This window comes from Streptomyces afghaniensis (assembly GCF_044327915.1).
In the GTDB taxonomy this organism is placed as follows: domain Bacteria; phylum Actinomycetota; class Actinomycetes; order Streptomycetales; family Streptomycetaceae; genus Streptomyces; species Streptomyces afghaniensis.
In genome coordinates this window covers 303,329-414,248 of the sequence record NZ_JBIRGJ010000010.1, presented here as the reverse complement: position 1 = coordinate 414,248, position 110,920 = coordinate 303,329, and the positions used below count along the sequence as shown (strand labels likewise).

Here is a 110,920-nt window from a genome sequence, read left to right as displayed (position 1 = left end):
GCCCGCCAGGGCGGGGACATCCGCTTCGGCACGGAGCTGCTCTCCTTCACGCAGGACGAAGAGGGAGTCCTGGCGCAGGTCATGCGCCGGGACACCGGCGAGACCCATTCCGTGAAAGCCGATTTCCTGGTGGCGGCCGATGGCCCGAGAAGCCCCGTTCGCAAACAGCTGGGAATCGGCCAGTCCGGTCCCGGTGCCCTGTTTCACAACGTCAGTGTCACGTTCCGCAGCAAGACCCTCAAGGAATACGTCGGGCCGAAGCGCTTCATCGTCTGTTACACCACGGATCCGCAGGGGGAAGGCGCCCTGCTGCCCGTGGACAACGAAGAGCGGTGGGTCATTCATATCCCTTGGTCCCCTGATCGGGGCGAAACCCTGGAGGACTTCGGGAACGAGCGCTGCGCGGCACATATTCGCGCGGCTGTCGGTGTTCCGGACATTGATGTCGAGATCACGGGGAAAGCGCCCTGGCACGCTTCCAAGCGAGTCGCGGACAGCTATGGGCAGGGCCGGGTCTTTCTGGCCGGTGACTCTGCTCATGAAATGCCGCCCAACGGGGCGTTCGGCTCCAACACCGGGATCCAGGACGCCCACAACCTCGCCTGGAAACTCGCCGCGGTACTGCGCGGCTGGGCCGGCCTGCCGCTGCTCGACACCTACGAGTGCGAACGACGGCCTGTCGCTGTCACGACGAGCGCACGCGCCTCCCGGCAGGCCACCGAGGAGCAGCACCCCGCGTTCCGCCCGGCAGCGGGACGCAACAACGACGCGGCGGACCTCATGACGGTCGCGCTCTGCTACCGGTACGCCTCGAACGCCGTGGTGGGCGCATCCCCTGAGCGGCCTGTCGTCCCGGAGACCTTCCTGATCGACGGGGAGCCGGGAAGCCGCGCACCCCATATGTGGGTCAGGTCCGCAGGCGCCAGGATCTCCACTCTCGATCTGTACGAGCGTTCCTTCGTCCTGCTCGCCGGGGCCGATGGCCACCGGTGGCGCCGCGCGGCGGAGCAGGCCGGCAAGAATCTGGGCGTTCCGGTCGAGGTGTATCTCGTGGGAGACGGCCCTGACCACGACCTTGTTCCCGAGCCGGATGCCGACTGGGCGGCGCTGCACGGCACCGCCGACGACGGTGCCGTCCTCGTACGTCCGGACGGTTTCGTCGCCTGGCGCGCGCCCACCCACCTGCCGTCCGCCGGTCGTGTGCTGACGGACGTGCTGCGGACCGTGCTCTGCCGCAACTGAGCACCCCACCGAACCGACCACGCCGAGGACATGCCGATGACATTCGAAGACGGCCCCGTAGCGGGCCGAGTGGACGTCCACCACCATTTCACCGCGCCCGCCTGGCTGGACTGGGCGGAAGAACGCGGTGTGGTCCAGCGCGAGCGGCTGCCCTGGTGGACACGCTGGGACCTGGACGCGGCTGTGGAGGTCATGGACAAGGCGGGCATCAGCACCGCCGTGATGACCGTCGCGATGCTCGGACGGTTCCGTGAGCGTGCGGAGCGCCAGGAGAGCGCACGGATCGCCCTGCGGGCGGCGGCCGATGTCGTCGAGGACCGTCCCGCGCGCTTCGCCTTCTTCACTCCCGTCTTCCTGGACGACCTCGAACTCTCACAGTGGAGCCTCCGCTACGGTCTCGACGAACTCGGGGCCGTCGGGGTGAGCACGAGAACGAGCATGGACGGTGTCTACCTCGGTGACGCCTCCCACGACCGCCTGCTGCAGGAACTGAACGAGCGGTCCGCCGTCATCAGCACGCACCCCATGGAAGTGCCGGCCGGAAAGGACGGCGGTGCCGGACTGCCGGGGATGCCGCCCTTCGTGTGCGACTTCCTCATGGACACCACGCGCGCGGCCATCAACCTGATCCGGAACGGCACCCTGGACCGCTATCCGAACCTCAGCTTCGTCCTCCCCCACGGAGGAGGCTTCCTGCCGTACATGGCCACTCGGCTGGAACTCTTCGGCGGGCACCTCACCCCCGGGATCGAGCCGGGCCGGGTCCGTGACTACCTGCACCGGTTCTACTTCGACACGGCGGGCCCCATGTCTCCCTCCGCCACGCCCACGCTGCTGGCCACGGTGGATCCCGGCCGCGTCCTCTTCGGCACGGACTGGCCACCCACCCCCGCCCAGGTCGTCGCCGACATCGCGGTACCCGCCCTGGACTCCGATCCCTTCGTCTCACCGGAGCAGCTCAGGGGCATCAACCGGGACAACGCCCTGCGTCTGCTGCCGGCCCTGGCCCGCTCGTCCTGAGCTCCCGGCCGCACGCACGAGACAAGGCCGCCGCCCTCACGGGCGGCGGCCTTGTCGTCTCTCCCGGGCGTCACCGGGCGGCCGGGGCCGTGTCTCTCTCCCAGTGGTAGAAGCACTGCGCCATCGCGTCCTTCGGACTGCGCCAGGTCTGCGGGTCGTACGGGCTGACGTACGCCTCGAGCTTGCTGCTGATGTCGCGGAACTCGGGGTGCCCGGCCACGCGCGCGATGGCGGGGCCCGGGTCCTGCTCGGCCTCGATGAAGTGCATGTACACATCGCCGAACTGGAAGAGGGAACGCTGGGTCACCCCGACGAGGCGGGGCAGGTCGCCGCGGTCGGAGGCCGCGAAGACCTCGGCGATGTCCGGAGCGGCGTGCGGGGCCATCCGGGCGACGATCAGGGCGTGGTGCATGAGGTCTCCTTACGCGGCGGCGCCGTTCAGGCGGGCGTGACGGGGGAGGTCCGCCGCTCGTCGGCGGCCTGCTCGATGCGGTCGCGGATGAGGGCCATCTGGACGGGCGAGTTGCGGTTGATGATGTCCGTCATCCCGGCGTCGTCGACCGGCGCGTCCGGCCTCATGGCGAAGTCCTGGGTCCAGCGCATCCGGGTGCCGTCGGGGGCCTCCTCGTACTCCCACCGGATGTTCATGTACTCGAACGGGCCGGGTTCGACCCGGCGGGCCGTGACGGTGAGCTTGTCGCGGTCGGTGGTCCGTTCCGACACCCAGCTCCACACCTTGCCGTTCTCGTCCGGGTGCATGGTCAGGCGGAAGGTCACCGTGTCGCCCTGCCGGGACAGCACGTCGGCGGCCGCGTACTCGCTGAACAGCTGCGGCCATCTCTCGATGTCGTTGGTCATGTCCCAGACGAGGTCGAGGGGTGCGGCGATGGTGATCTCGTTCTCGGTGTGTCCTGCCATGTCAGGCTCCTGCCGTGAGCGTGCTGTTGACGAGGTCGAGGAAGTCGCGGGGGGTCTTGCACTTCTCCGCGTCGGTGGGAAGCGCCCGGGCGTGCCGGTTCTCCAGCTCGCCCACGATGCCGAGCAGGCCCAGCGAGTCCAGCCCGAACTCGGCGAAGGGGGTGTCCACGCGGGCTTCGAGGTCGTGCGGGTCGACGGTGACACCGGCGGCCTTCTTCATCAGCGCGGCCAGCTCTTCCAGGGTCACTTCACTGTTCATGCGCGTTCTCCTTGTCGTACGGGTGCGTACGGGTGCGGTGGGCTTCACCGGGCGGCCGGTCCCGGGTCGCGGCGCAGTACCAGCGCCGCGTTGGAGCCCATGAGTCCACGGCTGAGGACCAGGGCCGTGCTCAGCTCGGCCGGGCGCGCCGCCGTCGTCACCAGGTCGATGTCGTGGCAGATGTCGAAGACGTTGGGCGTGGGCGGGATCAGCCCTTGCTCCATGGCCATCACCGCGGCCGCGACGTCCAGCAGGGGCGCCCCGCAGTAGGACCGCCCGATGCCGGTCTTGGGAGCCGTGACGGGCACGCGGGTGCCGTGCGGGCCCAGGGCGTCGGCGAGGGCGAGGGCCTCGGCGCGGTCCGCCTCGGGGACACCCATGGCGTCGGCGAAGACCACGTCGATCTCCTCCGGTGCGCAGCCGGCCTCGTCGAGGGCACCGCGGACGGCACGGGCGAGTCCCTCCCGTGAGCGGTCCCAGCGCGAGGCACCGGTGAACGTGGCCGCGTGGCCCGCCACGGTGGCGCGGACGTCCGCGCCGCGTCGGCGCGCGCGGTCCAGGTCCTCGACGATCAGCACGGCACCGCCCTCGGCCGGGACGAAGCCGCAGGCCGCGGAGGTGAAGGGGCGGTAGGCCCGCGCCGGATCCTCGACCGTGCTGAGTTCCGGGTATCCGAGCTGGCAGACCATCGAGTACGGAGCGAGCGGCGCTTCGGCCGCCCCGGCCACGACCACGTCGGTCCCCCGGCCCACGGTGCGGGCGGCGTGCGCGACGGCGTCCAGCCCGCCGGCCTCGTCGCTCGCCACCACGCCGCAGGGGCCCTTGAAGCCGCTGCGGATCGATATCTGGCCCGTGCTGGCCGCGTAGAACCAGGCGATGGACTGGTAGGGACCGACGAAGCGGGACCCCTGGCCCCACAGCTTCTGCAGCTCCCGCTGGCCGAATTCACCACCACCGGATCCGGCAGCGGTAACCACACCGACGGAGTACGGGGAGTCGGCGGCCGCGTCGCTCAGTCCCGCGTCCTTCAGGGCGGCACTGGCGGCGGCCATCGCGAAGTGGCTGAAGCGGTCGGTCTGGACGAGGAAGGTCTCCTCGATGAGTGCCGTCGGATCGAATCCCCGGACCTCGCCGGCGACACGGAGCGGAAGGTGCCCGCATCCCTCCCGGGTGATCCGGTCGAGTACGGACAGGCCCTCCTGGACGGACTTCCAGTAGGTCTCCGTCTGCAGTCCGTTGGGCGCCACCACACCGATCCCCGTGATGGCTGTGCGGCGGTTCGGCTGAGCACTCATCGTTTCCTCCCGGCCTGCCCTGTCAGGAGCACTGCGGACTGGAACCCGCCGAAACCGCTGCCGACGGACAGCACGTTGGCGAGCTTGCGCGGGCGGGCGGTGCGCGGTACGTAGTCCAGGTCGCACTCGGGGTCCGGGGTCTCGTAGTTCGCCGTCGGCGGGACCACCTGGTGGGCCAGGGCCAGCACGCAGGCGACGACCTCGATCGCGCCGATCGCACCGAGCGAGTGGCCCACCATGGACTTGATCGAACTCATGGGCGTCTCATAGGCGTGCTCGCCCAGGGACCGCTTGACCGCGGCGGTCTCGTGACGGTCGTTCTGGCGGGTGCCCGACCCGTGCGCGTTGACGTAGTCGATGAGTGAGGCGTCCAGCCGGGCCTGCCCGAGCGCGGTGTCGATGGCCCTGGCCATCTCCAGGCCCTCGCTGGTCAGTCCGGTCATGTGGTACGCGTTGCCGAAGGTGGCGTAACCGCGGATCTCGCAGTAGACGTGCGCGCCGCGGGCCCGGGCGTGTTCGAGCTCCTCCAGGACGAGCACGGCGGAGCCCTCCCCCATGACGAATCCGTCGCGGTGGGCGTCGAAGGGCCGGGAGGCGTGCGCCGGGTCGTCGTTGTTCGGCGAGGTCGCCCTGATGGCGTCGAAGCAGGCCATGGTGATCGGGGAGATGGGGGAGTCGGACGCTCCGGCGATGCAGACGTCGGCGCGGCCGTCCTCGATCGTGTGGAAGCCGTAGCCCACCGCGTCGAGTCCGGAGGTGCAGCCGGTCGACACGGTCTGCACCGGCCCCTGGGCCCCGAAGTACTCGGCGACGTCGGACGCCAGGGTGCTGGGCGAGAAGGCCCGGTGCAGCTGCGGGCCGGCGGCGCGGTGGTCGACGTCCCAGCGCTGCCCTCGTTCGCTGACCAGGACGTAGTCGTGCTCCAGGCGGGTCGTGCCGCCCACGGCGCTGCCGAGCGAGACGGCCACGCGCCACGGGTCCTCGGCGCCGAAGTCGATGCCGCAGTCGGTCACCGCCTCCGCCGCGGCGACGAGGGCGAACTGTATGTACCGGTCGGCGCGTTCGACGAGGCCGGGATCGAGCCCGTGCGCGAGCGGGTCGAAGTCGCACTCGGCCGCGATGCGTGACCGCAGCCCCTCGGGATCGAACAGTGTGATGCCGCGCGTCGCGGTCCGGCCGCTGGAGAGGAGGTCCCAGAAGGCCGGCACCCCGATACCGCCCGGGGCGACGACACCGATGCCGGTGACCGCCACCCGCCGGGTCACGAGGGCACCCCGCGTCGCTCGGGCCGCGCGCCGTCCTCCTGCACGGCCGGGTACGTTTCGCCGCTCGCGTTCCCCTCCAGGGCCTCCGTGTCGACGTGCCCCATGCTCGGCTTCGGAGCCAGCGGACCGAGGTGGAAGACCATCCGCGCTTCGGCGGCACCGACGTTGCGGAAGCGGTGCCGCATGCCGATGGGGACCATGAGGCCCTGGTCGGCGCGGATCGGGTGGGTCACGTCGTCCAGGTCCACTTCCAGCTCGCCCTGGACGACGTAGACGAACTCCTCCGAGTACGGGTGGTAGTGCTCGCTGATGCGTTCACCCGGCTGCATGATGGCCAGGCCCATGAACCCGCTCGTGGAACCCACCGTGAGGGGCGTGAGCAGGGTGCGCAGGTCGCCGCCACGCTTGCGGTTGGGCTCGGTCTCGCTGAGGTCCACGATGCGCGGGCGCGTCTTGTCCATGGTCCGTCTCCAGGTGGGTCTGTGGGGGTGTTGTCCAGGGGCGGGTGTCGTTCACGGACTGTCAGGTCCCGGCAGCCCTGCGATCGGTGATCAGCGTCATGTCGGAGTGCGCCAGAAGGCGGGTGGCGTCCCGCTCGTCGGAGAGGGGCCCTTCGACACCGAGTGCGGCGCCGTCCAGCAGGCGGGCCAGCACGGCGGCCTTCCTCGGGCCGTGCATGCCGAGCGCCCTGACCGGATCGGTCTCGGGATCCCGCGTGTCGATGAGACGGACGACCAGGTCGTCCCGGTGGAAGACGGTGCTGCGGTGCACGGGGCCGGCGGGGTCGGCCGCGGCGGTCTCGTCCTGCTGGGCGAGCAGCCGCGCCAGTACCATCCCGCAGCCCGCACGGGCCGGGTAGTACAGGGCGTGGCGGCGCAGGCCGGCCGGCTCCGGTCCGCCGCGCGCCACATGGTGGACGGCCGGCATGGCCGCGCGGATGAAGAAGGCCCGTGCCGACGCGGGGTCGGCCAGGTCCCGGCTCTGTTCCAGGTGCGGATTGAGGGCTTCCTCGACGGCCCGCACCTCCGGCTGACGCGAGACGTGGCGCAGCGCCGTCTGCAGATCGCCCTCCACCTCGACGGTGCGTACGACTCGGTTGCCGTGCATGAACAGCGTCGTCCGGCGCAGTCGGGTGGAGTCGTCGGCGCGGGCCTGGGGCGGCGCGTATCCGGCGAGGATGTCCGCGACCTTCGACTCGGAGCCGGGCTTGACGGTGAACGTCAGCGCATGGCGCGTGACTCCGTCGCCCACCCGCACGGGGGCCTGGACCCCGTCAGCGGTCCCGGCGGCGGGCGCGAGGGCACGCCCGGTCTCCCGGACGACGTTGTAGCGCAGCGACCGGATGTCCCGGACGCAGTCCTGCATGGGCCTGACGGTCTCGAGGTGCTCCTCACTGTTCACCCAGGCGAGATACGGCGGCGCGGTCGCCCATTCGCTGGTGATGAGCCACTGGGACGGGTTCTCCACGGACTGGCACAGCTGGTCACCGAGGTGACCGGGAACCGACGCGACCCGGTTGCGCATGTGCTCGTACGCGTCGAGGAACCGTTGCTGGGCGCCTTCGTGGAGATCGACGAGCAGGATGACGCGCAGCCTGGAGCCGTCGAACGCCGACTGGGACGTATACGTCGAAGTGTTCACCGGCAGGCCCTTCCTTCGCTGGGCAGACGGCGGCCGCCGTGTCCAGCAGGGGGACGGCGGTCGGCCCTGAGCCCTCATCGTGGGTCGGGGCGTCGGACTCCGCGAGCCGCACGGGTCATCAGAGGGAACTGCCCGGTGCGCGGGGCGCGTTTGTGCCTCGCCATGACACGACGAAGCCCCGGCCCATGAAGAGCCGGGGCTGTGGTCCTGTGCGGCCTACTCGGCGAGGTTCCGCTCCACCGTCTCCACCTTGGAGGTGAGCCCGTCCGTCACTCCGGGGCGGATGTCCGCCTTGAGGACGAGGGACACACGCGGAGCCCGCCGCTCGACGGCGGCGACGGCGCGCCTGACGACGTCCATGACCTCGTCCCACTCTCCTTCAACGGAGGTAAACATCGCGTCCGTACGGTTGGGCAGCCCGGACTCCCGCACCACCCGCACCGCGTCGGCGACGTACTCCCCCACGTCCTCGCCGACGCCCAGGGGCGTCACGGAGAAGGCGACGATCATGCCTTCACCGCTCCTTCCTGGCGCGCCCGGGACGCGATGACCGCGTCCTCGGCCTCACGCCGCAGCTTGCGCTCCGCGAAGAACCCACCGGTCGGCAGTACCGAGAGCACGAAGTACAGGGCGGCGGTCTTCACCGACCACTTCGTCCGGTTCCACGCGTCGGCCCAGAAGATCACGTACAGGATGAACAGGACACCGTGCACCATGCCCATCACCGGCACGGCGTTGAAGTCCGTGGTCCGCTTCAGCACCGAGCAGACGAGCAGGAGCAGGAAGGAGATCGCCTCGGGGGCCGAGACCAGGCGGAGGCGGCGGATGGCGGTGGCGGTCTTGAGGTCCACGGGTCACCTTCGGTGGGAGAGACGCGGCGGTCTGACGATCTGAACGGTCGATACGGCTGACGGTTTGTGAACGCACGCACAAGCGTCCGGCCCATTGTGGCAAACCGCCTCGGGCCCCCGCCCCTAGGGGTGCGGTCAGGGTCGTTCTCCACCCACAGGCCCTGTTCGCAGCGCCCGGCCTGCGGCTACCTTCGCGTACGTGGCGATGTTCCGACTTCAGAGCAGCAAGGTGCTCGCCGTCGACATGACCGGAGACGCCGTGAAGGCGAAGAACGGCTCGATGGTCGCGTACGACGGCGAGATGGCCTTCAAGAAGCTCAGCGGCGGCGGCGAGGGCATCCGGGGCATGGTGACCCGGCGGCTGACCGGCGAGCAGATGACCTTGATGGAGGTGAAGGGGCGGGGGACCTGCTGGTTCGCCGACCGCGCCTCCGAGATCAACCTGGTCGGCCTCCAGGGCGACAAGCTCTACGTGGAGTCGAGCAACCTGCTCGCGACCGACGGCGGGCTGCGCACGGGGACGGAGTTCACCGGCCTGCGTGGCGCCTCGCAGGGCAACGGGCTGTTCACGACGACCGTCGAGGGCCACGGCCAGGCGGCGATCATGTCGGACGGCCCGGCGGTGGTACTGCGGGTGAGTCCGCAGTATCCGCTGACCGTCGACCCGGGGGCGTATGTGGCGCACCAGGGGAATCTGCGGCAGTCCTTCCAGTCCGGTGTGACGTTCCGCACGCTGCTCGGGGAGGGCGGCGGCGAGGCCTTCCAGATGCGGTTCGAGGGGGACGGGCTGGTGTACGTGCAGCCGAGCGAGCGGAACACGATCGCGGGAGACGTGTGACATGGCCTTCCGGGAGATCAACGCGAAGATGGTCGAGGCCACGGTGACGCCCGGTCAGCGGCTGTTCAGCCAGCGCGGTGCGATGCTCGCCTACCGGGGCGAGGTGTCCTTCACGCCCAACACGGCCGGCGGCCAGGGCGGGATCATGTCGATGATCGGCCGCCGGGTCGCCGACGAGGACACGCCCCTGATGACCGTCGAGGGCAGCGGCACCGTCCTCTTCGGGCACGGCGGGCATCACGTCCAGGTGATCCAGCTGTCCGGCGACACGCTGTACGTCGAGGCGGACCGCCTTCTGGCCTTCGAGGGCACGCTCCAGCAGGGCACGATGTTCCTGGGCTCGCAGGGCGGCGTCATGGGCATGGTGCGCGGGCAGGTCAGCGGCCAGGGGCTGTTCACGACCACGCTCAAGGGGCACGGGGCCGTCGCGGTCATGGCCCATGGCGGCGTCATCGAGATCCCGATCAGCCCGCAGCGGCCGGTGCACGTGGACCCGCAGGCCTACGTCGCCCACCACGGCGACGTCCGCAACAAGCTGTCCACGGCCCTGGGCTGGCGGGACATGGTGGGCCGCGGCTCGGGCGAGGCGTTCCAGCTGGAGCTCAGCGGCAGCGGTGCGGTGTACGTCCAGGCGTCGGAGGAGAAGCTGTGAGCACGTACGGAACCCCGGGCGCCGGCCCCGCGGTCTTCGACCCGGCGACACTGCCGCCCGACGACAACGTCAACGCCTACACCTTCTGCGTGGAGCTCAAGGGGAGCCAGTGGTTCCTCCAGAAGGGGAAGATGATCGCCTACTACGGCTCGATCGACTTCAACGGCGTCGGGCACGGCCGGCTGGACCGTCTGGTCCGTACGTCCTTCCATTCGCCACTGCACGCGAGCGACTGGGTGGTGGCCGAGGGCTCGGGCAAGATGCTCCTCGCCGACCGGGCCTTCGACGTGAACTCGTACGACCTCGAGAATGGCAACCTGACCATTCGCTCGGGCAATCTCCTCGCTTTTCAGCCAACTCTGTCGCTGAAGCAGTCAATCGTGCCGGGTTTCCTGACCCTGATCGGAACCGGAAAGTTCGTGGCCGCGTCGAACGGCCCCGTGGTGTTCATGGAACCCCCCATCCGGGTCGACCCCCAGGCCCTGGTCGGATGGGCCGACTGCCCCTCCCCCTGCCACCACTACGACCACGGGTACATGACCGGCGTAATGGGCGGTCTACGTGCACTGACGGGCCTCGGCGGAGCCTCCGGCGAGGAGCACCAGTTCGAGTTCGTCGGCGCCGGCACGGTCCTGCTCCAGTCGTCCGAGACGCTGATGGCCGAGCAGGCCACGGGGGCTGTTCCGCACCAGGCCGGCGTCCCCGGCGGCGGGGCGCACAGCCCCGGGGCAGGGCCGTCCGGCGTACCGCGTCTTCCCGGACAGCTGGGGGACCTCCAGCGTCGCTTCGGGCTGTGAGCGGTAGTCTGCGGAGTGTGACGTCGAACGCCTGCGCACCAATGTTCGGCGGGTGCGCTCCGTCACACGAAAACCCTCACTAGTTCGCCTTTCAACATTTTAGGTAGACTTCATTCATGGAGACCGAGACGGCCACCCGCTGGCTGACCGATGCGGAGCAGTGCGCCTGGCGCACCCACCTGGAGGTCAACAGGCTGTTGACGTACCAGCTCGAAAAGGACCTGCAGCCGTTCGGCCTGACAATGAACGACTACGAGATCCTGGTGAATCTCTCCGAGTCTGAGGACCAGAGGATGCGGATGAGCGACCTCGCCTCCGCCACCCTCCAGTCCAAGAGCCGCCTCTCCCACCAGATCACGCGCATGGAGAACGCGAACCTGGTCCGGCGGGAGAACTGCGAGTCCGACCGCCGGGGGCTCTACGCGGTCCTCACCGACCACGGCATGGCGACGATGCAGAAGGTCGCGCCCCACCATGTGGCGTCCGTGCGGCGGCACTTCATCGACCTGCTGTCCCCCGAGGCCCTGACGGAACTCGACAAGGCCCTCAAGCCCATCGCGGAGCACCTGCGCGCCCAGCGCGGACGCCCGTAACCCCCGGATGGCACATCCCGGCTAGGCGAGCGGCAGGCGGAGTTCGAACAGGGCTCCGCCTGCGGGCCCCCGGCCGGCCGTGAGCGTGCCGCCGTGCCGTACGGCGACGTCCCGGGCGATGGCGAGGCCCAGCCCGGCACCGCCGTCGTCACGGCTGCGGGCGGCGTCCAGCCGTACGAACCGCTCGAAGATCCGCTCCCGGTCGGCCTCGGGCACGCCGTCCCCGTCGTCCGCCACCCCGAGCACGGCCAGGTCACCCTCCCGGCGCACGCTCACGGTGACGGCCGACCGGGCGTGCCGCTGGGCGTTGTCGAGCAGATTGGCCAGCACCCGCCCCAGCTGCCCCCGCGATCCGGCCACCTCCACCGGCTCCGCGTCCACCGTCACCCCCGTCCGTCCCTCGGCCTCCTCCCGGGCCAGCCCGGCGAGGTCGACCTTGGCGTCGTTCGGCCGCTCCCCGGCGTCCAGCCGCGCGAGCAGCAGCAGATCGGCGGCGAGCCGCTGGAGCCGCACGGTGTCCTCCACCGCACCGTCGAGATCCAGCAGTTCGGGATGCGCGGCGGCCACCTCCAACTGGGTCCGCAGCGAGGCGATCGGGCTCCGCAGCTCGTGGGAGGCGTCGGCGACGAAGCGCCGCTGCCGCTCCACGGAGGTCTCCAGGGCCGCGAGGGTCTCGTTCGTCGTCCGGGCGAGCCGGGCGACCTCGTCGTGCGTCTGCGGCTCCGGCACACGCCGTGCGAGATCCTCGGAGGCGGTGATCGCGGCCATCTCGCTGCGGATGCCCTCCACGGGCCGCAGCGCCCGCCGGGTGACCAGCCAGGTCACCCCCGCGACGACGCCGAGCAGCAGCGGGAACCCGATCAGCATCACCGTCGTCGCGCTCTGCACGGCCCCGTGCTCGGCGGCCAGCGCGGCACCGGCGTAGACCTTCAGACGCCCCCGGTCATGGGTCTCGACCTCCACGGCGGCGAACCGGTAGTCCTCCGTCTCACCGTCGATCGTCGCGGACCCGTTCCGGAAGGTGCTCTCCCCGGCGATCTCCCCGGGGTCGAGGGACTCTTCGTGGTCGTCCGAGTCGTCGTCATCGTCCCCGCGCGGCGCCACCGACGGCGCCGGCTTCACCCGGTCGGAGTCGGTACCGCTGATCTTCTCCAGATCCTCGCTGACCGCGACCACCCGCTTCTTCTCGGCGAGCACCTGGACCGGCCCGTCGTCGCCGTCCAGCCCGGACAGCTTGTCGTACGGCGTGCCGGCGGCGAGCTCGGCGGCGACCGCCCGCGCGGAACGCTCCGCCCGGGTGCCGGCCTCGCCCATCAGGTTGGACTTCAGGGACAGCAGGACGGCGGCCCCGGCGGCGACGAGCGCCACCGCGACGACGAGCGTCGCACCGAGCGTGGCCCGCGCCCGGACGGACCCGAACAGCCGCCTCACGGCGACGTCTCCAGCCGGTAACCGGCACCGCGCACGGTCCGGATCAGCCCCGCCCGCAGCTTCCGCCGCAGGGTGCTGACGTACACCTCGACGATGTTGGGGTCGCCCTCGTACGCGAAGTCCCACACGTGTTCGAGGATGTCGGACTTGGACACGACCTCCCCGGCCCGCAGCACGAGATGCTCCAGCACGGAGAACTCCTTGGCGGTCAGGGCGACCTCGTCCTCCCCCAGGAACACCCGCCGGGCAGCGGTGTCCACCTTCAGGTCCCCGTGCACATGCACGGGCGAGGCCCCGGCCCCGACCCCGCGCCGCCGCAGCAGCGCCTTGACCCGGGCGACGAGCACGACGTACGAGAAGGGCTTGGTCAGATAGTCGTCCGCACCGGTGTCGAGCCCCTCAGCCTCGTCGTACTCGCCGTCCTTGGCGGTGAGCATCAGGATCGGCACCTCGTGCCCGGCGGCGCGCAGGGCGGCGCAGACCCGGTAGCCGTTGAGGCCCGGCAGCATGATGTCGAGGATCACCAGGTCGTACGCGCCCTCCGAGGCCTGGTGCAGCCCCTCCCGTCCGTCGTGGACGACGTCCACGGCGTACCCCTCGGCCGTCAGGCCCCTGGCGAGCGACAGGGCCAGCCGCTTCTCGTCCTCCACGATCAACAGGCGCATGGGTAAAGAGTGGCAAAGCCGAGCTGAAGATCTCTTCAGGGGTCTTCAGGTTCCTCTCAGCGTCGGTCAGCCAGATTGGAACACGTCGAAAACGAAACGACTCGGGAGGAATCCGCATGAAGCGCAACATCGTGATCGCCGCTGTGACCGCTGCCGCTCTGATCGGAGGCGGTACGGCCACGGCTCTCGCGACCACGGAGGACGGGGGCCCGGCGCGGCAGGCGGCCAACACCCGGCTGTCGGACGACGACGTCCGCGACGACCAGGACGGTCCCGACGCGCAGGACGACGACGCCGCGCGGGCGGCTTCCGCCGACGTGACGGCGCCCGAGGCCATCGCGTCCGCGCTGAAGCACACCTCCGGTACGGCCGTCTCCGCCGAGCTGGACGACGAGGACGACAGCGGCAAGGTGATCTGGAAGGTCGACGTCCTCTCCGGCGACAACAGCTGGCACAGCGTGAGCGTCGACCCGTCGAACGGCAAGGTGCTCGGCTCGCACACCGACGACGAGGACGACACGGCGCAGGTGCGGGCGGCGCTGAAGGGCGCTTCCGTGACGGCCGAGGAGGCCGCGAAGGCCGCCGGCGGCAAGGGCGTGGTGACGTCCGTGGACCTGGACGAGGACGGCAAGAACAAGTCCTGGGAGGCTGAGACCCGCAAGTCCGGCGGCACCGAGCAGGACTGGAAGATCGACCTGAAGACGGGCAAGGTCACGGCGGACCGTTCGGACGCGCAGGACGACGACGCCGACGACCAGGACTGACCGCTCACCGCCAGATTTCAACCGCCCCGGCGTCGCTGCTGACGCCGGGGCGTTGCGCAGCCCGGCGGAGCGGGGTGCCGCTGCGCCCACCCGTGCCGCCCCAGCGGCACGACTGCCCGCAGCTGGGCGGACCCGCACCCGCCGACGGCGCGAAGGGGACGTGTCGGGGGGTGTCCGCCCGCAGCGGTTGGCGCGTCAACGCCAGTCAGTCGGTACGCAACCCCATCGCGCCGTTCCGAGGACGGACACCCCCCGGCGCGGCCCCGACCCACCACCCGGCGTCAGGCGCTACGCGCACCCCACCGCACCCGCACAGGCCGCCGCAGGCACTGGCACCGCCGCTCAGCCCTCCGTCAACCCCGCAACCAGCTCATCAGCCGCACGGTACGGATCCAGCTCCCCGGACACGATCCGCTCCGCGAGCGCCCCGAGGCGCCGGTCGCCGTGCAGATCCCCGATCCGCTCCCGCAGCGCCGTCACCGCGATCGTCTCGACCTCCCGCGCCGCACGGGCCGTGCGGCGCTCCGCGAGCACCCCCCGCTCCTCCATCCAGGCCCGATGCTTCTCCAAGGCCTCGACGACCTCGTCCATGCCCTCCCCGCGCGCGGCGACCGTCTTCACGATCGGCGGGCGCCAGTCCCCGGGCCCCCGGGCCTCCCCCAGCCCCAGCATGTGGTTCAGCTCGCGAGCCGTGGCATCCGCCCCGTCCCGGTCGGCCTTGTTCACGACGTACACGTCACCGATCTCCAGGATCCCGGCCTTGGCCGCCTGGATCCCGTCGCCCATCCCCGGCGCGAGCAGCACGACGGACGTGTCCGCCTGCGAGGCGATCTCCACCTCGGACTGCCCCACACCCACCGTCTCGACGAGGATCACGTCACACCCCGCCGCGTCCAGCACCCGGATGGCCTGAGGCGCGGCCCACGCGAGCCCGCCCAGGTGCCCGCGCGTCGCCATCGAGCGGATGTACACGCCCGGGTCCGACGCGTGCTCGGACATCCGCACCCGGTCCCCGAGCAGCGCACCGCCCGAGAACGGGGACGACGGGTCGACGGCGAGCACGCCGACCCGCTTGCCCTGCTTGCGGTACGCGGTCACCAGCGCCGAGGTGGACGTGGACTTGCCGACCCCCGGCGACCCGGTCAGCCCGACCACATACGCACTGCCCGCCAACGGCGCCAGCGCCGCCATGACCTCCCTGAGCTGCGGGGACGCCCCCTCCACCAGGGAGATCAGCCGGGCCACGGCCCGCGGCCGGCCCTCCCTGGCCTGGGCGACCAGCGTGGAGACGTCCTGCATCACAGCTCCGTTCAGCTACTTCGGATACTTCGGACGAGGAAGGCCCGAAAACCGGTTGCTCAGGCCTTCGGTACCCGCACGATCAGCGCGTCACCCTGGCCACCGCCACCGCACAGCGCGGCCGCGCCCACGCCGCCACCACGCCGCTTCAGTTCCAGCGCGAGGTGCAGGACGAGCCGCGCACCGGACATCCCGATCGGGTGACCCAGGGCAATGGCGCCGCCGTTGACATTCACCTTTTCGGTGGACACCCCGAGGTCCTTCATCGACTGCACGGCAACCGCCGCGAACGCCTCGTTGATCTCGATGAGGTCGAGGTCCTCGACGCCCAGCCCCTCCTTCTTCAACGCGTGCTGGATCGCGTTGGACGGCTGGGACTGGAGCGAGTTGTCCGGCCCGGCCACGTTCCCGTGCGCCCCGATCTCGGCGATCCACTCCAGGCCGAGCTCCTGCGCCTTGGCCTTGCTCATCACCACGACGGCGGCGGCACCGTCGGAGATCTGCGAGGCGGAACCGGCCGTGATCGTGCCGTCCTTGGAGAACGCCGGACGCAGCTTGCCCAGGGACTCCGCGGTCGTGTCGCCCCGGATCCCCTCGTCCTTGCTGAACAGCACCGGGTCGCCCTTGCGCTGCGGGATCTCGACGGGCGTGATCTCGGCCTCGAACAGCCCGTTCTTCTGCGCGGCGGCGGCCCGCTGGTGGGACAGCGCGGCGATCTCGTCCTGCTCGGCCCGCCCGATGCCGAGGCGCGTGTTGTGCTTCTCCGTCGACTCGCCCATGGCGACGCCGTCGAAGGAGTCGGTCAGCCCGTCGTGGGCCATGGCGTCGAGCATCTGGACGGCGCCGTACTTGAAGCCCTCGCGGGACTTCGGCAGCAGATGCGGGGCGTTGGTCATGGACTCCTGGCCACCGGCGACGATCACGTCGAACTCACCCGCACGGATCAACTGGTCGGCGAGCGCGATGGCGTCCAGACCGGACAGACACACCTTGTTGATGGTCAGCGCCGGCACGTTCATCGGGATGCCGGCCTTGACCGCGGCCTGGCGCGCCGGGATCTGCCCCGCCCCGGCCTGGAGCACCTGGCCCATGATCACGTACTGCACCTGGTCGCCGCCGATCCCCGCACGGTCGAGGGCGGCCTTGATCGCGAAGCCGCCGAGGTCGGCTCCGGAGAAGGACTTCAGCGAACCGAGCAACCGCCCCATGGGCGTACGCGCCCCCGAGACGATCACCGAGCTGGTCGTAGCAGAAGACATGAGCTGCGATCCCCTTACCGGCTGCACAGCCGAGGAGTGAACGAGGGTTTACTTCGAATGTACTGACCAGTACTCCACCGCGTCATCGGGCTGTCGGTGTGATCGCGCGCACGTTGCGTAACCACCTCCGGAGCGCTGCACTGAATCCATGCTGACGCGAATCGACCACATCGGGATCGCCTGTTTCGACCTCGACAAGACCGTCGAGTTCTACCGTGCCACCTACGGCTTCGAGGTGTTCCACTCCGAGGTCAACGAGGAGCAGGGCGTGCGCGAGGCCATGCTCAAGATCAACGATACGTCCGACGGCGGCGCCTCGTACCTGCAGCTCCTGGAGCCGACCCGCGAGGACTCCACCGTCGCGAAGTGGCTGGCGAAGAACGGGGAGGGCGTCCACCACATCGCTTTCGGTACGGCGGACGTGGACGCCGAGGCGGCCGACATCAAGGACAAGGGCGTACGCGTGCTGTACGAAGAGCCGCGACGCGGTTCCATGGGGTCACGGATCACCTTCCTGCACCCCAAGGACTGCCATGGCGTGCTGACAGAACTGGTCACTTCGGCGCCTGTTGAGTCACCTGAGCACTGATGCTCGTACATAGGGGCCGGTAGGGTTGGGGGCGGTCGCCGCTCAGTCCAGGGTGACCGCGGTCCCGCCGTGCGACGGCAGGACCACCGGGGTCCGGGTTTCGGGGGACGAGCGTCGGGGCAGCAGCCCGTGCTCCGCCGATGATCTGACACCATTCCCCGGGGGCCCCGTTCGGCGTATGGACGGAGCTCGTTTGGAGAGAGTTGCGACCAGGGGACGGATGGGACCGCGCAGTGCGGGGCTACGAGAGCCAGGAGCGAGAGCCGGCGGCTGACGTCGACCACCTCTCTCGGTTCGAAGCCGAGATGAAGCGGCTGAAGACCGAGCGGGAAAAGGCGATCCAGCACGCCGAGGACCTCGGCTACCAGGTCGAGGTGCTGCGCGCCAAGCTGCACGAGGCGCGGCGCACCATCATGTCCCGGCCCTCCTTCGAGGGGGGCGACATCGGCTGGCAGGCCGAGCAGTTGCTGCGCAACGCGCAGATGCAGGCCGACCAGATCCGGGCGGACGCCGACCGCGAGCTGAGCGAGGCCCGGGCCCAGACCCAGCGGATCCTCCAGGAGCACGCCGAGCAGGCGGCCCGGCTCCAGGCGGAGCTGCACCAGGAGGCGGTGACCCGCCGCCAGCAGCTGGACCAGGAGCTGGCCGAGCGCCGCCAGACCGTCGAGTCGCACGTCAACGAGAACGTGGCGTGGGCGGAGCAGCTGCGGGCCCGTACCGAGCAGCAGGCCCGCCGGCTGCTGGACGAGTCCCGCTCCGAGGCCGAGCAGGCCCTGGCCACCGCCCGTGCGGAGGCCGAGCGGCTGACGACCGAGGCCCGGCAGCGGCTCACCAGCGCCGCCGAGGAGGCCCGGGCCGAGGCGGAGCAGATCCTGCGGCGTGCCCGCACGGACGCCGAGCGGCTGCTCAACGCCGCCTCCACCCAGGCCCAGGAGGCCACCGACCACGCCGAGCAGCTGCGGACGTCCACCGCCACGGAGTCGGAGTCCGCGCGCCGCCAGGCCCAGGAGCTGAGCAAGGCCGCCGAGCAGCGGATGGCGGAGGCCGAGGAGGCGCTGCGCAAGGCGCAGGCCGAGTCGGAGAAGCTGGTCGCGGAGGCCAAGGAGGCCGCCGCCAAGGCCCTGGCGAGCGCGGAGTCCGCGAACGAGACGCGGACGCGCACCGCCAAGGAGCAGGTCGCCCGGTTGGTCGAGGAGGCCACCAAGGAGGCCGAGAACACCAAGTCCGAGGCCGAGCAGCTCGTCGCCGACGCCCGCGCCGAGGCGGAGAAGATCGTCGCGGAGGCCTCCGAGAAGGCCCGCACGCTCACGGCCGAGGAGACGGCGACCCAGCTGTCCAAGGCGGCCAGGACCGCCGAGGAGGTGCTCAACAAGGCGTCGGAGGACGCCAAGAAGACCACCAAGGCCGCGGCCGAGGAGGCCGAGCGGATCCGCAGGGAGGCCGAGGCCGAGGCGGACCGGCTGCGCGCCGAGGCGCATGACATCGCCGAGCAGCTCAAGGGCGCGGCGAAGGACGACACCAAGGAGTACCGCGCCAAGACGGTCGAGCTGCAGGAGGAGGCCCGCCGGCTGCGCGGCGAGGCCGAGCAGCTGCGGTCGGACGCGGTCGAAGAGGGCGAGAAGATCCGCGCCGAGGCCCGCAAGGAGGCCGTGGCGCAGATCGAGGAGGCGGCGAGGTCCGCCGAGGAGCTGCTCGCCAAGGCGAAGGCGGACGCGGACGAGCTGCGCACGACCGCCCAGACGGACAGCGAGAAGGTCCGCACCGAGGCCATCGAGCGGGCGACGACGCTGCGCCGGCAGGCCGAGGAGACCCTTCAGCGCACCCGGCAGGAGGCCGAGCGGCACCGCGAGGAGGTCGTCGAGCAGGCCGAGGCCCTCAAGGCGGACGCCGAGCGTGCCGCGCGGGAGCTGCACGAGGAGACCGAGCGGGCCATAGAGGCCCGCCGCGCGGAGGCCGCCGAGGAGCTGACGCGGCTCCAGACGGAGGCGGAGGAGCGGCTGACGGCGGCCGAGCAGGCGCTGTCCGAGGCCCGTGAGGAGGCCGCGCGGATCCGCCGCGAGGCCGCCGAGGAGAACGAGCGGCTGCGTGCCGAGGCCGCCGAGCGGATCCGTACGCTCCAGCAGCAGGCCGAGGCGGAGGCCGAACGGCTGCGCGACGAGGCCGCGTCCGACGCGTCCGCGGCGCGTGCCGAGGGCGAGGCCGTCGCCGTGCGTCTGCGGTCGGAGGCCGCGAACGAGGCCGAGCGGCTGAAGTCGGAGGCGCAGGAGAGCGCCGACCGGGTGCGCGCGGAGGCGCAGGCCGCCGCCGAGCGGCTGGCCACGGAGGCGTCCGAGACGCTGGCCGCCGCCCAGGAGGAGGCCAACCGGCGCCGCCGGGAGGCCGAGGAACTCCTCGGCAGTGCCCGGCAGGAGGCCGACCAGGAGCGCGAGCGGGCCCGCGAGCAGAGCGAGGAGCTGCTGGCCTCGGCGCGCAAGCGCGTGGAGGAGGCGCAGACCGAGGCCGTACGGCTGGTCGAGGAGGCCGACCGGCGGGCCACGGAGATGGTGTCGGCGGCCGAGCAGCACGCGCAGCAGGTCCGGGACTCCGTCGCGGGGCTGCACGAGCAGGCGCAGGAGGAGATCGCCGGGCTGCGCAGCGCCGCCGAGCACGTGGCGGACCGTACGCGGCGCGAGGCGCAGGAGGAGGCGGACCGGGTCCGCTCCGACGCCTACGCCGAGCGGGAGCGGGCGAGCGAGGACGCCGGCCGGCTGCGGCGCGAGGCGCACGAGGAGACCGAGGCCGCCAAGGCGCTCGCCGAGCGGACGATGTCCGAGGCGATCGCGGAGGCGGAGCGGATCCGCGCGGATGTCGCCGAGCACGCCCAGCGGGTGCGCACGGAGGCGTCGGACGCCATCGCGGAGGCCGAGCAGAGCGCTTCGCGCACCCGGGCGGACGCCCGCGAGGACGCCAACCGCATCCGCTCGGACGCGGCGACGCAGGCGGACACCCTCATCACCGAGGCGCGGGGCGAGGCGGAGCGGCTCACGACCGAGACGCTCCAGGAGACCGACCGGCTGCGGATGGAGACGGTCACCGAGGCCGAGCGGGTCCGTACGGAAGCCGTCTCCGAGGCGGAGCGCCTGCGTTCCGAGGCGGCCGCAGAGGCCGAGCGCGTGCGGGCCGAGTCGGTCGCGAAGGCCGACCAGCTGGTCGGGGAGGCCACGGACGAGGCGGAGCGGCTGCGGGCCGAGGCCGCCGAGACGGTCGGTTCGGCGCAGCAGCACGCCGAGCGGGTCCGCGGCGAGGCCGAGCGCGTCAGGGCCGACGCCGAGGCGGAGGCCGAACGGCTCGTCAACTCCGCGCGCGAGGAGGCCGACCGGACGCTGGACGAGGCCCGCAAGGACGCCAACAAGCGGCGCTCCGAGGCGGCCGAGCAGGTCGACAAGCTCATCACGGAGACCACGGCGGAGGCCGACAAGCTGCTCACCGAGGCGCAGCAGCAGGCGCACAAGACCACCGCGGAGGCCGAGTCGCAGGCCGACACGATGGTGGGCGCGGCCCGCAAGGAGGCCGACCGGCTCGTGTCCGAGGCGACGGTCGAGGGCAACTCGCTGGTGGAGAAGGCCCGTACGGACGCGGACGAGCTGCTGGTCGGCGCGCGCCGGGACGCCACGCAGATCCGGGAGCGTGCCGAGGAGCTGCGCGACCGCATCACGGCGGAGATCGAGGAGCTGCACGAGCGGGCCCGCCGGGAGTCGGCGGAGGCGATGAAGTCGGCGGGCGACCGCTGCGACGCGCTCGTCAAGGCCGCGGAGGAGCAGCTCGCGAAGGCGCAGGCGAAGGCCAAGGAGATCGTGTCGGAGGCCAACTCCGAGGCGGGCAAGGTCCGTATCGCCGCGGTGAAGAAGGCCGAGGGGCTGCTCAAGGAGGCCGAGCAGAAGAAGTCCACCCTGGTCCGGGAGGCCGAGGAGCTCAAGGCCGAGGCGATCCGCGAGGCCAAGCGCACGGTCGAGGAGGGCAAGCGCGAGCTGGAGGTCCTGGTCCGCCGCCGCGAGGACATCAACGCCGAGATCTCCCGTGTCCAGGACGTCCTGGAGGCGTTGGAATCCTTTGAGGCCCCGTCCCCGGCCAAGGACAACGGAGTCAAGGCAGGCGCAACAGTCGGCGCACCCCGTTCGGGTGGCAAGTCCTCGGATAGCTAGCGAACCTGGACGAAACCGGTGTGTGCTGGAGCCTTTGACCATGTCTTTGGCAAGCAGTCCTGGGATCAGCCACTCAAAAGGGGTCTCATTTTGCAGACCAAACGCGCATCCGCTCGATGACACACCGTTTCGGCCCCTAGGATTCCACCTATCACCTCACCGGTCTCATTCGACAGGAACCCCATGAGCGACACTTCCCCCTACGGCTTCGAGCTTGTGCGGCGTGGATACGACCGCGCTCAGGTGGACGAACGTATCTCCAAGCTCGTCTCCGACCGTGACAGCGCTCTCGCCCGCATCACCGCTCTGGAAAAGCGCATCGAAGAGCTCCACCTCGAGACGCAGAACGCCCAGGCCCAGATCAGCGACGCCGAGCCCTCGTACGCGGGTCTCGGTGCGCGCGTGGAGAAGATCCTCCGCCTCGCCGAGGAAGAGGCGAAGGACCTGCGCGAGGAGGCCCGGCGCGCTGCCGAGCAGCACCGTGAGCTCGCCGAGTCGGCGGCCCAGCAGGTGCGCAACGACGCCGAGTCGTACTCGGCGGAGCGCAAGGCCAAGGCCGAGGACGAGGGCCTGCGGATCGTCGAGAAGGCCAAGAGTGACGCCGCCCAGCTGCGTGCCGAGGCGCAGAAGGACGCGCAGTCCAAGCGCGAGGAGGCGGACGCCCTCTTCGAGGAGACCCGTGCCAAGGCCGCGCAGGCCGCCGCCGACTTCGAGACGAACCTCGCCAAGCGCCGCGAGCAGTCCGAGCGCGACCTGGCCTCCCGTCAGGCCAAGGCCGAGAAGCGCCTGGCCGAGATCGAGCACCGCGCCGAGCAGCTCCGTCTGGAGGCGGAGAAGCTGCGCACGGACGCCGAGCGCCGCGCCCGCCAGACGGTGGAGACGGCCCAGCGCCAGGCCGAGGACATCGTGGCCGACGCCAACGCCAAGGCCGACCGCATCCGTTCGGAATCCGAGCGCGAGCTCGCGGCCCTCACCAACCGCCGCGACAGCATCAACGCCCAGCTGACGAACGTCCGCGAGATGCTCGCCACGCTCACGGGCGCCGCGGTGGCCGCCGCCGGTACGCCGGCCGAGGACGAGCCGATCTCCCGCGGGGTGCCGGCCCAGCAGTCCCGGTAACGACCCGGCATACGGAGTCTGAATCTCCGCAAAGCCCTCTGCCGCTCGGGTGGCAGAGGGCTTTGTCCCGTTCTAGCGTGGCGGCATGATTGAGCTCGAGGGGCTGACCAAGCGTTACGGCGAGAAGGTCGCGGTCAACAACCTGTCCTTCACCGTCAGACCAGGCATCGTCACCGGCTTCCTCGGGCCCAACGGCGCGGGCAAGTCCACGACCATGCGGATGATCCTGGGTCTCGACCACCCGACCGCCGGCGACGTCCGTATCGACGGCAAGCACTACCAGCAGCTCAAGGACCCGCTGACGTACATCGGCGCCCTGCTGGAGGCCAAGGCCTGGCACGGCGGGCGCAGCGCCTACAACCACCTGCTGTGCCTCGCGCAGAGCAACGGCATCCCGCAGCAGCGGGTGAGCGAGGTGCTGGAGACGGTCGGGCTGACGGCGGTCGCGAAGAAGAAGACCAAGGGCTTCTCGATGGGCATGGGGCAGCGGCTCGGCATCGCGGCCGCTCTGCTCGGCGATCCGCGGATCCTGATGTTCGACGAGCCGGTCAACGGCCTCGACCCCGAGGGCATCCACTGGATCCGCACCCTGATGAAGTCCCTGGCGGCGCAGGGCCGGACCGTGTTCGTCTCCTCCCATCTGATGAGCGAGATGGCGCTGACCGCCGACCACCTCGTCGTCATCGGGCAGGGGCGGCTGCTCGCGGACACCTCCATGGCCGACTTCATCGCCCGCAACTCACGCTCGTACGTCCGGGTCCGCAGCCCGCAGCGGGAGCGGCTGCTCGACGTGCTGCACCAGGCCGGGATCGTGGCCGTCGAGAGCGGTGACGGCGTGCTGGAGGTGGACGGCGGCAAGGCCGAGCACGTCGGCGAGCTGGCGGCGCAGCACGGGCTCACGCTGCACGAGCTGAGCCCGCAACAGGCGTCGCTGGAGGAGGCCTTCATGCAGCTGACCGCGGAGTCGGTGGAGTACCACGCACACAGCGAGACGAGCCCCCTGCCCCCAGGGCAGCAGTGGGGCGACGGCTGGAAGAGGGGCTGAGCATGGCGACGACCCAGGTCGTACGGTCGGAGTGGACGAAGATCCGGTCGGTGGCGTCCACGGTGTGGACACTGTCGCTGGTGGTGGTCGTGACGGTCGCCCTCGGCATGCTGATCTCGGCCCTGTCCAAGAACGAGTTCGACTCCATGGGCGCGCAGCAGCGGGCGGAGTTCGACCCGACGTTCATCAGTTTCGCGGGGATGAGCCTCGGGCAGCTCGCGATGATCGTGTTCGGTGTGCTGGTGGTGTCGAACGAGTACAGCACCGGCATGATCCGCACCTCGCTGGCCGCCGTGCCGCAGCGCGGCTCCTTCCTGTTCAGCAAGATGGCGGTGGCCGGCGGTCTCGCTCTCCTGGTCGGTCTGGTCACCAGCTTCGCCGCCTTCTTCCTGGGGCAGGCGATGCTCGGCGAGCACCGGGCGGAGATCGGCGACCCGGGGGTGCTGCGGGCGGTGCTCGGCGGCGGCCTCTACATGGCCCTCATCGCGTTGTTCTCCATGGGTGTCGCCGCGATGCTGCGCTCGCCGATGCTGTCGCTGGGCATCCTGATGCCGTTCTTCTTCCTGATCTCCAACATCCTGGGCAATGTCGACGCGACGAAGAAGGTCGGCCGGTTTCTGCCCGACCAGGCCGGCAGCAAGATCATGCAGGTGGTCACGCCCATCGGCGACGACACCCCGTACGGGCCGTGGGGCGGGCTGGGGATCATGGGCCTGTGGGTGCTCGCGGCGCTGATCGGCGGGTACGTGCTGCTGAAGAAGCGCGATGCCTAGGCAGGCGCGCCCCGGGGGCTGGCGGGGCGCGTCGTGCTTCACCCTTTACTTTCCTTTGGGCGGAACCGTCAGCGCCTCGATATCCTCCTAACCCTTACGGGGGCGTGTGCCCCGCTGTCCTGAACCTTGCGATGGGTGCGGAGCATGATCGAAGCAGTCGGCCTGACCAAGCGCTACGGCGACAAGACCGCTGTGTACAACCTTTCCTTCCAGGTGCGGCCGGGGGCCGTCACGGGCTTCCTCGGACCGAACGGCTCGGGCAAGTCGACGACGATGCGGATGATCCTCGGCCTGGACAACCCGACGGCCGGGCACGTGACGATCGGCGGTTACCCGTATCGCAAGCTGCCCAACGCCCCCCGTCAGGTCGGTGCCCTGCTGGACGCCAAGGCCGTGCACGGCGGCCGGGCCGCCCGCAACCACCTGCTGTGCCTGGCCCAGCTGTCGGGCATCCCGGCCAAACGGGTGGACGAGGTGCTCGGGGTCGTGGGCCTCCAGGACGTGGCCAGGAAGCGGTCCAAGGGCTTCTCCCTCGGCATGGGACAGCGGCTGGGCATCGCCGCCGCGCTGCTCGGCGACCCGCAGGTGCTGCTGTTCGACGAGCCGGTCAACGGCCTCGACCCCGAGGGCATCCTCTGGGTGCGCAACCTGATGAAGGCACTCGCCGCGGAGGGCCGTACGGTCTTCGTCTCCTCCCACCTGATGAGCGAGATGGCGCTCACCGCCGACCACCTCATCGTGATCGGGCGCGGGCAGCTCCTCGCGGACATGAGTGTCACGGACTTCATCTCCGCGAACTCCGCGGACTTCGCGCGCGTGCGCACGCCCGACACCGAGCCGCAGCAGCGAGAGAAGCTGTCGGCCGCGCTCACCGAGTCGGGTGGGCACGTGCTGCCCGAGCAGGACGGCGCGCTGCGCGTGACCGGGCTGCCGCTCCCCCGCATCAGCGACATCGCGCACGACCACGACGTACGGCTGTGGGAGCTGTCGCCGCACCAGGCCTCGCTGGAGGAGGCGTACATGCGGATGACGCAGGGCGCCGTCGACTACCGCTCGACCATCGACCAGAAGGAAGGCCTCCAGCAGCCGCTGCCGCCCGGGGCGCAGCCCCCGATGCCGGTGCCCGGCCAGGGCCAGCCCGACTGGTACGCCCCGCCGCCGCCCCAGCAGGGCGGACACCCGTTCGCCATGCCGCCGCAGGGAGCGCCTGGCCAGGCGCCCGCGGGCCCGTACGGCGCACCTGGGACCCCGGGAGCGCCCGTGACCGCTCCGGCCGCCCCGGGCGCCTCCGGCGCGGGAGCGCCCAACCCGTACGCCCAGCCGGCGGCTCAGACACCGCAGATGCCCGCGCAGCCCGCCGGCCAGGCGCCTCAGGCCCCGGCGATGCCCGCGGGCCAGGCGCCTCAGGCCCCGGCGCCCGCCGCCCAGGCGCCGCAGGCGGGCCCGGCGGCGCCCGTGGCCCAGGCGGGCGCAGGCGCGCCGTCGGCCGGCTCGCCGGCAGCCGCGCAGTCAGCCGCCCCGCCGGCCATGTCCCCGCAGGCGCCCGCGGCGCCCGCGCCCGCCCCGACCTCCGACCTGACCAAGCCCGAGGACCCCCGATGAGCAGCCCCCAGCCTCAGATGCCGCCGGCCGCGCCCACCTGGGAGGCGGCGCCCGGTTCTCCGTATCCCGGTTACACGTCGCCGATCCCGGTCGTGCGGACGCACCTCGGGCATGCCATCGCCTCCGAGTGGACGAAGATCAAGTCGGTGCGCTCCACGATGTGGACGCTCGGCGTGTTCGTCCTGCTCGTCATCGGCATCGGCACGCTGACCGGCGTGGTGGTGGCCAACTCCGACCCGGCGCTGTCCGGCGAGAGCCCGCTCGGCCTGGGCTTCTTCGGGCTGCTGCTCGGCAGCATGTGCATCATCACGCTGGGCGTGCTGACCACGGCCTCCGAGTACGGCACGGGCATGGTCCGCACCACGATGGTCGCGTGCCCGAGCCGGGGCCGGGTGCTCGCGGCCAAGGGCATCGTGTTCTTCCTGGTCGCGTTCGTGGTGACGCTGGTGTCCGCGTCCCTCGTCGCCTTCCTGCACGTGGCCATGCTGGAGGGCCACGGCACCAAGGACCCGTCGGGCGGGGAGTGGCTGAGGGGCACGGTCGGCATCGCCGCGTACGTCGCGCTGCTGGGCCTGCTGTCGCTCGCCGTCGGCTCGATCATCCGGCACTCGGCGGGCGCCATCACCATCATGATCGGTGCTGTGCTCGCCCCGCTGGTGATCGCGCTGTTCATGTTCTCGCAGTCCCTGGAGGACGTGCGCCAGGCCCTGTTCGAGTACTCCATCCCGAACCAGCTCAGCGTCTTCTACTCCAACTCCCTGAGCCAGTCCGGCCCGTCCGGCTGGGACCCGCTGTGGATCATCCTCGGCGCGACGGCCGTAGCGTTCGCCGCCGCCTTCGCGCTGCTGGAGAAGCGGGACGTCTGAGACCCGTCAGAACCTCGGCGCGTTACGGGACCGCCGCACCCCGGGGGTGCGGCGGTCCCGCGCGTTCCAGCACGCCTTGTGCCAGTGCCTGCGGTCGTCGACGCCCGTGTGCTCGGACCAGGCCACCACGTGCGGCACCCCGTCCGGGATCAACTGGTCGCAGCCGGGGCAGCGGTACGACTTGCCCTGCGCGCTCGCGCCGGCCACGTGCCGCACGCTCCAGTTCTCGCCCTGCCAGTTCTCCGAGGACTGCCAGCCGCCGTAGCGGCCGGGGCGGTCGTCCTCGGCGCTCCGGCCGGACGAAGCGGCGCCCTTGGGTCGGTTGCGACGCGGGGACACGGGACACCTCTCGGGGCTATACAGGACACGGGGTGTGTCCAGCCTACGCGGCGCGGACGGGGGTACACGTACGCCACCAATCGTCGCAAGTCCCTCGCCGGGCGAGGCGGGCCCCGCCGGGGTCGCTCCCCGGGCACCCGCGGAACGGCCCATTCTGCAGACAATCCGCAAATTACCCCGACCGGCCGTGTCCTCGGCACGTGTCAGACGGTTATGCCCTGTGGGGGAGCTCCGTGTCGGAGCCAAGGAAGCAGGAAAGCAATGCGCGTTGGAAGTTTCGTGTTGGCGGCCCAGTTCCCCGGTCAGGGCGAGGGCGAGGCGCTGCACCGCGCGGTCCGCTCGGCCGAGGTCGCCGAGGAGGCCGGGCTCGACACGGTCTGGCTGGCCGAGCACCACTTCGTGCCGTACGGCACGTGCCCGTCGGCCGTCACCCTGGCCGCCTTACTGCTCGGCCGCACCCGCCGCATCCGGGTCGGTACGGCGGTCAGCGTGCTGCCCACCGCCCACCCCGTGGCCCTCGGCGAACAGGCCGCGCTGCTGCACCACACGAGCGGCGGCCGTTTCACGCTCGGCGTCGGGCGCGGCGGCCCCTGGGTCGACCTGGAGGTGTTCGGCGCGGGTCTGGAGGCGTACGAGAAGGGGTTCCCGGAGTCCCTGGACGTCCTGGTGCGCTGGCTGCGCGACGCGTCGGTGGCGGCCGACGGGGAGCGCTTCCGCTTCCGTGAAGTCCCGGTCGTCCCCCGGCCGTCGGAGGCCCTGACCGAGGTCGCGGGACCGGAGCTGGTCGTCGCGTGCACGTCCCCGGCGAGCGTGCGGCTGGCGGCCGAGCGCGGTCTTCCGATGCTGCTCGGGATGCACGTGGGGGACGAGGAGAAGGCCGAGATGGTCGCCCTGTGGCAGCAGCACGCGCGGGCGTGCGGCCGGCCTGCCGAGGAGATCCTGGGCGCGTCCCATGTGTCGGCGGGCGTCTGCCAGATCGCGGACCAGCGGGTCGACGCGGCGGAGACGCTGCTGAAGGCGATGCCGGGCTGGCTGAAGCAGGGCCTGGAGGCGCATGTCACGGTCGACGGGCGCACGCGCCGGATGCGCGACCCGCTGGCGTACACCGAGCTGCTCTGCGGACTGCACCCGGTGGGCACCCCGCGGCTGTGCGCCGACCGGCTGGCGGCGACCAGCGAGCGGACCGGCATCTCCCGCTTCGCCCTGCTCGTCGAGGGCTCCGGGGACCTGGCGGCGACGGAGGAGAACGTACGGCGGCTGGGGGCCGAGGTGCTCCCCCAACTCGTCTGAAGGCGGGATGGGTTCCTGGGGCTTGCCGCTCCGGTACAGACACTGCACCTCCCGCGTACGGAGCGGCAAGCAAGCTGCGCCGCGTCAGCAGTCCCGGAACTCGGGTGACTGGTTGAGCACCTGGCTGCGGACCGACGTGAAGCGGCCCAGCGTCTCGTCCACCGAGGAGTCAAGCGGGAACACGGCCACCCGGTGGCAGTTCTGGAAGGCCAGTCGCACACCGAAGTGGCGTTGCAGCGCGCCGCGTATCGCGTCACTCGCAAGCGCACGCAGCAACTGACCGCGTGCCTGCTCGTCCGGCGGAGGCGTCTGGTTGTCGGCGAACGCACCGCCGTCCACCTTCAGCTGGGCCACCAGGGAGCTGATCATCTCCCACGCATAGGGCAGGGAGGTCCGGACGCAGTCGACGAATTCCGCTTCGTCGACCTCGCCTCGCTCGGCCTGTTCGAGTAGGGCCGGTGAGACGTCGAGCGACATGAGTTCTCCTCTCGCACCCCCGCCCGGCGGGCAGGGGTTGCCGGACAGATAAGGGAGTTCGCGATACCGGACACGCTGCGTACACACATCGCGACCTCCCGCTCATACCGTAAGCAACCGACGGTGACGGCACCAGGAGAATGCGCAGATGAGGCACTCCGAATGACCACACCCTGCACACAATCGGCCAATACCGAACACGTGTTTTCCAGGGCGAATCGCGTCGACACCCGCCAGTCGAGTAGCGTTGCCGACCATGCGTCTCGTCATTGCCCGCTGCTCCGTGGACTACGCCGGGCGGCTCACCGCCCACCTTCCCTCGGCCCCGCGCCTGATCCTGGTGAAGGCGGACGGCAGCGTCTCGATCCACGCCGACGACCGGGCCTACAAGCCTCTGAACTGGATGTCGCCGCCCTGCATGCTGAAGGAGGGCACCGGCGAGGACGAGGGCGTCTGGACCGTCGTCAACAAGGCGGGCGAGAAGCTCATCATCACGATGGAGGAAGTCCTCCACGACTCCTCGCACGAACTGGGCGTCGATCCCGGCCTGATCAAGGACGGCGTGGAAGCGCACCTCCAGGAGCTGCTCGCCGACCGCATCGAGACACTCGGCGACGGCTACACCCTCATCCGCCGCGAGTACCCGACGGCCATCGGGCCGGTCGACATCCTGTGCCGGGACGCCGACGGCAAGACCGTCGCGGTGGAGATCAAGCGGCGCGGTGAGATCGACGGCGTGGAGCAGCTGACGCGCTATCTGGAGCTGCTGAACCGCGATCCCCATCTCGCCCCGGTCCGCGGCATCTTCGCCGCGCAGGAGATCAAGCCCCAGGCCCGCGTCCTCGCGACCGACCGCGGCATCGGCTGCCAGGTCCTCGACTACGACGCGCTGCGGGGCATCGAGGACGACAAGCTGCGGCTGTTCTGACACATCGCACGTACACGACGACAAGGGCCGGGTCCGGGGAACGGACCCGGCCCTGCTGTGTGCGGCTGTCAGATCACCGGGTCCGGGCTGCTCTCCGGCGCGCTCGCGGTGGTGCTCGCGGGGGCGCTCGACGCCGGGCCGCTGGCCGAGTCCGAGGTGGACGGCTGCGAGGTCGGCGGCTGGGACGTCGGCGGCTGCGAGGTCGGCGGCTCGGACGTGGGCGGCTGTGAGGTCGGCGGCTTGGAGGTCGTCGGCGGCTTCGACGTCGTGGGGGGCCTGGACGTCGTCGGGGGCTTGGAGGTCGTCGGAGGCTTCGAGGTCGTCGGCGGCTTCGACGTCGCCCCGGTGTCGCTGGGGCTCGGGGAACCGCTGGGACCGCCCGTCGGCGTCGGATCGTCCGAGGTGCCCGGCGTGCCGTCCGGGCCCGGGTCGGTCGGGCGGCTCGTCGCCGCGCCCGTGTCGCCGTTGCTGTCGTTCGCCGGCCGGTCGGCGCCCAGGCTGCCGTCGTCGACGCCCTGGCTGGCCGAGGGATTGACGCCGACCTGGTCGGACGGCGGGTTCTTGTCCTTGTCGGACGTGGCGCCGAGGGTCACGACCGTGCCGAGCACGGCGACGAGCAGGGCACCGGCTCCGGCGGCCACGAGGTTGCGCCGGGCCAGGCCCTTGAGGCCGCCCCGGGCCTTGCGCGAGGGCGCGGTCGAGTTCTGGCGGGTGACCAGGGTCGGGGAGGGCGGCTGCTGGAGGGTCGGGAAGGCCGCCGGAACACCACCGGCCGGGGACGCCGACTCCTCGTACCGGGCGTCGGGCACCTCCTCCCCCGCGGTCGGCCCGACCCCGATCGGTGTGCCCGAGCGGTCGGCGACCAGGGCGAGGGCACGACGGCCTGCGACGGTGCCCCTCTTGTCGGAGAGGGCACCGCGCAGGCCGATGGCGGCCTCCAGTTCGGCACCGGCCCGGTCGAGCTGTCCGCCGCACAGGGCGAGGATGCCGAGCTCGTGGTGGAAGTAGGCCCGTTCGGCCACGTCGCCGGCGAGCCGGGCGGCCTCGGCGCCGGAGTGCAGGACGCGTTCCCAGGCGCTCCAGTGCAGTCCGGCGGCGAACGCGGGCGCGGCGGTGCGCGCCAGGTGCACGGCCGGGGCCTCCTCGCCCTCGGCGGGCGGGCTGGTGAGCGGCTCGAGCACGGCCAGGGCGGCCAGGAGCGCGTCGGCCTCGGCGCACACGCGCTCCGGGGTGACCGAGGGGTGCCCGGCCCACCAGGAGTAGTGCTGGGCGGCGCTGCGGGCGCCGGCCTCGGCCTCATCGGCGTATCCGGCCGCCTCCAGCTGGGTCAGGACTCCGGCGGCGAGCCGGTAGCGGGAGCCGACCGGGGAGACCAGGCCGCAGGCGGCCAGTTCGCCGAGCGCGGCGTCCGCGTGGGTGTCGCCGACCAGGGCGGGCAGATGGGCCTGGTGCGGCACCTCGCCGCCGAGGGCGACGGCGAAGCGCAGGGTGGCGCGCGCGGAGGCGCTCAGCCGGGAGGCGAGCAGCGGCGCGGGCGCGGCGGCCTCGCCGAGCGAGGGCAGCGGTACGTCGTCACCGTCGGCGGCGTCGTACGCGTCGGCCGGGGGCGCGTCCTCGAAGACGCCGAACTCGTCGACGGCGCTCGTCCCGGCGCGCAGCCGGTCGCGCTGCCGCAGCAGGGCGCCGGCCTGCACGAAGCGCAGCGGCAGGCCCTCGGACTCGAACCAGAGGTCGCCCGCCCAGTTGGACTCCTCGTCGGTCAGGGACCGGCCGACCGCGTGTTCCAGCAGGTCGAGCCCGGCAGCGCGTTCCAGGCCGCCGAGGAAGACCTCTTCGACGGAGGCCTCGGCGGAGGGCGCCGGCACGTCCGGCGTGGCGCCGAGCAGGAAGGCGCACTCGGGGGTGGCCTCCAGCAGCTCGTCGAGTGCGGCGCCGCCGAACTCCAGGTCGTCGACGACGACGACCGCGCCGATCTCACGGACATGAGTGAGCAGTTCATCCCGTTCCGGGCGGTGCAGGGGGGCGTTGTACACCGCGTAGAAGAGGTCGTACAGCAGGTCGCCGGAGGTGCGGCCGAAGCCGTTCAGGCGGACGACGCCGTCGGGGGCGAGGTCGGAGCAGTCTTCGGAGACCAGGTCGAGGAGGCGGGTGCGGCCGCAGCCGGCGGGGCCGGTGAGACGGACCGAGCGGCCGCGGGCGAGCAGGCGCACCAGTCGCTCGCGTTCGTCCTGACGGGCCAGCAGCGGCAGGCTGGGCTGCGCGGGGCCGGGCGGGACGGGCGGCCGGGCCGCGCGCTCGGCCTCGGCGCGCTCCGCCGCCGTGAGCTTCACGGGCCGGGCGGGCCGTTCGGCGGGCGGGCAGACCTCGATCTCGCTGCCGTCGACGGGGTTGACGGTCAGCAGGAAGTCGCCGGAGACGAGCTGCACCGTGCGGGCGAGCGCGGGCGCGTGCTGACTGAAGTCGGGTGTGAGGGATTCCCTGGGCGGGCGCTGGCGCGGCGACTCGCTGTCGCCGTCGTGGCCGTACTCCTCGGGTCCCCGGGTGTTCGGGTCCATAGGTCAAAGCCCCCCAAAAGCGTGTGTGTGCTCCGAAAAGCCCTCCCGGCCTTGCTGCACACCGCGCTGTCGCTTCTGGTCCGGGCCCGCTCGAAGGGTGTCAAGGCAGCGGGCAGCCGAACCCTAAACCTTCGCACAGTATCTACGACAGTCCGGGGTACCGCGCCGTCCGAGACGTCACGGTCTCGTGAGGATTGTGCGCGTCGCACTTCGGCGATGTCCGTCCGGGTCTCCCCGGTCGCCCGGTTCACACCCGCACAGGACGTCACACGCGAGGACGTCACACGCGAGGCAATGTCTCCACCCCGATGCCTCCCTCGATCGCCAGGATCCGGTGCAGGCGGGTGGCCACCAGCAGGCGCTGCATCTGCGGCGGCACGCCGCGCAGGACCAGGCGCCGGCCGCAGCGGCCGGCCCGCCGGTGGGCCCCCATGATCACACCGAGTCCGGTGGCGTCCCAGGAGTCCAGTTCGGACAGGTCCAGCACCAGGTCGCCGACTCCGTCGTCGACGGCCGAGTGCAGGACCGTACGGGCGTCCGCCGCGCTCCGGACGTCGAGGCGGCCCCCGACGACCAGCTCGGCGTGGTCGCCCCTGATGTGCATATGCGCTCCCCGTGCGTGCGTCTCGTGCTCCGCGTTCTGATGCCGGTGATGCAACCTCTGACTGCGTGAGGGGGGCAGAGGTTGCTTCTTGTAAGCGAACCGATACCGAATTCACCCGGGGGTGTGATGCCCCCGGGGCATGTGCGGTTTCAGTGCTTGTAGAAGCCCTGCCCGCTCTTGCGCCCGATGTCACCGGCGTCAACCATTCGGCGCATCGACTCGGGAGCCGCGAACTTCTCGTCCTGGGACTCGGTGTAGATGTTGCTCGTGGCGTGCAGCAGGATGTCGACGCCCGTCAGGTCCGCCGTCGCCAGCGGGCCCATGGCGTGGCCGAAGCCCAGCTTGCAGGCCAAGTCGATGTCCTCGGCGCTCGCCACGCCCGACTCGTGCAGCTTGGCGGCCTCGACGACCAGGGCGCAGATGAGACGGGTCGTCACGAAGCCGGCGACGTCGCGGTTGACGACGATGCAGGTCTTGCCGACCGACTCGGCGAACTCCCGGGCCGTGGCGAGGGTCTCGTCACTGGTCTTGTAGCCGCGGACCAGCTCGCACAGCTGCATCATCGGCACGGGCGAGAAGAAGTGCGTGCCGACGACCCGCTCGGGGCGCTCCGTCGCGGCCGCGATCTTGGTGATCGGGATGGCGGAGGTGTTGGAGGCGAGGATCGCCTCGTCCTTCACGAGCTTGTCGAGCGCGCGGAAGATCTCGTGCTTGATCTCCAGCTTCTCGAACACGGCCTCGACGACGACGTCCGCGTCGGCCACGGCGTCCAGGTCGGTGGTGGCGGTGATCCGGGCGAGGGCGGCGTCGGCGTCGTGCGCCTCCAGCTTGCCCTTGGCGACGAACTTGTCGTACGAGGCCTTGATGCCGTCGGTGCCCCGCTTCAACGCCTCGTCGGTGACGTCACGCAGGACCACGTCCCAGCCCGCCTGTGCGGAGACCTGGGCGATGCCGGATCCCATGAGGCCGGCTCCGATGACGGCGAGCTTCCGTGCCACTGTGCGACTCCCCTGACGCGCTGCTTATGTCTGCCTCTCGGGCGGACACTAGCGCCCGTGAGGGCCTGTGTGACCGGTAAGTAATGCGCGTCACGTCTCACATGACGGACATCACACCAGCAGGGGTCATCCCGCGCCACGGACGGCGTAGTTGAGCACCTTCTCGCTCAACAGCTCCTCCATGTCGTCGAGGAGCACGAGCATCTCCCGTGACACTTCGTCCGGGTTGCGCCCCTTGGTCATCTCGCGGCCGATCGCGGCGAAGACGGTGCCGTGGACCCAGCAGATCTGACCGGCGATCAGCTTCGGCAGCGGATCGGCGTCAACGGCACCCGTCTCCTCACGGAGGGTCGCCTCCAGGTTGTTCTGGACCTCCTGCTGGATGCTCCACAGCCGGGAGCGCAGCGGCGGCGCCTCCTCGATGCAGCGCATGAAACGGTCGTAGCCCTCGACGAGGCCCATCCGGGGCGAGACGGCCTCGATCTCGGCGCGCAGTTCGCGCAGCACCGCCCGGGCGGCCGACTCCCCCGCGTCCCGGCCGCGCACCCAGCGGGAGAGCCGGTCGACGACCCCCTGGGAGCGGTCGAAGAAGAGGTCCTCCTTGGCCGGGAAGTAGTTGTAGACGGTGTTCACGGAGACGTCGGCCGCTTCCGCCACGTCCGCGATCGTCACGGTCACGAACCCGTGCTCCAGGAACAGACCGGTGGCAATGTCCGAGATGCGCTGCCTGGTCTCGCGCTTCTTCCGCTCCCTGAGCCCCTCTGCCATGACCGAATCCTAGCTTCCCTGGTGACTGACAAAGATTGGGGTCATTGCAAACTTTAAGAGACTCTGTTTTTCTGGGGGCATGGCAATCATCAGTACGGCCGGACTGGCCCGTACCTTCCAGACCAAGCACGGCACCGTGGACGCCGTGCGCGGCATCGACCTGACCGTCCGCGAGGGCGAGATCCTCGGCTTCCTCGGCCCGAACGGGGCGGGGAAGACAACCACCCTGCGGATGCTGACGACCCTTCTGGAACCGACCGGCGGCGCCGCCACCGTCGCGGGCTGCGACCTGGCGACCGACCCGGCCGGGGTGCGGCGGGCCTGCGGCTACGTGGCGCAGTCCGGCGGGGTGGACCCGCAGATCAGCGTGCGGGAGGAGCTGGTCACCCAGGGGCGTCTGTACCGGCTGACGAAGGCGCGGGCCGCCGAGCGTGCCGGGGAACTCGCCCGCGACCTGGATCTCACCGGGCTCCTCGACCGCAAGTGCGCCGCGCTCTCCGGCGGTCAGCGACGCCGCCTGGACATCGCGATGGCGCTCACCCACCGCCCGAAGGTGCTGTTCCTCGACGAGCCGACGACCGGCCTCGACCCGGGCAGCCGGGCCGACCTGTGGGACCTGGTGCGCCGGCTGCGCGACGAGCACGGCACGACCGTCTTCCTGACCACGCACTACCTCGACGAGGCCGACGCCCTCTCCGACCGGCTGGTCGTCGTCGATCACGGGGTGGTCGTCGCCGAGGGCACCCCGAGCGCGCTGAAGCTCCGGTACGGCGGCTCGATCGACGCCTCGCTCCAGGACACCTTCCTCGCCATCACCGGCCGCAGCGCCGCGCCGGCCGACCAGGCTCCCGTCGCCGTCTAGGACACAGAGGACTCCGATGCTGTTGCACGACACCGCGCTCGTCTACGGGCGTTATCTCCGCCAGTCCCTGCGCTCCCGCTTCGCGCTGCTCTTCGGCGTGCTGATGCCGCTGCTGTACCTGCTGTTCTTCGGCCCCCTGCTGACGGAACTGCCGCTCGGCGGGCGGGGCAGCTCCTGGCAGCTGCTCGTCCCCGGCCTGCTGCTGCAGCTGGGCCTCTTCGGAGCGTCGTTCGCGGGCTTCTCGATCCTCATCGAGAAGGGCCACGGGGTGGTCGAGCGCATGCGCGTCACCCCCGTCAGCCGGCTGGCCCTGCTGCTCGGCCGGGTGCTCAGGGACGCCACGGTGTTCGTCTTCCAGGCCGTGCTGCTGGTGCTGGCGGCGGTGGCGATGGGCCTGCGGGCCCCGCTGCCCGGCGTCCTGATCGGGTTCGCCTTCGTCGCCCTGCTCTCGCTCTCGCTGGCCTCGCTGTCGTACGCGCTGGCCATGAAGCTGCACACCCCGCAGACCTTCGGCCCGGTGATCAACGCGCTGACCATGCCGTCGATGCTGCTGTCCGGGCTGATGCTCCCGATGACCCTGGGCCCGGCCTGGCTGGACGTCCTCTCCCACCTCATGCCGTTCCGCTATCTGGTCGACGCCGTCCGGGACGCCTTCGTCGGTTCCTACGCCACGGCACACATGCTGTACGGCGTCCTGGTGGCCGTCGGCCTCACGGTCCTGTCCGTGACAGTGGGCACACGCGTGTTCCGAACGGCCGGAGCGTAACTACGCTGGCCACATGGTCAATCTGACGCGCATCTACACCAGGACCGGCGACCAGGGCACCACCGCCCTCGGCGACATGAGCCGGGTCGCCAAGACCGACCTGCGGATCGCCGCGTACGCCGACGCCAACGAGGCGAACGCGGTGATCGGCACGGCGATCGCGCTGGGCGGCCTGGACGAGGAGGTCGTCAAGGTCCTCACCCGCGTGCAGAACGACCTGTTCGACGTGGGCGCGGACCTGTCGACGCCGGTGGTGGAGAACCCGGAGTTCCCGCCTCTGCGGGTCGAGCAGTCCTATGTCGACAAGCTGGAGGCGGACTGCGACCGCTTCCTGGAGGGCCTGGAGAAGCTCCGCTCCTTCATCCTCCCCGGCGGCACCCCGGGCGCGGCCCTGCTCCACCAGGCGTGCACGGTGGTCCGCCGGGCGGAGCGCTCGACCTGGGCGGCCCTGGAGGCCCACGGCGAGGTCATGAACCCCCTGACGGCCACCTACCTCAACCGGCTCTCCGACCTCCTGTTCATCCTCGCGAGGACGGCGAACAAGGAGGTCGGGGACGTGCTGTGGGTGCCGGGCGGGGAGCGCTGACCCTCAGGTCCTGTGCCGCGCGCCCTGCCACAGGCCGGCGGCGACCAGCACGCCGCCGACGCACATCATCACGACACCGACCTTCGTGAGGGTGACGACGGGGACCTCCACGTCGCCGGTGAACAGCCACAGCCCGAGGCCGATCACGAAGGTGACGATCCCTTCCACCAGGTTCCGGCGGGCCTTGCTCGTCGGTGCGCTCATCGGTGCACGCTCTCCTTCTCCGGCGCGACCTCCGACTCACCTGCCGGAGCCTTCCGCGGCCAGATCCAGTAGCTCAGCGCGATCAGGCCGTGGATGCCCGCTGTGCGCCAGGCGACATAGCGCCAGCTCTCCAGGGACGTGACACGGCTCGGGTCGTCCACGTACCAGATGGCCAGTTGGAGCAGCGCGGTCGCGACGGCGGCGCCGATCAGCGTGCCCAGCCAGATCCTGCCCTCGTGACGCGCCCGGGCCATGCCGTAGCGCGGGGGCTTCGGAGGCGGCGGGGCTCCGCCGAGGCGGTGGGCCGCGTGGCCGTCGAGCCACTGCACCGTGCGGTGGCCGTGCCCGACGGTGTAACCGATGTACAGCGCGGCCAGCCCGTGCGTCCAGTTCGGCTCGGCGCCGTTCTTCAGGTCCAGCGCGGTGACGACCAGCAGGACGACCTCCAGCAGCGGCTCGCACAGCAGCAGCGCCAGCCCCGTGCGCCGCATGCGCAGCAGGTAGCGGAAGGCCAGTCCGGCCGCCAGCAGCACCCAGAAGCCGATCTCACAGGCGGCGATCAAGGCGACGATCACGATTGCTCCTCTCGGTCACCCTTCCAGGCTCCCGGTCGGCGCGGCCGGAATCGTCGTCGCGACTGACGAACCCGCAGTACATCGAAAGATGCAGTCACGGACCGTTCGCGAGGATCAAGCGCGGGGTCCGGCGGCCGTGTTGGATGGTGCCATGGCCGTACCACCCACCCGCCCCCGCCGCTTCGACGTCCACGTCGCGCTGGGCGGTCTGCTCGGCGGGCTGCTGCTGTGGGGGCTCGGCCTGGCCACACGCCCGCACACCGAGGTGTACGTACTGCTGCCGGGACGCTGGCCCGTCCTGCTGCCGCTGCTGGTCATGGCCGGCTGCGAGCTGCTGCGCCGGACCGCCCCGCGCACCGCCCTGCTGATCGGCACGGCCGCGATCGTCCTGGACACCGTCACCCAGGGCAACCTGGTCACGGTCCTGATGTACACGGACCTCATGTACGCGGCCGTCCTGTACGGTCCGCCCGCCTCGGCCCACCGCATCCCCCGGATCACCGGGCTGCTGTCGGTGGCGGGCACGGTGGTGCCGTTCGCGTTGTGGCGTGAGCCCGAGGCCCTGCTGATCGGCGTGGTCACCGGCCTGGTGGCCTTCGGGCCCGCCGCCACCGGCCTGATCGTCCGCAACCACCGCGACGCCGCCGAGGCAGCCCGGCTGCGCGCCGAGCAGACCGCGCTGCTCGCCGAGATGGACCGCACCCAGGCGGTGACCGCCGAACGCGCCCGGATGGCCCGCGAACTGCACGACATGGTCGCCAACCACCTGTCCGCCATCGCCATCCACTCCACGGCCGCGCTCTCCCTCCAGGACCCGAAGACCTCCCAGGAGGCCCTGACCGTCATCCGCGAGAACAGCGTGGCGGGACTCTCGGAAATGCGGCGGCTCATCGGGATCCTGCGGGACTCGAGCGGCGACACCGAGCCCGTCGCCGCCCCCACGCTCGACGGGCTCGGCGCCCTGGTCGAGAACGCCCGCACCAACGGCCTCGACGTCACGCTCGACGCCGCTCACGACACGGTCCCCGCGCCCGTCGAACTCGCCGCCTACCGCATCGTCCAGGAGTCCCTCACCAACGCCCTCAAGCACGCCGGACCCGGCCCGGTCACCGTGTCCCTCGCCCAGCTCGACGGCCTGCTGACCGTCGCGGTGACCAGCCCGTACGGCGACCGGGACGGGCCGAGCGCCCCCGGCTCGGGCGCCGGTCTGGTCGGCATGCGGGAACGCGCCGCGCTGCTGGACGGCACGTTCGAGGCCGGCCCGGAGGACTCGCCGGACGGCAAGATCTGGGCCGTACGCGCCAGCCTGCCCGTCCACGACACCGTCGAAGGAGAACCCGAATGATCCGCGTCCTGGTCGCCGAGGACCAGTCGGCCGTCCGTGCCGGCCTGGTCCTCATCCTGCGCAGCGCGCCCGACATCGAGGTGGTCGGCGAGGCGGCGGACGGCGAACAGGCGGTGACGCTGACCCGTGAGCTGCGGCCGGACCTGGTACTGATGGACGTTCAGATGCCCCGGCTGGACGGGGTGTCGGCGACCCGGCAGGTGGTGGCGGAACGGCTCGCCGACGTGCTGGTGCTGACCACCTTCGACCTCGACGAGTACGTCTTCGGGGCGCTGCGGGCGGGCGCCTCCGGCTTCCTGCTGAAGAACACCGAGGCGAAGGACCTGCTGGAGGCCGTACGGACGGTGGCGCGCGGGGAGGGCCTGATCGCCCCGGCGGTCACGCGGCGGCTCATCGCGGAGTTCGCGGCGAAGCCGGCCCGGGAGCCCGCGGCCGACCCGGCCGTCCTCGACCGGCTGACCCGGCGCGAGCGCGAGGTGCTGTCCTGCCTCGGCGAGGGCCTGTCCAACGCGGACATCGCCGAGCGGCTCGACATGGCCGAGGCGACCGTGAAGACCCACGTCAGCCGTCTGCTGAGCAAGCTGGAGCTGCGCAGCCGGGTGCAAGCGGCGGTGCTCGCCCAGGAGTTGGGGATCTGACCCGGCCGCAGATCACTGCGGTCACGGTGGTCCAGACCTATTGACCGGTGGTCCAGACCTTCCTATTCTCACCGCACCATGAGTGGGCGTGAGGCTCAGTCACGCCCCCACAACTCCATCGAGGAGGCGCAGCATGCGCTTCAGACACAGAGCCGCGGCAGGGTTCGCGACCCTGTTGCTCCCGCTGGCCGGTCTGGTCGGCCTCGCGAGCCCGGCCCAGGCGGCGGCATCCGCCACCGCGAGCTACACCAAGACGCAGGACTGGGGCTCCGGCTTCGAAGGCAAGTGGACGGTGAAGAACACCGGGACCACGACTCTCAGCTCCTGGACCGTCGAGTGGGACTTCCCCTCCGGCACGTCCGTCACCTCCGCCTGGGACGCCGACGTCACCTCTTCCGGCACCCACTGGACCGCGAAGAACAAGTCCTGGAACGGCACCCTCGCCCCCGGCGCCTCCGTCTCCTTCGGCTTCAACGGCACCGGCACCGGCTCCCCCGCGAACTGCAAGCTCAACGGCGGCAGCTGCGACGGCGGCACCACGGAACCCGGCGACAGCGCGCCCAGCGCCCCCGGCACGCCGACCGCCTCCGACATCACCGACACCTCGGTGAAGCTGACCTGGTCCGCCGCGACCGACGACAAGGGCGTCAAGAACTACGACGTCCTGCGCGACGGCACCAAGGTCGCCACCGTGACGGGCACGTCGTACACCGACACGGGCCTGACCAAGGGCACCGACTACTCCTACTCCGTCCGGGCGCGTGACACCGCCGACCAGACCGGCCCGGTCAGCGGCGCCCGCGCGGTGCGCACCACCGGCGGCACGACCGAGCCGCCCAAGGGCGACAAGGTCAAGCTCGGCTACTTCACCGAGTGGGGCGTCTACGGCCGCAACTACCACGTCAAGAACCTGGTGACCTCGGGCTCGGCGTCGAAGATCACGCACATCAACTACGCCTTCGGCAACGTCAAGAACGGCCAGTGCACGGTCGACGACACCTACGCCGCCTACGACAAGGCCTACACCGCCGACCAGTCCGTCAGCGGCACCGCCGACACCTGGGACCAGCCGCTGCGCGGCAACTTCAACCAGCTCCGCCAGCTCAAGGCCAAGTACCCGCACATCAAGGTGCTGTACTCGTTCGGCGGCTGGACCTACTCGGGCGGCTTCGGCCAGGCGGCGCAGAACGCCGCCGCGTTCGCCAAGTCCTGCAAGGCCGTCGTGGAGGACCCGCGCTGGGCCGACGTCTTCGACGGCATCGACATCGACTGGGAGTACCCCAACGCCTGCGGCCTGACCTGCGACACCTCAGGCCCCGCGGCCTTCAGGAACCTGATGCAGGCCCTGCGCGCCGAGTTCGGCCCCGACTACCTGGTCACCGCCGCCATCACCGCCGACGGCTCCTCCGGCGGCAAGATCGACGCGGCCGACTACGGCGGCGCCGCACAGTACCTCGACTGGTACAACGTGATGACGTACGACTACTTCGGCGCCTTCGACAAGGACGGCCCGACCGCCCCGCACTCCCCGCTCACCTCGTACCCCGGCATCCCGCAAGCCGGCTTCAACTCGGCCGACGCGATCGCCAAGCTCAAGGCGAAGGGCGTCCCGGCCGCCAAGCTCCTGCTCGGCATCGGTTTCTACGGCCGCGGCTGGACCGGCGTCACCCAGTCGGCCCCCGGCGGCACGGCCACCGGCCCGGCGCCCGGCACCTACGAGGCCGGCATCGAGGACTACAAGGTCCTCAAGAACTCCTGCCCGGCCACCGGCACCATCGCCGGCACGGCGTACGCGCACTGCGGCAGCAACTGGTGGTCGTACGACACTCCGTCGACGATCGCCGGGAAGATGACCTGGGCCAGGAACCAGGGCCTGGGCGGCGCGTTCTTCTGGGAGTTCAGCGGCGACACCGGCAACGGTGAGCTGGTGAGCGCGATCAGCAACGGTCTGTCGTAAGACAGTTCGTCGAGTTACGCCACATTGACGCGCTGACCGGGCGGGGCTGCCTCCAGCCACGCGAGGAAACCGGTCAGCGCGTCCTCGCTCATGGCCAGCTCCAGCCGGGTGCCCCGGTGCAGACAGACCAGGATCACATGGTCGGAGAGCAGCGCCAGCTCCTCCTCGCCCTCCGGGACCCGGCGGCCGGCCACCTCGATCGCGGAACGCTCCAGGATCCGGCGGGGGCGCGGCGAGTAGGAGAAGACACGGAACCACTCGACGCGGTCGCCGTTGTAGCGGGCCACCCCGTACGCCCAGCCCTTGCCGTTGGAGTCGCCCTGCTCGGGGGCGTCCCAGCGCAGGCTGGCGTCGAAGGTGCCGCCCGAGCGCTGGATGAGCCGGCGGCGCAGACCGAAGACGAACAGTCCCACCACCACGAGGGCCACGACAATTCCGCACACAGTCAGAGCGAGGACCATCGACACCGACCTCCTCGTCTCCTAGGTAACGGAACGTAAAAAACACCCACATCCGCCTCAGCCGCGGCTGGGTCCGGATCTCTCCGGTACCCAGCCGCGGCTGAGTGACGTCATCACACGACGGGCTTGAGTCAGCGCGCCGCCGTGGCCGTACGCAGACGGACGTCCGCGCGGCGCTGGGCCTCCGCGTCGTCCTCCGCCTTCGCACGCTCCAGCTCCTGCTCCGCGCGCTGGACATCGATCTCGTCCGACAGCTCCGCGATCTCGGCCAGCAGCGAGAGCTTGTCGTCCGCGAACGAGATGAAACCGCCGTGGACCGCGGCGACGACCGTCCCGCCATCACTCGTACGGATGGTCACCGGGCCCGACTCCAGCACACCGAGCAGCGGCTGGTGACCGGGCATGACGCCGATGTCGCCGGACGTGGTGCGCGCGACGACCAGGGTGGCCTGGCCGGACCAGACCTCACGGTCGGCCGCGACCAGCGCGACGTGCAGCTCAGCAGCCAAGGGTGGCTCCTCGGGTCACCACCCGGCGGGAGTGCCGGGTGTTGGTTACAAGTCTAGTAGGCGTGACGGAGGGGGCGGGACGCGCCCGCCCCCTCCGGAATGAGCACGGGGCTCAATCGAGCGCGAGGCTCAGGAGACGCCCAGCTCCTTCGCGTTGTTCTTCAGGTCCTCGAGACCACCGCACATGAAGAACGCCTGCTCCGGGAAGTGGTCGTACTCGCCGTCGCAGATCGCGTTGAACGCGGCGATCGACTCGTCCAGCGGCACGTCCGAACCGTCCACGCCGGTGAACTGCTTGGCGGCGTGGGTGTTCTGGGACAGGAAGCGCTCCACGCGACGGGCACGGTGGACGACGAGCTTGTCCTCCTCGCCGAGCTCGTCGATACCGAGGATCGCGATGATGTCCTGCAGGTCCTTGTACTTCTGCAGGATGTTCTTCACGCGCATCGCGGCGTTGTAGTGGTCCGCCGAGATGTACCGCGGGTCGAGGATCCGGGACGTGGAGTCCAGCGGGTCCACGGCCGGGTAGATGCCCTTCTCGGAGATCGGACGGGAGAGCACCGTCGTCGCGTCGAGGTGGGCGAAGGTGGTGGCCGGGGCCGGGTCGGTCAGGTCGTCCGCGGGGACGTAGATCGCCTGCATCGAGGTGATCGAGTGACCACGGGTCGAGGTGATGCGCTCCTGGAGGACACCCATCTCGTCGGCCAGGTTCGGCTGGTAGCCCACCGCGGAGGGCATACGGCCGAGCAGGGTCGACACCTCGGAACCGGCCTGGGTGAAGCGGAAGATGTTGTCGATGAAGAACAGCACGTCCTGCTTCTGGACGTCACGGAAGTACTCCGCCATCGTCAGGCCGGCCAGGGCCACGCGCAGACGGGTGCCCGGGGGCTCGTCCATCTGCCCGAAGACCAGCGCGGTCTTGTCCAGAACGCCGGACTCTTCCATCTCCGCGATGAGGTCGTTGCCCTCACGGGTGCGCTCACCGACGCCCGCGAAGACGGAGACGCCCTCGTGGAGGTTGGCGACACGCATGATCATTTCCTGGATCAGCACGGTCTTGCCGACACCGGCACCACCGAACAGACCGATCTTGCCGCCCTTGACGTACGGGGTGAGAAGGTCGACGACCTTCAGGCCCGTCTCGAACATCTCGGTCTTCGACTCGAGCTGGTCGAACGCGGGGGCCTTGCGGTGGATGGACCAGCGCTCGCCCTCGTAGGCCTCGTCGCTGTTCAGCACCTCACCGAGGGTGTTGAACACCTTGCCCTTGGTGAAGTCACCGACCGGGACGGAGATGCCCGCGCCGGTGTCGATCACCGGGGCCTGGCGGACCAGGCCGTCGGTGGGCTGCATGGAGATCGCGCGGACCAGGCCGTCACCCAGGTGCTGGGCGACCTCCAGGGTCAGCGTCTTCTTCTCGCCCGCGAGCGCCGGGTCGGCGACCTCGACGTGCAGGGCGTTGTAGATCTCGGGCATCGCGTCGACGGGGAACTCCACGTCGACGACCGGGCCGATGACCCGGGCGACGCGGCCCGTAGCCGTCGCGGTCTCAACAGTGGTGGTCATTTATCGGTCACTCCCCGCGGTCGCGTCGGCCAGGGCACTGGCGCCACCGACGATCTCGCTGATTTCCTGGGTGATTTCGGCCTGGCGGGCCTGGTTGGCAAGCCGGGTGAGCGTCTCGATGAGCTCTCCGGCGTTGTCGGTGGCCGACTTCATCGCGCGCCGCGTGGCGGCGTGCTTGGAGGCGGCCGACTGGAGCAGCGCGTTGTAGATCCGGCTCTCCACATAGCGCGGCAGCAGGGCGTCCAGGACGTCCTCCGCCGAGGGCTCGAAGTCGAACAGCGGGAGGATCTCGCCCTTGGGCTTCGCCTCCTGCGCGACCTCGTCGAGGCTGAGCGGCAGCAGCCGGGCCTCGATGGCCGTCTGCGTCATCATCGACACGAACTCGGTGTAGACGATGTGGAGCTCGTCCACGCCGCCCTCCGCCGTATCCGTCTCGATCGCCTCGATCAGCGGGGCCGCGACCTTCTTGGCGTCCGCGTACGACGGGTCGTCGGTGAAGCCCGTGAACGACTCCGCGACCTTGCGCTCGCGGAAGTTGTAGTGGGCGAGACCACGGCGGCCGACGATGTAGCTGACGACCTCCTTGCCCTCACCTTCGAGCTTCGCCGTGAGCCTCTCCGCGGCCTTGATGGCGTTGGAGTTGAAGGCGCCGGCCAGACCGCGGTCGCTCGTGAGGAGCAGGACCGCGGCACGGGTCGGGTTCTCCGGCTCCGTCGTCAGCGGGTGCTTGGTGTTCGATCCGGTGGCCACCGCCGTGACCGCCCGGGTGAGCTCGGTCGCGTACGGCGTGGACGCCGCCACCTTGCGCTGCGCCTTGACGACGCGCGAGGCGGCGATCATCTCCATCGCCTTCGTGATCTTCTTGGTCGCGGAGACGGATCGGATGCGACGCTTGTAGACCCGGAGCTGGGCTCCCATGAGTCAGGTCCCTTCCGTCGTCACTTGCCGGCAGCCGGGGCGTCCTCGCCGAGCAGCTTGCCGTCGGAGGTCTCGAACTGCTTCTTGAACTCCGCGATGGCGTCGGCCATGGCCTGGAGGGTGTCGTCCGACATCTTCCCGCCCTCGCGGATGGAGGTCAGCAGGCCCTGCTCCTTGCGGTGCAGGTACTCCAGCAGCTCCTTCTCGAAGCGGCGGATGTCGGCGACCGGAACCTCGTCCATCTTGCCGGTGGTGCCGGCCCAGATGGAGACGACCTGGTCCTCGGTGGCCATCGGCTGGTACTGCGGCTGCTTCAGCAGCTCGACCATGCGCTGACCACGCTCCAGCTGCGCCTTGGACGCGGCGTCCAGGTCGGAACCGAAGGCGGCGAACGCCTCCAGCTCACGGAACTGGGCGAGGTCCACGCGCAGACGGCCGGAGACCTGGCGGATCGCCTTGTGCTGGGCGGAACCACCGACTCGAGAGACCGAGATACCGACGTTCAGCGCGGGGCGCTGACCGGCGTTGAACAGGTCCGACTCCAGGAAGCACTGGCCGTCGGTGATGGAGATGACGTTGGTCGGGATGAACGCCGAGACGTCGTTGGCCTTGGTCTCGACGATCGGCAGACCGGTCATCGAGCCGGCACCCATCTCGTCGGAGAGCTTGGCGCAGCGCTCCAGCAGACGGGAGTGCAGGTAGAAGACGTCACCCGGGTAGGCCTCACGGCCCGGCGGGCGGCGCAGCAGCAGCGACACGGCGCGGTAGGCGTCGGCCTGCTTCGACAGGTCGTCGAAGATGATCAGGACGTGCTTGCCCTGGTACATCCAGTGCTGGCCGATGGCCGAACCGGTGTACGGCGCCAGGTACTTGAAGCCGGCCGGGTCGGACGCCGGGGCGGCGACGATGGTCGTGTACTCCAGCGCGCCGGCCTCCTCCAGAGCGCCGCGCACGCCGGCGATGGTGGAGCCCTTCTGGCCGATGGCGACGTAGATGCAGCGGACCTGCTTGTTCGGGTCGCCCGAGCGCCAGTTGTCGCGCTGGTTGATGATCGTGTCGACGGCCAGGGCGGTCTTGCCGGTCTGGCGGTCACCGATGATCAGCTGACGCTGGCCACGGCCGATCGGGGTCATGGTGTCGACGGCCTTGTAGCCCGTCTCCATCGGCTCGTGCACCGACTTGCGGACCATGACGCCCGGAGCCTGCAGCTCCAGGGCGCGACGGCTGTCGGTCTCGATCTCGCCGAGGCCGTCGATCGGGTTGCCGAGGGGGTCCACCACGCGGCCGAGGTAGCCCTCGCCGACCGCGACGGACAGGACCTCGCCGGTACGGCTGACCGGCTGCCCCTCCTCGATGCCGCTGAACTCACCGAGGACGATGGCACCGATCTCGCGCTCCTCGAGGTTGAGGGCGAGGCCGAGGGTGCCGTCCTCGAACTTCAGCAGCTCGTTGGCCATGGTCGAGGGCAGGCCCTCGACCTTCGCGATGCCGTCGCCGGCAAAGGTGACCGTACCGACCTCCTCGCGCGAGGCCGCGTCCGGCTTGTACGCCTGGACGAAGTTCTCCAGCGCGTCCCGGATCTCCTCCGGCCGGATCGTGAGCTCCGCCATCTGGGTTCCCTGCTCTCCTTGTTGGGCCCGAAGTTTCTTAGGGGGTCTGGGGGCGACCCCCAGGATTCTTCTGCACGGCCCAACCAGGGCCGTCGTAAGTACGTAATGCCTATTGAGTTACTGCTCAGCTCGTGAGCCGGCGGCTGGCGTCCTCGATGCGGTCCGCGAGGGAGCCGTTGATGACCTCGTCGCCGACCTGCACCCGGATTCCGCCGAGGACCTCGGGGTCCACGTCCAGGTTGAGGTGCATCTTGCGGCCGTAGAGCTTCGCGAGGGCGGCGCCCAGGCGCTGCTTCTGCGCGTCGCTCAGCGGTACCGCCGAGGTGACGGTGGCGACCATGCGGTCCCGGCGCTCGGCGGCGAGCTTGGACAGGGACTCCAGTCCCGACTCCAGGCTACGTCCCCGCGGCGCGGCCACAAGGCGCGTCACCAGACGCTCGGTGGCCGCCTGTGCCCGGCCGCCGAGCAGGCTGCGCAGCAGCTCGCTCTTGGCCGAGGTGGTGGCCTTGCGGTCGGTCAGCGCGGCGCGCAGCTCGGTGCTGCCGGAGACGATCCGGCCGAACCGGAACAGCTCGTCCTCGACGTCGTCGAGCTTGCCCGCCTTCTGCGCGGCGGTGAGGTCGGCGGTGCTGGCCAGCTCCTCCAGGGCGTCCACCAGGTCGCGCGACTGCGACCAGCGGGAGCGCACCATTCCGGCGACCAGGTCGGCGGCCGGGCCGCTGACCTGGGTACCGAGCAGGCGCTGGGCCAGTTCGGCCTTGGCCTCACCGGCCTGCGCCGGGTCGGTGAGGACCCGACGCAGCGACACCTCGCGGTCGAGCAGCGCGGTGACGGCGGCCAGTTCGTCGGCGAGCGCGCCGGCGTCCACGGACGTGGAGTCCGTCAGCGCGTCGAGACGCTCTCGTGCGGCTGCCAGGGCCTCGCGGCTCGCTCCGTTCATCGGCCGGCCTCGGCCTTCTCCTCGAGGTCGTCGAGGAACCGGTCGATCACACGGCTCTGGCGGGCGTGGTCCTCGAGGGACTCGCCGACGAGCTTGCCGGCCAGGTCGGTGGCGAGCTTGCCGACGTCCTGGCGGAGCGCGGACGACGCGGCCTTGCGGTCGGCCTCGATCTGGGCGTGACCGGCGGCGACGATCTCCTCGCGCTGACGCTGGCCCTCGGCCCGCATCTCGGCGATGAGCGCGGCACCCTGCTCCTGCGCCTCCTGGCGCAGACGCGCGGCCTCGTGCCGGGCCTCGGCGAGCTGTGCCTTGTACTGCTCAAGGACGCTCTGGGCCTCGACCTTCATGGTCTCGGCCTCTTCGATACCGCCTTCGATCGCCGCGCGGCGCTCCTCCAGAACCTTGTTGATGTTCGGAAGCAGCTTCTTCCAGAAGAAGAAGAACACGATGGCGAAGGCGATGGTGCCGACGAGCAGCTCGGGGCCGGGAGGCATGAGCGGGTTCTGCTCTTCCTCGGCCGCCAGCTGCACCAGGTTGGCGATCACATCAGTGCCTTTCGTCGAAACGTGTCGGTGAGCAGAAAATTACTGACCGAACACGAACGGCATAACGATGCCGATGAGGGCGAGCGCCTCACAGAACGCGAAGCCCAGGATCTGGTTGGCGCGGATCAGACCGGCGGCCTCGGGCTGGCGGGCGAGGGCCTGGGTGCCGTTACCGAAGATGATGCCGACGCCGATGCCGGGGCCGATGGCGGAGAGGCCGTAGCCGACGGAACCGAGCGAACCGGAGACAGCGGCGAGGGTCTCAGTGGCAGCCATGCTGAATCTTCCTTCTCTTTCACGGACCGGCGGGGGTTGGCCACCGGACGTTCTTGGGACTTGCGGGGGCGGAGGGGCTCAGTGGTGCTCGGCCAGAGCGCCCTGGATGTACGTGCAGGCGAGGAGTACGAAGACGTACGCCTGGACGGCCTGCACGAAAAGCTCGAAGCCGATCATGGCGACGGTCATGACGAAGGAGACACCGGCCGCCGGGATCATCCAGCTGTTCAGCAGGTACCAGGAGGCGACGGTGAACATGACCAGCATCAGGTGGCCGGCGAACATGTTGGCGAACAGTCGCACGGCGTGCGTGAACGGCCGGACGAGGAGGTTCGAGAAGAACTCGATGACCATCACGAGCGGCAGCACCGGGCCGAGCGACTTGTCGTAGCCGGTGATGTTCTTGAAGAACCCGACGAAGCCGTGCCGCTTGAAGGTCAGCGAGACCCAGGTCACGTAGACGACCGCGGCCAGGACCGCCGGGAAGGCGATGATCGACGACACCGGGAACTGCGCCAGCGGGATCACGGACCAGATGTTCATGATCCAGATGAAGAAGAACAGCGAGACCATCAAGGGGACGTACTTCTCGCCCTCCTTCTTTCCGAGGGTCTCGTAGACGATGCCGCGGCGGACGAAGTCGTATCCGGCTTCACCGACCATCTGCAGCTTGCCCGGCACCACCTTGGCCTTGCCGAAGGCCGCGTAGAAGAAGCCGATGACGAGGATGGTGGTGATGATGGCGAGCAGCATCACCTTGTTGAACTCGAACCCTCCAACCGTGGCGATCGGCTTGAAGAGGAACGAGTGCAGGCCCGGTGCCGGAAAACCACACCCGTCGGACATGATCCGACAGCTCCAGTCAAAGGCGAGCTGGGTCTGGTCAGCACTCACCACGGGCTCCTTCGGCGTGACGCATGGGTACGGCAACCTCGTTGTGTCGGCGCGGCGCGCAGCCGCGGGTCGGCACCGGACTGGTGTTACGGATGTGGGGGCGGCTGAGGGGCATCGAGCCTCGCGTTCGAGCAGGCGTCAGCTCAGATGCCCGCGCCCGCGATGCCGCAGTTGGCACCGGACGATAGCAGGAGTTCCCAGTGCTCTTTATCGCGCCCCTACTCGTCACGACGGGGACCCGGTCTTCTCGGGCTTCTCACTCTTCTCGGAGTCCGGGTCGATGTAGAAGATCTTGGCCTTCATGTGCGCACGAGCCTGCGCAGCCATCCACACGACGGTCGCGACGACGAGCCCGGCGGCGAACGTCCTCGCGTTGAAGAATGAGGTGTCCTTGAAGAGGGCGACGAAAATCAGGAGCAGCAGCAACTGGGCCGTGTAGAGCATCAGCCCCATGGCCTGGAACAACTGCGGGAGCGTTTTTGCCGTCCGCTGGAGGACGTACAGACCGATCCCCATGAAGAGGATGGCCAGTACCGTGCCGACGGCTGCTCCGAGGGCTCCCTTGCCTCCGGCCAGCACGCCGCTGACGGCGACGGCGACCACACCGGCAGCCGCTGTGGGCACAGCGCACTGCAGAAGGTTCCGGGCGTCATTGGACGGCATGGCGGCAACTCCGCTTTCGCAGGGGGCAGGGGTGTCGTCATGGACGAGCGTAGTCCCGGGCTGAGTGGAGACCTCACACCAATGGACCGTCGCACTGCGGTCCTTCGGCTCTATCCGGGGGTTCTCGTGAACCGTATCACAAACTATTTGATGCAGTCTTTACCTGAAGGTGTGCGGACTGTCACACATGAGAGTGAAGCCGCGCGTATGTGCAAGAACGGCGCCGACTTGTCTGGTATTGGGCGCTTCGCACCCCCATCACAACCCCACGGCTTGGCAATGCTCTAGTCAGATTCTTACCTTGACCCGGTTCTTACCTTGCCCGGGCTCTTTACGGAGTCCCTGCCTTGCGCCGGTCCGCCAGTCGCGAACGGGCGCCGATGGCGGTGGCCCCGTTGACTCCTGAGACTCCCGACACCACCGGGGCGCGGTCCTCACACGCGACCGGGGCCGGCTGCTCGGCGGCGGACGCCGGCGTCGAGGCCCCGGGCGCCAGGGCCGGGACCCCGCGGCGCCGGTAGCGCGGCGGCACGAACCGCTCCATCCAACGCGGGGCGCGCGGCGTGAAGCGCGGCAGCAGGAGCAGGGCCAAGCCGATCGCGCTGAGGAACACGACGCCGAGCACGATCCACATGGACGCCGAGTTGACCGAGTAGGCGAGCGCGCCGAAGGCGATCAGGGCCGACCAGAAGTACATGATCAACACGGCCCGGCTGTGCGAGTGGCCGATCTCCAGCAGACGGTGGTGCAGGTGGCCGCGGTCGGCGGCGAACGGCGACTGGCCGCGCCAGGTGCGGCGCACGATGGCCAGGATCAGGTCGGCGGCCGGGACCGCGATGATCGTCAGCGGCAGCAGCAGCGGGATGTAGACGGGGACCGTCTGGTGCACGGCCTCCTTCTCCGACCCGACGTACAGGTTGAGCGCGTCCGGGTCGACCTGCCCCGTGATGGAGATCGCGCCCGCGGCCAGGACCAGGCCGATCAGCATCGAGCCCGAGTCGCCCATGAAGATCCGCGCCGGGTGCATGTTGTGCGGCAGGAAGCCCAGGCACATGCCCATCAGGATCGCCGAGAAGAGCGTGGCGGGGGCGGCGGCCTCGACGCCGTACGAGTACCAGATCCGGTAGGCGTACAGGAAGAACGCGGTGGCCGCGATGCAGACCATGCCGGCCGCGAGGCCGTCCAGGCCGTCGACGAAGTTGACCGCGTTGATCGTGATGACGACCAGCGCCACCGTCAGCAGGGTGCCCTGCCACTGGGTGAGCGCCACCGAGCCGATGCCCGGGATCGGCAGCCACAGGATCGTCAATCCCTGCACGACCATCACGCCCGCGGCGATCATCTGGCCGCCCAGCTTGATCAGGGCATCGATCTCGAACTTGTCGTCCAGCACCCCGATCAGCCAGATCAGGGCCGCCCCGGACAGCAGCGCCCGGGGTTCGTTCGAGGCCTGGAAGACCTGGTTGAGGTTGGTCAGGTGATCGGCGACCAGCAGACCCGCGCACAGGCCGAAGAACATCGCGATCCCGCCGAGCCGCGGAGTGGGTTCCCGGTGCACGTCACGTGCCCGGATCTCCGGCATCGCTCCGGCCACGATCGCGAACTTCCGTACCGGCCCTGTCAGCAGATACGTCACCGCGGCCGTGATGCAGAGCGTCAGCAGGTATTCACGCACAGGCTTCCCCACAGGTCTCGCTGGCCATCTCAGCCCCACACCCTAGCGATGCGCGCATATGTGTGGGGACTTCCGGGTAGCGACGATGGTTGCACGAGTAGCTGTGCACCCTGGTGCGCTTACCCCGTCTCAGCGGGGATACGGCGGAAATCCACCGGCCAGCTCCCGCACTTCTTCACGGGCCCTCGCGGTCTCGGTCACTCCCCTGAGCACCCCCGCGAGCAGCTTGGCGATCCGCGCCATCTCCGCCTCGCCCATGCCCTGGGTGGTGACGGCGGCCGTGCCCAGCCTCAGTCCCCGGGCGTCGCCGTGCGGCAGCGCGCAGCAGTCCATGACCAGGCCGGCCGCGGCGAGACGGCCCCGGGCGGTGCGGCCGTCGACGCCGAGCGGCGCCGGGTCGGCGGTGATGAGATGGGTGTCCGTGCCGCCCGTGGTGACGGTCATCCCCTCGGCGGCCAGCCGGGCCGCGAGAACCCTCGCATTGGCGACCACCTGATGGGCGTACACGGCGAACGCCGGAGTTGCCGCCTCCCCGAACGCGACCGCCTTGGCCGCGATGGTGTGCATCTGCGCGCCGCCCTGTGTGAAAGGGAACACGGCCCGGTCGACCCGCTCGGCCAGCTCCGCGCGGCACAGGATCATGCCGCCGCGCGGGCCCCGCAGCACCTTGTGAGTCGTGGCACAGACGATGTCCGCGTACGGCACCGGGTTCGGCGCCGCTCCCCCGGCGACCAGCCCGATGGGATGCGCGGCGTCCGCGACGAGGTAGGCGCCCACCTCGTCGGCGACCTCGCGGAAGAAGGCGTAGTCGATGTGCCGGGGGTAGGCGATCGAGCCGCACACGATCGCCTTGGGGCGACGCGTACGCGCCAGGGTGCGCACCTGCTCGTGGTCCATCAGCCCTGACTCGGCCTCCACGCCGTATCCGACGAAGTCGAACCAGCGGCCGGAGAAGTTCGCCGGCGACCCGTGCGTGAGATGACCGCCGTACGGCAGGCCGAGGGCGAGGACGGTGTCGCCGGGGCGCAGCAGGGCGGCGTAGGCGGCCAGGACGGCCGAAGAGCCGGAGTGGGACTGGACGTTGGCGTGCTCGGCGCCGAACAGCGCCCTGGCCCGCTCCACGGCCACGCGCTCGGCGACGTCGGCGAACTCGCAGCCACCGTGGTGCCGCGCTCCGGGGTAACCCTCGGCGTACTTGTTGGCGAGGGGCGAGCCGAGGGCGGCCAGGACGGCCTGCGAGCTGAAGTTCTCGGCGGCGATCAGCTGGAGCGTCGTCGCCTGCCGCTCCCGCTCGCCGAGCAGGATGTCGGCGAGTTCGGGGTCCTGGCGGCGCAGGAGGTCGGCCTCGATGGCAGGGGTGACCGTCATGGTGGGCTCCGGGCGGCGTCGACGGTGACGTACGTCCAATGTAGGCCCGGGGCCCCCGGGGCGCGCGGTCGTTACGTCTTTGCGGGGACGCCCGTGAGGGCCGTGACGACCGGATCGAGTGCCTGGTGTATCTCGTCGCCGATGGACCGGAAGAACGTCAGGGGCGCCCCGTACGGGTCGTACACCTCGTCCGCCTCGGCGTTCGGGGCCAGCAGCCACCCGCGTAGAGCCGCCGCGGCACGCACCAGCGCACGCGCGCGGATGACCACGCCCTCCTCCAGGGGCGGCAGGGTCGTCGGGTCGATGGCCTTCACCAGACGGGTGAACTCCTTGAGCGTGAAGGTCCGCAGGCCCGCCGAGTGCCCCATGGAGATGACCTGCGCCCGGTGGTCCCGGGTGGCGGTCAGCACCAGGTCGGCGCGGATCACGTGCTCGTCGAGGAGTTCGCGCCCGGTGAAGCCGGAGGCGTCCGCGCCGAAGTCGGCCAGCACGGTCTCCGCGTTGGCCTCCATGGGGGCGCCCTCGTGACCCCAGGTGCCCGCGCTCTCCACGATCAGCCCGCCGCCCAGGATCCCGAGCCGCTCCCGCACGAAATGGCGGGTCAGCCGCTCGGTGATGGGCGAGCGGCACACGTTGCCGGTACTGACGTGGAGGATGCGGAAGCTGTCGCGCGGAAGCCCCACGAACGTCGTCGTGATCTCCGCCGCGCTTTCCCCGTTGCCTATGCCACGCCCCGCTCCAGGGGCCGTCAATTCGCCACCTCGAGGTCGGGTACTACCTTTCGCAGCTCTTCCGCGGAGAGCGCGCCGGCGCGCAGCAGCAGCGGCACCTCACGGGTCACGTCGACGATCGACGACGGGACGTTGCCGGGGGTCGGGCCGCCGTCGAGGTAGACGGAGACGGAGTCGCCGAGCATCTCCTGCGCGGCGTCGCAGTCCTCCGGCGCCGGGTGGCCGGTCAGGTTGGCGGAGGAGACGGCCATCGGGCCCACCTCCGTCAGCAGCTCGATGGCGACGGGGTGCAGCGGCATGCGCACGGCGACCGTGCCACGGGTGTCGCCCAGGTCCCACTGCAGGGACGGCTGGTGCTTGGCGACGAGCGTCAGCGCGCCCGGCCAGAAGGCGTCGACCAGCTCCCAGGCCAGCTCCGAGAAGTCCGTGACGAGCCCGTGCAGCGTGTTCGGGGAGCCGATGAGGACGGGCGTGGGCATGTTGCGGCCCCGGCCCTTGGCCTCCAGCAGGTCGGCGACCGCCTCCGAGGAGAACGCGTCGGCGCCGATGCCGTACACCGTGTCCGTCGGCAGCACCACGAGCTCGCCACGGCGGACGGCGGACGCTGCCTCACGCAGACCGGTCACACGGTCGGTCGCGTCATTGGTGTCGTATCGCCGTGCCATCTTTAGCTGGCCTCCTCGTACACGTGCTGCTGGGATGAAGTCCACGAAGACTGCGGTGTGCCCGGTGTGCTCACGGCAGCGCCTTGCGGGCCGTGGCGAAACGCGGGCGGTTGTTCAGGTCCGGGTGGTCGGCGGCGTCGGTCCAGCCGCGGTCCTCGGCGAAGATCCACGGCACCTGGCCGCCCTGGGTGTCGGCGTGCTCCACGACCACGACGCCGCCGGGGCGCAGCAGCCGGTGCGCGGTGCGCTCCAGGCCCCGGATGAGGTCCAGGCCGTCCTCGCCGGAGAACAGGGCCAGGTCAGGGTCGTAGTCCCGCGCCTCGGGGGCGACGTACTCCCACTCGGTGAGCGGGATGTACGGCGGGTTGGTGATGACCAGGTCGACCTGGCCGTCGAGGTCCGGGAAGGCCGTCAGGGCGTCTCCCTGGCGCAGCTCGACCCTGGACCCCTCCACGTTCTTGCGGGTCCACCTGAGGGCGTCCTCGGACAGCTCCACGGCGTGCACGCGCGAGCGCGGCACCTCCTGGGCGAGGGCGAGCGCGATGGCGCCGGAGCCGGTGCACAGGTCGACGATGCACGGCTCGACGACGTCCATGGCCCGTACGGCGTCTATGGCCCAGCCGACCACGGACTCCGTCTCGGGCCGGGGCACGAACACCCCGGGGCCGACCTGGAGTTCCAGGTAGCGGAAGTAGGCGCGCCCGGTGATGTGCTGGAGCGGCTCGCGGGCCTCGCGGCGGGCGATGACCTCCCAGTAGCGGGCGTCGAAGTCGGAGTCCTTGACTGAGTGCAGCTCGCCGCGCTTGACGCCGTGCACGAACGCGGCGAGTTCCTCCGCGTCGGTGCGCGGCGAGGGCACGCCGGCGTCGGCGAGCCGCTGGGTGGCCTGGGCCACCTCCGCGAGCAGCAGATTCACGCAAGTCCTCCGGTACTCAAGTGTCCTACGTGTCCTTACGCGGCTGCCAGCTTGGCGGCCGAGTCCGCGTCGACACAGGCCTGGATCACCGCGTCGAGGTCGCCGTCCAGGACCTGGTCCAGGTTGTACGCCTTGAAGCCGACACGGTGGTCCGAGATGCGGTTCTCCGGGTAGTTGTACGTACGGATCTTCTCGGAGCGGTCGACGGTGCGGACCTGGCTGCGGCGGGCGTCGGCGGCCTCCCTCTCCGCCTCCTCCTGTGCCATGGCGAGCAGCCTGGAGCGCAGGATACGCAGTGCCTGCTCCTTGTTCTGCAACTGGCTCTTCTCGTTCTGGCAGGAGGCGACCACTCCGGTCGGGAGGTGCGTGATGCGCACGGCGGAGTCGGTGGTGTTGACGGACTGTCCGCCAGGCCCGGAGGAGCGGTAGACGTCGATGCGGAGGTCGTTGGGGTTGATCTCCACGTCGACCTCCTCGGCCTCGGGCGTGACGAGGACACCGGCGGCGGAGGTGTGGATACGGCCCTGGGACTCGGTGGCGGGGACGCGCTGCACGCGGTGCACGCCGCCCTCGTACTTCAGGCGGGCCCACACGCCCTGCCCGGGCTCCGTCGCGCCCTGGCCGCCCTTCGTCTTCACGGCGACCTGGACGTCCTTGTAGCCGCCCAGCTCGGACTCGGTGGCGTCGATGATCTCGGTCTTCCAGCCGACGCGTTCGGCGTACCGCAGGTACATGCGCAACAGGTCGCCGGCGAACAGGGCCGACTCGTCGCCGCCCGCGCCCGCCTTGATCTCGAGGATGACGTCCTTGTCGTCGCTGGGATCGCGCGGGACGAGGAGCAGGCGCAGCTTCTCGGTCAGCTCCTCGCGCCGCTGCTCCAGCTCCTTGACCTCGGCCACGAAGTCGGGGTCGTCGGCGGCGAATTCGCGCGCGGTCTCGATGTCGTCGCCCGTCTGCGTCCAGGAGCGGTACGTGGCGATGATCGGGGTGAGCTCGGCGTAACGCTTGTTCATCCTGCGCGCGTTGGCCTGGTCGGCGTGGACCGACGGGTCGGCGAGCTTCTTCTCCAGGTCGGCGTGCTCGGCGACGAGTTCCTCGACGGCCTCGAACATCTTGGCTCCTGTGTACTGACGTGGGTGAAGGGGCGGGCGACCAAAAACGCCGGTCCCGGAGCGCCCGGTGAGGGGGCGCGTCCGCGGACCGGCGAAATGGGGCTCGCTACTTCTTGGAGCCGGCGGCCTTGCCGAAGCGGGCCTCGAAGCGGGCCACGCGGCCACCGGTGTCGAGGATCTTCTGCTTGCCCGTGTAGAACGGGTGGCACTCGGAGCAGACATCGGCACGGATCGCGCCGGACTCGATGGTGCTGCGGGTGGTGAACGACGCGCCGCAGGTGCAGCTGACCTGCGTCTCGACGTACGCGGGGTGGATGTCGCGCTTCAAGGTGTCTCCTAGGTTTCGGGAGGGCGCCGGGTCGCTGCCGCGGGGTGCGGGAGCGTGAACCGGGGCCGACGTACCAGTCTGCCAGGACTGGGGCCATCCCCCAAAACCGGGGGTTGCCGTCGTTTGTTCCCCGCGCCGCTTACCGGCCGCTCACGACACCCTTGGCCTCACCCGTCGCCGTGCCCTTCGTCGCGCTCTTCGGGATCGGCTTGTCGTCCTCCAGGGCCTTCCAGATCTGGTCGGCCTTCTTCTTCTGGAGCAGGACCCGGTTGGGGTCGGCCGGGTCGTAGGCCACCGGCATCGTGACCATGTGCATGTTGGACGGGGTGATGCCCTTGAGGCCGCCCGCGAAGGACGCGAGCTTGTTGACCGAGCCGAGGTCGGAGTCGGTCGTCACCGTCTTGGTCGCGGTCTCCGCGAGGTCGAGCAGCTTCTTCGGGTTCGTGAAGACGCCGACGTCCTTGACCTGGTTGACCAGGGCCTTGATGAAGGCCTGCTGGAGCTGGATGCGGCCGAGGTCGGAGCCGTCGCCGACGCCGTGCCGGGTACGGACCAGGCCGAGGGCCTGTTCGCCGTCGAGTCTGTGGGTGCCGGCCTTCAGCTTCAGGTGGCTGTCGGGGTCGTCGATGCTCTTGGTCGTGGTGACCTCTACGCCGCCGAGGTCGTCGATGAGCCTCTGGAAGCCGGCGAAGTCGACCTCCAGGTAGTGGTCCATGCGCAGGTCGGTGATCGACTCGACGGTCTTCACGGCGCAGGCCGCTCCGCCGGTGGAGTACGCGGAGTTGAACATCACGCCGTTCGCGGCGGGGTACTGCTTGCCCTTGGTGTCCGTGCACGCGGGCCGGTCGATGAGGGTGTCGCGCGGGATGGAGACCACGCTGGCCTTCTTGTGGCCCTTGTAGACGTGCACGATCATCGCGGTGTCCGAGCGGGCGCTGCCGTCGTCGGTGCCGCCGCCGAGCTTCTTGTTGCCGCCGGCGCGGGTGTCGGAGCCGAGGACGAGGATGTTCTCCGAGCCGTTGTCGGCCTTCTTGGGCCGGTCCGTGCCGAGGGCCTGGTCGATGTCGACGCTCTTGAGGTTGCCGTTGAGCTTGAAGTACACGTACCCCGCCCCGGCGCCCCCCAGGACGACGATCCCCGCGGCGGTCCAGGCCGTCACCATCAGGCCCTTGTGGCGCTTACGGGGCTTGCGGCGGTGACCCTTGGCGCGGTGGCGCGGCCCGGTGGTGCCGGTATCGCCCGGTATGCCCGGACCCGGCGTGCTCTCGGCAGACATGTGCTCCTCAGCTCGTCTACGGTCGGTTACCCCCTGCGGTCAGTACCAGGCGTGATCGGTCGGGGACTGCCTCCTGGCACCATCGTCGCTCCGCCTGGTCAGACGGAGAAACTCGGGAAAGGGTTGCACAACGGACTGTGCCCACCGCGTGGGGCGGTGGGCACAGTGTGTGTTCGTGTCAGCGAGGGGTACCTCGCTCACCTGCGGTTTCAGCCGAAGATGTCGTACTGCTTGAAATCGGTACCGACAGAGATCCTTGTGGCGAAGATCTCGCTGGTCGCCTTGCCGGTGCCCGGGTACAGGTAGAGCGTCCCGCCGGGGGTCCGGGCCAGGAAGTCGGCCTTGCCGTCGCCGGTGATGTCACCGGTGGCGTCGAAGGCGTTGTAGCCGCTCCAGGTGCGCACCTTGATCCGGGCCGAGAAGGCGCCCGAGCCGGCCTTGCCGGTGCCCTTGTAGAGGTACATGTAGCTGCCCGACGAGCTGCGGGCGATCAGGTCGGTCTTGCCGTCGCCGGTGAAGTCGCCGTGGCCGCGCACGGAGTTGTACTGGTTCCAGCCGGAGCTCACCTTGACGCGGGGCGAGAAGGTGCCGTTGCCCTTGCCCGGGTAGATCCACATCACGCCCGCCGAGTCGACCGAGAGCAGGTCGGGCAGGTAGTCGCCGGTGACGTCACCGGGGGTGATGATGCGGGTGCGGGTCTTCCAGTTGTCGGCGATCTGCTTGGTGGACCAGGTGCCCGTGGAGATCACGTAGTGGGTCCAGAAGACGTCGCCGTCGCTGCTTCGCCGGTAGACCAGGTCCTCGTAGCCGTCCCGGTCGAAGTCCGTCTGGAGGACGGTGTTGAAGCCGTTCCAGTTGCCCCAGGACTCGCGGGCGGCGAAGGACGTGCCCTTGGAGTCCTTGGAGTAGCCCGTCTTGGTGGAGGCGTTGCGCACCCACAGGTCGGCCTTGTGGTCGCCACTGATGTTGGTGTCGTCGAGGCGCGGGTAGGCGGCGCCGACGTAGGTGCTGACCTTGCTGAAGACGCTGTAGGCGCCCTTGGCGACGCAGTCCGTCACGCCCCAGGAGACGACCCCGACGATGCGGTTGTTGACGACCAGTGGGCCGCCGGAGTCGCCGTTGCAGGCGGTGGTGGTGCCGGCGTCGCTGCCGGTGGCGGGATTGCCCGCGCAGACCATGTGGCCCTTGACGAAGTCGCTGCCGTACGCGCCGGCGCAGGTGGTGTCGGACTGGACGGGCAGCGTGGCCGTCTTCAGCGTCTCGGAGATGTCGTCGCTGGTGGAGCTGGTGCGGCCCCAGCCGTAGACCTTGGCGCTGGTGCCGGCCGCGTACGACGTGGTGTCGCCGGACGTCGCCATGCGGATCGGCGTGGCCTTCACCGGGACGGGCAGGGTGAGCACCGCGATGTCGTTGTCGATGGTCGTCGCGTTGTACGACGGGTGGTTCCACTGCCGCCAGACGCCGGTGACGGTGCCGCCGTGCAGGTCGGTGCCGTCGGCCGAGGGCAGCTGGGAGGTGCCGGTGACGATCGCGCCGTTGGCGTGCCAGTCGTAGCCCTTGACGCAGTGCGCGGCGGTGAGGATCTTCGTCGGCGCGACGACGGCGCCGCCGCAGAAGAAGCCGATGTCGTCGCTGGTGGTCGAGGTGCCCCGGTCGTCGTAGTAGTGCAGCTGCGCCATCCACGGGGCCGAGGTGATGGTCGTCTCGCTGCCACCGATGATCTTCGGGTCGATGGAGGAAGGGCTCGTGTCCGAGCTCGCGCTCAGCGACGCCTTGCTCGTCTTGCCCGCGACGTCGTCACCGGCCATGGCCCCCGCGACGCGCTTCTCCAGCTCTGCGAGCGACGGCGAGCTGGTGGCGGGCTCGACCGTCGGCTGCGGCAGCGGCGTGGCCGCGCCGGCGGACGTCGTCATCAGCGCGGCGGCCACGGCGGCGGCCACACCGGCCGCGGCGACGGGAAGGGCGATGCGTATCCGGCGTCTGTGCCGACCGCCCCCAGGCATGGTTCTACCCACGAATGTCCCCCCTCGGGATCACATGTTCGAAGAGAGCGTGATCCTACCCGCACAGAGCACGACAGAGGGCCGCCCCCGTTTCCGGGAGCGGCCCTCTTACGCAGTGCTTACCTCAGTCGCCGTTGCCCGGCGTCGGAGTGGTCTTCTGGATCTGCATCAGGAACTCGGCGTTCGACTTCGTCTGCTTCATCTTGTCGAGGAGCAGTTCGACCGCCTGCTGCTGGTCGAGGGCGTGCAGCACCCGGCGCAGCTTCCAGACGATGGACAGTTCGTCGCTGGCGAGCAGGATCTCTTCCTTACGGGTGCCGGACGCGTCGACGTCCACCGCCGGGAAGATGCGCTTGTCGGCGAGCTTCCGGTCGAGCTTGAGCTCGGCGTTGCCCGTGCCCTTGAACTCCTCGAAGATCACCTCGTCCATGCGGGACCCGGTGTCCACCAGGGCGGTGGCGAGGATGGTCAGCGAGCCGCCGTCCTCGATGTTCCGGGCGGCACCGAAGAAGCGCTTCGGCGGGTACAGCGCCGTCGAGTCGACACCACCGGACAGGATGCGGCCGGAGGCCGGGGCGGCGAGGTTGTACGCACGGCCCAGACGCGTGATCGAGTCGAGCAGCACGACCACGTCGTGACCCAGCTCCACCAGCCGCTTGGCACGCTCGATGGCGAGCTCCGCGACCGTCGTGTGGTCCTCGGCCGGGCGGTCGAAGGTCGAGGAGATGACCTCGCCCTTCACCGACCGCTGCATGTCAGTGACCTCTTCCGGACGCTCGTCGACGAGGACGACCATCAGGTGGCACTCGGGGTTGTTGTGCGTGATCGCGTTGGCGATCGCCTGCATGATCATGGTCTTGCCGGTCTTCGGCGGGGCCACGATCAGACCGCGCTGCCCCTTACCGATGGGCGAGACCAGGTCGATGATGCGGGTGGTGAGGACGCCCGGGTCCGTCTCCAGACGGAGGCGGTCCTGCGGGTACAGCGGCGTCAGCTTGTTGAACTCCGGGCGGCCACGGCCGTGTTCGGGCGCCATGCCGTTGACGGAGTCCAGGCGCACCAGCGCGTTGAACTTCTCGCGGCGCTCGCCTTCCTTCGGCTGACGGACCGCACCGGTGATGTGGTCACCCTTGCGCAGGCCGTTCTTGCGGACCTGGGCGAGGGAGACGTACACGTCGTTCGGGCCGGGCAGGTAGCCGGACGTGCGGATGAAGGCGTAGTTGTCGAGGATGTCCAGGATGCCCGCGACGGGGATCAGGACGTCGTCCTCGGCGATCTGCGGCTCGGCGGCGATGTCGTCGCGGCCACGACGGCCCCGGCGGTCGCGGTAACGCCCGCGACGGCCACGCCGGCCGCCCTCGAAGTCGTCCCCGTCCTCATCGGCCCGCTGACGGTCACGGTCCTGGCGGCCGCCGCCCTGCTGCTGGTTCTGCTGGCCGCGCTGGCCGCCCTGCTGGTCGTCGCCCTTGTTGCCACGGCGGTCGCGGTCCCGGTCCCGGCCGCGGTCACGGCGGTCGCGACGACGGCCTTCGCCACCGTCAGCGTCGGACTTGGCGTCGTTCTGGGACTGCTGCTGCGGCTGCGACTCGCCCTTGGACTCGTTCTTCGCCTCGTTCTTCGCCTCGGCGGCGACCGTCTCCGGAGCGCCGGCCGGGGACCCGGCGTCGGCGGTGGCCCGGCGACGGCGGCGCTCGGAGGGCGCGTCGTCACTGGCAGGCTGGCCGGGGATCTCGATCTGCTGCTGGGCCACGGCCTTCTCGGCCTTGTCGGCCTTCTCGGCGGGGACCTCGGAGGCCTGCTTCGCGTCCGCCTTCTTCTCCGCCTTCTCGGCGTTGTCCCCCGTACGGGTCCGGGAGGTGGCGCGGCGCTTCGGCTTGGTCTCGGCGGGGGCCTCGGCCTTCGCGGCCGGAGCGGCGCCGCCGGACGCCTGCGCCTCCTTGATGACCTCGATCAGCTGGCTCTTGCGCATACGCGCGGTGCCCCTGATACCGAGGCCGGATGCGACCTGTTGCAGCTCGGCCAGCACCATGCCCTCGAGGCCGGTACCGCGGCGCCGCCGGGAGCCGGCACCGGTGGCAGGCGCGGAGGCGTCCGTGGCGGGCGCGGCAGCGGTCTCCTCGACACGTGCGCCCATCAGATCGGTGGTGTCGCTCACGAAGGGTCCTTCCCTGGAGCGGACGTCGGCCTGTCTGGCTCGGCGACCGGTTGTGCTGTCCGGCTTCGGTCCGTGTGGTGTGAACCGTGCCGGGGCGGTGGTCCGCCTCAGCGGCGGAGGAATCTGGTGATTGGCGCTTCCATATGCCGTGGCACCCAGTGTCAGTGTCACGCGGCGTGGTCGCACCGGTTCCGGAGCGTGCCCTGCGCCCCGCTCAGTGTCCGTGTACGGCGTACGGTCCGACGTACGGAACACAGTGCGGCTTGGGGGGCTCCCGGAAGAATGTCTGTCCCGGACGGGGACACGAGGCACCTCGCCGTGGTGGGGTCGGGTGCAGACTTGAGGTTAACACTACCGGATCCAACAAACATTCCCCCTCTCGAAATCCGGCAACCGTGCGCTTTCAGATGTCACTGGAGGTCGCGAGCGGCAGGACGATCGCGCCCTGCGGATCGAGACTCAGGCGATTGGCGGCCCAGTCGGCACCCGCCAGGGCCTCCACCTTGTCGGCGGTGCCCGCGTCGGCCAGCGCCATGACCGTCGGGCCGGCGCCGGAGATGACCGCGGGGACGCCCTCGGCCCGCAGCCGCTCCACCAGCGCCGCGCTCTCGGGCATGGCCGGGGCGCGGTACTCCTGGTGCAGACGGTCCTCGGTGGCGGGCAGCAGCAGCTCGGGGCGCCGTGTCATGGCCTCGACGAGCAGGGCGGCACGGCCCGCGTTGGTGGCCGCGTCGACGTGCGGCACGGAGCGCGGCAGCAGGCCGCGCGCGGTTTCGGTGAGCACCGGCTTTCCGGGTACGAAAACCACCGGAACGATGGAATCGGCAGGCTCCATCCTGATCGCCCGGGCCGCGCCGCCCTCCATCCAGGAGAGCGTGAAGCCGCCCAGCAGACATGCGGCGACGTTGTCGGGGTGGCCCTCGATCTCGGTGGCGAGTTCCAGCAGCGCGGTGTCGTCGAGCTTGGCCTCGGCGCCTATGGTCACGGCCCGGGCGGCGACGATGCCGGCACAGATGGCGGCCGAGGAGGAGCCCAGGCCCCGGCCGTGCGGAATGCGGTTGGCGCAGACGATCTCCAGGCCGCGCGGCTGCCCGCCCAGCAGATCGAAGGCGGTGCGCAGGGAACGTACGAGAAGGTGCCGCTCGTCGCGCGGGAGTGTCTCGCTGCCCTCACCCGCGATGTCGATGTGCAGCCCGGAGTCGGCCACCCGGACGACCACGTCGTCGTACAACCCCAGCGCGAGGCCGAGGGCGTCGAAGCCCGGGCCGAGGTTGGCGCTGGTGGCGGGGACGCGCACCCGGACGGCGGCGGCGCGGAACGCTGGACCGGCCATCGCTCGATGACTCTCCTTGAGCTGCGTGATTGTCGAATGACGTGGGACGGACATTCGATGGCGTACGAGAACCCTGGGGGCCGCGGAGACGGCGCAGCTCCGCGGCATATGCGGCGGGCGGGTTCAGTACAGCCTATCGAAGGAAGGTTCTGTGGCGACATAGGGCGCACAGGAGGCGCACGATGCGTGTCGTAAGCCCCCTGTGCACCCCCCGTAGGGAACCTCCCCCGGCAAGCGCCGTCTTACGCCGGACCGTGTCGAGCGTTACACCGGCGCTCGAGGCGTCGGCGCACGTCAGACCAGTCCGAGGCGCTCCGCGGCGGCCGCCGAGTCGACGGGCACGGTGACGGGCTGCGGGGCACCGGCGACGGCCCAGTCGGGGTCCTTCAGCCCGTTGCCCGTGACGGTGCACACGATCCGCTGCCCCGGGTCGACCTTGCCCTGCTCGGCGGCCTTCAGCAGACCGGCGACGGACGCGGCGGACGCGGGCTCGACGAAGACACCCTCCTGCGAGGCCAACAGCCGGTAGGCGCGCAGGATCTCACGGTCCGTCACCTCGTCGATGAACCCGCCGGACTCGTCCCGCGCGGCGAGCGCGTACTGCCAGGAGGCCGGGTTGCCGATGCGGATGGCGGTGGCGATGGTCGACGGGTCCTTGACGATCTCGCCGCGCACGATCGGGGCACTGCCGGAGGCCTGGAAGCCCCACATGCGGGGGCTGCGGGTGGCGACGCCGTCGGCGGCGTACTCCTTGTAGCCCTTCCAATAGGCCGTGATGTTGCCCGCGTTGCCCACCGGCAGGACGTGGATGTCGGGCGCGTCGCCCAGCATGTCCACGATCTCGAACGCGGCGGTCTTCTGGCCCTCGATACGTACCGGGTTGACCGAATTGACCAGCGCCACGGGGTAGTTGTCGCTCAGGCCGCGCGCGAGCGTGAGGCAGTCGTCGAAGTTGCCGTCGACCTGGAGGATCTTCGCGCCGTGCACGAGGGCCTGGCCCATCTTGCCGAGCGCGATCTTGCCCTGCGGCACGAGCACGGCACAGACCATCCCGGCCCGCACGGCGTACGCGGCGGCGGAGGCCGACGTGTTGCCGGTGGAGGCGCAGATGACGGCCTTCGCGCCCTCCTCCTTGGCCCTGGTGATGGCCATGGTCATACCGCGGTCCTTGAAGGACCCGGTCGGATTCGCGCCCTCCACCTTGAGGTGGACCTCGCAGCCCGTGCGCTCGGAGAGCACCTGCGCGGGCACGAGCGGCGTACCGCCCTCACGGAGCGTCACGACCGGCGTGCTGTCGGATACCGGAAGGCGGTCCCGGTACTCCTCGATGATTCCGCGCCACTGGTGGGTCATTGCTGGTTACTCTCCTTCAACCCGCATGATGCTGGCGACACCACGCACGGTGTCGAGCTTGCGCAACGCCTCGACGGTCCCCGTGAGGGCCGCGTCGGACGCACGGTGCGTGACGACGACGAGGGACGCCTCGCCGTCCTTCCCCTGCTGGCGAACCGTATCGATCGAGACACCGTGCTCGGCGAAGACGGTCGCCACCTGGGCGAGAACACCCGGTTTGTCGGCCACGTCGAGGCTGATGTGGTAGCGCGTGACCACGTCGCCCATCGGTGACACCGGCAGGGCGGCGTAGGCGGACTCACCCGGTCCGGTCGCGTCGCTGAGACGGTTGCGGCAGACGGCGACGAGGTCGCCGAGCACGGCCGAGGCCGTCGGGGAACCGCCCGCTCCGGGGCCGTAGAACATGAGCTGCCCGGCGGCGTCGGACTCGACGAACACGGCGTTGTAGGCGCCGCGCACGGAGGCCAGCGGGTGGCTCAGCGGGATCATCGCGGGATGCACGCGCGCGGTGACGGACGCCCCGTCCGCGGCCCGCTCGCAGATGGCGAGCAGCTTGATGGTGCAGCCCATCGCGTTGGCGGAGGCGAAATCGGCGGCGGTGACCTCGGTCATGCCCTCGCGGTAGACGTCGTCGAGGCGCACGCGCGTGTGGAACGCGATACCGGCGAGGATGGCGGCCTTGGCGGCGGCGTCGAAGCCCTCGACGTCGGCGGTCGGGTCGGCCTCGGCGTACCCCAGGGCGGTGGCCTCGTCGAGGGCCTCCTGGTAGCCGGCCCCGGTCGAGTCCATCTTGTCGAGGATGAAGTTCGTCGTGCCGTTGACGATGCCCATCACCCGGTTGATCTTGTCGCCGGCGAGGGACTCGCGCAGCGGCCGGATCAGCGGGATGGCACCGGCGACGGCGGCCTCGTAGTAGAGGTCCTTGCCGTGCTCGTCGGCGACGGCGTGCAGGGCCGCCCCGTCCTGGGCGAGCAGCGCCTTGTTGGCGGAGACGACGGAGGCGCCGTGCTCGAAGGCCGTGGTGATGAGGGTCCGCGCCGGCTCGATCCCGCCGATCACCTCCACGACGACGTCGATGTCGCCGCGTTTGACGAGGGCGGTGGCGTCGGTGGTGACGAGGGCCGGGTCGATGCCTTCCCTGACCCTGTCGGGCCGCCGCACGGCCACACCCGCCAGCTCCACCGGGGCCCCGATCCGGGCCGTGAGGTCGTCGGCGTGCGTCGTCATGATGCGCGCCACCTCTGAGCCGACCACTCCACAGCCCAGCAGCGCCACCTTCAGCGGACGCGTACGCATCATCCGACCTCGTTTCCTCATTACCTTCTACGGTGGAACCAGTCTCACTCACCGGACGGGAGTTTCTGCCCCCGGTCCGGATCGTGAGATGTTTATTTCATTTGTACGGGGGCGGAAGACAGGAGATCTTCCGCCCCGAGCCCGTCGGCTTCTCGCTCAGCCGACGTCGAGACGCAGCAGGTCCTCCTCCGTCTCACGGCGGACGATCACCCGGGCCTCGCCGTCCCGCACGCTGACGACGGGCGGCCGCAGCACGTGGTTGTAGTTGCTGGCCATGGACCGGCAGTAGGCGCCCGTGGCCGGTACGGCGATGAGGTCACCCGGTGCCAGGTCGGCGGGCAGGAACGCGTCCTTGACGACGATGTCCCCGCTCTCGCAGTGCTTGCCGACGACCCGGGCGAGCATCGGCTCGGCGTCGGAGGTGCGGGAGACCAGCGCGACGCTGTACTCGGCGTCGTACAGCGCGGTGCGGATGTTGTCCGACATGCCGCCGTCGACCGAGACGTACGTCCGCAGCCCGTCGAGGGGCTTGATGGTGCCGACCTCGTAGAGCGTGAAGGCGGTCGGGCCGACGATGGCGCGGCCCGGCTCGACGGAGATGCGCGGCGTGCGCAGCTTGGCGGCCTCGCACTCACGGCTGACGATCTCTTGAAGCGCCTTGGCGATCTCGTGCGGCTCGCGCGGGTCGTCGTCACTCGTGTACGCGATCCCGAGCCCGCCGCCGAGGTCGATCTCGGGCAGCTCGACGCCGTGCTCGTCGCGGACGTCCTTGAGCAGCGAGACGACCCGGTGGGCGGCGACCTCGAACCCGGACATGTCGAAGATCTGCGAACCGATGTGGCTGTGGAGGCCGACGAGTTCGAGCCCGTCGAGCTGGAGGGCCCGGCGTACCGCCTCGGCGGCCTGCCCGCCGGCCAGGGGGATGCCGAACTTCTGGTCCTCGTGGGCCGTGGCGATGAACTCGTGGGTGTGGGCCTCGACACCGACGGTGATCCGGATCAGGACCTTCTGCCGCTTCCCGAGGCTCTGCGCGATGTGGGCGACGCGGGCGATCTCCTGGAAGGAGTCGAGCACGATGTGCCCCACACCGGCCTCGACGGCCCTGGTGATCTCGTCGACGGACTTGTTGTTGCCGTGGAAGGCGATGCGGTCGGCGGGCATGCCGGCGGAGAGGGCGGTGGCCAGCTCGCCGCCGGAGCAGACGTCGACGTTCAGCCCTTCCTCGTGCAGCCAGCGCACGACGGCACGGGAGAGGAACGCCTTGCCGGCGTAGTAGACGTCGGCGTCGGCGCCGAACGCGGTGCGCCACGCACGCGCGCGGGCCCGGAAGTCGGCCTCGTCGAGGAAGTAGGCCGGGGTGCCGAACTCCTCGGCGAGCTGTGTGACGGAGATCCCCCCGACGGTGGCGACACCGTGCTCGTCACGCGTCACGGTCTGCGCCCAGATCTTGGGGTCCAGGGCGTTCAGGTCCGTGGGCGGGGCCGAGTAGTGGCTCTCGGGGAGGACGTCGGCGTGACGGGGCCCGGCGGGGTGGGCTGAACGGCTCATTCTGCGTGCTCTTTCAGAGGTGGTCGGGTGCGTCGATGCCGAGCAGGGACAGGCCACCGGCCAGCACCGCCCCGGCGGCTTCGGCGAGGGCGAGCCGGGCACGGTGGGCGGCCGAGGGTTTCTCGTCGCCGAGGGGCAGCACGGCGGGGAGCAGGGGCAGCGTGGCGTCGGCGACGGTGACGAGGTGCCGGGCCAGGCGGTCGGGGCCGCGGTGGGTGGCCGTCGTGGTGAGGATGCGGGGGTGGTCGCCGAGTGCGGCGAGCAGTGCCTCCGCGTCGCTCACGGGGCCGGGCTCGGGGTGGAAGCCCAGGTCGGCGGCGTTGCGCAGGAGTGCCCGGGTGCGGGCGTGGGCGTACCGGACGCGGAAGAGAGGGTTGGCCTCGCGGTGGACCAGGTGATCACCGGGGATCCGGGGCCGGTGGTGGCCGGCCGGGTACAGCAGTGCCCAGCGGCCGGCGTCGCGGCCGAGGGGCAGGGGGTTGGCTGGGGCGGGGGCGGGGTGGATGGTGAGGTCGAGGTCGGGGAGGGAGCGGGGGCTTGGACCTGGTCCTGGTCCTGGTCCTGGTCCTGGTCCTGGTCCTGGTCCTGCGGAGAGGCTCGTGGAGAGGCTTGTGGGATGGCCACCCGGACGCGGACGACTGCCTGAATGGCTGCCGTCGACTCCGAGGACGGCCTCCCACTCCGGCGCGGGCCGACCGTCGCACACGACGCGGACGAAGTGACCTTGGCTGCGCAGCACGCGGGCCAGGGCGTCAGTGACGACGACGGCACGGACCTCTGCCGGGCACCGGAGCCGGACGATGGTCCCGCTGAACCCCTCGGCATGGCCGTACCGCCGCCCACGCCGGAGGATCTCGTCGACGAGGAGTGCGGAGGCGTCGCGTTCCAGCCTGAAGTTGAGAAAACCGGGCCCCGTGACGACGACATCGCCGATGAAGGCCTCACCCGCGAGCCGTGCCCTGAGGATCTCGGCCACGCGCCGCGGCGGCTGCCCTGCCGCGCCGGCCAGCTGGAGGGCGATGCTGGTGGCGTAGTCGCCACAGCCCCCCGGCCCCGGCGGAGTGACCACGGCCCGCTCCGGCACGGTCACGCTGAGCTCACCCTCGTCGACAGCGCGACGCACGGCGTGCAGCACGGTGCGGGAGAGCTCGACGGGGGTCACGGGGACAAGCGTATGGGAGGAGGGGGGTGGGGAGGCGAGCCGGTTTCGAGGAGGGTCCGGGATGTGGACGCGGGGCGTGAGGACCGTGGCAGCTGCAGTGCACGGCCGTCGTGCACAGCCATGGGCCGGCGATCCATACGCGGCCTGTGGATCACCCGCCGGCGCTCCCGGCCCGCTCGGCCTCCCCGGCACCGAGGACGGACCCGTAAGCGGGCGCACCGCCGCCTCCGGCAGCACCGGACCCAGGCCTGCCCTCACTCCGCTCCCGCTCGATCAACTGCCGCACCATCCCGACGAGTTCAGCGGGCTCGAAGGGCTTGGCGAGGAAGGCGTCGACGCCCACTTCGAGCCCGGCCTCGACCTCGTACTGGGTACAGGCACTGATGATCGCGAGGGGCACGTCACGGGTACGCGGATCGGCTCGCAGGCGAGCGGCGGTCCGGATCCCGTCCAGCCGGGGCATGGCGACGTCGAGGGTCACTGCATCGGGCCGCACCTGATGAACGACATCAAGACACTCGGCACCATCGGCCGCGGTCACGACCTCAAGCCCCTCCAGCTCAAGGTTGACCCTGATCAACTGCCGGATGACCTTGTTGTCGTCCACAACAAGCACCCGGCCCGACGCGCCTGGCACAACTCGAGAGTAGGTCGGCCCCGGCCACCGCGTCCGGGTTTTCCCCACTTCCACCCCGACCGGGCGACCCACAACCCCGCCCCCGACAGCGGAAACCCGTTCATGACCACGCCGAGGGAGCTGGTAGTGTTCTACCCGTCGCCGCGAGCAACGCGACCGACACGCCCCCGTAGCTCAGGGGATAGAGCAACGGCCTCCGGAGCCGTGTGCGCAGGTTCGAATCCTGCCGGGGGCACCTCGAAGAAGGTGCCTAAAGACCCCGCCACCAGCGCAAACGCTGAGGACGGGGTCTTCGCGTATGTGCAGGCGTGTGCCGCCCGGAGCGGGCGTGTGTCGGGGTCCGTGGACGAGGCGTGGACGGGATCTTGGAGCATCGCCGCAGGTCCCTGACCTCTTCCGTCGCTGGGCCTGGCTTGCCTTCAAGGCAGGCAGCTGGCACGGCCCCAACCGTGAACTCCGCGCTACCCGAGTGCTTAGATCGCTGGCATGACGGACTGGCCCCAGCTCCACCACGCCTACGCCGCAGAAGCCCGGTGAGAACGGCAAGGCGAGGTGCTCGGCCGCCGTCCGCGAGAGCACCTCCAGCTCCTCTTCGAGCATGTCAGCGATCACGCCAGGCACGCGCAGGCGTGCAGGAGCGATTCACGCCCAATCGGTGGACCTATGCGGTCACGACGCTGGAAAGGCTCCATGTGAATGAGTGAAGCTATCCGGCTGAGCGGGGCAGAGCTACAGCGGCTCCCCGCAGCTGCGACAGGTGGACTCGCCATCCTCATAGATCATGCCGCAGCAGTACTTGGCGTCGCCATCGGTCCCGTCGTCGCCCCACTCGCAGCCAAGCTCCTGATGGATGGCCAGGCCCTGCGGGTAGCCAAAGTCAACGTCACAACTGGGGCAGACATACGAGGTCACGAATAATCCTTACAGAGGCGATCGACCTGTAACAGCGCGGCTGCTCGGAATTGCGAGGCCCGATAGTTACTCGGGGACGCCTTCATCGAAGTAGCCGCACTGGTCGTACTCGCATGTGGCCACATCGCAGTGGCCGTCCTTGTCCTCAAGACGGAGGGTCAAGTGCCCACACTCTGGGCAGCCCCAGTAGTCGCTCACGTAGCCCACCATATCTCGGCGTGGGCTCGGTGTTTGGGGAAGCGGTCAAGGCGGAAGCCCCAGGCGGCATGCCTGGGGCCTCAGTATGGGTACGGGTTATCTCACTCGTACTCGCGGAGCAGGTCCTCGATGCGGCGGTTGGCGACGTCCTGCCGTCCGTCGAGGCACTTCGCGTAGCGAGTCAGCAGGACCTCGACACTGTTGCCGGCGCGCCCGGCCACCTCTGTCGGGTCGACCCCGGCGTTGAGCCACGTCGACAGCGCCGAGTGCCGGAGGTCGTACGGCCGACTCGCGAGCGGCGAGGCCGCGACGGCCGGCGGAAGCGCGAGGAGCCGAGCTTCCTGCCACACGCGGTAGTAGGTCGAGGACGGGACGACCGAGCCCTTCTCACTGAAGAACAGCCGCCCGTCGTCCGCCGTGCCGAAGGTGGCCAGGTGCTCGCGGAGCACGGCCACGAGGTGAGGCGGGATCGGCACCCGCCTCACGTCCTCGGTCGGCCGGTTCTTCAGCCCGCGGTCGTCATGGGTCTCCCCCGAGTCAGTCCACTGCTTGCCGACGGACGGGCGGGTCCGGTGGAGCAGCGCCGAGCCCCAGCCCTGCTCGGGAAGCTTCAGGTCCGTCTCGACGAGGCCGACCGCTTCCGCCGGCCGCAGGCCACCGAAGTACATGGCAGCGACAGACCCACGAGGCGACGACCACGAGCACGCCGATACCCGCCCACGTAGGAAACCGCCGCCAGGAGGTTCCGTGCCTGCTCCGGATTGGCGACAACCCGCGGGTCGACCTGGTTGGACACCTTCGGCTTCTGCCAGCGGACAGCCGTGATGGGGTTCTCGCGCAGCTCCCCCAGGTCGACGGCGTAATTCGCGGCGTTGACGAGCGTCCGACGCTTGCGCCGCACGGTCTCCGCCGCTGCCGCCGTGCCGTCGAGCTTGAGCTTCAGCGAGTCGAGGACCGTGCGAGCCGTGGCCGCTTCAGCGAGATCGGCGAGCGGCCGGGATGCCTTGGACACCCAGTGGAGAACGTTCCGCACGTCGTCCGGGACTTCCCGGTCATCGGGCCCCGGCAGCACAAAGGCCCAGTTGCGTAATGCTCTGCGGATCTCCTCGTCGGATGGTCGTCCGGCGCGCTCGTCAAGGAGTTCCAGCGTCACGCTCGTGAGGGCTTCATTGATGCCGTCCCGTGTGTTGGGGGCGGCATGAGGCCATTTCATGGCGAGGTACCTGAGAGCGAAGGCGTACCACGACACGGCCGACTTCTTCTCTTCCATCGAGGCCGGGAGCCCCGACTCCGTGTCGAACTCCTCGCCGTCGCGCATGGCACGCATGAGCTTCGTGCGGTAGTGGTCGGCGAGCGCCTTGGTGCGGAAGGACTCCGAGAAAACGCCGCCCGCGACGGACCAGCGGACGCCGTAAGAGGGCGTTCTGGTGTCCCTCTTGCGTACGCCCCAGACCTTCACATCGAGAGACTTCACGCCGCCTCCTCCAGCTGCCGCAGCCATGTGTTGAAGTGACTCCGCCAAACCCGCAGCTCTCCGTTGGGCAGCTTGAATGCGGCCGGCCCGTACCCCAGTTCTCGCCAGCGGTAGAACGTCTGACGGGAGACACCGCCGAGCTCGTCCAGGACTTGGCGAAGAGTCATCAGCTCGTCGTGACGGGCGTCCATGTCGGTTCTCCTTCCGTTCCAGGGGCGGGTTCGAGGGAGGAGGCCAGCCAGGCTTCACCGGTGCTGAGGCCGGTTCCGGCGAAGACCCAGTGGGCGAGGACGAGCGTGGTTTCGCCGTCATGGGGAGCGGACCTGGCGGCTTGTGCGCGACGCCATTCGGCGCGGGCGTCGCGGAGGGCGCCGAGGGTGGTGGAGTAGCGGCGGGACTTGGCGGAGAAGTGGCCGCGGAAGCCGAGCATGTGGGCCCAGGCGCGCAGGCGGAGGTGTTCGAGGTCCTTGCGTGCGCCGAGGGTCCAGGCCGTCCGGATCATGCGCCGGGCGTGGTCGGTGATCCGGGCCTGTGCCAGCTCAGCGAGGAAGCGGATCGGCCGGTCCAGGGTGCCGGTCGCTGTCTCGGCTCCTTTGGTGGCGTACTTGGCGATGTACGCGGCGACGGCCCGGTCGGTCAGTTCCTGGCCGACGTCGAAGTCGGCGGAGCGGATAGTGCGTACGTCGAGTTGGCGGCCGAAGGTGAAGGTGTGGGCGCGGCCGTCGATGTTCGGTCCGTTGACGCGTGTGGCGGTGACTGCGGCATGGATGGCGTCGGTCAGCAGCTCGGCGGACGCCCAGGCCGGAGGGGCCGTGTCGCCGCCCTCCGGGCCGTCGAGGCGGATGACCGCGTGGAAGTGGACGGCGCCCCGCTTCTGGTACTCGGCGACCTTGGCGAAGGAGACCCGTGCGTGATGCCGAAACGCGCGCTGGGTGAGTCCGGCGCGCTTGGCGATCTCACGGCGCAGGTAGATCGAAAAGCGCCGCCAGAGGGCTCCGGCGTGGGCGTTCCAGAGCACGGCCGCTTCGTAGTCGTACGTGTCCGGGTCGAGGGGCGTACCGAGGGCCGGGTCTGTGTCGTTGTGCCGGGCACCGCAGCGGCAGGGCTGCCCGCTGGAGGGGCGGTTGTGGACTGGGCCGAAGCTCGGTGCAGTGAGGGTGGCGAAGACGCGTGGGTGTGTGCCGACCTGTTCGGCGGTGCCCTTGCCGCCGCGGAGTCCGGCGGTGATCAGGTGGAAGGTGTCTCGGCGGTAGACCTCCGCACAGGCCGCGCAGCGGGTGGCGCGACGGTTGTTGCAGCGGACGAGGAGACTTCCGGCGGGCAGGGAGGCCGAGTCGAGGTGGTGGAGGACGCGCCCGATCTCTCCGGTTGTCCGGTCGACCGCGTACTCGGTGCGGTGGCCGTCGAGGCGCACGGGGTTCGTGCACCCACCCAGGCCGGAGAGTTGGCGGGCCAGCTCGGGCATGGTGCCGAGGGAGGCCAGCATGGAGAGTTCCGCCAGCAGGGGCGGAGTCTGCCGGGTGATGATGGGTCTTCCTTTCGGCGGTTGGGAGGGACGGCCCCGGGGCGGCGGGATGCTTGGCGGCGTTTGCCGCCCCGGCGGCCAGTCAGCGCCTGTTGGCGCCGGTGACGAGGGAGCGCAGGACCACGGCGGCGATGGCCACGGACACGACCGAGACGGCGACCGCTGCCAGGAGCGCGGTGAGGACGACGCCGACGACGACCACGGCGGCGACCGCACCGGCGCCCACCCCGACGAACGGGGCGACCGAGCGGCCGGCGGAGGGAGCCGGGGCGTAATCCTGCGGGATGTGGGTGGTGATGCTCGGGACGTGCGGGGTGTCGGGCAGCTTGGGGCGGAACATCGCGGGACTCCTTGTCAGTCGGGGTGTCATTCGTGGGTGCCGTTGACGACGTCGACCCCGGAGCGGGTGCCGGACTCGATGGCCGGGGCGAGGATGGTGTGCGAGAGCCAGAAGCCGAACAGCGCGATCACGACGGCGACCCAGAGGCGGATGCCGAGGAACTTGATCGCGGCCCAGACGATGACCCCCAAGACGAAGACGAGCGGCAGCGAGACGGTCACGGGAACTCCTCAGCGGACGCGGCAGCGGTGGGTGCGCGCGGCCAGCTCGGCGGCGGCGCGGCTGTCGTAGTCGGTGGCGAAGCCGTAGCGCGGAGCCGTGCAGGCGGCGGTGTGCTTCTCGCGGCCCCGGCCGTCGTAGTACGTGGCGACCTGGACGGGGCCGATGCGGACGACGCGGCGGAAACGGCGGTTGGCGGACATCAGGGCATCTCCTTGTCGGTCTCGCCGGTGAAGTCGGTGACGTGGTCGGCCAGCCAGCGCAAGATCTCGTCGCCCTCGTAGCTGTCGGCGGCGAGGATCACCGGCTCGGCGATCAGCACGGCTTCGGTCAGGCGGTTCTGTCGGGTCAGCTCGGCGGCGCGCTTCAGCGCGCGGAGCGTGGACGGGCGCAAGGGGGAGATTCCTCCGGGTCAGGTGAGTTGGGTGGTGATGGCTTCGGCGAGCGGCATCGGGACACCGAGCCGGGCGCGAAGGGTCGAGGTGTCGATGTCGGTTCCGGTCCGGGCGCGGTGTTCGTTGGCGACCTTCCGGGCGAGAGTGACGAGCGCGGGCGGTACCGAGGAAGGAGGAAATGAAGCTGACTCCGGCGCGGCGGCAGGCAGTTCGGGCGCTGCCGTGAGCGGCTCGACATCTGCGGCGGTCGGTTCCGGCGCCTGTGCTGTCGAAGGCGGTTCCGGTGCCGTCGCCCGATCCGCGCTGGGATTCACTGCTCCGTGAGCGAGCAGCGTGCCGCCGAGGAAGGCGACCGCGGGCCAGCCAGCGACGAGGATGCGGAGCCAGGCCGGTACGTTCTCCAGGTCGAGCAGACCGGCGGTGGCGACGTTGGCGCCCAGGGACGCCATCAGTGCGACGAGGAACCAGCACCACCCGGACGTTTTCGACTCACCGGAGCGCAGGCGTCGCCAGGCAGCGACCAACAGCAGGTCGACGGAGATCGGATAGGCCCACGCCTTCCAGCCGTCCTGTCCGGCAGCGAGCGCCAGGTCATGCAGGTGAGCGAAGGACAGCGCGGCGGCGATCACGGCTTGCACGAGCACGGCGTCCACGCGGACGGGCAGGGCGCGCATGGCCACTCCTTCCAGTTCCGGGCATGGGGGGGGTAGGGACTTGGCGCAGGACGGCCGCGCCGACCGTGGAAGCAGGTTGGCTACTCGGTGATCGGCTGAGGAGTGGCCAGAGGGCCGGACTCCTTCACCGGCACGGGAGGCGCGTAGGGCCGGAAGGGCGCGAGCGCCGGAACGTCCGGGGCGAGGTGCGCCGTCTCGCGGCAGGTGGCCGCAGCGTCGGCGAGGGACAGGTGAGGGGTGCGGATGCGGGACCAGCCGCCGGAGGTGTCGCCGACGACGGCGAGGCCGGGCAACTCTGCGGCGATGGCGCAGGAGGCCGAGACAGCCTCAGGGGCGATGTCACCGAGCGCCATCTTCGCGGACGCTTCGTCGTTCACCCGATGGCAGATCCGGCCCGTGAGCTGAGCCCGGAGCATGGTCGCTCCCTTGCCCAGCTCGGCCCCGAAGCGCTACCCGCATACCTCCAGATAGATGCCGGCCGCCCGGCCAAGCTGGGCGAGCCGGATGAGCTGGGTGACCATCTCGTCCCGCCGCTCTTCCTCCTTCCTGGTCGCGACGAGGAAGAGTTCTGCCACTTCGTCTACGAACAGCACGATGGGAGCCGGACGTTCGTCCTCCGGCAGGCCCCAGACGTCCGAGGTGATCAGCTCATCCGGGGTGCCAGGCGCGATGCCCTGCCGCGCTTTGATCAGGTCGTATCGGTCCTCCATTTCCTTGACGAGCACGGGCAGCAGCTCGGACGCCTGCTGCGGGTCGGTCGCCAGCGCAGAGAGCCGGGGAGCGAACGGCGCCAGCTCCACCCCGCGCTTGCAGTCGATCCCGACCAGGACCACCGGCTGAGCGGCCAGCCCGGCGAGCAGGTTCCGCAGGAACATGGATTTGCCGGACAGCGTGGCGCCGAGCACGAGTTCGTGAGGTACGGCCCGGTAGTCCCGCACGAAGGCGGTTGCGTCCTCCCGCAGAGCCACCGGCACGCGGAGCGGACCGGCATCGGTCCGGCGAGGCATCCGCACCTTGCGTAAGACGTCGAAGCCGACGAGCCGCAGTTCCACGACACCGGGCTTGACGTCCCGCACGTACACGGCGTGAACGCCCCAGGCGTGCCGGAGCCGTTCTGCCGAGGCCGCCACGTCCGCCGGTTCCTGGCCCGGAGCCAGCCGCAGCCGGAGCCGCAGGCCGGTCGAGGTGGGCCGGATCATGCCCCGGCGGGGAGGCACAGGTCGGACCTCACGGCGAGTCGTGGCCTTGACGGCCAGGGCCCGCCACCGGGGCGGCTCGATCGTCAGGCCGCACGCGTCCATGGTGGAGGTGTACGAGGCCAGCAGCCGGGCCACCGAGACGGGCAGCCCGACCGTGGACCAGTACGCCGCCGGATGGGCATGCCGGGCGTAGACCGCGCCGCCTATCGCAGCAAGCGACCCGCCCAGCTCGGCCCACGTCACCAGGTCGGTCACGACGATCAGCCCGCCTGCTCCATCGGGAAGGCGCCAGGAGCAATGGCGGTCGCCCGGTAGGCGATACCGTGCCGCTGCTGCCCGTTGAACACGCTTTCCCACGGCCGGGCGATGAGCCCCGGCAGCGAAACCGGGGCCCCGACGGTCAGTCCGTCCGTCACACCGCTCTCGGGGACGGTGACCTGGAGCAGCGACGACTCACCCTCGTCGATGTAGACGACGCCGACGGTCATCAGCGCCTCACCACTCACGGCGTCCTTGGCAATCTCACCGGTCTGCCGGTCGCGCACCTTCGGCGCCGGCGCTTCGGTGAGCAGGATGGTGGCGGTCGAAGCGTCAATACGGATCACACGCACAGATTTCTCCTCCTGAGTCGATCAACCTGCCACCTGACAAGTTGATTTAGCAAGTTCGAAGCTAGAGATGCCAAGTTGACTTGTCAAGCGTGAATCAAAGTAGTCGACGGTGAACTTGCCGCGATGCGGGCTCAGTTGAGACGGTAGGTGTCTTCCAGTTCCTGCCGGTCGGCAGGAAGCAGCACATCGGAGACCTGCAGCGCCTGCCCGGAAGCATCACACGCGACGACCAGGACACTGAGGACCGGAACGCCCTCAGGGAGATCCAGAAGCTCCGCTTCGGCGCGCTCGGGCAGACGGGCCGAAACCCGTTCCGTCACATGGTCGAAGCGGACCTTCTTACGCGTCTCCAGGTATGCGCGGATGCCACCCGACAGCGCATCGGCGCTCTCCAGCTCAGTGCCCTCGACCAGGCCGGCGGGGAAGTAGGACGACACCAGCTCCACCGGTTCGCCGCCCTCCTCCAAAAGGAAGCGGCGCATGAGAATCTCGGCCCGCTTGGGCAACCCGAGGGCAGAGGCGACCCGCACCGGAACGGGGACGTAGCCGACTTCGACCAACCGCCCTGCCGTTTGCGACTCGTCGCGCGCGAGCGTCTCACTCCCCCGGCGGTCCTTCTGCTCGACGACAGCCGGGCGACCGCGCACGATCGTGCCGAACCCCTGCCGGGACTCCACCCAGCCGTCACGCTTCAGCAGCTCCAGCGCCCGGACAACGGTCGGCCGGGACATCCCGAAGGCCTGCACCAGTTGGTTCTCACTGGGCACCCGCGTGCCGGGCGGGTACGTGCCATCCTCGATACGGCGCTGGATCGTCTGCGCGAGGCGCACGTACTTCGGTGGCTCCACTTCATACGCCATGAACGCCGCCCGTCGGGATTGGCCAAGTCGACTGGTCAACCAGACTAGCGAATCTCCGATTGTCGAAGTAGAAGCGGAGCGAACTCTTACCTTCCGGGCCAGGCATCGGCCACCACGAAGGAGACGACGGTTCCGCCGAAGCGGCTCGGTGCGGCGTGCCACGACTCGGCCAGCGAATCGACCAGGAGCAGTCCACGCCCGTGGGAGTCGTTGGCGTCGGGATGCCTCAGCCGCACGTTCGCCGGAAAGCCGGGGTTGTGCACGTCGACCCGGAGCGAGGTCCCCTCACGGAACCACTCGACCCGTACGAGCCAGGGTTCGTCCGACCGGCCGTAAGCGATCGCGTTGGTCACCAGCTCCGAGATCATCAGCGCACAATCGTCGACGGAGCAGGCCGGGTTGTACGGGGCGATGAACTTGCGGAACCAGCGCCGAGCCCGCGGCACAGACTCAGCGACAGGGTGCAAGGTCATCGCACCGAGACGCGGTGATTCCTCAGACGGGTAGCGGTCGATCATGTAAGCCATCCGGTGCTCACTTCCTGCCGCTACCGTCGCAGTCGAGGCAGCGCCGCTTTGATGTGACGCGGGTACGGTCGGCGGCGGTGGCAAGCGCCAGGGTCGTTCGCGAGCCGACGCGCTTCCAACCGCGCCCCCGGCAACCCCGGCAAGGTAAGTGCGTGCCCTGATCCGGCCGCTGACTCGTCGCACCGCGCCTCCTCCCAATGAAGTGGCCTTAGCCACTTTCTGGATGGTGGCATTAGCCACTTGGCGGCGCAAGCGATTCGCTGCAACTGGCCCCCTCAGGTGAGGGGGTAACCCTGCTCGAACGCCCAGCGATGCGGCGAGTAGGTGGCCTCAGCGAACTCCAACGGCCGGTCCTGGAGGTCGAAGACCACATGGTGCACGATCAGCACGGCGGAGCCGGCCGGAAGTTGAAGGTTCTCGGCCTCTTCCTCCGTGGCCGCCCGCGCACACATGCGATCTTCCGCGTAACTCCCCTGCCGTCCGGTCATGTTCTCGACGTACAGCAGCGTCCCCTCTTGAATCCGCCCCGGCTCCAGAAGCTTCGGCGCACGCTGACCGACATCCGGAGCGAACCAGGACGTGGACAGTGTGATCGGCCCGTCCTGGTTGTTGGTCACCCGCCGCCGGTGCACCGCCCGACGGTCCTTGACCAAGCCCAGGGCCTCAGCCACGTGGTCTGGCGCCTCCAGCCAACCGGCAGAGGTGATCACGGCGTACTCGCCCGGTGTGTAGATCTTCCCGGTCTGCCGAGCGCGCCCGTACAACTCACGGGCCCGCCGGTTGACTTCGAGGCTGCGCACGTATGTGCCCGACCCCTGGCGCTTCTCGACGAGCCCTTGATGGCTCAGCGCCTCCAACGACCGTGCGGCCGTGGGCCGGGAGACCTTCCAGTCCGCTGCCAACTGCCGTTCGGACGGCACCTCGTCTCCCGGTCGCAGGTCCCCCCGAAGAATCTGATCACGGATGTAGTGCGCGATCTGGAGATACTTCGGCTGAGCCTCCTCGATCTGCGGCATCAGTCCTCCTCACCCAAGGCGAGCCCCAGGCGAGTAGTCGGGCACCCCGCTACCGAGCTGAGGCCTGCTTCTCGATATAAGTGGCTATGGCCTTTAGCCACTATAGGGTGAGTGGTCAACCCCCCACCCCGTAGGCTGAGACGCATGACGCGGTTGATCGTCGCAGCAGGAGGAGGGGGCGACGCAGTCGCCGCCGCAATGATTCACGCCGCCCTCTACGGCGACGAGGACCAGGTGGTGATCCTCACGTACGCGTGGGACCGCCTCCTTGTCGACCCGGTTCCGGGTCCCCGAGGACCGCACAACTTCACCGGCCTCCAGCCCTTCACTCCAGCAGTCTGGGCAGTGCCGGCCGAAGCTCGCCCGATCGCTCCGGCAGGCTCGACTCTCCCCCGACTTGCAGCAGAGCTCCGGCACACGTTCGCGCTGATCGATCCGCGCCATGGGGGCGAGGGCGTCACGCGCCAACTCCAAGAGTTGGTGGACCACTTGTCACCGGCCTCAATCGATCTCCTGGACGTGGGCGGAGACATCCTCGCCCGCGGCGATGAGCCGACACTGAAGAGCCCCCTCGCCGACGCCGTCACACTCGCCGCGTGCTGCCAGGTGAACGCGCCCGTCCGCCTGTTGGTGGCGGGCCCCGGCCTCGATGGCGAACTTCCTCTCGACGAACTGCGCGGCATACTGGGCCCACTCGTCCACACGCTCACCGCGAAGGATGTCGAGCCGATCAGCTCGACCCTGGAGTGGCACCCCTCCGAGGCGACCGGGATGCTCGCTGCGACTGCCCGAGGCGTACGCGGCACCTGCGAGATGCGAGACGCCGGCCTCCCGGTCCCCCTCACCGGCGAAGGACCGACGGTCCATGAGGTCAACCTGGACGAGGCGCTGACCCGCAACCAGTTGGCCCGCGCCATCCTGACGACCGCCACCCTGGACGAGGTCGAGGCACATAGCCGCGAAATCTGCGGCTACTCGGAAATCGACTACGAGCGCAACAAGGCCGCGTGGCTCAAGGACCAGCCACCGGTACAGCTCAACCCAGAGGCCGTGCTGTCCCAGCTCGACCAGTTCGAAGCCGAGGCCCGGGGCCGCGGAGTCACCCACACGACCTTCCGCCGCATCACTGAGGCCCTGAACCTCAACGGCTCCTTGCGCGAGGACCTGCGCCAACTGCTCATTCACAGCCGTCCGGAGCAGTACGACGCTCCCTTGTGGCGCATCACAGCCACTACTGAGTAACAACCTTCTTCACGGGTTCAAGTGCGGCTCGCTCCGCTCACCGCGCGGGGCCCGACCCCCGGCCGGGCCTGCGCTCCTGTCTCCGCCCCGCTCCAGCCCGGCCGGCGCCCGTGCCCCGCGCACAGCAATCAGCCGCCTGTGTACATCCTGCCTGGGGCGGTCGGCTCCGCGATTTTAGCCAGCCACTTTGGCGCGAGCCTCGAAGATCATGGCCCCAGCGTCGTGCTTTACCCGGGCAGGTTCACAGACTGCCCGACGCGCCGAAAGCTTACGGGGCCATGGCCACTCGCGCCAAAGCAGCTACCGGCCAAAATCGCTACACCGCCGTGATACTGCCCCTACAGGCAAGTCCGGACGGGGGAATCAAATCTTCAAATAAGCATTCGCCGAAGCTGCATTTTTCAGCTGGTCTGCATAAGTGTCTATCAGAAGTCGAACGCCATCAATGCGATCCCTGACGTCTTCCGCATCGAAGCTGACCAGTTCTCCATGAGCAACCTGATTCCGCGCCAAGACAATTCTTTGGTCAATGAATACGCTACGGGTTTCATAGAGCGGGAGAATATCCAACCCGATACCCTGAACGATCTCTTTAAAGACACTGGAGGAGAGATTACTCTCAGTGTCTATGCATTTATCTGGGGATACCGCGAAAACTTCTGCACGCCGAGCGTCAATTTCTTGCAAAAGCTCACCCAGGTACCTCGTCTTAACACTGTTTGAGGCTCTCTTGAAAGTCGAGAGTACATATGCAGCTTGAAACGGGAATTTGAGGTCAGCAACTTTGACACTTGCGCTGCTGATAAATTTAACGTAGTCGCCACTTCCTCGCTTAACGAAACCTTCCCAGTGGGCGTATGCGAGGACTACAGCAGACCTCGCAATACAGCTTAGTCGGTGAGGATCGGGGTTCTGTTCCGAGACCATAATGCTCAGGTTGGAGAGCTCGACCTTTCTTCGCGCTAGCTGACGGTCGATGCCCTCGATGAATCGCGTCGGATCCACGAATCCCCCAGTCAGGCAGAAAAGAGTCGACGCCCGTAAGGAATGGTTCTCTTCATCCGCTGATCGGCTCGTTGCCCAGTCGCGTGTCCGGGCGCGAATCCTGGGTCATTCCATAGCGTCTCGCGGGCCCGCTGCACGTCTTCCGATGTAAATGTAAGGTCAGGGGCGTAGTGCCCCAAACCAAGAGCAAGCGCCTCAAATGCAGTAGAGGAAAAGGCACCCTCCGTACGCCCCGTGTCGGGGTTCAACTTGCGCATCGCGTCACTCCCGAGAGCATCGTTCAGCGTTCTGAAGCAAATATCGAACGCTTCCTTCTCTGCCCGGAGCTCAGCGTAGCTCTTCTCAACGATGGAAAGAATCTCCGCGGAAAGGAAATCCCCGATATTTCCGATACTGGAGATTTGCTCTTCAGGCAGTGAGCGCAATGTAATAAATCGCAGAGCGAGCTCCAGGTGATACTGCTCTTTGATGAGCCTTTCCGGTAGGGTCAGCACGTCCTTGAAATCCTTCGATGACGCTAGATCCTGGAGCCAATCGAAGTGGGTCCTGCTGAGGCTTACAAGGAGGCAGTTTCGAAGTTCCTGGGGGGTCGCGATGCTGCCGTAAGAATTCAGGCGTTGAAAGAGGTCATACTTCGCTCGATTATCACTCTCGCGCTTAATGATCTTTACGTCGACGCGGGACCTTTTAAAGTCGAGCTGCTGAGCGCGCGTTAGCGCCTTCTCCGCCCCTTCAAAGGATTCGTAAGCGACCCCTTCGAGGCTGGTCAAGAATGGTGCCGCCTCGCAAACAAAAGGCTCGACGAGCTCACCTTCATCATCTCGGAGAATTCCCATGAACTGAAAAATCGTGGACAGCCTCTGCACTCCGTCCACTACATCCCAAACGCCCTCCTCGTTCTGAGCAACAAATAGGCTCGGCAGAGGGATGCCCAGCAGAACACTCTCAATCAGTTTGGTCCTCTGGGTGCCAGACCACCGGAAGATGCGCTGAAATTCCGGATGGATATCCATCTCCCCATCGCGGTAAAGATTCGCGATCTCGCTAATTGACATTGGGTACGAGTCGGTAGTGATTCGCTGTCGATAAATTTCAAGTTCGGATTCCAGCGTCATTCTGCGATGCTAGCATTCACAGGTTCCAGAAGTCTCTAGTTCCTCTGGAACATCACCCCACGAGGCCAGCCCAGTTTGAGGACAGCGTCTGTCGGTTCCTCAAGGCGCTGTCGGCGTCCGTCGGGACGCACCTCTGGGCCTCGGCCACGCTGAGGGCTCAGGCAACGTTGCTACGGGACGGCCGTCGCGACTTGCTCTGGTCGACGGGAGCGGCAGCGTGGCGAAGCCGGTGGGGGTGCAGCGAGGCATACGCGTGCCTAGTCGGCCGGCGCACCCACCGTCGTGGTTGGCTGTCGACGGCTGAGGTCCGTGTCACTGCCATGCCAGATGCAGCGGTCAGCCGCGGTCAACGAAGGTGCCTGTGCCGAGTTACTGGGCACCTCACTAGGCATCGAAGCTCCAGGTCACCGGCCGAACGCTCCCACTTCTCAGTTCTCGGTTGGGGGTGCTGTACCTGCTGTGGACGGTTTGCGCGTTTTGGTCTTACGGGTGCCAGCTGTTTTCTACGCTGGTTCCTTTCAGAACCCTATGTCTGGGGGATCAGGTGAATGCGGACATAGTGCAGTTGGTAGAGCAGGCGGGGCCGTATCTGACCACCGCTGTCGGCGCGTACGGCGTGGCTGTGTTCACCCGGATGGAAAGTGCGGCTGCGGACGCCACAGCAAACCTGGGTCGGCGGATTTTGCAGGCAGTATGGCGCCGGCGTGACGACCAGGGGCGGGTGCAACTGGAGGTCGCCGTCCAAGACGCGGCCGAAGCACCGGACGATGAGGACGCCGCGGCGGCTCTGCGTCAGCACATCAAGCGTGCTCTGCGTGACGATGCCGAGCTGCTGGCGGAGCTGGCCCGCATGTTGCCTGCGGCCAGTGAGACGGTACATGTGACGGCGTCGGGTGAGCGGTCCATCGCCGCCAAGACGATCGGGACGGCCGTCACCGGGGACAACACAAGGGTCAACCTATGACGGACAGCGCGATGCCCCAGGGAGGCGGTCCGCAGGCACTCGGGCTGCGGTCCATGGCGGTGGGTGGCGATGTAGGTGTGGCAATTACCGGCGACGGTACCCAGGTGGTGATGCTGCCAGCCGAGGCCGTGGGCTGGGCTAAGGAGACGGAAGCGCCACCGGGGTCCGGAAACCTCCCCAATTCGGCATCCGGCGTGTTCGTCGGACGAGAGAGCGAACTCACCGAGCTGCGCCGCCTCCTGGCAGCCGAGGGTGAAGCTGCCGTCATCCAGGTGTCCGGTACGCGGGCCATCCACGGGCTGGGCGGTATTGGCAAGAGCACCCTCGCCCTGCACTACGCCCACGCTCACCGGCACACGTACAGGCTGGTGTGGTGGATCAACGCCGCGAGCACCGAGCAGATCATCGCCAGCCTCGCCAGCCTCACCACCCGACTGTGCCCGCAGTGGGCCGCCACCACAGGCGTACATGAGCGTGCAGCGTGGGCGATCCTTTGGCTGCAATGGCATCCTGGCTGGCTGCTCGTCTTCGATAATGTCGATCGCCCAGACGATCTGCGCCACTACCTCGGAGCCCTTCCGGACGGGCATCACCTGGCCACCAGCCGCACCGCGACCGGATGGCACGCCATCGCTCCCACCATGTCCCTGGGCCTGCTCGCCCCCGAGGCAGCCATCGCACTGCTGTGCACCCTCGCTTTGGGAGAAAGTCACAGCCCCACGCCTACACAGCGCCAGGACGCTGCAGCCCTTGCAGCTGACCTCGGCCACCTTCCCCTGGCACTCGAACAAGCTGGCGCCTACCTCTTCGAGACCGGCACCTCGCTGGCCGACTACCGGGAGATGCTGAGCGACGTAATGGACACAGCTGTGGGAGGGATCGATCCCGAACGCACCATCGCCCGCGTCTGGCACCACACTCTGGCCGCCATCAAACAACGCAACTCGCAGGCCATCACCCTCCTCAGCGCCATGGCCTGGCTGGCACCCGACGACATCCCCCGCAGCCTGCTCGCCCCCCTCTGCCCCGATCCGCGCACACTCGGCGAGGCCTTGGGCGCTCTGCACGCGTACAACATGATCTCCCACAGCGCCGACCGCCAGGCCCTCAGCGTCCACCGCCTAGTCCAAGCTGTGTTGCGTAAAGCCGGATCGCACGATGTCCCGCCGCGTGGGAGACGTGAGGCCGAACATGTAGTAGGCCGCCTCCTGTACCCAGATAGTGTCGACGAGGCGGCGCCTTTGGAGCAATGGGAGCAGCTTATCGAGCACGTGATTGCTCTCGCTTCCAGTACTCCTGCTGGCTACGCTTCCAAGCAACCTCCCAAGTTCTACCAACCTGTCATCACTCATCTACATGAGCAGTGTCAGGACGCACGCGCCATCCCTCTTCATGAGGCCATGCTTGCCCGATGTGAAGAGGTTCTAGGCGACAACGACCCCTACACCCTGGCCAGTCGGGGAAATCTTGCCTATGCCTATCACGTCGCCGGGCATCTTCGCCGCGCGATCAGCCTGAATGAAAAAACTCTTACTCAACGAGAGCAGGTCCTGGGGGAAACTCACCCCGCAACCCTAGCCAATCGCAATAGCCTTGCATACGCCTACTCTGCGGTGGGAGAATGGAAGCGGGCTATTGCTTTATTTGAGACCACCTTATCTCAGCGAAAAGAAACGCTAGGTGACGAACACCCCTCGACTCTGACCAGCCAAAACAATCTAGCCTACGCTTATGAGGCAGTAGGGGATCTAGGGCGGGCCATCCCCTTGTTCGAGGATTCGGTGGCTAAGCACGAGCAGATTCTTGGTTATGCGCACCCCCAGACGCTCTACAGTCGCAACAACCTTGCGCATGCGTACGAGGCTAATGGTGACCTGAAGCGCGCCACATCCCTCTACGAGATCACGTTGGCAGATCGCGAGCGCGTCCTGGGCGCCACCCACCCTCACACCTTGCAAAGCCGGAATAATCTGGCCCACGCATATCAAGGGTCGGGAAATTTGGCGCGGGCCATCCCTCTGTTTGAGACCACCCTGACTCAGCGTGTACAAGTCCTGGGAGATGCTCACCCTGACACCCTGATCAGTAAAAACAACCTCGCCTTCGCTTATAAAGAATCAGGTGACTTCGATCGATCCATCCCCCTCCTGGAGAGCGTCGTCGCCCAATGGGAACAAGTCTTGGGAGAAACCCATCCAGACACCCTAAACGGCCGCAACAACCTCGCCACTGCTTACGATGCAGCGGGGGTCTTTGAGCGGGCCCTGCCTTTGTACGAGGCGACACTTGTTCAACGCGTGGAAGTCCTGGGAAATGCTCACCCCGACACCCTGATCAGCCGCAACAACCTCGCCAGCGCGCACTTTGATAGTGGCGACCTGGCCCGAGCCATCCCGCTGTTTGAGACAGTCGTTGCCCAAAGCGAGCAGGTTTTGGGCAACATGCATCCCTATACCCTGCTCAGCCGTAGCAACCTCGCGAGCGCTTATGAGTCAGCGGGAGACTTGGAGCGGGCCATCCCTCTGTTTGAGACCGCCCTCCTTCAACGCGAGCAAGTCCTCGGGGAGACCCACCCGCACACACTGACTACGCGCAACAACCTGGCCGGCGCCTACTTCAAGGCTGGCCAACGGGACCAGGCAATCGTTTTGTATGAGCTCACCGTTGCTCAAAGTGAACAGGCGTTGGGCAACACCCACCCCGACACTTTGATCAGCCGCAGCAACCTCGCCCATGCACGCCACGCGACCCAGGCAGGACAGCGAGGAGGCACGGTACCGCCTACGGGTAAACCCGATCGCCAGCGCCCTCACGCAACCGGCTGAGGCGAATGGTGGCCCTCCTGAGTGTCTAACTGCGTGACAACGCCGACGCACACCCGCGAACAAGCGCGGACGCCTGCGAACCATCCATCCAGGTGGGAGCCCCCCAGCCCAAGGCAGCAATCCCACCCAAGTTGCTTCGCGACGAAGAGGTCTACGCCGCCTCCGTTGGCAACTCGGCCGCGCCGGCTGAAGGTTGGGACTCAGGTGTCCAGGTGACTGGTTAGGGCTCTGAAACTGCATGCGCCGTGGTGCGGGCCAACGTAACGCGGCTGTCGCACCGAAGACGCCTGGCGACCGTTGTCAGACCTAGCTGCTACCGTCCCATCAGACTTGCCGACTCCTGGGGGGGGCCATGACAAACAGGCCACGGAATCACGAAATTGCTTCTCTCGCTGTATCCGCAGTTAGCAGCGAGTGGATCAAGATCGGTGCAGCTGTTGACACCATTCATAACGACTACGGTGAAGACCTGCTAGTACAAACATCTTGGCAGGGCGAAATGGACGATTCGCGAATTTGGGTCCAAGTTAAAGGGCGCGGATTTATCGGGAAATCCAAAGAAGTTAAGTCCCTTCCCTCTCTTCGCGTTCCACGTGGACATGCCATGCGGTGGACGAATACCGCCGATACCGTCATTATATGCCTCTGGGACGTTTCCAGAGATGTCGGGTGGTATGCGCTCCCGCAAGCTCAACTAAGTCCGTTCGAACTGCTCGTATCTCAAGATGACGCGATCCGAATCAAATTCAGCACGAGCAATCGACTTGATTCTGCTGCGGCACGCCGGATCACATGGCAGGCACGGATGCGATGCGTTACGCACCAACTCTCGCACGCTCGTATGCTGGAACGAACCTACAGAGAGATGGGCCGCGAAGATGCAGTAAAGGGGGCTCGTAGCTGGGCGGCTGCCTCCGCGTATGGTTTTCTCCTCAAGGTGGGGCTGCTTAACGAGGACGCCACCCCTCCCGCTCAGTTTGATCAATGGGTGAGAAACGCTTACCATAACTTCGAGAGGGATGGAGGATGGGCGTCTAGAGAGGAGCGGTTTGCAGGGGCTGTGCAATTAGCTCTACTCGGACACATGGATTCCATAGAAAAAGAAACAGGGTTAACTACTGTCTTGTTTCAAGAGCTGGCCGAAGTGATGCAGTTTATCTACATGAATCACCATGGATCGATCGACAATTGGCTATCCAGTGTCAAGGTGGATAGCGGTGACTAGCCATTGTCAACGCGTGCAATTTCGTTAGGTGGCGCGAAAACCACTTTCGGAGAATGTGGGTAATGGCTCAAACTTGATCGCTGTTCTTTTTCGCAACGCTGCTCGCTGCTCGCGCCGAAGTGAACCACCCTCTTGTAAGTACTTGCCGCATCCGTGGCTGGTAGGCGAGCGCCTGGACTAGGAGATCAGCACGTTGGATCACTCGCTTGGCCAGCTCTATGGCGGCGGATTGCTGGGTGTTAGCGAACACGACGGGCGAACTAGCGGTGCGCCTTCTAGACTCGTGGCCGCTCAGCGCGTGCCACACCCGTGCCACATTGTGCGGTCAACCACGGTCAACGACGGCTCGCCGCAGTCGAGATGACTCCTTGACCTGAGCTCCAGCTGCATCCGGAGTGACCTGGGCATCCCCGCCAGCGATCACGTCCGCCCTTACAAAGCGGTGATGCCACCAGCCACACCCCGTGGACTATCTGTGGACGAGCAACCGCCAATCGATCAGCCAGAGGGCGGTGACCTGCGCACACGTCTGGGACCGAGGCGGCCTCCGGAGCCGTGTGCGCAGGTTCGAATCCTGCCGGGGGCACTCGCCGAAGATCAGTAGAAATCACACGCTGACCAGGGCGGATGCCGACATGACAGAGCGGGAGTCAGTCTCACTGACTCCCGCTCTTTGTCGTTGTTTCCCGCTGGTCGCGATAGACACCCAACACGATCAGGGTGAGTGGTGCCCCGTCGGGGCGCCTAGTACGGGCCCATCCGCTCGAGAGCCGAGAGCGGAAGCCAGTGGGCCGCGAGCCACGTGCACGCCGCCTCCAGGTCCGCCGGCGGCTCATCGTCCCTGTGAGCCGGTACGGCGTCCTGACGTTGGCCGTTCGCCCCCTATTAGGTCTTGCTCCGCGTCCGCCGGCGACGTCACGCAGGGGCGCCGAGCGGCGGGTGCTCGAGCACTCGGGGCTTGTACTCGACCAGTTGGATGCGGCCGTCGAAGGTGCGGTGCTCGATCATCTCGAGGGCGACGTCCGGATAGCCGTCGTAGATGCGTTCTTCGCCCGTGGCCCCGGTGATCACCGGGAACATCACGACCCGGAAGCGGTCGACGAGTCCGGCTCGTAGCAGGGACCGGCACAGGCTGAGGCTGCCGATCGTGCTGAGGAGCCCCGAGCCACTCGACTTCATGGTGCGGACCGCCTCGACGGCGTCGTCGCGGACGAGCGTGGAGTTGGCCCACGTCAGTGGCTCCTCGAGTGAGGAGGAGAACACCACCTTGGACGCTTGCGTGAGCTCGTCGACGGACGCCTCTTCTTCGGGCCTGAACTCGTCTTGGCCACTCGGGACCTCGCCTGCGGCGAAGCCCGACATCAGGCGGTAGGTGTTCGCCCCCATCAGGTAGGTGGCCTCGGGCTGCTCGCCGAGCCATGCGAGGTACTCCGGGCCCTCGAGGCCCCAGAACCCGGGCCATCCCTCTCCCGATGCGTGGCCGTCGAGGGAGGTGATGAAGTCGACCAGAAGCTCCGACATGGCTGTGTCCTTTCCTGAGGTGTCACGAGCTTGGACCGGCCGGGAGCCACAAAGTCATCGGCCGCGCTGTGGAGTGACGAGAAAACGCGTGGCGCTGCAGCAGACCAGGGCGGCGGAGCGGCACTGTTTCGGAGGGACGGAGGCCTATGTGAGTTCTGCCAAAGCCCCAGCTCAGACCCACCCGCGAACGGACACCCACCACACTCTCCTGAGTGATCGGTGAGGCGTCGCTGCCCGGCGTCGGCAGCGGGTACTTCGTTCCAGCAAGGCATTCCGGCCGAGCCGCTCAAGGACGCCGACTGGCCCGGCTCTGCGTGTAGTGGCGGCGTGCCGCCGTCGCCAGTAGGGCCGCACCCGCGCAGCCGACCAGGAGGGTGCCCCATTCGGGGACGTGCGCTGCGCGGAGGAGGCCGGCGACGCCGAAGCTCGTGTTCCAGCCTGCCTCCGTAATGGCGGAGCCGAAGCCCTGGACGGACAGGATGGCGCCGAAGAGCCAGAGCAGGCCCTGGCCTGACGTGGTCTCCGAGGTGTTGGGCTGCTGCCGCTTCGGCATGGCGGGTCCCTTCGGGAGTTTTTCGATGCGGTCGCATCACATCGTGCAGTGGTCGGCGGTTATGATGCAAGTGCATCGGAAAGGGAGGCCCGGAGAGGGGCGGCGCGTGCCCAAGCAGGTGGATTACGAGGAGCGGCGGCTGCGGATCGCGGAGGCGGTGTGCGCTCTGATCGCGCGTTCCGGGATGGAGGCCGTCAGCCTCCGGGACGTCGCCGCCGAGGCGGACGTATCCATGGGGGCCGTGCAACGGTGCTTCCGCACCAAGGAGGACATGCTGCTCTTCGCGCTGGAGCACATCTCACAGCGCGTCAGCGAACGCGCCGGCCGGCGCATCGCAGCCACCTCCACACCGCAGGCCGCGGCCACCCTGCTGTCGCACACCCTGGCCGAACTCGCCCTGCTGGACGAGGAGTCGAGGGCTCAGGCGCATGTGTGGCTGGCCTTCGTCGGTCATGCTCCCGCCAGCGAGAGGCTCGCCGCCGTCCTGCATGAGACGTACGGCAAGCTCCATGATCTCGTCGTGTGGCTCATCCGCTACGGCCAGGACACCAAGGAGATCCCGCAGCATCTCGACGCCGCCCTGGAGGCGCATACGCTCCTCGCCGTCGCCGACGGCCTCACCGTTCACGTCCTCGCGGGCCATCACTCCCCCGAGACGGCGTCGGCCGTCCTCCAACGCCATGTCGATTCCCTGTTGGGGTGAGCACCCGTCCGGGGATTTCTGCACTTTCGCCCCATATGCACCAGTGTTCTACGGTGGATACGGGTGGATACGAACGACGCTGCTCATACCCCCGCACCGATCATCGAGGTGACGGTCATGACGGAGACCACACAGCGCAGAAACACCGCTACTGGGACGGGAAAACAGGACGCGGGCACGACACCGCAGGGCCGCAGAGGAGACGGCGCCGCTCCCCCGGAGACCCGGGGAAGCACCGCGATCGCGGACACGGTCGTGGCGAAGATCGCGGGCATGGCGGCCCGGGAGATCCCCGAGGTGCACAACCTCGGCGGAGGGATGACCAGGGCCTTCGGGGCCGTGCGGCAGCGCGTGCCAGGCGGGGGCAGTGGGGTCACCCAGGGCGTGAAGGTGGAGGTCGGTGAACGCCAGGCCGCCGTCGATCTCGACGTGGTCGTCGAGTACGGCGCCGCCATCGCCGACACCGCCGCGGACATCCGGACCAACGTCATCAACGCGGTGGAGCGGATGACCGGGCTGGAGGTCGTCGAGGTCAACATCGCCGTCGACGACGTCCATCTGCCGGACGAGGAGGAGGACGAGGGCGAGTCCGGGCAGGAGGGGCGGCGCGTGGCCTGAGGGTCCGGGTTCGGGTCCGGGTCCGCCGAAGGAGGGTCACGGAACTCCCGCCAGTCGCAGCAAGGCGGTCGTGCCCGCCGCCGCCAGTACGACCGCGAGAAACGGGGCCCTGAGCCAGGCGAGCACCCCGCCGGCCAGGACCCCGAGCGGTCGGGCGGGGCCGGTGAAGGCATGGTCGTCGGTGAGGGCTGACGTGGCGGCCAGAGCGGCGAGCAGGAGGACCGCCGATACCTCCAGCAGTTTTTCGGCGTGCTCCGGGAGCGTGTATCTCGCGCGCAGAGCCGGTCCGGAGAGGCGGAGCAGGAACGTGCCGGCCGCCAGGGCGAGCATCGCCGCCAGCGTCGGCGGTAGGGGTATGGCGGTGTCGCTCACCGTGTGGTCTCCTTCCTCGTCCTGACGGTGAACAGGGGCAGGGCGGCCAGGGCCAGCAGGACCGGCAGGCCCGCCGGGAGGAACGGGGTGAGGGTCAGGGCCAGGGCCGCGGCGGCCAGGACCGTGCGCCGCAGGGGCCTGTCCTTCAGCGCGGGCAGGATCAGCGCCAGGATCACCGCGGGGAACATGGCGTCCAGGCCGAGTGCGCCGGTGTCCCGCACGGTGCTGCCGAGCAGTGCGCCCAGCGCGGCGCCGGCGGGCCAGCAGATCAGGATGCCCAGGCCGCAGAGCCAGTACGCGGCCCGTTTGCGTTCCGGCTCGTCCTGGGCGAGGGCGAAGACGACCGTCTCGTCGTTCATGAGATGCGTGCCGAGCACTCCGCGTCGGCCCCGCCCGAGGACGTCGTGCACCGCCAGACCGAACGGCAGATGGCGTGCGTTGACGAGCAGCCCGGCCAGCAGCGCGGCGATCGGGCTGCCGCCGGCGGCGATGATCCCGACGAACAGGAACTCGGACGAGGCCGCGAGGACGAGCACGCCCGTCAGGACCGGGAACCACCAGGCGAACCCGGACGTGACCGCGACGGCGCCGTAGGACAGGCCGATCACGCCTACCGCCAGGCAGACCAGCGCGATGTCGCGGAACAGCGGGCCATCCGGTATTCGGCCCCACGGTGCCCGGCCTTTCGGTGTCTGGCCCCACGGTGTCCGGCCGTTCGGTGTCCGGCGGTTCGGTGGCCGGCCTTTCGGTGGTCGGCCCTTAGGTGTTCGACCGCCCCGAGTTCTCCAAAACGAACGCATGATTTTTATAGTGAACATGGCTTATGATGTTCGTCAAGACGAACGAATGACCTCTGGAGCGAACACGCCATGTCCGACGCAGGACCCGCCCCCAAGCCCCCGATCGAAGTGATCGCCGCGTCACTGCGGGCGGAACGCGTCCGGGCGGGGCTGTCCCTCACCGAGGTCGCCCGCCGGGCGGGGCTCGCCAAATCCACGCTCTCCCAGCTGGAGTCGGGCACCGGGAATCCCAGCCTGGAGACGCTGTGGGCACTCTGCGTGGCCCTGGAGATCCCCTTCTCGCGGCTGGTGGCCGTGCCGCGGCCGCAGGTGCAGGTGATCCGGGCGGGGGAAGGACCGGCCGTCGGCTCCGAGCAGAGCGACTACCGAGCCACGCTCCTCGCCGCCTCCCCGCCCGGGGCCCGGCGTGACGTCTACAGCGTCGCCGCCGAGCCGGGGCCGCAGCGCTCATCGGCGCCGCACTCGCCCGGAGTCGTCGAGCACGTCGTGATCAGCTCGGGCCGGGCCCTGGTGGGCATGGCCGACGAGCCGGTGGAACTCCACCCGGGCGACTACATCTGCTATCCGGCCGATGTCCCGCATGTCTTCCAGGCGCTGGAGCCCGGGACTCGTGCGGTGCTCGTCTCCGAGCATCACTGAGCGCCCAGGTCCGGAAAGCGTTCCCGGTCGGACATCGTGGCGTTGGGCCGGCATGGCACTCGACCCGAAGGGCGTCCAGGTCCGAGGGGCCCCGCGGGTCAGGCCGGGCGTTTGCGGGGGGTCGGCTTCTTCGTGGTCGTCTTTTTCGCCGTGCTCTTCGACGCCGTCTTCTTCGTGCCCTGGCCCGACTTGGCGGTCGACTTCTTCGCGGAGGCCGTGGTCTTCTTGGCCGCCGTCTTCTTCGCGGTGGACGCCGACTTCTTGCCGCCGGTCTGCTTGGGTGCCGCACGGGCCGTCTTGCGCTGCGGGAGCGACTTGACCTCGGCGTGCTCGCCGGCCTCCTCGCCCCGGGACTCGCGGGCCGCGCGGACGCTGTTCTCCAGGGCGGCCATGAGGTCGAGGACCTTGCCGCCCGCGGCCGGCTCGGGAGCCTGCGGCGGGGCCTCGCCGGCGGCCTTCGCGGCGATGACCTCCTCCACCGCCTCGCGGTACTCGTCGTGCAGATCCTCCAGGTCGACCTCGCCCAGGGTGTCCATCAGGGCGTCGGCCAGATCCAGTTCCTGGTCCCGGACCGTGACGTTCGTGTCGGGGGCCACGCCCTCGGGGGCGCGGACCTCGTCCGGCCACAGCAGGCCGTGCATCGCGATGGCCTCGCCGACCACCCGGAGCATGCCCAGGCGTTCCCGGCCCCGCAGCGCGAACTTCGCGATCGCCACCTTGTTGCTGCGCTTGAGCGCCTCCCGCAGCAGGGTGTACGGCTTCGCCGCCGGGGCGCCGCTCGCCTGGAGGTAGTACGCGGCGTCCATCTGGAGCGGATCGATCCGGTCGGCCGGGACGAAGGCGACGATCTCGATCGTCTTGGCCGTCGGGATCGGCAGGCTGGACAGGTCCTCGTCGGTGATCGGGATGATCGAGCCGTCCGCGTCCTCGTAGCCCTTGCCGATCTCCCCCTGAGTGACCTCGCGGTCCTCCAGCTCACAGAACTTGCGATAGCGGATGCGGCCGCCGTCCTCGGTGTGGATCTGGCGGAAGGAGATCGAGTGGCTCTCGGTGGCGTTCACCAGCTTGATCGGAATGCTGACCAGGCCGAACGAGATGGCGCCGTTCCATATGGATCTCACGTGCAGCACCCTTCCGGTCACTCTCGGGAGTGTTTGTCACGATTCGCGTGAGATTCTTATCGTATGGCGCCTATCACAGTGGTGGAGGGGCGACGGCTCGCGCTCAGCAATCTGGAGAAGGTGCTGTATCCCGCCACCGGCTTCACCAAGGGCGAGGTACTGCACTACTACGCGACCGTCGCCGAGGTCCTGCTGCCCCACCTGCGTGACCGGGCGGTGTCCTTCCTGCGGTATCCGGACGGGCCGGACGGGCAGGTGTTCTTCACGAAGAACGTCCCGCCGGGTACGCCCGACTGGGTCACCACCGCCGAGGTGCCACGGGTCGAGGGGCCCTCGCGGATGGTCCTGGTGCAGGACCTGCCGAGCCTGATGTGGGCGGCCAACCTGGTCACGGAGTTCCACACCCACCAGTGGCTCGTCGGCGCGCCGGAGGAGGCGGACCGGATCGTCTTCGACCTGGATCCGGGGACGCCCGCGAGCATCGTGCAGTGCTGCGAGGTCGCGCTGTGGCTGCGGGAACGGCTCGCGGCGGACGGCATCGAGGCCTACGCCAAGACCTCCGGGTCCAAGGGGCTGCACCTGCTCGCCGCGGTGCGCGGGGCGTCCTCCGAGCGGGTGTCCGAGTACGCCAAGGCGCTGGCCGTCGAGGCGGAGAAGACCATGCCCCGGCTCGCGCTGCACCGGATGACCAGGAACCTGCGCCCCGGGAAGGTCTTCGTCGACTGGAGCCAGAACGCCGCGCGCAAGACCACGGCGACCCCCTACACCCTCCGGGCCCGCCCCGAGCCGACCGTCTCCGCGCCCGTGACCTGGGAGGAGGTCGAGGAGTGCGGCTCGCCCGGCCGGCTGGACTTCCACGCCACCGACATCGCGGCACGGGTGCAGGACTACGGCGATCTGCTCGCCCCGCTCCTCACCCCGGGCAGCGCGGGCCGGCTGCCCTAGCTCTGCGGGCCTCGCACGCTCTCAGTCAGGCGGCACGCCCTCACACCCGCGTCCAGGTGCCGCGGTCCCGTGCCATCGCGTGCAGGGCCTCCACGTCCGCCGGCTTCAGGACGCCGCCCTGACGGGCCAGGCCCTGCACCTCCAGGTCCGTGACGACGCGGACCTCGCGCGGTGCGGCCGGGACCGACACGGCCGTCGGGCCGACCAGGGCGAGGACGGGGCGGACCTCCGCCGTCAGGGCGTAGGAGGCCCGGTCGGCGTCGGCGCGGACGCGGCGGAGCAGGGCGGTGGGTTCGCGGCGGCCCAAGGTGACCATGGGGTCGGCGACCGTCACCCGCTGCTTGCGCGCGTACAGGGTGTGCAGGGCGTACAGCCCGCCGGGGCCGATCAGCAGGTGGTGGATGCGGCTGCCGCCGGGGAGCGGCACGGAGTGCACGGCGTGCCAGCCGGCGCCGTCCAAGCGGTCCAGGGCGTCCCCGACCGTCTGCTCCGCCTCCAGGGCCCGGCGGCGCGGGTCGGGGCGCAGCCGGCGAGCGGGGCCGGGGTCGCGGTCGAGGGCGACCAGGAGGGCCTCGCCGGGGCGGTTGGGGGCCAAGTCGTCGTCGGGGTGGAGGGTCAGCCGGGCGAGCTCGGCGGGGGTCGGCACCGGGGGCGGTCCCACCGTCACCTGGCCGGTGATGAAGGGCCCGAGGGCCCGGAGCACGTCATCCTCGCGGTCCTCGCCCAGCAGGTTGACCCGGCCCGCCTCGCGGTCGTACCAGGCGATGTTCCTGCCGTCCGGGAGGCAGACGTACAGCCGTTCCTGACCGTGCCGCCAGGTCGGTATGACGCGCAGTCCGTCCATGCACCATCACCCCAGACCATGGGAACAGGCGGGGTGCTGTGGGGGCAAGAACCCGGTTACCTTTGAGAAGAGTTGGGCCCGCCGGGCAGGCCCTCGGGCGGTGATGCTGGGGAGGCGCCGTTGCGTACCCGCAGGAAATCCGATGTGCCGGCTCCGGAGAGTCCCTGGGACGAGGTCGTCCCCGGGTTGTGGATGGGCGGCCACGAGTACGCCGGGGCCCTGGGCCATGCGGAGTTCGCCGTCGTACGGGACGAGTTCGACCTCGTGCAGACGCTGCTGCGGCTGCCGGGGCACGGGCCCGATCCGGACGTCCCGCACCACGTCTGGCCCATCCCCGACGGGCCGCTCGACGGGACGCAGCTCGCCGGTGTGATCCGGCTCGCCGAGGCCGCGTGCGAGGCGCTGGACGAGGGCCGCAAGGTCCTCGTCCGCTGTTACCACGGGTACAACCGCTCCGGCCTCGTCGTCGCGCATGCGCTGATGCGGCGGGGCAGCTCCGCCGACGCGGCGATCCGGCTGATCCGGGACCGCCGTTCACCCTGGGCGCTGCACAACGAACTGTTCGTCGAGTACCTGCGGGCCGGGCTGGCGACGGCCCGGCTGCTGGAGGAGCTCACCGAGTAGGGCGGCAAACGGACTCCCTCGCGCGCAAATGGGACTTCCGCACGAATAAGGTGTACGGGGCCGACGGTCGGTCCGAGCCGTGTGATCAGCCTCGAACCGCAGGAGTGCAGTGCCCGTCAGCCGCGTCCGCAGCCTTCCCGGCCGCTTCCGGAGCCGCCGCCACAAGCCCGGAAGAGTCGCCCGGTGTGTCGCCGGCGCCGCTCTCCTGCTCGTGGGCGCCGTGGGCTGCGGGGACGCCGGCGGGTTGGAGGGGGCGGGGGCGACGCCGACGGCCGTCGGGCCGGCCCGGCTCTGGCCCGAGCTGACGCCGGCGTCCAGCCCGGCCTTCGAGATCGGCGAGGTGAACACCGAGGTGGTCAAGGGCGTCACGGTGCCCGGCGACGACGTCCGCCGGGTGGACCCGGTCCGGGTCGTCCGGGCCGAGATCGCCGCGAGCCCGGGCGACTACGCCGGCGACAAGGCGCCCTACCGCGACACGAACCGCCGGATGGCCGACTGCGGCAAGGGCCCGGAGCACGGACGGTGCCCGGTCCTCAGGCCGTACTACCGGGACCTGACCGGCGACGGGCGCGACGACCTGACGCTGGGCTTCCGGCTGCTGCCCGGCAAGACCACCGCGGTGCGCGTCTACACCGTGGAGAAGCACCGGCTCGTGCAGGTGATGGCCTGGGAGGACGCGCTGAGCGGCGTCGAGCTGGCCGGCCGTTCCCTCGTCATCCGCTCGCCGTCCGAGGTGGCGGGCTACGAGTACCGCCTCCAGTGGACCTGGGACCGGGACCAGCGGGCCATGCTCCTCACCCAGGACGAGATGCTGCGCACCGGCCCGCGGAAGCACTCCCTGCAGCCCTCCCCGCACCCCTCCGGCGCACCCTCCGTCACGCCCTCCGGCTCCCCGTCCGCCTCCCCCACCGCCTCCCCCACCGTCTCTCCCTCGGCGAGCACCGGATGAGACCCGTGCTTCCCCAGTGGTCCGGGACGCTCGCCGCGAAGGCCGCCGCCTTCATCACCGTGATGTGCTGCGCGCTGGCCGCCCTGCTCGGCGTCCTGGTGCACGTGCAGGTGACGAACCAGACCGTCGGCCAGGCCCGCGACCAGGCCTTGCAACGGCTGACGCAGGCGACGGAGCGGTACGAGGCCGGGGACTCGCTCAAGCGTGGCGCCGGGGTGGATCCCCCGGGCCTGCCCCCGTCGCTGCGGAACCTGGCGGTCGCCGGGGACCGCGGCACGATGGTCGCCGACTTCGCGGGGCGCCCCACGATGTGGGCGGCGGGGCCCGCCGACGGCGACCGGGCCCTGGCCGTGGCGGTCGACTACTCGCAGCAGGCCCGCACCATCGCGGGCCTGGACCGGGCGATCCTGTGGTCGTCGGGGCTGGCGATCGGGGCGACGCTACTGGTCGGCGCGTTCGCGGTGACGCGGGTGACGCGGCGGCTGCACACCACCGCGCTGGTGGCCCGGCGGATCAGCGCGGGCGACCTGGACGCGCGCGTGAACGACCCCCGTACGGGCCCGCGGACGGACTCCCGGACCGACCTCCGGACCGACCCCCGGAAGAAGGCCCCGGCCCGCCCGCAGGACGAGGTGGCCGCGGTCGCCGCCGCGCTGGACTCCATGGCGTCGTCGTTGCAGGGCAAGCTGCTCGCCGAGCAGCGGTTCACCGCGGACGTGGCGCACGAACTGCGCACGCCGCTGACCGGGCTGCACGCGGCGGCCGAACTGCTGCCGCCCGGGCGTCCGACCGAGCTGGTGCGGGACCGGGTGGCGGCCCTGCGCACCCTCACCGAGGACCTGCTGGAGATCTCCCGGCTGGACACCGGCCGGGAGCGGCTGGAGCTGGACACCGAGCACTTGGGGCCGCTGGCCGAGCGGGCGGTGCGGGGCGCGGGGAGAGGCACGGAGGTCAGAGTCGTACGGGACGTGGCCGTGGAGACGGACCGGCGGCGGCTGGAGCGGGTGCTGGGGAATCTCGTGGCCAACGCGCACAAGCACGGGCGGGGGCCGGTCGTGCTGACCGTGGACGGGCCGGTGGTCACCGTCCGGGACCACGGGGACGGTTTTCCGGAGTACCTGGTGGCGCACGGGCCGCAGCGGTTCCGGACGGAGGGCGGGGCGAGAGGACATGGGCTCGGTCTGACCATCGCGCTGGGACAGGCCGAGGTGCTCGGTGCGCGGCTGGAGTTCGCGAACGCGCCGGACGGCGGGGCGGTGGCGACGCTGACACTGGCGGCGCAGGAGGAGCGGTAGGGCGCTCCCCCTATGGACCAGTGTGACGGGCGGGGGTCATCGGGCGCTCCTAATGTGGCGGTTAGTCAGCTTTGACACCCTCTGCTCCACATGGAGGCAACCCCCATGTCCTTGCGCTCCTCACTCACCAGCCGCCTCTCCATAGCAGCCGCCGCCGGCATCCTCGCGGCCACGGCAGCCGTCACCCCCGCCGTCGCGGACGACGACTGGGGCACGGGGGGCGACCCGTCCTCCGGCACCTCCACCGCCGGCAACGACGACTGGAACGGTGGCGGCAACGGCAACCAGGACTGGAACGGCGGCGGCGGCAACGGCAACCACGACCCGAACGGCGGCGGCGGCAACGGCAACCACGACCCGAACGGCGGCGGCGGCAACGGCGATCACCACCGCGACCCACGCACCACCAGAGGCGTCGTCACGGCGAGCACCCTGGCGCTGCGCAGCGCGCCCAACCGCGGCTCACAGATCATCCGGTTCGCCCACCGGGGCGACGTCGTCTCCATCTTCTGCAAGTGGGAAGGCGAGAGCGTGCAGGGCAATCGCACCTGGTACCTGCTGACGGACGGCACCTGGGCGTGGGGCTCGGCCCGCTTCATCGACCCCATCGACCGCAAGCCACGCCGGTGCTGACAATCGTGCAATCCGAAGCCCGCCACACCTCTCATTTGGTTAGATTCCGGACATGAGCAAGGCCGGAATCATCGTGGCGACGGCGGACCCGCCCACGCCCGCCGTCCGCCGCCTCCCCCGGCGCCGTGGCATCGAACTCGCCCTCATCGTCCTGGCCGTACTGCTGTCCGTGTACGGCTACTGCGCGGTGGGCCTCGCCCGGCACGACGCCCTCCCGCCCGGTGCCGCCGGTTACGGCGCCGGGCTCGGCGTGCTCGCGCTGCTGGCGCATCTCGCCGTGCGCCTGCGGGCCCCGCACGCCGACCCGCTCCTCCTGCCGATCGGCGTGCTGCTCAACGGGCTCGGCCTGGTGCTCATCTACCGGCTCGATCTGGAGACCCCGGGCGACCGGGCGGCACCGGCCCAGCTGATCTGGTCGACGCTGGGCGTGACGCTGTTCATCCTGGTCGTCCTGCTGCTGCGGGACCACCGGGTGCTCCAGCGCTACACGTACGTCTGTGTCGTCGCCGCGCTGGTGCTGCTCACGCTGCCGATCCTGTTCCCGGCGGTGAACGGCGCCCGCCTCTGGATCCGGATCGCCGGGTTCTCCATCCAGCCGGGCGAGTTCGCGAAGGTGCTGCTGGCGGTGTTCTTCGCCGCGTACCTGGCCGCGAACCGCAACGCCCTCGCCTACACCGGCCGCCGCGTCTGGAAGCTCCAGTTGCCCACCGGCCGGGTCCTCGGCCCGATCGTCGCCGTCTGGCTGGTGAGCGTCGGCGTCCTGGTCCTGGAGCGGGACCTCGGGACCTCGCTGCTCTTCTTCGGCCTGTTCGTCGTCCTGCTCTACGTCGCCACCGGCCGCACCGGCTGGATCGCGGTCGGTCTGCTGCTGGCCGCGCTGGGGGCGGTCGCCGTCGGCCGGCTGGAGCCGCACGTGCACGGCAGGATCGACACGTGGCTGCACCCGTTCGCCTCGATCGAGGCGGGTGAGGGCGCGAACCAGCTGGCCCAGTCCCTGTTCGCCTTCGCGGAGGGCGGCGTGCTCGGCACCGGCCTCGGGCTCGGTCACTCGGTCCTCATCGGCTTCGCCGTGAAGTCGGACTTCATCCTGGCCACGGCGGGCGAGGAGCTCGGCCTGGCGGGCCTGTCCGCGATCTTCCTCCTCTACGGCCTGCTGGTGGAGCGCGGTTACCGGGCCGGCCTCGCCCTGCGCGAGCCCTTCGGGCGGCTGCTCGCCGTCGGCCTCGCCTCGCTCGTGGCGCTCCAGGTGTTCGTGATCGCGGGCGGGGTGACCGGCCTGATCCCGCTGACCGGCCTGGCGATGCCGTTCCTGGCGCAGGGCGGCTCGTCGGTGGTGACCAACTGGGCGATCGTGGCGCTGCTGGTGCGGATCAGCGACTCGGCACGCCGTCAGTCCGACGGGCCGGACACCCCATGACGCGGCACATCCGGCACGCCGGCGTCTTCTGCGCCCTGCTGCTGGTGGCGCTGCTGCTGAACGCCGCCCGCGTCCAGGTCGTCCAGGCCCCGGCATACGACGGGAACCCCGCCAACCGCCGCTCCGAGATCGTCCGTTACGGGCAGCCGCGCGGTGACATCCTGGTCGGCGGCCGGCCCGTCACCGGCTCGAAGGACACCCGCGAGCACCTGCGCTACGAACGGACCTACGCCGAGGGACCGTTGTACGCGCCGGTCACGGGTTTCGCCTCCCAGCTGTACGGAACGACGCTCCTGGAGAAGGCCGAGGACGGCATCCTGTCCGGCACGGACCCGCTGCTCGCGCCGTTCCCGCTGTGGAACGACTTCACACGCGCACGCAGCCGCGGCGGCGACGTCGTGACGACCATCGACCCGGCCGCGCAACGGGCGGCGTACGAGGGACTCGCCGGGCGCAAGGGCGCGGTGGCGGCACTGGAGCCGTCGACCGGCCGGATTCTGGCCCTGGTGTCCGCCCCGTCCTACGACCCCCAGCCGCTGTCCGGCAACGGAGCGGCGGCGGCCAGGGCGTGGACGCGGCTGAACGCCGACCGGGACCGCCCGATGCTCAACCGGGCGGTGCGGCAGACGTATCCGCCGGGCTCGACGTTCAAGGTCGTCACCGCGGCCGCCGCGCTGGACGCCGGCGTGGTCAGGGCTCTCGACGCGCCGACGGACTCCCCCGACCCGTACACCCCGCCCGGGACGCGGACCCGCCTGACGAACGCGTCCCGCGGCTGCCGGGACGCCTCCCTGCGCGAGGCCTTCACCCTCTCCTGCAACACGGTGTTCGCCAAGCTCGGCGTGGAGGTGGGCGCGACGGACATGACGGCCACGGCCCAGGCCTTCGGCTTCAACGACCCGGCGCTGCGGATTCCCTTCCCGGTGGCCCGCTCCACCTTCGACACCTCGCTCGACAGGGCCCAGCTCGCCCTGTCGTCGATCGGCCAGTACAACACCCGTGCCACACCGCTCCAGATGGCGATGGTCGCGGCGGCCGTCGCCAACGGCGGTCAGCTACGGGAGCCGTACCTGGTGGAGCGCACGACACGACCGGGCGGCAGCACCCTCGCGGCAGCCGGCCCACGCGCGGCCCGCCAGGTGATGTACCCCTCGACCGCGGTCCGGCTGCGCGCGCTGATGCGGGAGGTGGTCGAGGACGGCACGGGACGCCGGGCCGCGATCCGCGGCGCCAGGGTCGGCGGCAAGACCGGCACCGCACAGCACGGCCTCGGCAACTCGGGTACGCCGTACGCCTGGTTCGTCTCCTGGGCCCAGGGCGACGGTGATCTGGCGCCGCGGGTGGCGGTCGCGGTGGTCGTGGAGGAGGCGGAGGCGGAGCGCGGGGACATCAGCGGCGGCGGCGACGCGGCGCCGATCGCCCGGGCGGTGATGAAGGCGGTGCTCGAGGCCCGCTAGGGCCTGTCGTTTGGATCAGATCGCAGACGCGGGGTCTGGCACGCGCATCTGCGGCGAAGAGGTGCCGCCGATTCCCTGCGACCTGATCCGAACGACAGGCCCTGGCCGACAAGTGGCGTCCAGGGGATTGACGGGCTTGCTGACAGGCAGTCTCATAAGGGGGACAGTGACGTGTGCACAACGAGGTGGGCAGCCATGACGACCCTGACGGAAGCCGACGCGCTCGACGGCCTGCGCGATGCCCTGGGCCTGCTGAAGGACCGGGAGCAGGTGGCCCAGCGGCTGCTCGACTCCTCCGCCAAGCACTCCTTCGACCCGGACGAGGAACTGGACTGGGACGCGCCCTTCGAGGAGGGCAAGTGGTTCTGGCCGCCGGAGCTGGTGTCGCTCTACGACACGCCGCTCTGGAAGCGGATGAGCGAGGAGCAGCGCATCCTCCTCTCCCAGCACGAGGCGGCGGCGCTGGCCTCCCTCGGCATCTGGTTCGAGATCATCCTGATGCAGCTCCTGGTCCGGCACATCTACGACAAGGCGGCGACGAGCGCGCACGTGCGCTACGCGCTCACCGAGATCGAGGACGAGTGCCGGCACTCCAAGATGTTCGCCCGGCTGATATCCCACGGCGACACTCCCTGGTACCCGGTCAGCCGCGTCCACCAGCACCTGGGGCGCCTGTTCAAGACCATCTCCACCACCCCGGGTTCCTTCACGGCGACGCTCCTCGGCGAGGAGGTCCTCGACTGGATGCAGCGGCTGACGTTCCCCGACGAGCGGGTCCAGCCCCTCATCCGCGGCGTCACCCGCATCCACGTGGTGGAGGAGGCCCGCCACGTCCGTTACGCCCGCGAGGAACTCCGCCGCCAGATGGTGACGGCCCCCAAGTGGTCCCAGGAGTTCACCCGCATCACCTCCGGTGAGTTCGCCCGGGTGTTCTCGGTGGCGTTCGTGAACCCCGAGGTCTACACGAACGTGGGCCTGGACAAGCGGGAGGCTCTCGCGCAGGTACGGGCGAGCGGGCATCGCCGCGAGGTCATGCAGAACGGGTCCAAGCGGCTGACGGACTTCCTCGACGACATCGGGGTGTTGCGGGGCGTCGGGCGGCGGCTGTGGAAGTCGTCGGGGCTGCTCGCCTAGGAACGAACCCCGGCCCCGTCATGTCCATGCGGGGTGACTACTGTCCTCCTTGAACTCGTCACCCTCCGTGGCCTCAAGGAGATCACCACCCCATGTCCCCCCACACCCGCCTCGTACGGCTCGCCGCCCTCGGGGCCACGACCGCTCTCTCCCTGACCGCGTGCGGCGGCCAGGCCGCCTCGGACCCGGGCGCCGACGACACCCCGCAGGGCGTGGTCACCCGGGCCGCCGCCAAGAAGATCGCCGACCGCTACGAGGAGGTCAACAACAAGGCCAACGCGGCGCAGGACGACAAGCTCCTGGGGACGGTCGAGGCGGGTCAGGTCTACGCGATGGACAAGGCCACCTACACGCTCTTCGAGACCTGGCCGAAGAAGGAGCAGCAGGCCTACGCCAAGCCCTTCTCCTACCAGGACCGCGAGTACGTCATCCCCGAGAAGGGCACGGCCACCTGGTTCGCCGTCCGGGCCAAGTCCAGTGACGACAGCGAGAACAGCGTGCTGCTGGTCTTCGACAAGGTCGGCGGGACCTACAAGATGGTGCTGTCCCTGTGGGCCGACAGCGGCGAGCCCCTGCCGAAGCTCGCCGTCGACCGTCACGGCCTGGCCGAGGCCGTCGACCCCGACACCAAGGTCGGCAAGCTGGCCCCCTCCGAGATCGGCGCCGCCTACGAGGACTTCCTCGAGACCGGCGGCAAGAAGGAGGGCAAGGCCCTGGCCTCCAGCCAGCCGGTCGAGAACGCCAAGGAGACCTACAAGCGGAGCAGCACCGAGGGCGCGGCCGACGGCAAGGCCACCGAGAAGTTCTTCACCAAGCCCCCGGCCGACCCGAGCGTGTACGCCCTGCGGACCGCCGACGGCGGCGTCCTCGCCCTGTTCCCGGCCGCCCACAAGCAGGAATCCCTGCTGAAGGAGTCCTACCGCTCCATCGCGGCTCTCGTCCCCAACGACGAACAGTCCGCTCTCGGAGCCACGCGGGGCGCCCTCATCACCGACACGTTCGAGGGCCAGGGCCTGGCGGAACTGACCGCCAAGACCGCCCGGATCACGGCCGTCGACTTCCAGCACGTGGACGCCCGCTAGCACCCGCGCACGGCGCGAAGGGGACGTGTCGGGGGGTGTCCGCCCGCAGCGGTTGGCGCGTCAACGGACGGTGAGTCGGTACGCAACCCCATCGCGCCGTTCCGAGGACGGACACCCCCCGGCGCGGCCCCGACCCACCGCACCCCGGTAGGCGCTACGCGCACCCCCACAAAACAGCCACAGGCCGCCGCAGGCACCCCACCCCCGCGCCCCCGGTTACGCTGCCGGTCATGACACCAACCGCCCCCACCCCCGCCTACCGGCGCCTCAGCGTCGAGGAACGTCGCAGTCAGCTGCTCACCGCCGCGCTGTCGCTCTTCGCGCACCGCGCCCCGGAGGACGTGTCCCTGGACGACGTGGCGGAGGCGGCGGGGGTGTCGCGGCCCCTGGTCTACCGGTACTTCCCGGGCGGCAAGCAGCAGCTGTACGAGGCCGCCCTCCGCTCCGCCGCCGACGAGCTCCAGCACTGCTTCGACGAACCCCGCGAGGGCCCCCTGCTCCCCCGCCTGTCCCGCGCCCTCGACCGCTACATGGCCTTCGTCGACGAGCACGACGCCGGCTTCAGCGCCCTCCTCCAGGGCGGCAGCGTCGTCGAGACCTCACGCACGACGGCCATCGTCGACGGCGTACGCCGCGCCGCCGCGGAGCACATCTTCCGGCACCTGGAGGTCACCGAGCCCGGCCCGCGCCTGCGGATGACCGTCCGGATGTGGATCACCGCCGTCGAGGCCTCGTCGCTCATCTGGCTCGACGAGGACAAGCAACCCCCCGCCGAGGAGCTGCGCGACTGGCTCGTCGAGCAGTTCGTGGCCATGCTGTCGGTGACCGCCCGCCGCGACCCGCAGACCGACGCCCTGGTCCGGGCCCTCGCCGAGGATGTCCGACACTGATCCCGTGAAGAGCGAAGACACCCCCTTCGAGGGCGGCCCCATGGACGGCAGGGTCCTGCCCGTCCTGCTCGGCATCACCGGACACCCGCCCAGGACGTACCGCATCCCCGTCCCGGACCCCGCCGGCGGCCAGCCCACCGTCCTGGTCTACCGCCGCGTGCCCCGGTCGGAGGGCAGGGTCGGACTGACCCGGCGCTGGAAGTACGAGTACGCCCCCGAGGGCGCACCGACCCGCCGGCTCAACTGGCCCTGGTCGAAGCCAGACGCCACGCCGCCCGGCAAGCGGGACGACGCCGACGGGTGACCCCGTTGCGCCGAACCGCGCACACTCACCGCGCGCACCTCGCGCACACCCCTGATCCTCACGGTGTCCGGCGGCGAACAGGCCGCCCCGCAACGGAGGTGATGGCATGTCAGGAAGCCTTCTGCGCCTGGTCTGCACGGCCGCGGTGGCAGCAACAACCGTCCTGGCCCAGGCCCCTGCCACGGCGGCCCCTGAACCGGAACCCGGCCTCGGGAAGGACCCCACCTCCGTCGCCGCTCTCCTGACGGACCTTCAGAAGCTGTACCGGGAGGCCGAGCAGGCCACCGAGGCCTACAACGCCACCGAGGAGAAGCTGAAGAAGCAGCGCGCCGAGACCGACCGCCTGGACCGCGCCCTCGCCCGCACCCGGCTCTCCCTGCACGACAGCCGGGGCGCGGCCGGCCGGCTGGCCCGGCAGCAGTACCAGAGCAGCACCGACATCTCCCCGTACGTACGCCTGCTCCTGGCCCGCGACCCGCAGCACGCGATCGACCAGGGCCATGTGATCGGCCGGCTGGCGCGGAAGCGGGCCGACACCGTCGGCCGGCTGACCGGCAACGAACGCAAGGCCCGGGACCTGGCCCGCAAGGCCCGCAAGGCCCTGGACGATCAGCTCGCCCTCACCGAGCGGCGGAAGAAGGAACGGGACGAGGTCCGCGAGCGGCTCCACGACGTCGAGGAACTGCTCGCCTCCCTCAGCCGCGACCAGCTCACCGCCCTCGCCGAGTTCGAGAAGAAGGGCATCACCGAGGCGCAGAACAAGTTCATCGCGTCCGGCGCGCTAGGCAGCGTCGGCAACGGCGGCGACGACGACAGCAATGGCGACGGCGACGACGACAGCAATGGCAGCAGCGTCCGCATCCGCACACCGTCGGCCGAGGGCGACCGCGCCGTGAGACACGCCGTGCGGCAGCTCGGCAAGCCCTACGCATGGGGCACGGAGGGCCCGAAGTCGTACGACTGCTCGGGCCTGACCTGGCAGGCCTGGACGGAGGCCGGGACACCCATCCCCCGGACCAGCCAGGAGCAGTGGAAGCGGCTGAAGCGGATCCCGCTCCCGGAGCTGCGGCCGGGGGACCTGGTCGTGTACTTCCCTCAGGCCACGCACGTGGCGCTGTACCTCGGCGACGGCATGGTCGTACAGGCGCCCCGCCCCGGTGCGAAGGTGAAGGTGTCACCGATCGCGGCCAACCCGGTCCTGGGCGCCGTACGCCCGGACCCGGACGGGAAGCCCCTGCGGCGCTACGAGCCACCGGAGCTCCCCGAGTGGGCCACGGACGGGCCGGACGAGGGCTACGAGGGCTACATGGACAACGCGAACCCGGCCGATACCACCGACGACACGGACTACGCCGCGCCCGCGCCGGACACCTCGACGAGGTAGGCCTGCGTCTTCTCCGGGTCGTAGAAGAAGTTCTCGAAGTCGGCCGGGTCGTTGAAGCCGTTGGCGAACCGGTCGGCGACCGGCTGGAGTTCACCGGCGGCGCCGATCAGGTTCAGGATGTGCTCCGGCGGGGGCGCGAGCATCGCGTTGGTCCACTTGGTGACGTGCTGCGCGGTGGCCCAGTAGCGGTCGAAGGTGGCCCGCATCCACTCCTCGTCGAACGGCTTGTCGCCGCGCTCGACGATCGAGGAGAGGTAGGCCGCCGCGCACTTGGACGCGGAGTTGGAGCCCTGGCCTGTGATCGGGTCGTTCGCCACGACGACGTCCGCCACGCCCAGCACGAGCCCGCCGCCGGGGAGACGGCCGATCGGGTTGCGGACGGTGGGGGCGTAGCGGCCGGCCAGCGTGCCGCCCGCGTCGGTCAGCTCGACCCTGGTGGCCCGCGCGTACTCCCAGGGGACGTACCGCTCCATGAGTTCCAGGGTCAGGGAGAGGTGCTCCGCGGGGTCCTTGACGCCGTTGAAGACGTCGAGCGGGCCGCCGGGTATGCCTTCCCAGAACAGGATGTCGGCGCGGCCGGAGGTGGTCAGGCAGGGCATCACGAACAGTTCGCCGACGCCCGGCACGAGGTTGCAGCGGACCCCTTCGGTGTCGGGGTGCTCGGGGCGCGGGCCCAGTCCGTGGACGTACGACACGGCCAGCGCGCGCTGCGGCTCGCTGTAGGGGGAGCGCTCGGCGTCGCGGCCGAACATCTGCACAAGCTCGCCCTTGCCGGCCGCGACGAGCACCAGGTCGTAGGTGCGGGAGAAGTAGTCGAGGTCGCCGACGGCCGCGCCGTGGATGACGAGCTGCCCGCCGCGCTGGGCGAAGGTCTCCATCCAGCCGGCCATCTTCACCCGCTGGTCGATCGACTGCGCGTACCCGTCGAGCCTGCCCAGCCAGTCGATCGCACGGGCCGCGGGGCCCTCGGCCCAGGAGCCGGGGGCGGCGACCGAGACGCCGAGTCCTTCGATCTTCGGGGCCTGGGACTCCCAGAAGTTCAGCTGGAGATCGCGTTCGTGCTGCAGGGCGGTGTGGAACATGCACTGCGTCGACATGACCCGGCCGGTGCGGATCTCGTCCGCCGTCCGGTTGGACATCAGGGTGACCTCGTACCCCTGCGACTGGAGGCCGAGAGCTATCTGGAGCCCGGACTGACCGGCTCCGACGACGAGTATCTTCCGCATGCGGGGTTGTCCTCTACTCGGGGGTTTCGTCGAGCGCGTGGCCCACCAGGGCCAGGAGGGTCTCGATCACGGAGATCCGGCGACGCGCGTCCATGATCATGACAGGTATGTGTTGCGGGATGGTCAAGGCCTCCCGCACATCCTCCGGCTCGAACAGCTCGCTGCCGTCGAAGTGGTTGACCGCGACCACGTACGGCAGTCCGGAGCTCTCGAAGTAGTCCAGGACCGGGAAGCAGTCCTTCAGACGGCGGGTGTCGGCCAGGACGACCGCGCCGATCGCGCCGCGCACGATGTCGTCCCACATGAACCAGAACCGCTGCTGGCCCGGCGTGCCGAACAGGTAGAGCACCAGGTCGTCGTCGAGCGTGATGCGCCCGAAGTCCATGGCGACGGTGGTGGTGGTCTTGCCCGGCGTGGCGGTGAGGTCGTCGGTGGCCTCGCTCGCCTCGGTCATCAGCGCCTCGGTCTGCAGGGGCGTGATCTCCGAGACGGCGGTGACCAGCGTGGTCTTGCCCACGCCGAAGCCGCCCGCCACCACGATCTTCGTGGCGATGGGGGCACGGGTGCGGTCCGTCTCCCAGGCGTGCATGCTCTCGCCCGGCTGGGCGAACGGGGATGAACCAGCGACGCCGTGAGCGGCGTCAGAGACGACGGAGTCCACTCAGCACCCTTTCCAGCAGAGCTCGGTCCGGGCGGCCCGTGCCATGGCCGGTGCCCGTCCCGTACACACGGATCTTTCCCTGGTCCGCGAGGTCGCTGAGGAGCACGCGGACCACGCCGAGCGGCATCTTCAGCAGCGCGGCGATCTCGGCCACCGTACGCATGCGGCGGCACAGTTCGACGATGGCCCGCAGCTCCGGCATCACGCGGGTGGAGAGGTGGCCGTTCGTCAGTTCCTTGCGCTCCTCGGGGGCGTCGAGCGCGGCCGTGCTCGCCACGAACGTCTCCACGAGGAGGACGTGACCGAAGCGGGTGCGGCCGCCGGTGAGCGAGTAGGGGCGGACCCGGGCGGGTTTGCGGTCACCGCCGCGGACCGGGAGGTGCTGTTTCGGCGTACTGCTCATCGGACACTCCCCGTCGTCTGGGAATCCTCCAGGGATTTGCGGAGTTCGCTGCGGAGTTCGGGCGTCAGGACGTGGCCGGCGCGGCCCACGAACAGGGCCATGTGGTAGGCGACCACGCTCATGTCGCAGTCCGCGGAGCCGTGGACGCCGAGCAGCGAGCCGTCGCTGATGGACATCACGAACAGGCTGCCCTCGTCCATCGCGACCATCGTGTGCCGGACCCCGCCGAAGTCCATCAGCTTGGCGGCGCCGATGGTGAGGCTGCCGATGCCGGAGACGATGGTGGCCAGGTCGGCGGCGGAGCCGCGCGGGCCGGTCTTCTTGCCCCCGCGGGCCTGGAGAGCCTCCCGCGCCTCCTTGTTGCGGTGGTCGTCGGAGGACAGCAGGAGCAGTCCGTCGGACGAGACGACCGCGACCGAGAGGATGCCGGGTACCTCCTCGACGAGGTTGGTCAGCAGCCAGTGCAGGTTGCGGGCCTCACTGCTCAGTCCGATCAGTCCGAAGGTACTGGGAGCGGTCAACTGCTTGCCTCCTCGACTGTGCCCCCCGTGGCTTCTTCGGATTCAGCTGGTTCTGTCGCGCCGGTGGCCGGCCGCTTGTGCGAGGCCGTCCGTTCGGCGATTTCCGCCTCCACGTCGCGGTAGCCGGCCTGGGCGCCCTGGCGGAAGCCGCCGAGGCGGCGGCGGAGGGCTTCGGCGTCGACGGAGCCGCTGCGCTGGCGCGGGGCGGTGGTCGGAGCGGTGATCTTGGGCGTGCGCTTGGGGAGGCCCTTGTCGGTGACGCGGTCCTCTTCGTCGTCAGGTGCGCGTTCGTGTTCCGCCTCGGCTTCGCCTTCGGCGTGTTCGTTGCCACCCGCACCCCCCGTGCGGGTTTCGGCCTCGGGTGCGGGTGGCCCCTGTGGGGCGGATTCGCCGTCGGCTGCCGCGGGCGCGTGCTCCTCCGGGGCCGGCTCGTCCTGCGGGATCGGGGCCAGCAGCTCCATCGTGGTCTCGGCGGGGGTTTCCGCCGGTGCCGTCACCTCTGCCGCGGGTGCGGCCGGCTCCGCCGCCTGTGCCGGTTCCGGATGCCCGGCAGCCTCGGCATGGTCCGCGGACTCCGCCGCCGCCTCCTCGCGCAGTACCGCCTTCTCCGCCAGCGACACCAACGGGTCCCCGTGGCTCGCGCGGCCGTGCAGGACGTTGGAGTTGGCCTCGGCGTCGGCGCCGGGGAACGCGACGGTGTGG

112 protein-coding genes, 2 tRNA genes and 2 pseudogenes (2 of these 116 cut by a window edge) are annotated in these 110,920 nt (G+C 69.7%); 43 read left to right on the top strand and 73 right to left on the bottom strand.

From position 1 onward, the window contains the following. A protein-coding gene (locus tag ACH4G3_RS36290) for an FAD-dependent oxidoreductase (protein ID WP_397628446.1) crosses the window boundary here: on the top strand, positions 1 to 1,242 show its 3' portion. 387 nt of this gene lie to the left of the window's left edge; the window shows 1,242 of its 1,629 coding nt (coding positions 388-1,629); its start codon lies off the left edge, out of view; it ends in the stop codon at positions 1,240 to 1,242. A 36-nt stretch (positions 1,243 to 1,278) separates the two neighbouring features. After that, positions 1,279 to 2,262: an amidohydrolase family protein gene (locus tag ACH4G3_RS36285; RefSeq protein ID WP_397628445.1), complete on the top strand. Its 984-nt coding sequence runs from the start codon at positions 1,279 to 1,281 to the stop codon at positions 2,260 to 2,262. Between the two features lie 70 nt (positions 2,263 to 2,332). Here the strand turns inward: ACH4G3_RS36285 and ACH4G3_RS36280 are convergent, their stop codons facing one another. The 9 genes from ACH4G3_RS36280 to ACH4G3_RS36240 form a co-directional block, all read right to left on the bottom strand. After that, on the bottom strand, positions 2,333 to 2,674 hold the full coding sequence (locus ACH4G3_RS36280) for a TcmI family type II polyketide cyclase (RefSeq protein WP_397628444.1): 342 nt from the start codon (positions 2,672 to 2,674) through the stop codon (positions 2,333 to 2,335). 26 nt (positions 2,675 to 2,700) lie between these two features. Continuing rightward, the gene (locus ACH4G3_RS36275) at positions 2,701 to 3,180 is read right to left on the bottom strand and encodes an SRPBCC family protein (protein WP_397628443.1); all 480 of its coding nucleotides are present in this window, start codon (positions 3,178 to 3,180) and stop codon (positions 2,701 to 2,703) included. Between the two features lies 1 nt (position 3,181). Continuing rightward, a complete protein-coding gene (locus ACH4G3_RS36270) occupies positions 3,182 to 3,439 on the bottom strand; it encodes an acyl carrier protein (RefSeq protein WP_059418081.1) in 258 nt (85 codons plus the stop codon). A gap of 44 nt (positions 3,440 to 3,483) precedes the next feature. Then, positions 3,484 to 4,734, bottom strand: a complete 1,251-nt coding sequence (locus tag ACH4G3_RS36265) for a ketosynthase chain-length factor (RefSeq protein WP_397628442.1) — start codon at positions 4,732 to 4,734, stop codon at positions 3,484 to 3,486. Then, positions 4,731 to 5,999 (bottom strand): beta-ketoacyl-[acyl-carrier-protein] synthase family protein, encoded by a 1,269-nt coding sequence (locus tag ACH4G3_RS36260; RefSeq protein ID WP_397628441.1) that lies wholly within the window; start codon positions 5,997 to 5,999, stop codon positions 4,731 to 4,733. The genes ACH4G3_RS36265 and ACH4G3_RS36260 overlap by 4 nt, the downstream gene beginning before the upstream one ends. After that, positions 5,996 to 6,460 carry a cupin domain-containing protein gene (locus ACH4G3_RS36255; protein ID WP_397628440.1) on the bottom strand — a complete coding sequence of 155 codons (465 nt, stop codon included), beginning with the start codon at positions 6,458 to 6,460 and terminating at the stop codon, positions 5,996 to 5,998. Before ACH4G3_RS36255 ends, ACH4G3_RS36260 begins: the two co-directional genes overlap by 4 nt. A gap of 61 nt (positions 6,461 to 6,521) precedes the next feature. Continuing rightward, the gene (locus ACH4G3_RS36250) at positions 6,522 to 7,640 is read right to left on the bottom strand and encodes a SchA/CurD-like domain-containing protein (RefSeq protein WP_397628439.1); all 1,119 of its coding nucleotides are present in this window, start codon (positions 7,638 to 7,640) and stop codon (positions 6,522 to 6,524) included. A gap of 216 nt (positions 7,641 to 7,856) precedes the next feature. Further along, on the bottom strand, positions 7,857 to 8,150 hold the full coding sequence (locus ACH4G3_RS36245; RefSeq protein ID WP_397628438.1) for an MTH1187 family thiamine-binding protein: 294 nt from the start codon (positions 8,148 to 8,150) through the stop codon (positions 7,857 to 7,859). Next, complete coding sequence (locus ACH4G3_RS36240; RefSeq protein ID WP_020276103.1) at positions 8,147 to 8,491, bottom strand: DUF3817 domain-containing protein; 345 nt, start codon at positions 8,489 to 8,491, stop codon at positions 8,147 to 8,149. Before ACH4G3_RS36240 ends, ACH4G3_RS36245 begins: the two co-directional genes overlap by 4 nt. 205 nt (positions 8,492 to 8,696) lie before the next feature. On the opposite strand from ACH4G3_RS36240, the gene ACH4G3_RS36235 reads away from it, so the two are divergent. From ACH4G3_RS36235 to ACH4G3_RS36220, 4 genes are all read left to right on the top strand, one after another. After that, entirely contained in the window at positions 8,697 to 9,329 is a 633-nt protein-coding gene (locus ACH4G3_RS36235; protein ID WP_010048561.1) for an AIM24 family protein, read from the top strand. Between the two features lies 1 nt (position 9,330). After that, a complete protein-coding gene (locus ACH4G3_RS36230) occupies positions 9,331 to 9,981 on the top strand; it encodes an AIM24 family protein (RefSeq protein WP_397628437.1) in 651 nt (216 codons plus the stop codon). After that, complete coding sequence (locus ACH4G3_RS36225; protein ID WP_397628436.1) at positions 9,978 to 10,778, top strand: AIM24 family protein; 801 nt, start codon at positions 9,978 to 9,980, stop codon at positions 10,776 to 10,778. Before ACH4G3_RS36230 ends, ACH4G3_RS36225 begins: the two co-directional genes overlap by 4 nt. 116 nt (positions 10,779 to 10,894) lie before the next feature. Further along, a complete protein-coding gene (locus ACH4G3_RS36220; RefSeq protein WP_397621554.1) occupies positions 10,895 to 11,371 on the top strand; it encodes a MarR family winged helix-turn-helix transcriptional regulator in 477 nt (158 codons plus the stop codon). A 21-nt stretch (positions 11,372 to 11,392) separates the two neighbouring features. Here ACH4G3_RS36220 and ACH4G3_RS36215 read toward each other — a convergent pair whose 3' ends face one another. Continuing rightward, positions 11,393 to 12,802 (bottom strand): sensor histidine kinase, encoded by a 1,410-nt coding sequence (locus tag ACH4G3_RS36215; protein ID WP_397628435.1) that lies wholly within the window; start codon positions 12,800 to 12,802, stop codon positions 11,393 to 11,395. Beyond that, a complete protein-coding gene (locus tag ACH4G3_RS36210) occupies positions 12,799 to 13,467 on the bottom strand; it encodes a response regulator transcription factor (RefSeq protein WP_397628434.1) in 669 nt (222 codons plus the stop codon). Before ACH4G3_RS36210 ends, ACH4G3_RS36215 begins: the two co-directional genes overlap by 4 nt. 116 nt (positions 13,468 to 13,583) lie before the next feature. On the opposite strand from ACH4G3_RS36210, the gene ACH4G3_RS36205 reads away from it, so the two are divergent. Beyond that, positions 13,584 to 14,231, top strand: a complete 648-nt coding sequence (locus ACH4G3_RS36205; RefSeq protein WP_397628433.1) for a PepSY domain-containing protein — start codon at positions 13,584 to 13,586, stop codon at positions 14,229 to 14,231. 342 nt (positions 14,232 to 14,573) lie between these two features. Here ACH4G3_RS36205 and meaB read toward each other — a convergent pair whose 3' ends face one another. After that, positions 14,574 to 15,530, bottom strand: a complete 957-nt coding sequence (gene meaB, locus ACH4G3_RS36200; protein ID WP_397628432.1) for a methylmalonyl Co-A mutase-associated GTPase MeaB — start codon at positions 15,528 to 15,530, stop codon at positions 14,574 to 14,576. 59 nt (positions 15,531 to 15,589) lie between these two features. After that, a complete protein-coding gene (locus ACH4G3_RS36195) occupies positions 15,590 to 16,789 on the bottom strand; it encodes an acetyl-CoA C-acetyltransferase (RefSeq protein ID WP_354741947.1) in 1,200 nt (399 codons plus the stop codon). 148 nt (positions 16,790 to 16,937) lie between these two features. Between ACH4G3_RS36195 and mce the strand changes: the two genes are divergently transcribed. The 7 genes from mce to ACH4G3_RS36160 all read left to right on the top strand — a co-directional run bounded on the left by mce (position 16,938) and on the right by ACH4G3_RS36160 (position 26,964). Then, positions 16,938 to 17,378: a methylmalonyl-CoA epimerase gene (mce, locus tag ACH4G3_RS36190; RefSeq protein WP_020276113.1), complete on the top strand. Its 441-nt coding sequence runs from the start codon at positions 16,938 to 16,940 to the stop codon at positions 17,376 to 17,378. Between the two features lie 233 nt (positions 17,379 to 17,611). Then, positions 17,612 to 21,559: a polarized growth protein Scy gene (scy, locus tag ACH4G3_RS36185; RefSeq protein WP_397628431.1), complete on the top strand. Its 3,948-nt coding sequence runs from the start codon at positions 17,612 to 17,614 to the stop codon at positions 21,557 to 21,559. A 183-nt stretch (positions 21,560 to 21,742) separates the two neighbouring features. After that, positions 21,743 to 22,678 (top strand): coiled-coil domain-containing protein, encoded by a 936-nt coding sequence (locus ACH4G3_RS36180; protein WP_010040099.1) that lies wholly within the window; start codon positions 21,743 to 21,745, stop codon positions 22,676 to 22,678. Between the two features lie 85 nt (positions 22,679 to 22,763). Beyond that, positions 22,764 to 23,723, top strand: a complete 960-nt coding sequence (locus ACH4G3_RS36175; protein ID WP_397628430.1) for an ABC transporter ATP-binding protein — start codon at positions 22,764 to 22,766, stop codon at positions 23,721 to 23,723. 2 nt (positions 23,724 to 23,725) lie between these two features. After that, positions 23,726 to 24,496 (top strand): ABC transporter permease, encoded by a 771-nt coding sequence (locus tag ACH4G3_RS36170; protein ID WP_397628429.1) that lies wholly within the window; start codon positions 23,726 to 23,728, stop codon positions 24,494 to 24,496. Between the two features lie 144 nt (positions 24,497 to 24,640). Continuing rightward, positions 24,641 to 26,098 (top strand): ABC transporter ATP-binding protein, encoded by a 1,458-nt coding sequence (locus ACH4G3_RS36165; RefSeq protein WP_397628428.1) that lies wholly within the window; start codon positions 24,641 to 24,643, stop codon positions 26,096 to 26,098. After that, positions 26,095 to 26,964 carry an ABC transporter permease subunit gene (locus ACH4G3_RS36160; protein WP_397628427.1) on the top strand — a complete coding sequence of 290 codons (870 nt, stop codon included), beginning with the start codon at positions 26,095 to 26,097 and terminating at the stop codon, positions 26,962 to 26,964. The genes ACH4G3_RS36165 and ACH4G3_RS36160 overlap by 4 nt, the downstream gene beginning before the upstream one ends. 6 nt (positions 26,965 to 26,970) lie before the next feature. Here ACH4G3_RS36160 and ACH4G3_RS36155 read toward each other — a convergent pair whose 3' ends face one another. Next, positions 26,971 to 27,303, bottom strand: coding sequence for a hypothetical protein (locus ACH4G3_RS36155; RefSeq protein WP_020276119.1), 333 nt, complete (start codon positions 27,301 to 27,303; stop codon positions 26,971 to 26,973). Between the two features lie 261 nt (positions 27,304 to 27,564). On the opposite strand from ACH4G3_RS36155, the gene ACH4G3_RS36150 reads away from it, so the two are divergent. Further along, positions 27,565 to 28,593 (top strand): LLM class flavin-dependent oxidoreductase, encoded by a 1,029-nt coding sequence (locus ACH4G3_RS36150; RefSeq protein ID WP_397628426.1) that lies wholly within the window; start codon positions 27,565 to 27,567, stop codon positions 28,591 to 28,593. Positions 28,594 to 28,677: 84 nt separating this feature from the next. Here the strand turns inward: ACH4G3_RS36150 and ACH4G3_RS36145 are convergent, their stop codons facing one another. Further along, on the bottom strand, positions 28,678 to 29,070 hold the full coding sequence (locus ACH4G3_RS36145; protein WP_010040113.1) for an SCO5389 family protein: 393 nt from the start codon (positions 29,068 to 29,070) through the stop codon (positions 28,678 to 28,680). Positions 29,071 to 29,326: 256 nt separating this feature from the next. Between ACH4G3_RS36145 and nucS the strand changes: the two genes are divergently transcribed. Beyond that, positions 29,327 to 29,998 (top strand): endonuclease NucS, encoded by a 672-nt coding sequence (gene nucS / locus ACH4G3_RS36140; RefSeq protein ID WP_397628425.1) that lies wholly within the window; start codon positions 29,327 to 29,329, stop codon positions 29,996 to 29,998. A 68-nt stretch (positions 29,999 to 30,066) separates the two neighbouring features. On the opposite strand, the gene ACH4G3_RS36135 is transcribed toward nucS, so the two are convergent. The 4 genes from ACH4G3_RS36135 to ACH4G3_RS36120 form a co-directional block, all read right to left on the bottom strand. Next, positions 30,067 to 32,553, bottom strand: coding sequence for an ATP-binding protein (locus ACH4G3_RS36135; RefSeq protein ID WP_397628424.1), 2,487 nt, complete (start codon positions 32,551 to 32,553; stop codon positions 30,067 to 30,069). Positions 32,554 to 32,833: 280 nt separating this feature from the next. Then, entirely contained in the window at positions 32,834 to 33,157 is a 324-nt protein-coding gene (locus tag ACH4G3_RS36130) for an STAS domain-containing protein (protein ID WP_003993003.1), read from the bottom strand. A 149-nt stretch (positions 33,158 to 33,306) separates the two neighbouring features. Continuing rightward, entirely contained in the window at positions 33,307 to 34,155 is an 849-nt protein-coding gene (locus tag ACH4G3_RS36125; RefSeq protein WP_397628423.1) for a 3-hydroxyacyl-CoA dehydrogenase family protein, read from the bottom strand. Between the two features lie 126 nt (positions 34,156 to 34,281). Beyond that, positions 34,282 to 34,923, bottom strand: coding sequence for a TetR/AcrR family transcriptional regulator (locus ACH4G3_RS36120; RefSeq protein WP_397628422.1), 642 nt, complete (start codon positions 34,921 to 34,923; stop codon positions 34,282 to 34,284). Between the two features lie 79 nt (positions 34,924 to 35,002). Between ACH4G3_RS36120 and ACH4G3_RS36115 the strand changes: the two genes are divergently transcribed. The 3 genes from ACH4G3_RS36115 to ACH4G3_RS36105 are packed head-to-tail and all read left to right on the top strand — an operon-like array spanning position 35,003 to position 37,137. Next, the gene (locus ACH4G3_RS36115; RefSeq protein WP_397628421.1) at positions 35,003 to 35,785 is read left to right on the top strand and encodes an ABC transporter ATP-binding protein; all 783 of its coding nucleotides are present in this window, start codon (positions 35,003 to 35,005) and stop codon (positions 35,783 to 35,785) included. A gap of 16 nt (positions 35,786 to 35,801) precedes the next feature. Then, complete coding sequence (locus ACH4G3_RS36110; protein ID WP_397628420.1) at positions 35,802 to 36,551, top strand: ABC transporter permease; 750 nt, start codon at positions 35,802 to 35,804, stop codon at positions 36,549 to 36,551. 13 nt (positions 36,552 to 36,564) lie between these two features. Further along, complete coding sequence (locus ACH4G3_RS36105; protein WP_354741921.1) at positions 36,565 to 37,137, top strand: cob(I)yrinic acid a,c-diamide adenosyltransferase; 573 nt, start codon at positions 36,565 to 36,567, stop codon at positions 37,135 to 37,137. A gap of 3 nt (positions 37,138 to 37,140) precedes the next feature. On the opposite strand, the gene ACH4G3_RS36100 is transcribed toward ACH4G3_RS36105, so the two are convergent. Beyond that, positions 37,141 to 37,341, bottom strand: coding sequence for a DUF5708 family protein (locus ACH4G3_RS36100; protein WP_397628419.1), 201 nt, complete (start codon positions 37,339 to 37,341; stop codon positions 37,141 to 37,143). Beyond that, on the bottom strand, positions 37,338 to 37,916 hold the full coding sequence (locus ACH4G3_RS36095) for a hypothetical protein (protein WP_397628418.1): 579 nt from the start codon (positions 37,914 to 37,916) through the stop codon (positions 37,338 to 37,340). Before ACH4G3_RS36095 ends, ACH4G3_RS36100 begins: the two co-directional genes overlap by 4 nt. A gap of 151 nt (positions 37,917 to 38,067) precedes the next feature. Here ACH4G3_RS36095 and ACH4G3_RS36090 point away from each other — a divergent pair, with 151 nt between their 5' ends. From ACH4G3_RS36090 to ACH4G3_RS36080, 3 genes are all read left to right on the top strand, one after another. Next, a complete protein-coding gene (locus tag ACH4G3_RS36090; protein ID WP_397628417.1) occupies positions 38,068 to 39,261 on the top strand; it encodes a sensor histidine kinase in 1,194 nt (397 codons plus the stop codon). Beyond that, complete coding sequence (locus tag ACH4G3_RS36085) at positions 39,258 to 39,899, top strand: response regulator (protein WP_397628416.1); 642 nt, start codon at positions 39,258 to 39,260, stop codon at positions 39,897 to 39,899. The genes ACH4G3_RS36090 and ACH4G3_RS36085 overlap by 4 nt, the downstream gene beginning before the upstream one ends. A gap of 133 nt (positions 39,900 to 40,032) precedes the next feature. Beyond that, complete coding sequence (locus ACH4G3_RS36080; protein ID WP_397628415.1) at positions 40,033 to 41,856, top strand: glycosyl hydrolase family 18 protein; 1,824 nt, start codon at positions 40,033 to 40,035, stop codon at positions 41,854 to 41,856. Between the two features lie 14 nt (positions 41,857 to 41,870). Here ACH4G3_RS36080 and ACH4G3_RS36075 read toward each other — a convergent pair whose 3' ends face one another. The 26 genes from ACH4G3_RS36075 to ACH4G3_RS35950 form a co-directional block, all read right to left on the bottom strand. Next, a complete protein-coding gene (locus ACH4G3_RS36075) occupies positions 41,871 to 42,317 on the bottom strand; it encodes a DUF2550 domain-containing protein (RefSeq protein WP_037669156.1) in 447 nt (148 codons plus the stop codon). Between the two features lie 131 nt (positions 42,318 to 42,448). Then, positions 42,449 to 42,826 carry a F0F1 ATP synthase subunit epsilon gene (locus ACH4G3_RS36070; RefSeq protein WP_010040145.1) on the bottom strand — a complete coding sequence of 126 codons (378 nt, stop codon included), beginning with the start codon at positions 42,824 to 42,826 and terminating at the stop codon, positions 42,449 to 42,451. 129 nt (positions 42,827 to 42,955) lie between these two features. Next, positions 42,956 to 44,392, bottom strand: coding sequence for a F0F1 ATP synthase subunit beta (atpD, locus tag ACH4G3_RS36065; RefSeq protein WP_359039673.1), 1,437 nt, complete (start codon positions 44,390 to 44,392; stop codon positions 42,956 to 42,958). Beyond that, complete coding sequence (locus tag ACH4G3_RS36060; protein ID WP_397628414.1) at positions 44,393 to 45,310, bottom strand: F0F1 ATP synthase subunit gamma; 918 nt, start codon at positions 45,308 to 45,310, stop codon at positions 44,393 to 44,395. It abuts the gene before it with no gap. A gap of 20 nt (positions 45,311 to 45,330) precedes the next feature. Further along, positions 45,331 to 46,920: a F0F1 ATP synthase subunit alpha gene (atpA, locus tag ACH4G3_RS36055; protein ID WP_397628413.1), complete on the bottom strand. Its 1,590-nt coding sequence runs from the start codon at positions 46,918 to 46,920 to the stop codon at positions 45,331 to 45,333. Between the two features lie 124 nt (positions 46,921 to 47,044). Next, positions 47,045 to 47,860 (bottom strand): F0F1 ATP synthase subunit delta, encoded by an 816-nt coding sequence (locus ACH4G3_RS36050; protein ID WP_020272595.1) that lies wholly within the window; start codon positions 47,858 to 47,860, stop codon positions 47,045 to 47,047. Next, positions 47,857 to 48,405: a F0F1 ATP synthase subunit B gene (locus ACH4G3_RS36045; RefSeq protein WP_354741903.1), complete on the bottom strand. Its 549-nt coding sequence runs from the start codon at positions 48,403 to 48,405 to the stop codon at positions 47,857 to 47,859. Before ACH4G3_RS36045 ends, ACH4G3_RS36050 begins: the two co-directional genes overlap by 4 nt. Before the next feature lie 39 nt (positions 48,406 to 48,444). Next, on the bottom strand, positions 48,445 to 48,681 hold the full coding sequence (locus ACH4G3_RS36040; RefSeq protein WP_190201064.1) for an ATP synthase subunit c family protein: 237 nt from the start codon (positions 48,679 to 48,681) through the stop codon (positions 48,445 to 48,447). 78 nt (positions 48,682 to 48,759) lie between these two features. Then, positions 48,760 to 49,527 carry a F0F1 ATP synthase subunit A gene (gene atpB / locus ACH4G3_RS36035; protein WP_086601182.1) on the bottom strand — a complete coding sequence of 256 codons (768 nt, stop codon included), beginning with the start codon at positions 49,525 to 49,527 and terminating at the stop codon, positions 48,760 to 48,762. Positions 49,528 to 49,800: 273 nt separating this feature from the next. After that, positions 49,801 to 50,238, bottom strand: a complete 438-nt coding sequence (locus ACH4G3_RS36030; protein ID WP_354741901.1) for a Cg1360 family ATP-synthase-associated protein — start codon at positions 50,236 to 50,238, stop codon at positions 49,801 to 49,803. 331 nt (positions 50,239 to 50,569) lie between these two features. Further along, positions 50,570 to 51,913: an MraY family glycosyltransferase gene (locus ACH4G3_RS36025; protein ID WP_397628412.1), complete on the bottom strand. Its 1,344-nt coding sequence runs from the start codon at positions 51,911 to 51,913 to the stop codon at positions 50,570 to 50,572. A 129-nt stretch (positions 51,914 to 52,042) separates the two neighbouring features. Beyond that, complete coding sequence (locus ACH4G3_RS36020; protein WP_397628411.1) at positions 52,043 to 53,281, bottom strand: serine hydroxymethyltransferase; 1,239 nt, start codon at positions 53,279 to 53,281, stop codon at positions 52,043 to 52,045. 71 nt (positions 53,282 to 53,352) lie between these two features. After that, positions 53,353 to 54,033 carry an arsenate reductase/protein-tyrosine-phosphatase family protein gene (locus tag ACH4G3_RS36015; protein ID WP_397628410.1) on the bottom strand — a complete coding sequence of 227 codons (681 nt, stop codon included), beginning with the start codon at positions 54,031 to 54,033 and terminating at the stop codon, positions 53,353 to 53,355. Next, positions 54,030 to 54,677: an L-threonylcarbamoyladenylate synthase gene (locus tag ACH4G3_RS36010; RefSeq protein WP_020272587.1), complete on the bottom strand. Its 648-nt coding sequence runs from the start codon at positions 54,675 to 54,677 to the stop codon at positions 54,030 to 54,032. Before ACH4G3_RS36010 ends, ACH4G3_RS36015 begins: the two co-directional genes overlap by 4 nt. A gap of 70 nt (positions 54,678 to 54,747) precedes the next feature. Next, positions 54,748 to 55,593 (bottom strand): peptide chain release factor N(5)-glutamine methyltransferase, encoded by an 846-nt coding sequence (gene prmC, locus ACH4G3_RS36005; RefSeq protein ID WP_020272586.1) that lies wholly within the window; start codon positions 55,591 to 55,593, stop codon positions 54,748 to 54,750. 35 nt (positions 55,594 to 55,628) lie between these two features. Further along, positions 55,629 to 56,705, bottom strand: coding sequence for a peptide chain release factor 1 (gene prfA, locus ACH4G3_RS36000; RefSeq protein WP_397628409.1), 1,077 nt, complete (start codon positions 56,703 to 56,705; stop codon positions 55,629 to 55,631). Between the two features lie 106 nt (positions 56,706 to 56,811). Beyond that, positions 56,812 to 57,033: a 50S ribosomal protein L31 gene (gene rpmE, locus ACH4G3_RS35995; RefSeq protein ID WP_010040182.1), complete on the bottom strand. Its 222-nt coding sequence runs from the start codon at positions 57,031 to 57,033 to the stop codon at positions 56,812 to 56,814. Between the two features lie 139 nt (positions 57,034 to 57,172). After that, positions 57,173 to 58,309, bottom strand: a complete 1,137-nt coding sequence (locus ACH4G3_RS35990) for an LCP family protein (RefSeq protein ID WP_397628408.1) — start codon at positions 58,307 to 58,309, stop codon at positions 57,173 to 57,175. A 209-nt stretch (positions 58,310 to 58,518) separates the two neighbouring features. Further along, positions 58,519 to 60,312 (bottom strand): trypsin-like serine protease, encoded by a 1,794-nt coding sequence (locus ACH4G3_RS35985; RefSeq protein WP_397628407.1) that lies wholly within the window; start codon positions 60,310 to 60,312, stop codon positions 58,519 to 58,521. Between the two features lie 124 nt (positions 60,313 to 60,436). Beyond that, positions 60,437 to 62,467, bottom strand: a complete 2,031-nt coding sequence (rho, locus tag ACH4G3_RS35980; RefSeq protein WP_397628406.1) for a transcription termination factor Rho — start codon at positions 62,465 to 62,467, stop codon at positions 60,437 to 60,439. 403 nt (positions 62,468 to 62,870) lie between these two features. Continuing rightward, on the bottom strand, positions 62,871 to 63,800 hold the full coding sequence (gene thrB / locus ACH4G3_RS35975; protein WP_397621517.1) for a homoserine kinase: 930 nt from the start codon (positions 63,798 to 63,800) through the stop codon (positions 62,871 to 62,873). A gap of 294 nt (positions 63,801 to 64,094) precedes the next feature. After that, positions 64,095 to 65,153, bottom strand: coding sequence for a threonine synthase (thrC, locus tag ACH4G3_RS35970; protein ID WP_397628405.1), 1,059 nt, complete (start codon positions 65,151 to 65,153; stop codon positions 64,095 to 64,097). Between the two features lie 6 nt (positions 65,154 to 65,159). Further along, positions 65,160 to 66,452: a homoserine dehydrogenase gene (locus ACH4G3_RS35965; RefSeq protein ID WP_397628404.1), complete on the bottom strand. Its 1,293-nt coding sequence runs from the start codon at positions 66,450 to 66,452 to the stop codon at positions 65,160 to 65,162. Positions 66,453 to 66,605: 153 nt separating this feature from the next. Further along, entirely contained in the window at positions 66,606 to 67,997 is a 1,392-nt protein-coding gene (gene lysA / locus ACH4G3_RS35960) for a diaminopimelate decarboxylase (RefSeq protein WP_397628403.1), read from the bottom strand. A gap of 13 nt (positions 67,998 to 68,010) precedes the next feature. Beyond that, entirely contained in the window at positions 68,011 to 69,159 is a 1,149-nt protein-coding gene (nrtL, locus tag ACH4G3_RS35955; protein ID WP_397628402.1) for an ArgS-related anticodon-binding protein NrtL, read from the bottom strand. A gap of 151 nt (positions 69,160 to 69,310) precedes the next feature. Continuing rightward, positions 69,311 to 69,796 carry a response regulator gene (locus ACH4G3_RS35950; RefSeq protein WP_397628401.1) on the bottom strand — a complete coding sequence of 162 codons (486 nt, stop codon included), beginning with the start codon at positions 69,794 to 69,796 and terminating at the stop codon, positions 69,311 to 69,313. A 163-nt stretch (positions 69,797 to 69,959) separates the two neighbouring features. Here ACH4G3_RS35950 and ACH4G3_RS35945 point away from each other — a divergent pair. After that, positions 69,960 to 70,031: transfer RNA gene (locus ACH4G3_RS35945), tRNA-Arg, on the top strand. Positions 70,032 to 71,007: 976 nt separating this feature from the next. Here ACH4G3_RS35945 and ACH4G3_RS35940 read toward each other — a convergent pair. The 13 genes and pseudogenes from ACH4G3_RS35940 to ACH4G3_RS35880 form a co-directional block, all read right to left on the bottom strand. Continuing rightward, a pseudogene (locus ACH4G3_RS35940) lies at positions 71,008 to 72,380 on the bottom strand (tyrosine-type recombinase/integrase). Then, positions 72,377 to 72,571 (bottom strand): helix-turn-helix transcriptional regulator, encoded by a 195-nt coding sequence (locus ACH4G3_RS35935; RefSeq protein WP_397628400.1) that lies wholly within the window; start codon positions 72,569 to 72,571, stop codon positions 72,377 to 72,379. Before ACH4G3_RS35935 ends, ACH4G3_RS35940 begins: the two are co-directional and overlap by 4 nt. After that, positions 72,547 to 73,866 carry a replication initiator gene (locus ACH4G3_RS35930; RefSeq protein ID WP_397628399.1) on the bottom strand — a complete coding sequence of 440 codons (1,320 nt, stop codon included), beginning with the start codon at positions 73,864 to 73,866 and terminating at the stop codon, positions 72,547 to 72,549. The genes ACH4G3_RS35935 and ACH4G3_RS35930 overlap by 25 nt, the downstream gene beginning before the upstream one ends. A 121-nt stretch (positions 73,867 to 73,987) precedes the next feature. Beyond that, a complete protein-coding gene (locus ACH4G3_RS35925; RefSeq protein ID WP_397628398.1) occupies positions 73,988 to 74,245 on the bottom strand; it encodes a DUF6251 family protein in 258 nt (85 codons plus the stop codon). 26 nt (positions 74,246 to 74,271) lie between these two features. Beyond that, a complete protein-coding gene (locus ACH4G3_RS35920; protein ID WP_397628397.1) occupies positions 74,272 to 74,466 on the bottom strand; it encodes a hypothetical protein in 195 nt (64 codons plus the stop codon). Between the two features lie 9 nt (positions 74,467 to 74,475). Continuing rightward, the gene (locus ACH4G3_RS35915) at positions 74,476 to 74,667 is read right to left on the bottom strand and encodes a mobile element transfer protein (protein WP_397628396.1); all 192 of its coding nucleotides are present in this window, start codon (positions 74,665 to 74,667) and stop codon (positions 74,476 to 74,478) included. Continuing rightward, on the bottom strand, positions 74,667 to 74,858 hold the full coding sequence (locus ACH4G3_RS35910) for an RING finger protein (RefSeq protein WP_104783024.1): 192 nt from the start codon (positions 74,856 to 74,858) through the stop codon (positions 74,667 to 74,669). The genes ACH4G3_RS35915 and ACH4G3_RS35910 overlap by 1 nt, the downstream gene beginning before the upstream one ends. Before the next feature lie 18 nt (positions 74,859 to 74,876). Beyond that, complete coding sequence (locus tag ACH4G3_RS35905) at positions 74,877 to 75,533, bottom strand: DUF2637 domain-containing protein (protein WP_358483830.1); 657 nt, start codon at positions 75,531 to 75,533, stop codon at positions 74,877 to 74,879. An 80-nt stretch (positions 75,534 to 75,613) separates the two neighbouring features. Then, positions 75,614 to 76,987, bottom strand: a pseudogene (locus ACH4G3_RS35900) (FtsK/SpoIIIE domain-containing protein). A 5-nt stretch (positions 76,988 to 76,992) separates the two neighbouring features. Next, entirely contained in the window at positions 76,993 to 77,343 is a 351-nt protein-coding gene (locus ACH4G3_RS35895; protein ID WP_397628395.1) for an SCO3933 family regulatory protein, read from the bottom strand. A gap of 131 nt (positions 77,344 to 77,474) precedes the next feature. Further along, a complete protein-coding gene (locus ACH4G3_RS35890; protein ID WP_397628394.1) occupies positions 77,475 to 78,203 on the bottom strand; it encodes a GntR family transcriptional regulator in 729 nt (242 codons plus the stop codon). Positions 78,204 to 78,289: 86 nt separating this feature from the next. After that, positions 78,290 to 78,730 (bottom strand): ATP-binding protein, encoded by a 441-nt coding sequence (locus ACH4G3_RS35885; protein ID WP_384153213.1) that lies wholly within the window; start codon positions 78,728 to 78,730, stop codon positions 78,290 to 78,292. 275 nt (positions 78,731 to 79,005) lie between these two features. After that, a complete protein-coding gene (locus ACH4G3_RS35880; RefSeq protein WP_397628393.1) occupies positions 79,006 to 79,746 on the bottom strand; it encodes a GntR family transcriptional regulator in 741 nt (246 codons plus the stop codon). A gap of 144 nt (positions 79,747 to 79,890) precedes the next feature. Between ACH4G3_RS35880 and ACH4G3_RS35875 the strand changes: the two genes are divergently transcribed. Continuing rightward, positions 79,891 to 80,988 (top strand): DUF1152 domain-containing protein, encoded by a 1,098-nt coding sequence (locus tag ACH4G3_RS35875; RefSeq protein ID WP_397628392.1) that lies wholly within the window; start codon positions 79,891 to 79,893, stop codon positions 80,986 to 80,988. 363 nt (positions 80,989 to 81,351) lie between these two features. Here ACH4G3_RS35875 and ACH4G3_RS35870 read toward each other — a convergent pair whose 3' ends face one another. Beyond that, positions 81,352 to 81,993 carry an MAE_28990/MAE_18760 family HEPN-like nuclease gene (locus ACH4G3_RS35870; protein ID WP_397628391.1) on the bottom strand — a complete coding sequence of 214 codons (642 nt, stop codon included), beginning with the start codon at positions 81,991 to 81,993 and terminating at the stop codon, positions 81,352 to 81,354. 11 nt (positions 81,994 to 82,004) lie between these two features. Next, positions 82,005 to 83,108: a GmrSD restriction endonuclease domain-containing protein gene (locus ACH4G3_RS35865; protein ID WP_397628390.1), complete on the bottom strand. Its 1,104-nt coding sequence runs from the start codon at positions 83,106 to 83,108 to the stop codon at positions 82,005 to 82,007. Positions 83,109 to 83,652: 544 nt separating this feature from the next. On the opposite strand from ACH4G3_RS35865, the gene ACH4G3_RS35860 reads away from it, so the two are divergent. From ACH4G3_RS35860 to ACH4G3_RS35845, 4 genes are all read left to right on the top strand, one after another. Next, positions 83,653 to 84,072 carry a hypothetical protein gene (locus ACH4G3_RS35860; protein WP_397628389.1) on the top strand — a complete coding sequence of 140 codons (420 nt, stop codon included), beginning with the start codon at positions 83,653 to 83,655 and terminating at the stop codon, positions 84,070 to 84,072. Then, positions 84,069 to 86,897, top strand: coding sequence for an FxSxx-COOH system tetratricopeptide repeat protein (fxsT, locus tag ACH4G3_RS35855; RefSeq protein ID WP_397628388.1), 2,829 nt, complete (start codon positions 84,069 to 84,071; stop codon positions 86,895 to 86,897). Before ACH4G3_RS35860 ends, fxsT begins: the two co-directional genes overlap by 4 nt. A gap of 352 nt (positions 86,898 to 87,249) precedes the next feature. Next, the gene (locus ACH4G3_RS35850; protein ID WP_397628387.1) at positions 87,250 to 88,122 is read left to right on the top strand and encodes a DUF4365 domain-containing protein; all 873 of its coding nucleotides are present in this window, start codon (positions 87,250 to 87,252) and stop codon (positions 88,120 to 88,122) included. Between the two features lie 521 nt (positions 88,123 to 88,643). Beyond that, a tRNA-Ser gene (locus ACH4G3_RS35845) sits at positions 88,644 to 88,708 on the top strand. Between the two features lie 329 nt (positions 88,709 to 89,037). On the opposite strand, the gene ACH4G3_RS35840 is transcribed toward ACH4G3_RS35845, so the two are convergent. After that, on the bottom strand, positions 89,038 to 89,643 hold the full coding sequence (locus tag ACH4G3_RS35840; protein ID WP_397628386.1) for a dihydrofolate reductase family protein: 606 nt from the start codon (positions 89,641 to 89,643) through the stop codon (positions 89,038 to 89,040). Between the two features lie 286 nt (positions 89,644 to 89,929). Then, positions 89,930 to 90,196: a hypothetical protein gene (locus ACH4G3_RS35835; protein ID WP_397628385.1), complete on the bottom strand. Its 267-nt coding sequence runs from the start codon at positions 90,194 to 90,196 to the stop codon at positions 89,930 to 89,932. Positions 90,197 to 90,302: 106 nt separating this feature from the next. Between ACH4G3_RS35835 and ACH4G3_RS35830 the strand changes: the two genes are divergently transcribed. Both ACH4G3_RS35830 and ACH4G3_RS35825 read left to right on the top strand, forming a co-directional pair. Beyond that, positions 90,303 to 90,899 carry a TetR/AcrR family transcriptional regulator gene (locus ACH4G3_RS35830; RefSeq protein WP_397628384.1) on the top strand — a complete coding sequence of 199 codons (597 nt, stop codon included), beginning with the start codon at positions 90,303 to 90,305 and terminating at the stop codon, positions 90,897 to 90,899. Positions 90,900 to 91,016: 117 nt separating this feature from the next. Continuing rightward, positions 91,017 to 91,517 (top strand): Asp23/Gls24 family envelope stress response protein, encoded by a 501-nt coding sequence (locus ACH4G3_RS35825; RefSeq protein ID WP_397628383.1) that lies wholly within the window; start codon positions 91,017 to 91,019, stop codon positions 91,515 to 91,517. Positions 91,518 to 91,553: 36 nt separating this feature from the next. Here the strand turns inward: ACH4G3_RS35825 and ACH4G3_RS35820 are convergent, their stop codons facing one another. Further along, on the bottom strand, positions 91,554 to 91,889 hold the full coding sequence (locus ACH4G3_RS35820; RefSeq protein WP_397628382.1) for an AzlD domain-containing protein: 336 nt from the start codon (positions 91,887 to 91,889) through the stop codon (positions 91,554 to 91,556). Next, positions 91,886 to 92,509 carry an AzlC family ABC transporter permease gene (locus ACH4G3_RS35815; protein WP_449657611.1) on the bottom strand — a complete coding sequence of 208 codons (624 nt, stop codon included), beginning with the start codon at positions 92,507 to 92,509 and terminating at the stop codon, positions 91,886 to 91,888. Before ACH4G3_RS35815 ends, ACH4G3_RS35820 begins: the two co-directional genes overlap by 4 nt. Positions 92,510 to 92,758: 249 nt before the next feature. Here ACH4G3_RS35815 and ACH4G3_RS35810 point away from each other — a divergent pair, with 249 nt between their 5' ends. Beyond that, positions 92,759 to 93,328: a helix-turn-helix domain-containing protein gene (locus ACH4G3_RS35810; RefSeq protein WP_397628381.1), complete on the top strand. Its 570-nt coding sequence runs from the start codon at positions 92,759 to 92,761 to the stop codon at positions 93,326 to 93,328. A gap of 98 nt (positions 93,329 to 93,426) precedes the next feature. Here the strand turns inward: ACH4G3_RS35810 and ku are convergent, their stop codons facing one another. After that, on the bottom strand, positions 93,427 to 94,449 hold the full coding sequence (gene ku / locus ACH4G3_RS35805; RefSeq protein ID WP_449657610.1) for a non-homologous end joining protein Ku: 1,023 nt from the start codon (positions 94,447 to 94,449) through the stop codon (positions 93,427 to 93,429). A 63-nt stretch (positions 94,450 to 94,512) separates the two neighbouring features. On the opposite strand from ku, the gene ligD reads away from it, so the two are divergent. Further along, the gene (gene ligD, locus ACH4G3_RS35800; protein ID WP_397628380.1) at positions 94,513 to 95,394 is read left to right on the top strand and encodes a non-homologous end-joining DNA ligase; all 882 of its coding nucleotides are present in this window, start codon (positions 94,513 to 94,515) and stop codon (positions 95,392 to 95,394) included. A gap of 40 nt (positions 95,395 to 95,434) precedes the next feature. Here the strand turns inward: ligD and ACH4G3_RS35795 are convergent, their stop codons facing one another. Then, positions 95,435 to 96,238, bottom strand: coding sequence for a nuclease-related domain-containing protein (locus ACH4G3_RS35795; RefSeq protein ID WP_397628379.1), 804 nt, complete (start codon positions 96,236 to 96,238; stop codon positions 95,435 to 95,437). A 144-nt stretch (positions 96,239 to 96,382) separates the two neighbouring features. Here ACH4G3_RS35795 and ACH4G3_RS35790 point away from each other — a divergent pair, with 144 nt between their 5' ends. From ACH4G3_RS35790 to ACH4G3_RS35740, 11 genes are all read left to right on the top strand, one after another. Further along, positions 96,383 to 96,862, top strand: a complete 480-nt coding sequence (locus ACH4G3_RS35790; protein ID WP_397628378.1) for a protein-tyrosine phosphatase family protein — start codon at positions 96,383 to 96,385, stop codon at positions 96,860 to 96,862. Positions 96,863 to 96,971: 109 nt separating this feature from the next. Beyond that, positions 96,972 to 97,811, top strand: a complete 840-nt coding sequence (locus ACH4G3_RS35785; RefSeq protein WP_397628377.1) for a PT domain-containing protein — start codon at positions 96,972 to 96,974, stop codon at positions 97,809 to 97,811. Further along, the gene (locus ACH4G3_RS35780) at positions 97,808 to 99,106 is read left to right on the top strand and encodes an ATP-binding protein (RefSeq protein ID WP_397628376.1); all 1,299 of its coding nucleotides are present in this window, start codon (positions 97,808 to 97,810) and stop codon (positions 99,104 to 99,106) included. The genes ACH4G3_RS35785 and ACH4G3_RS35780 overlap by 4 nt, the downstream gene beginning before the upstream one ends. A 105-nt stretch (positions 99,107 to 99,211) precedes the next feature. Further along, on the top strand, positions 99,212 to 99,739 hold the full coding sequence (locus tag ACH4G3_RS35775) for an SH3 domain-containing protein (RefSeq protein ID WP_397628375.1): 528 nt from the start codon (positions 99,212 to 99,214) through the stop codon (positions 99,737 to 99,739). 52 nt (positions 99,740 to 99,791) lie between these two features. After that, positions 99,792 to 101,156: an FtsW/RodA/SpoVE family cell cycle protein gene (locus tag ACH4G3_RS35770; RefSeq protein WP_397628374.1), complete on the top strand. Its 1,365-nt coding sequence runs from the start codon at positions 99,792 to 99,794 to the stop codon at positions 101,154 to 101,156. Next, positions 101,153 to 102,613 carry a penicillin-binding transpeptidase domain-containing protein gene (locus ACH4G3_RS35765; protein WP_397628373.1) on the top strand — a complete coding sequence of 487 codons (1,461 nt, stop codon included), beginning with the start codon at positions 101,153 to 101,155 and terminating at the stop codon, positions 102,611 to 102,613. The genes ACH4G3_RS35770 and ACH4G3_RS35765 overlap by 4 nt, the downstream gene beginning before the upstream one ends. A gap of 195 nt (positions 102,614 to 102,808) precedes the next feature. Then, the gene (locus ACH4G3_RS35760; RefSeq protein ID WP_397628372.1) at positions 102,809 to 103,747 is read left to right on the top strand and encodes an AurF N-oxygenase family protein; all 939 of its coding nucleotides are present in this window, start codon (positions 102,809 to 102,811) and stop codon (positions 103,745 to 103,747) included. Between the two features lie 92 nt (positions 103,748 to 103,839). Next, positions 103,840 to 104,829, top strand: a complete 990-nt coding sequence (locus ACH4G3_RS35755) for a DUF8094 domain-containing protein (RefSeq protein WP_397628371.1) — start codon at positions 103,840 to 103,842, stop codon at positions 104,827 to 104,829. Between the two features lie 230 nt (positions 104,830 to 105,059). Beyond that, positions 105,060 to 105,719, top strand: a complete 660-nt coding sequence (locus tag ACH4G3_RS35750) for a TetR/AcrR family transcriptional regulator (protein WP_397628370.1) — start codon at positions 105,060 to 105,062, stop codon at positions 105,717 to 105,719. Positions 105,720 to 105,723: 4 nt separating this feature from the next. Further along, entirely contained in the window at positions 105,724 to 106,023 is a 300-nt protein-coding gene (locus ACH4G3_RS35745; RefSeq protein ID WP_397628369.1) for a hypothetical protein, read from the top strand. Between the two features lie 106 nt (positions 106,024 to 106,129). Next, on the top strand, positions 106,130 to 107,407 hold the full coding sequence (locus ACH4G3_RS35740; protein ID WP_397628368.1) for a C40 family peptidase: 1,278 nt from the start codon (positions 106,130 to 106,132) through the stop codon (positions 107,405 to 107,407). On the opposite strand, the gene ACH4G3_RS35735 is transcribed toward ACH4G3_RS35740, so the two are convergent. The 5 genes in view from ACH4G3_RS35735 to ACH4G3_RS35715 are tightly spaced (at most 13 nt apart) and all read right to left on the bottom strand, a layout consistent with a single transcriptional unit that may run on beyond the window. Beyond that, positions 107,371 to 108,633: a styrene monooxygenase/indole monooxygenase family protein gene (locus ACH4G3_RS35735; RefSeq protein WP_397628367.1), complete on the bottom strand. Its 1,263-nt coding sequence runs from the start codon at positions 108,631 to 108,633 to the stop codon at positions 107,371 to 107,373. The two genes, ACH4G3_RS35740 and ACH4G3_RS35735, sit on opposite strands and share 37 nt — an antisense overlap. 13 nt (positions 108,634 to 108,646) lie before the next feature. Beyond that, complete coding sequence (locus ACH4G3_RS35730) at positions 108,647 to 109,294, bottom strand: GTP-binding protein (protein WP_397628366.1); 648 nt, start codon at positions 109,292 to 109,294, stop codon at positions 108,647 to 108,649. Beyond that, positions 109,275 to 109,697 (bottom strand): DUF742 domain-containing protein, encoded by a 423-nt coding sequence (locus ACH4G3_RS35725; protein ID WP_086565350.1) that lies wholly within the window; start codon positions 109,695 to 109,697, stop codon positions 109,275 to 109,277. The genes ACH4G3_RS35730 and ACH4G3_RS35725 overlap by 20 nt, the downstream gene beginning before the upstream one ends. Continuing rightward, a complete protein-coding gene (locus ACH4G3_RS35720; protein ID WP_397628365.1) occupies positions 109,694 to 110,218 on the bottom strand; it encodes a roadblock/LC7 domain-containing protein in 525 nt (174 codons plus the stop codon). The genes ACH4G3_RS35725 and ACH4G3_RS35720 overlap by 4 nt, the downstream gene beginning before the upstream one ends. Next, positions 110,215 to 110,920, bottom strand: partial view of a sensor histidine kinase gene (locus ACH4G3_RS35715; protein ID WP_397628364.1) — the 3' portion only. Its footprint extends 2,123 nt past the window's final position; the window shows 706 of its 2,829 coding nt (coding positions 2,124-2,829); its start codon lies beyond the right edge, outside the window; its stop codon occupies positions 110,215 to 110,217. Before ACH4G3_RS35715 ends, ACH4G3_RS35720 begins: the two co-directional genes overlap by 4 nt.

Bases quoted from the DNA above. Each gene is read 5' to 3' on its own strand.
- ACH4G3_RS35795 (WP_397628379.1), bottom strand. From the start codon at position 96,238: ATGGACGGACTGCGCGTCATACCGACCTGGCGGCACGGTCAGGAACGG.
- ACH4G3_RS36050 (WP_020272595.1), bottom strand. From the start codon at position 47,860: ATGAACGGAGCGAGCCGCGAGGCCCTGGCAGCCGCACGAGAGCGTCTC.
- ACH4G3_RS36210 (WP_397628434.1), bottom strand. From the start codon at position 13,467: ATGCGCCTGTTGATCGTGGAGGACGAGAAGCGGCTGGCCCTGTCGCTC.
- thrB (WP_397621517.1), bottom strand. From the start codon at position 63,800: ATGGCCGGTCCAGCGTTCCGCGCCGCCGCCGTCCGGGTGCGCGTCCCC.
- ACH4G3_RS35915 (WP_397628396.1), bottom strand. From the start codon at position 74,667: ATGTCCGCCAACCGCCGTTTCCGCCGCGTCGTCCGCATCGGCCCCGTC.
- ACH4G3_RS35735 (WP_397628367.1), bottom strand. From the start codon at position 108,633: ATGCGGAAGATACTCGTCGTCGGAGCCGGTCAGTCCGGGCTCCAGATA.
- ACH4G3_RS36060 (WP_397628414.1), bottom strand. From the start codon at position 45,310: ATGGGAGCCCAGCTCCGGGTCTACAAGCGTCGCATCCGATCCGTCTCC.
- ACH4G3_RS35990 (WP_397628408.1), bottom strand. From the start codon at position 58,309: ATGTCTGCCGAGAGCACGCCGGGTCCGGGCATACCGGGCGATACCGGC.
- ACH4G3_RS36255 (WP_397628440.1), bottom strand. From the start codon at position 6,460: ATGGACAAGACGCGCCCGCGCATCGTGGACCTCAGCGAGACCGAGCCC.
- ACH4G3_RS35740 (WP_397628368.1), top strand. From the start codon at position 106,130: ATGTCAGGAAGCCTTCTGCGCCTGGTCTGCACGGCCGCGGTGGCAGCA.
- ACH4G3_RS35885 (WP_384153213.1), bottom strand. From the start codon at position 78,730: ATGGCTTACATGATCGACCGCTACCCGTCTGAGGAATCACCGCGTCTC.
- ACH4G3_RS35905 (WP_358483830.1), bottom strand. From the start codon at position 75,533: ATGCGCGCCCTGCCCGTCCGCGTGGACGCCGTGCTCGTGCAAGCCGTG.
- ACH4G3_RS36105 (WP_354741921.1), top strand. From the start codon at position 36,565: ATGGTCAATCTGACGCGCATCTACACCAGGACCGGCGACCAGGGCACC.
- ACH4G3_RS36030 (WP_354741901.1), bottom strand. From the start codon at position 50,238: ATGCCGTCCAATGACGCCCGGAACCTTCTGCAGTGCGCTGTGCCCACA.
- fxsT (WP_397628388.1), top strand. From the start codon at position 84,069: ATGACGGACAGCGCGATGCCCCAGGGAGGCGGTCCGCAGGCACTCGGG.
- ACH4G3_RS36175 (WP_397628430.1), top strand. From the start codon at position 22,764: ATGATTGAGCTCGAGGGGCTGACCAAGCGTTACGGCGAGAAGGTCGCG.
- ACH4G3_RS36160 (WP_397628427.1), top strand. From the start codon at position 26,095: ATGAGCAGCCCCCAGCCTCAGATGCCGCCGGCCGCGCCCACCTGGGAG.
- ACH4G3_RS35880 (WP_397628393.1), bottom strand. From the start codon at position 79,746: ATGCCGCAGATCGAGGAGGCTCAGCCGAAGTATCTCCAGATCGCGCAC.
- ACH4G3_RS35755 (WP_397628371.1), top strand. From the start codon at position 103,840: ATGTCCCCCCACACCCGCCTCGTACGGCTCGCCGCCCTCGGGGCCACG.
- ACH4G3_RS35930 (WP_397628399.1), bottom strand. From the start codon at position 73,866: ATGCTGGCCTCCCTCGGCACCATGCCCGAGCTGGCCCGCCAACTCTCC.
- ACH4G3_RS36230 (WP_397628437.1), top strand. From the start codon at position 9,331: ATGGCCTTCCGGGAGATCAACGCGAAGATGGTCGAGGCCACGGTGACG.
- nucS (WP_397628425.1), top strand. From the start codon at position 29,327: ATGCGTCTCGTCATTGCCCGCTGCTCCGTGGACTACGCCGGGCGGCTC.
- ACH4G3_RS36165 (WP_397628428.1), top strand. From the start codon at position 24,641: ATGATCGAAGCAGTCGGCCTGACCAAGCGCTACGGCGACAAGACCGCT.
- mce (WP_020276113.1), top strand. From the start codon at position 16,938: ATGCTGACGCGAATCGACCACATCGGGATCGCCTGTTTCGACCTCGAC.
- ACH4G3_RS35965 (WP_397628404.1), bottom strand. From the start codon at position 66,452: ATGATGCGTACGCGTCCGCTGAAGGTGGCGCTGCTGGGCTGTGGAGTG.
- atpD (WP_359039673.1), bottom strand. From the start codon at position 44,392: ATGACCACCACTGTTGAGACCGCGACGGCTACGGGCCGCGTCGCCCGG.
- ACH4G3_RS36130 (WP_003993003.1), bottom strand. From the start codon at position 33,157: ATGCACATCAGGGGCGACCACGCCGAGCTGGTCGTCGGGGGCCGCCTC.
- ACH4G3_RS35750 (WP_397628370.1), top strand. From the start codon at position 105,060: ATGACACCAACCGCCCCCACCCCCGCCTACCGGCGCCTCAGCGTCGAG.
- ACH4G3_RS35765 (WP_397628373.1), top strand. From the start codon at position 101,153: ATGACGCGGCACATCCGGCACGCCGGCGTCTTCTGCGCCCTGCTGCTG.
- atpA (WP_397628413.1), bottom strand. From the start codon at position 46,920: ATGGCGGAGCTCACGATCCGGCCGGAGGAGATCCGGGACGCGCTGGAG.
- ACH4G3_RS35865 (WP_397628390.1), bottom strand. From the start codon at position 83,108: ATGACGCTGGAATCCGAACTTGAAATTTATCGACAGCGAATCACTACC.
- ACH4G3_RS36040 (WP_190201064.1), bottom strand. From the start codon at position 48,681: ATGGCTGCCACTGAGACCCTCGCCGCTGTCTCCGGTTCGCTCGGTTCC.
- ACH4G3_RS36245 (WP_397628438.1), bottom strand. From the start codon at position 8,150: ATGATCGTCGCCTTCTCCGTGACGCCCCTGGGCGTCGGCGAGGACGTG.
- atpB (WP_086601182.1), bottom strand. From the start codon at position 49,527: ATGTCCGACGGGTGTGGTTTTCCGGCACCGGGCCTGCACTCGTTCCTC.
- ACH4G3_RS36195 (WP_354741947.1), bottom strand. From the start codon at position 16,789: ATGTCTTCTGCTACGACCAGCTCGGTGATCGTCTCGGGGGCGCGTACG.
- ACH4G3_RS35770 (WP_397628374.1), top strand. From the start codon at position 99,792: ATGAGCAAGGCCGGAATCATCGTGGCGACGGCGGACCCGCCCACGCCC.
- ACH4G3_RS36085 (WP_397628416.1), top strand. From the start codon at position 39,258: ATGATCCGCGTCCTGGTCGCCGAGGACCAGTCGGCCGTCCGTGCCGGC.
- ACH4G3_RS35725 (WP_086565350.1), bottom strand. From the start codon at position 109,697: ATGAGCAGTACGCCGAAACAGCACCTCCCGGTCCGCGGCGGTGACCGC.
- ACH4G3_RS36170 (WP_397628429.1), top strand. From the start codon at position 23,726: ATGGCGACGACCCAGGTCGTACGGTCGGAGTGGACGAAGATCCGGTCG.
- ACH4G3_RS36280 (WP_397628444.1), bottom strand. From the start codon at position 2,674: ATGCACCACGCCCTGATCGTCGCCCGGATGGCCCCGCACGCCGCTCCG.
- meaB (WP_397628432.1), bottom strand. From the start codon at position 15,530: ATGCAGGACGTCTCCACGCTGGTCGCCCAGGCCAGGGAGGGCCGGCCG.
- ACH4G3_RS36100 (WP_397628419.1), bottom strand. From the start codon at position 37,341: ATGAGCGCACCGACGAGCAAGGCCCGCCGGAACCTGGTGGAAGGGATC.
- ACH4G3_RS36075 (WP_037669156.1), bottom strand. From the start codon at position 42,317: ATGGTCCTCGCTCTGACTGTGTGCGGAATTGTCGTGGCCCTCGTGGTG.
- ACH4G3_RS36010 (WP_020272587.1), bottom strand. From the start codon at position 54,677: ATGGCACGGCGATACGACACCAATGACGCGACCGACCGTGTGACCGGT.
- ACH4G3_RS36135 (WP_397628424.1), bottom strand. From the start codon at position 32,553: ATGGACCCGAACACCCGGGGACCCGAGGAGTACGGCCACGACGGCGAC.
- ACH4G3_RS35985 (WP_397628407.1), bottom strand. From the start codon at position 60,312: ATGCCTGGGGGCGGTCGGCACAGACGCCGGATACGCATCGCCCTTCCC.
- ACH4G3_RS36150 (WP_397628426.1), top strand. From the start codon at position 27,565: ATGCGCGTTGGAAGTTTCGTGTTGGCGGCCCAGTTCCCCGGTCAGGGC.
- ACH4G3_RS36270 (WP_059418081.1), bottom strand. From the start codon at position 3,439: ATGAACAGTGAAGTGACCCTGGAAGAGCTGGCCGCGCTGATGAAGAAG.
- thrC (WP_397628405.1), bottom strand. From the start codon at position 65,153: ATGACCCACCAGTGGCGCGGAATCATCGAGGAGTACCGGGACCGCCTT.
- ACH4G3_RS36265 (WP_397628442.1), bottom strand. From the start codon at position 4,734: ATGAGTGCTCAGCCGAACCGCCGCACAGCCATCACGGGGATCGGTGTG.
- ACH4G3_RS35810 (WP_397628381.1), top strand. From the start codon at position 92,759: ATGTCCGACGCAGGACCCGCCCCCAAGCCCCCGATCGAAGTGATCGCC.
- ACH4G3_RS36110 (WP_397628420.1), top strand. From the start codon at position 35,802: ATGCTGTTGCACGACACCGCGCTCGTCTACGGGCGTTATCTCCGCCAG.
- ACH4G3_RS36090 (WP_397628417.1), top strand. From the start codon at position 38,068: ATGGCCGTACCACCCACCCGCCCCCGCCGCTTCGACGTCCACGTCGCG.
- ACH4G3_RS35925 (WP_397628398.1), bottom strand. From the start codon at position 74,245: ATGTTCCGCCCCAAGCTGCCCGACACCCCGCACGTCCCGAGCATCACC.
- ACH4G3_RS35825 (WP_397628383.1), top strand. From the start codon at position 91,017: ATGACGGAGACCACACAGCGCAGAAACACCGCTACTGGGACGGGAAAA.
- ACH4G3_RS36020 (WP_397628411.1), bottom strand. From the start codon at position 53,281: ATGACGGTCACCCCTGCCATCGAGGCCGACCTCCTGCGCCGCCAGGAC.
- ACH4G3_RS36080 (WP_397628415.1), top strand. From the start codon at position 40,033: ATGCGCTTCAGACACAGAGCCGCGGCAGGGTTCGCGACCCTGTTGCTC.
- ACH4G3_RS35835 (WP_397628385.1), bottom strand. From the start codon at position 90,196: ATGCCGAAGCGGCAGCAGCCCAACACCTCGGAGACCACGTCAGGCCAG.
- ACH4G3_RS36115 (WP_397628421.1), top strand. From the start codon at position 35,003: ATGGCAATCATCAGTACGGCCGGACTGGCCCGTACCTTCCAGACCAAG.
- ACH4G3_RS35890 (WP_397628394.1), bottom strand. From the start codon at position 78,203: ATGGCGTATGAAGTGGAGCCACCGAAGTACGTGCGCCTCGCGCAGACG.
- ACH4G3_RS36235 (WP_010048561.1), top strand. From the start codon at position 8,697: ATGTTCCGACTTCAGAGCAGCAAGGTGCTCGCCGTCGACATGACCGGA.
- ACH4G3_RS35840 (WP_397628386.1), bottom strand. From the start codon at position 89,643: ATGTCGGAGCTTCTGGTCGACTTCATCACCTCCCTCGACGGCCACGCA.
- ACH4G3_RS35850 (WP_397628387.1), top strand. From the start codon at position 87,250: ATGACAAACAGGCCACGGAATCACGAAATTGCTTCTCTCGCTGTATCC.
- ACH4G3_RS36220 (WP_397621554.1), top strand. From the start codon at position 10,895: ATGGAGACCGAGACGGCCACCCGCTGGCTGACCGATGCGGAGCAGTGC.
- ACH4G3_RS35775 (WP_397628375.1), top strand. From the start codon at position 99,212: ATGTCCTTGCGCTCCTCACTCACCAGCCGCCTCTCCATAGCAGCCGCC.
- ACH4G3_RS35760 (WP_397628372.1), top strand. From the start codon at position 102,809: ATGACGACCCTGACGGAAGCCGACGCGCTCGACGGCCTGCGCGATGCC.
- ACH4G3_RS35875 (WP_397628392.1), top strand. From the start codon at position 79,891: ATGACGCGGTTGATCGTCGCAGCAGGAGGAGGGGGCGACGCAGTCGCC.
- ACH4G3_RS36275 (WP_397628443.1), bottom strand. From the start codon at position 3,180: ATGGCAGGACACACCGAGAACGAGATCACCATCGCCGCACCCCTCGAC.
- ACH4G3_RS36120 (WP_397628422.1), bottom strand. From the start codon at position 34,923: ATGGCAGAGGGGCTCAGGGAGCGGAAGAAGCGCGAGACCAGGCAGCGC.
- ACH4G3_RS36180 (WP_010040099.1), top strand. From the start codon at position 21,743: ATGAGCGACACTTCCCCCTACGGCTTCGAGCTTGTGCGGCGTGGATAC.
- ligD (WP_397628380.1), top strand. From the start codon at position 94,513: ATGGCGCCTATCACAGTGGTGGAGGGGCGACGGCTCGCGCTCAGCAAT.
- ACH4G3_RS35780 (WP_397628376.1), top strand. From the start codon at position 97,808: ATGAGACCCGTGCTTCCCCAGTGGTCCGGGACGCTCGCCGCGAAGGCC.
- ACH4G3_RS35935 (WP_397628400.1), bottom strand. From the start codon at position 72,571: ATGGACGCCCGTCACGACGAGCTGATGACTCTTCGCCAAGTCCTGGAC.
- prfA (WP_397628409.1), bottom strand. From the start codon at position 56,705: ATGTTCGAGGCCGTCGAGGAACTCGTCGCCGAGCACGCCGACCTGGAG.
- ACH4G3_RS36145 (WP_010040113.1), bottom strand. From the start codon at position 29,070: ATGTCGCTCGACGTCTCACCGGCCCTACTCGAACAGGCCGAGCGAGGC.
- ACH4G3_RS36285 (WP_397628445.1), top strand. From the start codon at position 1,279: ATGACATTCGAAGACGGCCCCGTAGCGGGCCGAGTGGACGTCCACCAC.
- lysA (WP_397628403.1), bottom strand. From the start codon at position 67,997: ATGAGCCGTTCAGCCCACCCCGCCGGGCCCCGTCACGCCGACGTCCTC.
- ACH4G3_RS36205 (WP_397628433.1), top strand. From the start codon at position 13,584: ATGAAGCGCAACATCGTGATCGCCGCTGTGACCGCTGCCGCTCTGATC.